Origin of the sequence: Streptomyces sp. NPDC050264, from assembly GCF_040655895.1 — a bacterium.
Classification (GTDB): Bacteria; Actinomycetota; Actinomycetes; order Streptomycetales; family Streptomycetaceae; genus Streptomyces.
In genome coordinates, this window is the sequence record NZ_JBFAKV010000018.1 from 52,992 (window position 1) to 165,453 (window position 112,462).

General features: G+C 71.8%; 106 protein-coding genes and 3 pseudogenes (2 of these 109 only partly in view). 72 read left to right on the top strand and 37 right to left on the bottom strand.

Annotation, left to right across the window (positions count from 1 at the left end):
• A protein-coding gene (locus AB0J02_RS28445; protein WP_363196635.1) for a peptidylprolyl isomerase crosses the window boundary here: on the bottom strand, positions 1–5 show its 5' portion. It extends 493 nt beyond the left edge of the window; 5 of the gene's 498 nt are visible here — the first part of the coding sequence; the start codon lies at positions 3–5; its stop codon lies beyond the left edge, outside the window.
• Positions 6–227: 222 nt separating this feature from the next.
• Between AB0J02_RS28445 and AB0J02_RS28450 the strand changes: the two genes are divergently transcribed.
• The 7 genes from AB0J02_RS28450 to AB0J02_RS28480 all read left to right on the top strand — a co-directional run bounded on the left by AB0J02_RS28450 (position 228) and on the right by AB0J02_RS28480 (position 5,707).
• Entirely contained in the window at positions 228–509 is a 282-nt protein-coding gene (locus tag AB0J02_RS28450; RefSeq protein ID WP_363196636.1) for a zinc-ribbon domain-containing protein, read from the top strand.
• Between the two features lie 247 nt (positions 510–756).
• A complete protein-coding gene (locus AB0J02_RS28455; protein ID WP_363196637.1) occupies positions 757–948 on the top strand; it encodes a hypothetical protein in 192 nt (63 codons plus the stop codon).
• 391 nt (positions 949–1,339) lie between these two features.
• On the top strand, positions 1,340–2,962 hold the full coding sequence (locus tag AB0J02_RS28460; protein WP_363196638.1) for an ATP-binding protein: 1,623 nt from the start codon (positions 1,340–1,342) through the stop codon (positions 2,960–2,962).
• A 103-nt stretch (positions 2,963–3,065) separates the two neighbouring features.
• Entirely contained in the window at positions 3,066–3,485 is a 420-nt protein-coding gene (locus AB0J02_RS28465; protein WP_363196639.1) for a roadblock/LC7 domain-containing protein, read from the top strand.
• Positions 3,482–3,841: a DUF742 domain-containing protein gene (locus tag AB0J02_RS28470; RefSeq protein ID WP_363196640.1), complete on the top strand. Its 360-nt coding sequence runs from the start codon at positions 3,482–3,484 to the stop codon at positions 3,839–3,841. The genes AB0J02_RS28465 and AB0J02_RS28470 overlap by 4 nt, the downstream gene beginning before the upstream one ends.
• The gene (locus AB0J02_RS28475) at positions 3,822–4,436 is read left to right on the top strand and encodes an ATP/GTP-binding protein (protein WP_363196641.1); all 615 of its coding nucleotides are present in this window, start codon (positions 3,822–3,824) and stop codon (positions 4,434–4,436) included. Before AB0J02_RS28470 ends, AB0J02_RS28475 begins: the two co-directional genes overlap by 20 nt.
• The gene (locus tag AB0J02_RS28480; protein WP_363196642.1) at positions 4,433–5,707 is read left to right on the top strand and encodes a cytochrome P450; all 1,275 of its coding nucleotides are present in this window, start codon (positions 4,433–4,435) and stop codon (positions 5,705–5,707) included. The genes AB0J02_RS28475 and AB0J02_RS28480 overlap by 4 nt, the downstream gene beginning before the upstream one ends.
• A gap of 57 nt (positions 5,708–5,764) precedes the next feature.
• Here the strand turns inward: AB0J02_RS28480 and trpS are convergent, their stop codons facing one another.
• From trpS to AB0J02_RS28495, 3 genes are all read right to left on the bottom strand, one after another.
• Positions 5,765–6,811, bottom strand: a complete 1,047-nt coding sequence (trpS, locus tag AB0J02_RS28485) for a tryptophan--tRNA ligase (protein WP_363196643.1) — start codon at positions 6,809–6,811, stop codon at positions 5,765–5,767.
• A gap of 181 nt (positions 6,812–6,992) precedes the next feature.
• A complete protein-coding gene (locus AB0J02_RS28490; RefSeq protein WP_363196644.1) occupies positions 6,993–8,216 on the bottom strand; it encodes a cytochrome P450 in 1,224 nt (407 codons plus the stop codon).
• Positions 8,217–8,355: 139 nt separating this feature from the next.
• A complete protein-coding gene (locus AB0J02_RS28495) occupies positions 8,356–9,396 on the bottom strand; it encodes an NAD(P)-dependent alcohol dehydrogenase (RefSeq protein ID WP_363196645.1) in 1,041 nt (346 codons plus the stop codon).
• A gap of 600 nt (positions 9,397–9,996) precedes the next feature.
• Here AB0J02_RS28495 and AB0J02_RS28500 point away from each other — a divergent pair.
• Both AB0J02_RS28500 and AB0J02_RS28505 read left to right on the top strand, forming a co-directional pair.
• Positions 9,997–11,247 carry a cytochrome P450 gene (locus AB0J02_RS28500; RefSeq protein ID WP_363196646.1) on the top strand — a complete coding sequence of 417 codons (1,251 nt, stop codon included), beginning with the start codon at positions 9,997–9,999 and terminating at the stop codon, positions 11,245–11,247.
• A complete protein-coding gene (locus tag AB0J02_RS28505; protein ID WP_363196647.1) occupies positions 11,244–11,447 on the top strand; it encodes a ferredoxin in 204 nt (67 codons plus the stop codon). Before AB0J02_RS28500 ends, AB0J02_RS28505 begins: the two co-directional genes overlap by 4 nt.
• Here AB0J02_RS28505 and AB0J02_RS28510 read toward each other — a convergent pair.
• Together AB0J02_RS28510 and AB0J02_RS28515 are read right to left on the bottom strand one after the other, a co-directional pair.
• Positions 11,434–12,342, bottom strand: a complete 909-nt coding sequence (locus AB0J02_RS28510) for a universal stress protein (protein ID WP_363196648.1) — start codon at positions 12,340–12,342, stop codon at positions 11,434–11,436. The genes AB0J02_RS28505 and AB0J02_RS28510 overlap by 14 nt on opposite strands.
• 60 nt (positions 12,343–12,402) lie before the next feature.
• Entirely contained in the window at positions 12,403–13,677 is a 1,275-nt protein-coding gene (locus AB0J02_RS28515; RefSeq protein ID WP_363196649.1) for a hypothetical protein, read from the bottom strand.
• A 331-nt stretch (positions 13,678–14,008) separates the two neighbouring features.
• Between AB0J02_RS28515 and AB0J02_RS28520 the strand changes: the two genes are divergently transcribed.
• The gene (locus tag AB0J02_RS28520; RefSeq protein WP_363196754.1) at positions 14,009–16,348 is read left to right on the top strand and encodes a GH92 family glycosyl hydrolase; all 2,340 of its coding nucleotides are present in this window, start codon (positions 14,009–14,011) and stop codon (positions 16,346–16,348) included.
• A gap of 29 nt (positions 16,349–16,377) precedes the next feature.
• On the opposite strand, the gene AB0J02_RS28525 is transcribed toward AB0J02_RS28520, so the two are convergent.
• Positions 16,378–17,709, bottom strand: coding sequence for an FAD-linked oxidase C-terminal domain-containing protein (locus AB0J02_RS28525; RefSeq protein ID WP_363196755.1), 1,332 nt, complete (start codon positions 17,707–17,709; stop codon positions 16,378–16,380).
• 197 nt (positions 17,710–17,906) lie between these two features.
• Between AB0J02_RS28525 and AB0J02_RS28530 the strand changes: the two genes are divergently transcribed.
• The gene (locus AB0J02_RS28530; RefSeq protein WP_363196650.1) at positions 17,907–18,776 is read left to right on the top strand and encodes a SigB/SigF/SigG family RNA polymerase sigma factor; all 870 of its coding nucleotides are present in this window, start codon (positions 17,907–17,909) and stop codon (positions 18,774–18,776) included.
• A gap of 43 nt (positions 18,777–18,819) precedes the next feature.
• Here AB0J02_RS28530 and AB0J02_RS28535 read toward each other — a convergent pair whose 3' ends face one another.
• On the bottom strand, positions 18,820–19,269 hold the full coding sequence (locus AB0J02_RS28535; protein WP_363196651.1) for an ATP-binding protein: 450 nt from the start codon (positions 19,267–19,269) through the stop codon (positions 18,820–18,822).
• A 162-nt stretch (positions 19,270–19,431) separates the two neighbouring features.
• On the opposite strand from AB0J02_RS28535, the gene AB0J02_RS28540 reads away from it, so the two are divergent.
• Together AB0J02_RS28540 and AB0J02_RS28545 are read left to right on the top strand one after the other, a co-directional pair.
• Positions 19,432–21,387, top strand: coding sequence for a hypothetical protein (locus AB0J02_RS28540; RefSeq protein WP_363196652.1), 1,956 nt, complete (start codon positions 19,432–19,434; stop codon positions 21,385–21,387).
• A 565-nt stretch (positions 21,388–21,952) separates the two neighbouring features.
• The gene (locus AB0J02_RS28545) at positions 21,953–23,326 is read left to right on the top strand and encodes a deoxyribodipyrimidine photo-lyase (protein ID WP_363196653.1); all 1,374 of its coding nucleotides are present in this window, start codon (positions 21,953–21,955) and stop codon (positions 23,324–23,326) included.
• Here AB0J02_RS28545 and AB0J02_RS28550 read toward each other — a convergent pair.
• The gene (locus AB0J02_RS28550) at positions 23,301–24,290 is read right to left on the bottom strand and encodes a MerR family transcriptional regulator (protein ID WP_363196654.1); all 990 of its coding nucleotides are present in this window, start codon (positions 24,288–24,290) and stop codon (positions 23,301–23,303) included. The genes AB0J02_RS28545 and AB0J02_RS28550 overlap by 26 nt on opposite strands.
• Positions 24,291–24,446: 156 nt before the next feature.
• Here AB0J02_RS28550 and AB0J02_RS28555 point away from each other — a divergent pair, with 156 nt between their 5' ends.
• Positions 24,447–25,064 carry a sigma-70 family RNA polymerase sigma factor gene (locus AB0J02_RS28555; protein ID WP_363196655.1) on the top strand — a complete coding sequence of 206 codons (618 nt, stop codon included), beginning with the start codon at positions 24,447–24,449 and terminating at the stop codon, positions 25,062–25,064.
• Between the two features lie 171 nt (positions 25,065–25,235).
• Positions 25,236–26,468 (top strand): GNAT family N-acetyltransferase, encoded by a 1,233-nt coding sequence (locus AB0J02_RS28560; protein WP_363196656.1) that lies wholly within the window; start codon positions 25,236–25,238, stop codon positions 26,466–26,468.
• A gap of 40 nt (positions 26,469–26,508) precedes the next feature.
• Here AB0J02_RS28560 and AB0J02_RS28565 read toward each other — a convergent pair whose 3' ends face one another.
• Positions 26,509–26,922: a hypothetical protein gene (locus AB0J02_RS28565; protein ID WP_363196756.1), complete on the bottom strand. Its 414-nt coding sequence runs from the start codon at positions 26,920–26,922 to the stop codon at positions 26,509–26,511.
• A gap of 264 nt (positions 26,923–27,186) precedes the next feature.
• Here AB0J02_RS28565 and AB0J02_RS28570 point away from each other — a divergent pair, with 264 nt between their 5' ends.
• From AB0J02_RS28570 to AB0J02_RS28585, 4 genes are all read left to right on the top strand, one after another.
• On the top strand, positions 27,187–27,687 hold the full coding sequence (locus AB0J02_RS28570; RefSeq protein WP_363196657.1) for a DinB family protein: 501 nt from the start codon (positions 27,187–27,189) through the stop codon (positions 27,685–27,687).
• 181 nt (positions 27,688–27,868) lie between these two features.
• Positions 27,869–29,578 (top strand): glycoside hydrolase family 18 protein, encoded by a 1,710-nt coding sequence (locus tag AB0J02_RS28575; RefSeq protein ID WP_363196658.1) that lies wholly within the window; start codon positions 27,869–27,871, stop codon positions 29,576–29,578.
• Between the two features lie 130 nt (positions 29,579–29,708).
• Positions 29,709–30,356 carry an HD domain-containing protein gene (locus AB0J02_RS28580; protein ID WP_363196659.1) on the top strand — a complete coding sequence of 216 codons (648 nt, stop codon included), beginning with the start codon at positions 29,709–29,711 and terminating at the stop codon, positions 30,354–30,356.
• Positions 30,353–31,333: a GlxA family transcriptional regulator gene (locus AB0J02_RS28585; protein WP_363196660.1), complete on the top strand. Its 981-nt coding sequence runs from the start codon at positions 30,353–30,355 to the stop codon at positions 31,331–31,333. The genes AB0J02_RS28580 and AB0J02_RS28585 overlap by 4 nt, the downstream gene beginning before the upstream one ends.
• Before the next feature lie 91 nt (positions 31,334–31,424).
• Here the strand turns inward: AB0J02_RS28585 and AB0J02_RS28590 are convergent, their stop codons facing one another.
• On the bottom strand, positions 31,425–31,874 hold the full coding sequence (locus AB0J02_RS28590; protein WP_363196661.1) for an OsmC family protein: 450 nt from the start codon (positions 31,872–31,874) through the stop codon (positions 31,425–31,427).
• Between the two features lie 65 nt (positions 31,875–31,939).
• Positions 31,940–32,800 carry a GntR family transcriptional regulator gene (locus AB0J02_RS28595; protein WP_363196662.1) on the bottom strand — a complete coding sequence of 287 codons (861 nt, stop codon included), beginning with the start codon at positions 32,798–32,800 and terminating at the stop codon, positions 31,940–31,942.
• A 184-nt stretch (positions 32,801–32,984) separates the two neighbouring features.
• Here AB0J02_RS28595 and AB0J02_RS28600 point away from each other — a divergent pair, with 184 nt between their 5' ends.
• From AB0J02_RS28600 to AB0J02_RS28620, 5 genes are all read left to right on the top strand, one after another.
• A complete protein-coding gene (locus AB0J02_RS28600; protein ID WP_363196663.1) occupies positions 32,985–34,256 on the top strand; it encodes an extracellular solute-binding protein in 1,272 nt (423 codons plus the stop codon).
• Between the two features lie 82 nt (positions 34,257–34,338).
• Positions 34,339–35,307 (top strand): sugar ABC transporter permease, encoded by a 969-nt coding sequence (locus AB0J02_RS28605; protein ID WP_363196664.1) that lies wholly within the window; start codon positions 34,339–34,341, stop codon positions 35,305–35,307.
• A complete protein-coding gene (locus tag AB0J02_RS28610; RefSeq protein ID WP_363196665.1) occupies positions 35,304–36,140 on the top strand; it encodes a carbohydrate ABC transporter permease in 837 nt (278 codons plus the stop codon). The genes AB0J02_RS28605 and AB0J02_RS28610 overlap by 4 nt, the downstream gene beginning before the upstream one ends.
• A 36-nt stretch (positions 36,141–36,176) precedes the next feature.
• The gene (locus AB0J02_RS28615) at positions 36,177–37,742 is read left to right on the top strand and encodes a beta-N-acetylhexosaminidase (protein WP_363196666.1); all 1,566 of its coding nucleotides are present in this window, start codon (positions 36,177–36,179) and stop codon (positions 37,740–37,742) included.
• Positions 37,739–39,163, top strand: coding sequence for a cellulose binding domain-containing protein (locus AB0J02_RS28620; protein WP_363196667.1), 1,425 nt, complete (start codon positions 37,739–37,741; stop codon positions 39,161–39,163). The genes AB0J02_RS28615 and AB0J02_RS28620 overlap by 4 nt, the downstream gene beginning before the upstream one ends.
• Before the next feature lie 263 nt (positions 39,164–39,426).
• On the opposite strand, the gene AB0J02_RS28625 is transcribed toward AB0J02_RS28620, so the two are convergent.
• From AB0J02_RS28625 to AB0J02_RS28635, 3 genes are read right to left on the bottom strand one after another with little or no spacing between them, the layout of a single operon-like run.
• Positions 39,427–39,924: a hypothetical protein gene (locus AB0J02_RS28625; protein ID WP_363196668.1), complete on the bottom strand. Its 498-nt coding sequence runs from the start codon at positions 39,922–39,924 to the stop codon at positions 39,427–39,429.
• A 23-nt stretch (positions 39,925–39,947) separates the two neighbouring features.
• Positions 39,948–41,579 carry a murein biosynthesis integral membrane protein MurJ gene (gene murJ, locus AB0J02_RS28630; protein WP_363196669.1) on the bottom strand — a complete coding sequence of 544 codons (1,632 nt, stop codon included), beginning with the start codon at positions 41,577–41,579 and terminating at the stop codon, positions 39,948–39,950.
• Positions 41,576–42,373: an alpha/beta fold hydrolase gene (locus AB0J02_RS28635; protein ID WP_363196670.1), complete on the bottom strand. Its 798-nt coding sequence runs from the start codon at positions 42,371–42,373 to the stop codon at positions 41,576–41,578. Before AB0J02_RS28635 ends, murJ begins: the two co-directional genes overlap by 4 nt.
• Before the next feature lie 223 nt (positions 42,374–42,596).
• On the opposite strand from AB0J02_RS28635, the gene AB0J02_RS28640 reads away from it, so the two are divergent.
• From AB0J02_RS28640 to pgm, 4 genes are all read left to right on the top strand, one after another.
• Positions 42,597–46,856, top strand: a complete 4,260-nt coding sequence (locus AB0J02_RS28640) for a discoidin domain-containing protein (protein WP_363196671.1) — start codon at positions 42,597–42,599, stop codon at positions 46,854–46,856.
• A gap of 171 nt (positions 46,857–47,027) precedes the next feature.
• Positions 47,028–48,062 (top strand): aldo/keto reductase, encoded by a 1,035-nt coding sequence (locus AB0J02_RS28645; RefSeq protein WP_363196672.1) that lies wholly within the window; start codon positions 47,028–47,030, stop codon positions 48,060–48,062.
• Positions 48,063–48,127: 65 nt separating this feature from the next.
• A complete protein-coding gene (locus tag AB0J02_RS28650) occupies positions 48,128–48,880 on the top strand; it encodes a Clp protease N-terminal domain-containing protein (RefSeq protein WP_363196673.1) in 753 nt (250 codons plus the stop codon).
• Positions 48,881–48,987: 107 nt separating this feature from the next.
• Positions 48,988–50,610, top strand: a complete 1,623-nt coding sequence (gene pgm / locus AB0J02_RS28655) for a phosphoglucomutase (alpha-D-glucose-1,6-bisphosphate-dependent) (protein WP_363196674.1) — start codon at positions 48,988–48,990, stop codon at positions 50,608–50,610.
• Positions 50,611–50,626: 16 nt separating this feature from the next.
• Here pgm and AB0J02_RS28660 read toward each other — a convergent pair whose 3' ends face one another.
• Entirely contained in the window at positions 50,627–51,313 is a 687-nt protein-coding gene (locus tag AB0J02_RS28660; RefSeq protein WP_363196675.1) for a phosphonatase-like hydrolase, read from the bottom strand.
• Positions 51,310–52,101, bottom strand: a complete 792-nt coding sequence (locus AB0J02_RS28665) for a GntR family transcriptional regulator (protein ID WP_363196676.1) — start codon at positions 52,099–52,101, stop codon at positions 51,310–51,312. The genes AB0J02_RS28660 and AB0J02_RS28665 overlap by 4 nt, the downstream gene beginning before the upstream one ends.
• 126 nt (positions 52,102–52,227) lie before the next feature.
• On the opposite strand from AB0J02_RS28665, the gene AB0J02_RS28670 reads away from it, so the two are divergent.
• The 4 genes from AB0J02_RS28670 to AB0J02_RS28685 all read left to right on the top strand — a co-directional run bounded on the left by AB0J02_RS28670 (position 52,228) and on the right by AB0J02_RS28685 (position 56,480).
• Positions 52,228–53,403, top strand: a complete 1,176-nt coding sequence (locus AB0J02_RS28670) for a TIGR03364 family FAD-dependent oxidoreductase (RefSeq protein ID WP_363196677.1) — start codon at positions 52,228–52,230, stop codon at positions 53,401–53,403.
• 88 nt (positions 53,404–53,491) lie between these two features.
• Positions 53,492–53,878, top strand: a complete 387-nt coding sequence (locus AB0J02_RS28675; protein WP_363196678.1) for a hypothetical protein — start codon at positions 53,492–53,494, stop codon at positions 53,876–53,878.
• 223 nt (positions 53,879–54,101) lie between these two features.
• Positions 54,102–55,943 (top strand): asparagine synthase (glutamine-hydrolyzing), encoded by a 1,842-nt coding sequence (gene asnB, locus AB0J02_RS28680; RefSeq protein WP_363196679.1) that lies wholly within the window; start codon positions 54,102–54,104, stop codon positions 55,941–55,943.
• Between the two features lie 147 nt (positions 55,944–56,090).
• Positions 56,091–56,480 (top strand): VOC family protein, encoded by a 390-nt coding sequence (locus AB0J02_RS28685; protein WP_363196680.1) that lies wholly within the window; start codon positions 56,091–56,093, stop codon positions 56,478–56,480.
• 77 nt (positions 56,481–56,557) lie between these two features.
• On the opposite strand, the gene AB0J02_RS28690 is transcribed toward AB0J02_RS28685, so the two are convergent.
• Together AB0J02_RS28690 and AB0J02_RS28695 are read right to left on the bottom strand one after the other, a co-directional pair.
• Positions 56,558–56,794: a hypothetical protein gene (locus AB0J02_RS28690; protein WP_363196681.1), complete on the bottom strand. Its 237-nt coding sequence runs from the start codon at positions 56,792–56,794 to the stop codon at positions 56,558–56,560.
• A 191-nt stretch (positions 56,795–56,985) separates the two neighbouring features.
• Positions 56,986–60,171: a cytochrome P450 gene (locus AB0J02_RS28695; RefSeq protein WP_363196682.1), complete on the bottom strand. Its 3,186-nt coding sequence runs from the start codon at positions 60,169–60,171 to the stop codon at positions 56,986–56,988.
• 206 nt (positions 60,172–60,377) lie between these two features.
• On the opposite strand from AB0J02_RS28695, the gene AB0J02_RS28700 reads away from it, so the two are divergent.
• The gene (locus AB0J02_RS28700; protein ID WP_363196757.1) at positions 60,378–61,010 is read left to right on the top strand and encodes a PAS domain-containing protein; all 633 of its coding nucleotides are present in this window, start codon (positions 60,378–60,380) and stop codon (positions 61,008–61,010) included.
• Here AB0J02_RS28700 and AB0J02_RS28705 read toward each other — a convergent pair.
• A complete protein-coding gene (locus AB0J02_RS28705; RefSeq protein ID WP_363196683.1) occupies positions 60,955–61,482 on the bottom strand; it encodes an SRPBCC domain-containing protein in 528 nt (175 codons plus the stop codon). The two genes, AB0J02_RS28700 and AB0J02_RS28705, sit on opposite strands and share 56 nt — an antisense overlap.
• A 117-nt stretch (positions 61,483–61,599) precedes the next feature.
• On the opposite strand from AB0J02_RS28705, the gene AB0J02_RS28710 reads away from it, so the two are divergent.
• Positions 61,600–62,571, top strand: a complete 972-nt coding sequence (locus AB0J02_RS28710; protein ID WP_363196684.1) for a glutathione S-transferase C-terminal domain-containing protein — start codon at positions 61,600–61,602, stop codon at positions 62,569–62,571.
• A gap of 37 nt (positions 62,572–62,608) precedes the next feature.
• The gene (locus AB0J02_RS28715) at positions 62,609–63,766 is read left to right on the top strand and encodes a dihydrofolate reductase family protein (RefSeq protein WP_363196685.1); all 1,158 of its coding nucleotides are present in this window, start codon (positions 62,609–62,611) and stop codon (positions 63,764–63,766) included.
• On the opposite strand, the gene AB0J02_RS28720 is transcribed toward AB0J02_RS28715, so the two are convergent.
• Positions 63,757–64,698 (bottom strand): DMT family transporter, encoded by a 942-nt coding sequence (locus AB0J02_RS28720; RefSeq protein ID WP_363196686.1) that lies wholly within the window; start codon positions 64,696–64,698, stop codon positions 63,757–63,759. The genes AB0J02_RS28715 and AB0J02_RS28720 overlap by 10 nt on opposite strands.
• 85 nt (positions 64,699–64,783) lie before the next feature.
• Here AB0J02_RS28720 and AB0J02_RS28725 point away from each other — a divergent pair, with 85 nt between their 5' ends.
• From AB0J02_RS28725 to AB0J02_RS28740, 4 genes are all read left to right on the top strand, one after another.
• Positions 64,784–65,404 (top strand): helix-turn-helix domain-containing protein, encoded by a 621-nt coding sequence (locus tag AB0J02_RS28725; RefSeq protein ID WP_363196687.1) that lies wholly within the window; start codon positions 64,784–64,786, stop codon positions 65,402–65,404.
• Positions 65,401–65,835 (top strand): protein phosphatase, encoded by a 435-nt coding sequence (locus AB0J02_RS28730; RefSeq protein WP_363196688.1) that lies wholly within the window; start codon positions 65,401–65,403, stop codon positions 65,833–65,835. The genes AB0J02_RS28725 and AB0J02_RS28730 overlap by 4 nt, the downstream gene beginning before the upstream one ends.
• A 161-nt stretch (positions 65,836–65,996) precedes the next feature.
• Positions 65,997–67,922 carry a tetracycline resistance ribosomal protection protein Otr(A) gene (otr(A), locus tag AB0J02_RS28735; protein ID WP_363196689.1) on the top strand — a complete coding sequence of 642 codons (1,926 nt, stop codon included), beginning with the start codon at positions 65,997–65,999 and terminating at the stop codon, positions 67,920–67,922.
• Between the two features lie 46 nt (positions 67,923–67,968).
• Positions 67,969–68,613, top strand: a complete 645-nt coding sequence (locus tag AB0J02_RS28740; protein WP_363196690.1) for a DUF4230 domain-containing protein — start codon at positions 67,969–67,971, stop codon at positions 68,611–68,613.
• 18 nt (positions 68,614–68,631) lie between these two features.
• On the opposite strand, the gene AB0J02_RS28745 is transcribed toward AB0J02_RS28740, so the two are convergent.
• Complete coding sequence (locus AB0J02_RS28745; RefSeq protein ID WP_363196691.1) at positions 68,632–69,438, bottom strand: putative protein N(5)-glutamine methyltransferase; 807 nt, start codon at positions 69,436–69,438, stop codon at positions 68,632–68,634.
• A gap of 241 nt (positions 69,439–69,679) precedes the next feature.
• Between AB0J02_RS28745 and AB0J02_RS28750 the strand changes: the two genes are divergently transcribed.
• Together AB0J02_RS28750 and AB0J02_RS28755 are read left to right on the top strand one after the other, a co-directional pair.
• Positions 69,680–70,246: a methylated-DNA--[protein]-cysteine S-methyltransferase gene (locus AB0J02_RS28750; RefSeq protein WP_363196692.1), complete on the top strand. Its 567-nt coding sequence runs from the start codon at positions 69,680–69,682 to the stop codon at positions 70,244–70,246.
• A gap of 14 nt (positions 70,247–70,260) precedes the next feature.
• Positions 70,261–70,998, top strand: a complete 738-nt coding sequence (locus AB0J02_RS28755; protein WP_363196693.1) for a 2OG-Fe(II) oxygenase — start codon at positions 70,261–70,263, stop codon at positions 70,996–70,998.
• Between the two features lie 16 nt (positions 70,999–71,014).
• Here the strand turns inward: AB0J02_RS28755 and AB0J02_RS28760 are convergent, their stop codons facing one another.
• The 3 genes from AB0J02_RS28760 to AB0J02_RS28770 form a co-directional block, all read right to left on the bottom strand.
• Positions 71,015–72,445 (bottom strand): MFS transporter, encoded by a 1,431-nt coding sequence (locus AB0J02_RS28760; RefSeq protein ID WP_363196694.1) that lies wholly within the window; start codon positions 72,443–72,445, stop codon positions 71,015–71,017.
• Positions 72,442–72,897: a MarR family transcriptional regulator gene (locus tag AB0J02_RS28765; RefSeq protein ID WP_363196695.1), complete on the bottom strand. Its 456-nt coding sequence runs from the start codon at positions 72,895–72,897 to the stop codon at positions 72,442–72,444. The genes AB0J02_RS28760 and AB0J02_RS28765 overlap by 4 nt, the downstream gene beginning before the upstream one ends.
• A gap of 108 nt (positions 72,898–73,005) precedes the next feature.
• The gene (locus AB0J02_RS28770; RefSeq protein WP_363196696.1) at positions 73,006–73,632 is read right to left on the bottom strand and encodes a TetR/AcrR family transcriptional regulator; all 627 of its coding nucleotides are present in this window, start codon (positions 73,630–73,632) and stop codon (positions 73,006–73,008) included.
• A 142-nt stretch (positions 73,633–73,774) separates the two neighbouring features.
• On the opposite strand from AB0J02_RS28770, the gene AB0J02_RS28775 reads away from it, so the two are divergent.
• Both AB0J02_RS28775 and AB0J02_RS28780 read left to right on the top strand, forming a co-directional pair.
• On the top strand, positions 73,775–75,229 hold the full coding sequence (locus AB0J02_RS28775; protein ID WP_363196697.1) for a cytochrome P450: 1,455 nt from the start codon (positions 73,775–73,777) through the stop codon (positions 75,227–75,229).
• 69 nt (positions 75,230–75,298) lie between these two features.
• Positions 75,299–75,711, top strand: a pseudogene (locus tag AB0J02_RS28780) (hypothetical protein); the annotation flags it as partial.
• Positions 75,712–75,762: 51 nt separating this feature from the next.
• Here the strand turns inward: AB0J02_RS28780 and AB0J02_RS28785 are convergent.
• Positions 75,763–76,506 carry an MgtC/SapB family protein gene (locus tag AB0J02_RS28785; RefSeq protein ID WP_363196698.1) on the bottom strand — a complete coding sequence of 248 codons (744 nt, stop codon included), beginning with the start codon at positions 76,504–76,506 and terminating at the stop codon, positions 75,763–75,765.
• A 112-nt stretch (positions 76,507–76,618) separates the two neighbouring features.
• Here AB0J02_RS28785 and AB0J02_RS28790 point away from each other — a divergent pair, with 112 nt between their 5' ends.
• The 9 genes from AB0J02_RS28790 (at position 76,619) to AB0J02_RS28830 (ending at position 86,538) form a co-directional block, all read left to right on the top strand.
• Complete coding sequence (locus AB0J02_RS28790) at positions 76,619–76,876, top strand: hypothetical protein (protein WP_363196699.1); 258 nt, start codon at positions 76,619–76,621, stop codon at positions 76,874–76,876.
• A 162-nt stretch (positions 76,877–77,038) separates the two neighbouring features.
• Positions 77,039–78,256, top strand: a complete 1,218-nt coding sequence (locus AB0J02_RS28795) for a cytochrome P450 (protein ID WP_363196758.1) — start codon at positions 77,039–77,041, stop codon at positions 78,254–78,256.
• A gap of 10 nt (positions 78,257–78,266) precedes the next feature.
• Complete coding sequence (locus AB0J02_RS28800; protein WP_363196700.1) at positions 78,267–79,091, top strand: arylamine N-acetyltransferase; 825 nt, start codon at positions 78,267–78,269, stop codon at positions 79,089–79,091.
• Positions 79,092–79,177: 86 nt separating this feature from the next.
• Positions 79,178–80,341 carry a substrate-binding domain-containing protein gene (locus tag AB0J02_RS28805; RefSeq protein ID WP_363196701.1) on the top strand — a complete coding sequence of 388 codons (1,164 nt, stop codon included), beginning with the start codon at positions 79,178–79,180 and terminating at the stop codon, positions 80,339–80,341.
• 103 nt (positions 80,342–80,444) lie between these two features.
• The gene (locus AB0J02_RS28810) at positions 80,445–81,797 is read left to right on the top strand and encodes a sugar ABC transporter substrate-binding protein (RefSeq protein WP_363196702.1); all 1,353 of its coding nucleotides are present in this window, start codon (positions 80,445–80,447) and stop codon (positions 81,795–81,797) included.
• Positions 81,798–81,828: 31 nt separating this feature from the next.
• Positions 81,829–82,812 (top strand): sugar ABC transporter permease, encoded by a 984-nt coding sequence (locus tag AB0J02_RS28815; RefSeq protein WP_363196703.1) that lies wholly within the window; start codon positions 81,829–81,831, stop codon positions 82,810–82,812.
• Positions 82,809–83,672 carry a carbohydrate ABC transporter permease gene (locus AB0J02_RS28820; protein ID WP_363196704.1) on the top strand — a complete coding sequence of 288 codons (864 nt, stop codon included), beginning with the start codon at positions 82,809–82,811 and terminating at the stop codon, positions 83,670–83,672. The genes AB0J02_RS28815 and AB0J02_RS28820 overlap by 4 nt, the downstream gene beginning before the upstream one ends.
• A 23-nt stretch (positions 83,673–83,695) precedes the next feature.
• Positions 83,696–84,676, top strand: a complete 981-nt coding sequence (locus AB0J02_RS28825) for a hydroxyacid dehydrogenase (protein ID WP_363196759.1) — start codon at positions 83,696–83,698, stop codon at positions 84,674–84,676.
• A complete protein-coding gene (locus AB0J02_RS28830; protein WP_363196705.1) occupies positions 84,673–86,538 on the top strand; it encodes a DUF2264 domain-containing protein in 1,866 nt (621 codons plus the stop codon). The genes AB0J02_RS28825 and AB0J02_RS28830 overlap by 4 nt, the downstream gene beginning before the upstream one ends.
• A 54-nt stretch (positions 86,539–86,592) precedes the next feature.
• Here AB0J02_RS28830 and AB0J02_RS28835 read toward each other — a convergent pair whose 3' ends face one another.
• Positions 86,593–87,195 (bottom strand): TetR family transcriptional regulator, encoded by a 603-nt coding sequence (locus AB0J02_RS28835; protein WP_363196706.1) that lies wholly within the window; start codon positions 87,193–87,195, stop codon positions 86,593–86,595.
• Between the two features lie 4 nt (positions 87,196–87,199).
• Positions 87,200–88,663 (bottom strand): MFS transporter, encoded by a 1,464-nt coding sequence (locus tag AB0J02_RS28840; RefSeq protein WP_363196707.1) that lies wholly within the window; start codon positions 88,661–88,663, stop codon positions 87,200–87,202.
• Between the two features lie 228 nt (positions 88,664–88,891).
• On the opposite strand from AB0J02_RS28840, the gene AB0J02_RS28845 reads away from it, so the two are divergent.
• The 7 genes from AB0J02_RS28845 (at position 88,892) to AB0J02_RS28875 (ending at position 96,303) form a co-directional block, all read left to right on the top strand.
• Positions 88,892–89,791 carry a Gfo/Idh/MocA family oxidoreductase gene (locus tag AB0J02_RS28845; RefSeq protein WP_363196708.1) on the top strand — a complete coding sequence of 300 codons (900 nt, stop codon included), beginning with the start codon at positions 88,892–88,894 and terminating at the stop codon, positions 89,789–89,791.
• A 46-nt stretch (positions 89,792–89,837) separates the two neighbouring features.
• Complete coding sequence (locus AB0J02_RS28850; protein WP_363196709.1) at positions 89,838–91,028, top strand: DUF4032 domain-containing protein; 1,191 nt, start codon at positions 89,838–89,840, stop codon at positions 91,026–91,028.
• A 437-nt stretch (positions 91,029–91,465) separates the two neighbouring features.
• Entirely contained in the window at positions 91,466–92,287 is an 822-nt protein-coding gene (locus AB0J02_RS28855; protein ID WP_363196710.1) for a helix-turn-helix domain-containing protein, read from the top strand.
• 84 nt (positions 92,288–92,371) lie between these two features.
• Complete coding sequence (locus AB0J02_RS28860) at positions 92,372–93,421, top strand: PhlD (protein ID WP_363196711.1); 1,050 nt, start codon at positions 92,372–92,374, stop codon at positions 93,419–93,421.
• A gap of 92 nt (positions 93,422–93,513) precedes the next feature.
• On the top strand, positions 93,514–94,185 hold the full coding sequence (locus tag AB0J02_RS28865; protein ID WP_363196712.1) for a TetR family transcriptional regulator: 672 nt from the start codon (positions 93,514–93,516) through the stop codon (positions 94,183–94,185).
• An 8-nt stretch (positions 94,186–94,193) separates the two neighbouring features.
• Positions 94,194–94,985, top strand: a complete 792-nt coding sequence (locus AB0J02_RS28870) for an SDR family NAD(P)-dependent oxidoreductase (protein WP_363196713.1) — start codon at positions 94,194–94,196, stop codon at positions 94,983–94,985.
• A 223-nt stretch (positions 94,986–95,208) separates the two neighbouring features.
• Positions 95,209–96,303: an acyltransferase family protein gene (locus AB0J02_RS28875; RefSeq protein WP_363196714.1), complete on the top strand. Its 1,095-nt coding sequence runs from the start codon at positions 95,209–95,211 to the stop codon at positions 96,301–96,303.
• On the opposite strand, the gene AB0J02_RS28880 is transcribed toward AB0J02_RS28875, so the two are convergent.
• Entirely contained in the window at positions 96,284–96,979 is a 696-nt protein-coding gene (locus AB0J02_RS28880) for a DUF2470 domain-containing protein (protein ID WP_363196715.1), read from the bottom strand. The two genes, AB0J02_RS28875 and AB0J02_RS28880, sit on opposite strands and share 20 nt — an antisense overlap.
• A 199-nt stretch (positions 96,980–97,178) precedes the next feature.
• Between AB0J02_RS28880 and AB0J02_RS28885 the strand changes: the two genes are divergently transcribed.
• The 3 genes and pseudogenes from AB0J02_RS28885 to AB0J02_RS28895 all read left to right on the top strand — a co-directional run bounded on the left by AB0J02_RS28885 (position 97,179) and on the right by AB0J02_RS28895 (position 98,521).
• On the top strand, positions 97,179–97,466 hold the full coding sequence (locus tag AB0J02_RS28885) for a hypothetical protein (RefSeq protein WP_363196716.1): 288 nt from the start codon (positions 97,179–97,181) through the stop codon (positions 97,464–97,466).
• 48 nt (positions 97,467–97,514) lie between these two features.
• Positions 97,515–98,003: pseudogene (locus AB0J02_RS28890) on the top strand (VanZ family protein); the annotation flags it as partial.
• Positions 98,004–98,119: 116 nt separating this feature from the next.
• On the top strand, positions 98,120–98,521 hold the full coding sequence (locus AB0J02_RS28895; protein ID WP_363196717.1) for an ATP-binding protein: 402 nt from the start codon (positions 98,120–98,122) through the stop codon (positions 98,519–98,521).
• A gap of 79 nt (positions 98,522–98,600) precedes the next feature.
• Here the strand turns inward: AB0J02_RS28895 and AB0J02_RS28900 are convergent, their stop codons facing one another.
• Both AB0J02_RS28900 and AB0J02_RS28905 read right to left on the bottom strand, forming a co-directional pair.
• Positions 98,601–99,248, bottom strand: coding sequence for an MBL fold metallo-hydrolase (locus tag AB0J02_RS28900; protein WP_363196718.1), 648 nt, complete (start codon positions 99,246–99,248; stop codon positions 98,601–98,603).
• Positions 99,248–100,333, bottom strand: a complete 1,086-nt coding sequence (locus AB0J02_RS28905) for an S-(hydroxymethyl)mycothiol dehydrogenase (RefSeq protein ID WP_363196719.1) — start codon at positions 100,331–100,333, stop codon at positions 99,248–99,250. The genes AB0J02_RS28900 and AB0J02_RS28905 overlap by 1 nt, the downstream gene beginning before the upstream one ends.
• 121 nt (positions 100,334–100,454) lie before the next feature.
• Here AB0J02_RS28905 and AB0J02_RS28910 point away from each other — a divergent pair, with 121 nt between their 5' ends.
• Together AB0J02_RS28910 and AB0J02_RS28915 are read left to right on the top strand one after the other, a co-directional pair.
• The gene (locus tag AB0J02_RS28910; protein WP_363196720.1) at positions 100,455–101,240 is read left to right on the top strand and encodes an ABC transporter permease; all 786 of its coding nucleotides are present in this window, start codon (positions 100,455–100,457) and stop codon (positions 101,238–101,240) included.
• A 117-nt stretch (positions 101,241–101,357) separates the two neighbouring features.
• Positions 101,358–101,768 (top strand): hypothetical protein, encoded by a 411-nt coding sequence (locus AB0J02_RS28915; RefSeq protein WP_363196721.1) that lies wholly within the window; start codon positions 101,358–101,360, stop codon positions 101,766–101,768.
• A 239-nt stretch (positions 101,769–102,007) separates the two neighbouring features.
• Here AB0J02_RS28915 and AB0J02_RS28920 read toward each other — a convergent pair whose 3' ends face one another.
• The 3 genes from AB0J02_RS28920 to AB0J02_RS28930 all read right to left on the bottom strand — a co-directional run bounded on the left by AB0J02_RS28920 (position 102,008) and on the right by AB0J02_RS28930 (position 103,006).
• Positions 102,008–102,496: a glutathione peroxidase gene (locus tag AB0J02_RS28920; RefSeq protein ID WP_363196722.1), complete on the bottom strand. Its 489-nt coding sequence runs from the start codon at positions 102,494–102,496 to the stop codon at positions 102,008–102,010.
• A gap of 101 nt (positions 102,497–102,597) precedes the next feature.
• The gene (locus tag AB0J02_RS28925; protein WP_363196723.1) at positions 102,598–102,792 is read right to left on the bottom strand and encodes a hypothetical protein; all 195 of its coding nucleotides are present in this window, start codon (positions 102,790–102,792) and stop codon (positions 102,598–102,600) included.
• A gap of 10 nt (positions 102,793–102,802) precedes the next feature.
• Positions 102,803–103,006, bottom strand: a complete 204-nt coding sequence (locus tag AB0J02_RS28930; RefSeq protein WP_363196724.1) for a hypothetical protein — start codon at positions 103,004–103,006, stop codon at positions 102,803–102,805.
• A gap of 206 nt (positions 103,007–103,212) precedes the next feature.
• Between AB0J02_RS28930 and AB0J02_RS28935 the strand changes: the two genes are divergently transcribed.
• On the top strand, positions 103,213–103,773 hold the full coding sequence (locus tag AB0J02_RS28935; RefSeq protein WP_363196760.1) for a methanogen output domain 1-containing protein: 561 nt from the start codon (positions 103,213–103,215) through the stop codon (positions 103,771–103,773).
• Here AB0J02_RS28935 and AB0J02_RS28940 read toward each other — a convergent pair.
• Positions 103,686–104,006, bottom strand: a pseudogene (locus AB0J02_RS28940) (YciI family protein); the annotation flags it as partial. The gene AB0J02_RS28935 and the pseudogene AB0J02_RS28940 overlap by 88 nt on opposite strands.
• 48 nt (positions 104,007–104,054) lie before the next feature.
• Here AB0J02_RS28940 and AB0J02_RS28945 point away from each other — a divergent pair.
• Together AB0J02_RS28945 and AB0J02_RS28950 are read left to right on the top strand one after the other, a co-directional pair.
• Positions 104,055–104,651: an AAA family ATPase gene (locus tag AB0J02_RS28945; RefSeq protein ID WP_363196725.1), complete on the top strand. Its 597-nt coding sequence runs from the start codon at positions 104,055–104,057 to the stop codon at positions 104,649–104,651.
• Between the two features lie 80 nt (positions 104,652–104,731).
• Positions 104,732–106,159: an MFS transporter gene (locus AB0J02_RS28950; RefSeq protein WP_363196726.1), complete on the top strand. Its 1,428-nt coding sequence runs from the start codon at positions 104,732–104,734 to the stop codon at positions 106,157–106,159.
• Positions 106,160–106,168: 9 nt separating this feature from the next.
• Here the strand turns inward: AB0J02_RS28950 and AB0J02_RS28955 are convergent, their stop codons facing one another.
• Together AB0J02_RS28955 and AB0J02_RS28960 are read right to left on the bottom strand one after the other, a co-directional pair.
• Positions 106,169–106,333, bottom strand: coding sequence for a hypothetical protein (locus tag AB0J02_RS28955; protein ID WP_363196727.1), 165 nt, complete (start codon positions 106,331–106,333; stop codon positions 106,169–106,171).
• Between the two features lie 96 nt (positions 106,334–106,429).
• Positions 106,430–106,861 carry an SsgA family sporulation/cell division regulator gene (locus AB0J02_RS28960; protein WP_363196761.1) on the bottom strand — a complete coding sequence of 144 codons (432 nt, stop codon included), beginning with the start codon at positions 106,859–106,861 and terminating at the stop codon, positions 106,430–106,432.
• A gap of 219 nt (positions 106,862–107,080) precedes the next feature.
• Between AB0J02_RS28960 and AB0J02_RS28965 the strand changes: the two genes are divergently transcribed.
• From AB0J02_RS28965 to AB0J02_RS28985, 5 genes are all read left to right on the top strand, one after another.
• Entirely contained in the window at positions 107,081–108,580 is a 1,500-nt protein-coding gene (locus AB0J02_RS28965) for a sigma factor (RefSeq protein ID WP_363196728.1), read from the top strand.
• A gap of 69 nt (positions 108,581–108,649) precedes the next feature.
• Positions 108,650–110,206, top strand: a complete 1,557-nt coding sequence (locus AB0J02_RS28970) for an ATP-dependent DNA ligase (protein ID WP_363196729.1) — start codon at positions 108,650–108,652, stop codon at positions 110,204–110,206.
• Positions 110,207–110,335: 129 nt separating this feature from the next.
• Positions 110,336–110,806 (top strand): TrkA C-terminal domain-containing protein, encoded by a 471-nt coding sequence (locus AB0J02_RS28975; protein ID WP_363196762.1) that lies wholly within the window; start codon positions 110,336–110,338, stop codon positions 110,804–110,806.
• Positions 110,807–110,810: 4 nt separating this feature from the next.
• Complete coding sequence (locus AB0J02_RS28980) at positions 110,811–112,052, top strand: cation:proton antiporter (protein ID WP_363196730.1); 1,242 nt, start codon at positions 110,811–110,813, stop codon at positions 112,050–112,052.
• A gap of 139 nt (positions 112,053–112,191) precedes the next feature.
• Positions 112,192–112,462 carry the 5' end (the start) of an MFS transporter gene (locus tag AB0J02_RS28985; protein ID WP_363196731.1) on the top strand. It continues 1,262 nt past the right edge of the window, so the window shows 271 of its 1,533 coding nt (coding positions 1–271); it begins with the start codon at positions 112,192–112,194; the stop codon falls past the right edge of the window.

Here is a 112,462-nt window from a genome sequence, read left to right on the forward strand (position 1 = left end):
GCCATGCCGCAATCCTTGCATCACGGCCGGCGGATTGCCGACTCGGCCCGGCCGCACGGCCGAATCCGTACGTTCCGTGACGGCGCGCGTGCGCAAAGCGACGCAGGTTTCCCGCCCCTTGCCGCCAGGCGGCACACCGGAGCTTGTGAGGGTGGTATGGGCGCTGCCTACGATGACGCCCTGGCCCCGGACGCACGGCGGTGGCCATGGACCGGGAGGGACCAGGAATGATCATCTTCGGCACACGGGGCTACGCCTTCCAACTGGCGATACTCACGTTCGTCTGCGGCAACTGCGGGAACCCCACGGCTCACACGCTGCGCAAGTACGTCACGAAGTTCACGCTGTTCTTCATCCCGCTGTTCCCGATCTCGACGAAGTTCCGTACGCAGTGCACGTTCTGCGGCGTCGAGCACCAGGTGCCGAAGGAGCACGCCGAGGCGATGCTCGCACAGCCCGCCGCGCCGCAGGGGGGCGCGGCACAGCAGCCGCACCATCACCAGGGCTGAGGCCGGCAGGGTGTACACCGCGGGACATGAGAAGGCCCCGACGCCTCACAAGGGGGGGGAGAGGAGGCGGCGGGGCCACAGGCTCGAGCGCCCGGGGGGGGTGGGCTGCTTGAGCTGCTCTCTCTGCTGGTGCCCGGGATTCGCCGGAGCATGCACGGCTCATACCGACTTTCTTTCGGGAGTTCTCCACGGCGGCGGCCGATCCGGCAAAAGTCTCAAGCAGGACTTCAATGAAACAGTGGAAGGCATGAAGTTCCTTCTTGAGGTCGACATGGGCGACACGGCATTCGACGGCGACGCGGCCCAGGAACTGGGCCGGATCCTGCGGTACTGGGGCGGGAATCTCCATCACTTCGCGCTGACACCCGGTGACGGTTCGGCGATCTACGACTCCCGGTACGAGGAAGTCGGCCACTGGCACGTCGCGGAAGCCGACTGACGATGGCTGAAAACATTCGTTCGTGCGCGAGCCAAGGCGGCTGAGGACGGCGATCCGGCGCGTCGATCGGACCTTCGGGCCCCTTGTGCGGCGCCCTGGAGCTCCGTATTTCCCTGGCTGCGGCGGATCGTTCCTGCTCTAGCACGATCCGGCCAGGTGACGGCGAGTTCACGACGAAGTTGCCGGTGGGGCGTACTGACCGCCTTATCCGGCCTTCCGGCCGCTCGGCATGACTAGCATGACGCTCGTAGCGGTCCGGAAGATCGGCGTCCCCTTCGACGCCCGCTGCCCGGATCCGCGGCCGACACGACCGGTCGGCTCGTCGCTTCCCGCACTCAAGGACCGAGGGACCCGCGGAATGTCAGTGCCTGCACCCCCCAGCCCGCACGCGATGGCCAGAAGCGGGCGCTCCTCGCTCGGCGCCGCGCTCGCCGTGCTCGTGGTGGCGGCCGCCGCCGCCGGCGCCGCGGCGGCCCTCGCCCCGTCAGGCACCCGCACCTGGGCTGTGTGGACGGCCGTGACCGCGTGGGCGTGCCTGGCCGTCGCCGTCGTGACGGGCACCGTCATGGTCGGCCGTGCCCGGCGCAACACCCTCCGTGCCCGGCAGGAACTGGCCCAGGCCCAGGGCCGGTTGACGCAGCAGTCGGCCGAGGCGGCGCAGCTGGTGAACGTGACGCTGCCCGGCGTCGTGCGCCAGCTGCGCGAGACGGCGAGCGCGGGTCCGTCGACGGCACCGTCCGACCCCCTGCTGCGCCGCATCCTGGAAGAGTTCACGGCGACCGTCGAGGCCTCGGTACGGGAGGCCGCGCACGCCGCGGCGGAGCGCGACGCGGCCCGCGGTGAACTGGAGCGCGGCGGCCGGGAGTTGGAGCGTCTCAGGGCCGAGACGTTCCCCGCCGCGGTGGCCCGGCTGCGGGACGGCTCGTCGGCCGAGACCGTCCTCGCCGAACTGGACTGGCCGGAGAACCCCTTGTTGAGGGTTCCGGCCGAAGGATTCCTGCGCGAACTCGCGCTGAGCGAGCGACGGGCGGCCGCCGCCCAGGCAGCCTCGGCCAAGGCGCTCAGCCGGGTACAGGCGAAGTCCGTGAGCATGCTGGCCGATCTGCGCGGCATGCAGGAGCGGCACGGCGAGGAGGTCTTCGGCGACCTCCTGCGCCTGGACCACTCGACGTCCCAGCTCGGCCTGATGACCGACCGCCTCGCGCTCCTGATGGGCGGCCGTTCCAGCCGCGCCTGGAACAAGCCGATCGTGATGGAGAGCGTGCTGCGCGGCGCCGTCGGCCGCATCGCCGCCTACCAGCGGGTGCGGCTGCACTGCGCCACGGACGCGGCGATCGCCGGGTTCGCGGCCGAGGGCGTGATGCACCTGCTGGCCGAGCTGATGGACAACGCGGCGAACTTCTCCCCGCCCATCGACGAGGTGCACGTCTACGTGGAGGAGCGCTCCGCCGGGCTCGTCGTCACCATCGAGGACAGCGGCCTGAAGATGGCCTCCGCGGCCATGCGCCGCGCGGAGCAGGCGGTGTCGGGGCAGGTCACCGACCTGGCCTCGCTGCAGGGCACCCGGCTCGGGCTCGCCGTCGTCGGCCGGCTCGCCGCGAAGTACCGCGTCGACGTGAACTTCCGCCCGTCCTCGCGCGGCGGCACCGGCGTCGTGGTCCTGCTGCCGCCCCAGCTCCTCGCCCAGCAGCGGGACATCGTGCAGCCCCTGCCGGTGCCCGCACCGCGCCCGGACCCGACTCCGGCGCCGGCTCCGGACCCGGTGGAGACGCACGAGCGCGCCGAACCCACCGAGCCCACGGAGCCCGGGCTGCCCCAGCCCGCACCGTCGTCCGCGGCCACGCCGAACGGGCTGCCGGTACGCCCGCCGGGCCGCACGATGGCCGCCGCCGAACAGCTCCGCGAACGACCGGCCGCCGCTCCCCGGCCCGCGCAGCCCGGCCGGGACGCGGGCGCCCGCTTCGGTGCCTTCCACCGCGGCCGCAAGGCCAAGGACGGCGACCGGCCCGAGTAGGCCGTGGCATTTCCCGAGGATCCCCGACCCCCGCTCAACACCGTGAGATTGGAGGCACGGGCGGTGACCGGCAACGCCGGACCAACCCCCGCCCGACCCCACCATGCAGACCACTGACACCAGCCTGACCTGGCTCCTGGAGAGCCTGCTGGAGCGCACCCCCGGCACGCGGCACGCCCTCGTCCTGTCCCGGGACGGGCTGAAGTTGTGCTGGAGCGAGCATCTGACGCTCGACCAGGCCGACCAGCTCGCGGCGATCTGCTCCGGCATCCAGGCCCTCGCGCAGGGCGCGTCGGTGGAGTTCGGCGACGGGTCCGGCGGCGTACGGCATTCCATGACCGACTTCCACGGCGGGCTGCTCTTCATCGTGGACGCGGGCGAGGGCGCACACCTCGCGGTCGTCGCGGACGAGGACGCCGATCCGGGTGTGGTCGGCCACCAGATGACGGAGCTGGTGGAGCAGATCGGGGAGCACCTGCGAGCCGCACCGCGGCAGTCGCCCGCCGGGGGCGGCGCCTCGTGACGCGCCGGCCGGTGGACACCGGCGACCCGGACCGGCTCTACACCGTCACCGGCGGCCGCAGCCGCACCGACGACACCTCGTTCGACCTGGTGACTCTGGTGGTCAGCGAGTGCGAGCCGGTCGCGGGGATGCAGTCCGAGCACGTACGGATCCTCGAACTGTGCCGGCAGCCGGCGGCTCTCGTGGAGATCTCCGCCGAGCTGAAGCTGCCGATCACCGTCGTGCGGATCCTGCTCGGTGACCTGCTGGCCGGCGGCAAGATCACCGCACGTCATCCGCGCACGGCCGCGGCCGTCGCGGAACTCCCCGATTCTGACCTTCTCAAGGAGGTGCTCCATGGGCTCCGCAACCTCTGAGCTGCCCGCACGCACGCCACTGGGCGCCCTCGCGGACACCGGCCTGAAGATCGTCGTCGTCGGCGGGTTCGGGGTCGGCAAGACCACGCTGGTGCGGTCCGTCAGCGAGATCCGGCCGCTGAACACCGAAGAGGTGATGACGCAGGCCGGCGTGGGCGTCGACGATTCGACCGGCGTGGCGGCGAAGACCACGACCACGGTCGCCTTCGACTTCGGCCGCATCAGCCTCAACGACCGCATGGTGCTGTACTTGTTCGGCGCGCCGGGCCAGGAGCGGTTCTGGTTCCTGTGGGACCGGCTGTTCTCCGGGACGCTGGGGGCGGTCGTCCTCGTCGACACGCGGCGGATGGACGACTCCTGGTACGCCATCGACCGTCTGGAGCACCACGGCACGCCGTTCGTGGTGGCCGTCAACCGGTTCGACGACGAGCCCGTGCGCCACTCCCTCGACGAGATCCGGCAGGCCCTGGCGCTGCCGGAGCACGTGCCGATGGTCGACTGCGACGCCCGCGTCCGGTCGTCGGGCAAGGACGTGCTGATCACCCTCGTGGACCACCTCTACTCAATGGCCATGGCCCAGGAGACGACCCCGTGACCGAGCAGAGCCCGCTCCCCCCGACTCAATCGCCCAGCGGCGCCCCGGCCGGCTGCCCCGCGCACGCGGGTGCGGTTCCGCTCAGCGGCCTGCAGTACCAGCAGACGCCCTCGCAGCTGTACCGCTCGCTGCGCCGTGACCACGGCCCGGTCGCGCCGGTGCTGCTCGACGGGGACATCCCCGCGTGGCTGGTCCTCGGCTACTCCGAGGTCAGCTATGTGACGTCGCACGACGAGCTGTTCGCGCGGGACTCGCGCCGCTGGAACCAGTGGGAGCACATCCCCGAGGACTGGCCGCTGCTCCCGTTCGTCGGCTATCAGCCCTCGGTGCTGTTCACGGAGGGCGCGGAGCACCAGCGGCGTGCGGGGGTGATCACGCACGCTCTGGAGCAGGTCGACCAGTTCGAGCTGGCCCGGGACTGCGGGCTCATCGCCGACCGGCTGATCTCCGGGTTCGCGGGCAGCGGTCAGGCCGAGCTGATGGACGCGTTCGCGCACCCGCTGGCGATGATCGCGGCGGTGCAGATGTGCGGGATGCCCCACTCGGGCACGGACACCCAGGACCTGGTCGACGACCTCAAGATCTCGCTGGACGCGGCCGAGGGCGACGACCCGGTGGCCGCGTACGTGCGGGTCGGCGAGCGGATCCAGAAGCTGGTCAAGGAGAAGCGGGAACGGCCCGGCGCCGACGTCACCTCCCGGATGATCCAGGACCCGGCGGGTCTGACCGACGAGGAGATCGTGCAGGACCTGATCTCGGTGATCGCCGCGGCCCAGCAGCCGACGGCGAACTGGATCTGCAACACCCTGCGTCTGCTGCTGACGGACGAGCGGTTCGCCCTGAACGTGTCGGGCGGGCGGCTCAGTGTCGGCGAGGCGCTGAACGAGGTGCTGTGGCTCGACACGCCGACGCAGAACTTCATCGGCCGCTGGGCGGTGCGCGACACGCAGCTGGGCGGCCGGCAGATCCGGGCGGGCGACTGCCTGGTCCTGGGGCTCGCGGCCGCGAACACGGATCCGCAGATCTGGCCGGAGTCCCATGTGGGTGCGGAGAACGCGGCGCACCTGTCGTTCAGCAACGGCGAGCACCGCTGCCCCTACCCGGCTCCCCTGCTGGCCGACGTGATCGCGCGCACGGCCGTGGAGACGCTCCTGGACCGGCTGCCGGACATCGTCCTGTCGGTGGAGCCGGCGCAGCTCACGTGGCGGCCGTCGATCTGGATGCGGGGGCTCACGTCGCTGCCGGTCGGTTTCACGCCGGTCGTGCAGTGAATCGCGTCGCGAGGTGAATCGCTGTGCACCCGCCGCGCGGGTGCACAGCCGCGTCCTTCAGTAGTCGGAGTTCATGGCGGCGCGCACGTCCTTCAAGGTCGCCTCGGCGATCGCGTCGGCCCGCTCGTTGCCCGCCCGCAGAACGTCCCTCACCAGTCGGCGGTCCTGCGCGTAGGCCTGGCGGCGGGCGCGGATGGGCGCGAGGTATTCGTTGACCGCCTCGGTGACGCGCCGCTTGAGCGCGGCGGCGCCGCCGTCACCGATCTCCTCGGCCACCTGCCGCGGGTCGCCGCCCTCGCAGAGCGCGGCGAGCAGGACGAGCGAGGAGACCTCGGGGCGGGTGGCCGGGTCGTAGGTGATGTGGCGCTCGGCATCGGTCTTGGCGCCGCGGACGAGCCGGGCCGTCTCGTCGGCGCCGGCGGACAGGGCGATGGCGTTGCCGCGGCTCTTGCTCATCTTCGTGCCGTCGGTGCCGAGCAGCAGCGGCGCGGTGGACAGCAGCGCCTCGGGCAGCGGGAAGACCGGATTCCCGGCGCCGTAGCGCTCGTTGAAGCGGCGGGCGACGGTGCGGGTGACCTCCAGGTGGGGCAGTTGGTCCTGGCCGACCGGCACGAGGTTCGCCCTGCAGAACAAGATGTCGGCGGCCTGGTGCACGGGGTAGGTGAACATCAGGCCGCTGACGGCCGCCTGCCGGGAGTGCGCGATCTCGTCCTTCACCGTGGGGTTGCGGTTGAGTTCGGCGACGGAGACGAGGCTGAGGAACGGCAGCAGCAGCTGGTTGAGCGCGGGCACGGCGCTGTGCGCGAAGATCGTGGACCGCTCCGGGTCGATGCCGATGGCGAGGTGGTCGAGGATCAGTTCCTCGACGTGCTCGGTGAGTTTCTCGGCGACGTCGCGGTCGGTGAGGACCTGGTAGTCGGCCACGAGGACGAACGTCTCGACGCCGAGGTCCTGGAGTCTGACGCGGTTGTGCAGGGTGCCGAAGTAGTGGCCGAGATGGAGCCGTCCGGTGGGGCGGTCGCCGGTGAGGACCCGGAAGCGGCCCGGTTCCTCGTGGATCAGCTTCTCCAGCTCGGCGCCGCTCACGTTCTCGGTGATGGTCATTGTTCTCTCCCGGTGGTCGTGCGCGCCCTCAGGACGGCAGGACTTCCGGGGGAAGAAGAAAGGGCCGTCCGGGGACGGCCCTTGTTCGTGCATGGCTGCGGCCGCCTCTAAGTGAGGCGCCACCAGCTCAGACACGAGAAACGAAGCATGCTACGAGCCTAGCACCGGCCCGTCGCACCGCTCAGCCCCGCGTCGGGGTGAACACCACGGGCAGCGACTGCGGTCCGCGGGTGAACACGCCTTCCTCGGCGGGGTCGAAGCCGTCGGCGAGGCGGACGTCCGGCATGGCGTCGAGCAGCTGGTTCACACCGATCTCCACTTCCGCCTTGGCCAGCAGCGCGCCGACGCAGAAGTGCCGGCCGAGGGCGAAGGCGAGGTGGTCGGCGGCGGCGGAGAACGCCGTCGTGGAGGTCAGGTCGGTGCGGAAGAGGTCGAAGCGGTCGGGATCCTTGTAGCGGTCCTCGTCGCGGTTGGCGGCGCCGATGAGGCAGGTGACGGTGGCCCCGGCGGGGATCGTCCCGCCGGTCACCTCCACGTCGACCGCGGCCTGACGCATGATCATGTGGACGGGCGGCGTGTACCGCAGTGTCTCGGCGAAGGCCCGCGGGATGAGAGAACGATCCTCGCGTACGGCGGCCAACTGCTCGGGGTTGACCAGCAGGTTGGCGAAGATGCTGGCGATGGCCTTGTCCGTGGTCTCGCCACCGGCGGCGAGCAGCAGGCTGCAGAACGCCTTGATGTCGTCGTCGCTCATCCGTACGCCGTCGACCTCGGCGGCGCAGAGCGTGGAGAGCAGGTCCTCGCCGAGGTTCTCGCGGCGTGCCTGGATGATCGGGATCATGTACTCGGCGAACTCGACCCGGGTGCGCTCCCCCGCCGCCGCGACCTCCTGGTCGCCCGCCAGGTTGCCCAGGAAGGCGATGACGGCGGTGTACCAGCCGTGGAAGCGGGCGTGGTCGGCCTTGTCGAGGCCGAGCATGTCGGCGATGACGTTGACCGGGAAGCGCGTGGCGTAGTCGTGGACTATGTCGGCGGAGCCGTTGGCGCGGAAAGTGTCTATCAGCGCGCGGGAGTTGCTCTCGATGACCGGCAGGAACTTCTCCTGCAGGTCGCTGCCGCGGAAGGCCGGGGCGACGAGGGCGCGGCGCACCGCGTGCTCCCTGCCGCTCAGCTGGAGGATCGTCTTGCCGTGGACGGGCTCCAGCTGCCAGTCGTAGTTGTCGGTGGTGAACTGCGTTTTCTTGTCCTTGAAGACGCGTTCGACATCGGTGTACCGCGAGACGATCCAGCTCTGCGTCGCCTCGTGCCAGAAGAGGGGCGCGGACTCACGCATCGCGCGGTACGCGGGGTAGGGGTTCTCGGCGAACTCCGGAGAGAGGATGTCGGGGACCTGCGCGGTGGACATGGAGCTCCCTGAGTGGGTGACGGACGATCCGCCTTCAAGGCTATTGATCACCCGTCACCCGGAACAGCCCCCTCCACGCCGACAGTTGAGCGCTGCACGAAAAGCGTGGCCGAAAACCGTCTGTCCCCCGCGGCTTGTGTCAGCCGTTGGGCAGGATCACCGCGCGCCCGTTGATCTTGCCGTCGTGCAGCCGCTCGTAGGCGAGGGGCGCGTCGTCGAGCGAGTACGTCTCGGTGTGCACGGAGACGGCGCCGACCCGCGCGAGATCGAGGACCTCGATGAGCTCGCCGCGGCTGCCCCAGTACGGCGCGGTGACGCTGACCTCGAAGTTGGTCACGCCGAAGCCGACCGGCAGCGTGCCGCCGCCGATGCCGACGATGGTGACGTCGCCCTCGATGGCGGCGACGGCGCCCGCGGTCTCGACGGTGGGCTGCACGCCGACGAAGTCGAAGACGGCCTCGGCGCCGCGTCCGCCGGTCAGCTCCTTGACCTTCCCGGCGGCCTCGGCGTTCGACAGGATCGCCTCGTGCGCGCCGACGGTGCGGGCGAGGGCGAGCTTGTCCTCGGAGACGTCGAGGGCGATGACGCGGGCCGCGGTCATGGCGCGGAGCAGCTGGATGGCGACGTGGCCGAGACCGCCGGTGCCGATGACGACGGCGGTCGAACCGGGCACGAGCTTGGGCAGCGAGCGCTTGATGGCGTGGTACGGGGTGAGGCCCGCGTCGGTGAGCGGGACGGTGGCCACCGGGTCGAGGCCGTTGATCGGCACGAGGTGCCGCGCGTCGTCGACGATCATGTATTCGGCCATGGAGCCGGGGGCGCCGAGACCGGGCGGGCGGATGCCGAGCTCGTCGGCGCGCAGGCAGTAGTTCTCCTTGCCGTGCGCGCAGTTGGCACAGGTGCCGCAGCCCCAGGGGCCGTAGACGGCGACGGAGTCACCCTCCTCGAGGCCGCTCACGCCCGCGCCCAGGCCGGCGACGGTGCCGACGCCTTCGTGGCCGAGGGTCAGCGGCAGCTCGTACGGGAAGTTCTCCGCGGGCCAGCTCATCACCGCGATGTCGGAGTGGCAGACGCCGGCGGCCGTGACCTTCAGAAGGACCTGCCCCGGGCCCGGCTCCGGATCGGGAACGGTGACGACCTCGGGTGCTGCCCCGACGGTCCGGTACTGAAGTGCCTTCATGGCTCGACTCCTTCGTCGCTCTCGCGGACCCCCGCGACTCCACCGTAACCCGCTCGCGTCCCGATGGGACACATGTCTCAATGGGACATGTGTCACGAGACAAAAAAGGACCCCGACCGTACGGGGGAGAACGGTCGGGGTCTTGGTTCAAAGTTTAACAGCGAACCAACCGTGCTCCGCACGCCACTCCCGTTCCGGCGCGGTGAGGTGGGACACATCACCGCAACAGCCGTACAGGCCGCATTTTCGCGACCCCTCATAAGGTGTCAAAAGCTGGGAATCACCGCCACTCGGATGACGGCATGGCACGGGGGACGCAAGAGTGCCCCGCATGGACGGCTTGATTCCGGCCGCCCTGTCGAACGGTTCCGGCCGTCCGCACGGGCCGCGCACGGCCGGGGATCCGCCTCGCCAGCCCTCCGAGCTGAGGGAACGCGGCCGTGATCGAACATGAGCGAAAGGCCCCGGCCAGATACCCCGTCCGCAGGATCTGGCCGGTCTTGCGGTGGACCCGGTAGATGCCTGAGGCATCCAATGGTCGTGGAGCCCGGAACGACCGGCTCCGCCCGCACGTACCAGCACTGCGAGGGGATCCCATCCATGACGGAATCCACGACGGAACCGGCCCGCCAGGACCTCCACCCCACCCCGGCCGCCCCCGCCTTCGAGGCCCCGGTCCCCTTCCCCCAGGACCGAGGCTGCCCCTACCACCCGCCCACCGCCTACGCGCCGCTGCGCGAGGCGGCCCCGCTGGGCCGGGTCACCCTCTACGACGGCCGCACGGTCCGGGCCGTCACCGGACACGCTCTGGCCCGTGACCTTCTCGCCGACCCCCGGCTGTCCAGCAACCGGGACCGGTCCGGCTTCCCGGCGACGACGGCGCGGCTCGCGGCGTTGCGGTCCCGGCGCGTGGCGCTGCTCGGCGTCGACGACCCCGAACACAACACCCAGCGACGCATGCTGATCCCGAGCTTCTCGCTGAAGCGGATCGCCGCGCTGCGCCCGCAGATCCAGCGGACCGTGGACCGGCTGCTCGACGCGATGGAGCTGCAGGGGCCGCCGGCCGAGCTCGTCGGGGCGTTCGCGCTGCCGGTGCCCTCGATGGTGATCTGCGCACTGCTCGGCGTGCCCTACGCCGACCACGAGTTCTTCGAGGAGCGCTCCCGGCGACTGCTGCGCGGGCCCGAGGTGGCCGACGTGGAGCAGGCCCGGATCGAACTCGAGGCGTATCTGGGCGAGTTGATCGACAGCAAGCGGCGCGAGCCGGGCGAAGGACTGCTGGACGAGCTGATCCACCGGGAGTCCGGCGACGGGCCGCCCGACCGCGACCAGCTGATCGCGTTCGCGGTGATCCTGCTCGTCGCCGGGCACGAGACGACGGCGAACATGATCTCGCTCGGCACGTTCACGCTGCTGCGCCACCCCGAGCAGCTCGCCGCGCTGCGCTCCGGGTCCACGACGACGGCCGTGGTCGTGGAGGAGCTGCTTCGGTATCTGTCGATCGCGGACGGATTGCTGCGGGTGGCGCTCGAGGACATCGAGGTGGCCGGTGAGACGATCCGGGCCGGTGAGGGCGTGGTGTTCTCGACGTCGCTCATCAACCGGGACGAGGCCGCGTTCGCGGCGCCGGAGACGCTCGACTGGGACCGCTCGGCGCGGCACCACCTCGCGTTCGGCTTCGGCATCCACCAGTGCCTGGGCCAGAACCTCGCCCGCGCCGAACTGGACATCGCGCTGCGCACCCTCTTCGAGCGGCTGCCCGGGCTCCGGCTCGCGGCCCCGGCCGAGGACATCCCGTTCAAGCCGGGCGACACGATCCAGGGCATGCTCGAACTGCCCGTGGCGTGGTGAGCGCCGTGCGGATCGAGGTCGACAAGGAACGCTGCGTGGGCGCGGGCATGTGCGCGCTGACGGCACCGGACGTGTTCACGCAGGACGACGACGGCTTCAGCGAAGTGCTCCCCGGCGCCGAGCATGCCGAGGAGCACCCGATGGTGAAGGAGGCGGTGCGGGCCTGCCCAGTGGGGGCGGTGTCGCTCACCGGACCGTGAGGCCCGTCCCTCCGGTGTGCGGCACCACCGGCACCACGGTCACCGGGCACGGCGCGTGGTGCAGCACCGCGTGGGCGACCGAGCCGATCCGGGCGCCCACGGCGGTGCGGCGGGCGCGCCGCCCGACGACCAGGAGCTGAGCGCGCGGGGCCACCGAGAGCAGCACCTGCCCCGCGCTGCCGATCTCGACGTGCTCGGTGACGGGCACGTCGGGGAACCGCTCGCGCCACGGTGCGAGGGCCTCGCCGAGCGCCTTCTTCTCGTACGGTTCCATGCCGCCGGACTCGTCGAGGAGTCCGAGCGAGGCGGGGCTGTACGCGAACACCGGCGGCAGGCTCCAGGCGCGCACCGCCCGGACGGCCGCGCCGCGGGCCGCGGCCGTGCGGAAGGCGAACTCGAGGGCGGCGGCGCTGTCCAGCGGGTCGCCCTCCTGGCCGACGACCACCTCGCGCCCGGCCGCCTCTCCGGCCGGCCGGTCGTCCGAGCGGACCAGCACCACGGGCCGCTCGGCGCGGGCGATGACCTGCTGGCCGACCGAGCCGAGCAGGAATCCGACGAGCGGGCCGTGGCCGCGCGAGCCGAGGGCGAGGAGTTCCGCGTCGCGGGCCGCGGCGAGGAGTGCCTCGGCGGCGCCGTCCTCGTCGAGGACGTCGGTGGTGGTCGCGAGTCCCGGGTGCCGCTCGGCGATCTGCTGTCCGGTCTCCGCCAGGAGGTCCCGGGCCCATCGCGCCCGCGCGTCCTCGTCGGCGGCGAGCGCGAGTGCTTCGGGCACGGGTGTTCCCACGTGCACGAGGCGCAGCGGGAGTTCGCGCCGCACCGCCTCGCGTGCCGCCCAGGCGGCCGCGGCCGCGCTCTCGGGTGATCCGTCCACTCCGGCGGTGATCGGCCGGGTCATGGGGCCTCCTCGTGGTCCGTCCGCCGCCTGCGTCTGCTGTCGGCTACCGGCGATCCTGCCTCACCTCGCGGAGTGTTCGCGGGTGGCCTGGGCAGGCCTCTTCTCAGGGCGAAGGAACGCGGACCAGCCTCCCGGCGGCCGCTCCCCCACGCCCAGACCGCGCAGCTTGGCGAGGACGGCGGGGTCCTGCGCGTCGAGCCAGTCGACGAACTGACGGAAGGAGACGAGCCGTACGTCCTTCTTGTCCGCGACCCGCTTGAGCGTCTCCTCGACAGCATCCATGTAGATGCCGCCGTTCCACTCCTCGAAGTGGTTGCCGATGAAGAACGGCGCCCGGTTCGTCTCGTAGGCGCGCCGGAAACCGGAGAGATAGGACTGCGTGGCCTGGGTGCGCCAGCCCGGGTAGTTGGAGGACGGGGCGCGCGTCGAGTTCTGCGACTGGTTGGCGAGGATGTTGTAGTCCATCGACAGGACCTCGAAGCGGTGGCCGGGGAACGGGATGCCCTGCAGGGGCAGGTCCCATACGCCCTGCTTCTTGTCGGGCCAGCGCTGCACGCCGCCGGGCGACGACGCGTCGTAGCGCCAGCCGAGTTCCCGGGCGACCGGCAGCAGGTTCTCCTGCCCGAGCAGGCAGGGCGTACGGCCGCCGATGAGTTCCTGGTCGTAGTCGAAGGGCAGCGAGGGGTGTTCGTGCCAACCGGTGTTGCTGCGCCACGTCTTGACGAACGCCTGGGCCTGCTCGATCTCGCTGCGCCAGTGCGCCGCGCTCCAGTTGCCGACGGAGCCGGCGCCGCCGCAGAAGTGCCCGTTGAAGTGCGTGCCGATCTCGTGGCCCTCCAGCCAGGCCTGATGGACGTACTTCAGGGTCTCCTTGACGTGTCCGTCCGTCAGGTAGCCGATGTCGGAGGCGCCGACGGGGTTGTTCGGCGGGCGGTACAGGCGCTTCTTCGACTCGGGCAGGAGGTAGAGGCCCGAGAGGAAGAAGGTCATGTGGGCGTCGTGCTGCCGGGCCAGTTCCAGGAAACGGGGGAACAGGCCGTTGCCGACCTCGCCCGCGCCGTCCCACGAGAAGATCACGAACTGCGGTGGCCGCTGGCCGACTTCGAGCGGTTCGGGTTCCCCGGGCTGGTGGGGCTGTTTGCCGGTGTACGCGGTCGAACCGTCGCCGATGAGCCGGGGCGCGGCCTTCTTCGGCGGCCCCGCTTGCTGGTCCGGGCCCGCCGGGGGCCGGCCCTCGTCGTCGCCGCTGCCGCAGCCCGCCAGGGTCGTGACCGCGGCACCCAGGCCGATCCCGAGCCCCAGGCGTGCGGCGCCTCTGCGGCTGATTCCACTCATGGACATCCCAATCCGCGCCGCATGAGGGCGCGTTGTGTGTCCCCCCACTCGGACAGCGACCCCAGCACCGTAAGACCGATAAACCGACAAATCGTACATTTGCTGCGGCGTGCCGCGGAAAAGGCTCGTCACGGGTCTGGGGCTTCATCCCGCGTTCACCACGGATGTGCGCAGCGGCGTTCCCCGGGGCGGCTCAACGATCTACGCTCGGCGGCGCCTTGACGGCATCTCTTCCGACTCCGAAAGGTTCCGCGACGTGTTCGACGTCCTGTCCAGACCGGCGGCGCTGCTGCGCCGCACCGGAGCACTCGGCCTGGCGACCGCCCTCGCCATGACGCTGCCCGGACCGCTCGCCTCCGCCGCGGCGCCCGCGGCCCGGCCCACCGCGTCCGTCGACCCGCTGATCGGCTCGACGAACGGCGGCAACACCTACCCGGGTGCCACGCGCCCCTACGGCATGATCGCGTGGTCCCCGACCAGCACCACCGGCGACCAGACGAGCACCGGCGCCGCGAACGGCTACGAGTACAACGCCCAGCGCATACGCGGTCTGAGCCTGACGCACGTCAACGGCGCGGGCTGCAATCCGGGCGCCGCGGGAGACGTGCCGATCATGCCGTTCGTCGGGGGCGTCACCTCCTCGCCGTCGGCCGACACCAAGGACGCGGTGTACGCGTCGGACTTCTCGCACGCGAACGAGCGCGCGGTGCCCGGCCGCTACACCCTGGGCCTCGACTCCGGCGCGTCGGCCGATCTGTCGGTGAGCCGCCGCGCGGGCGTCGCCGACTTCGCGTTCCCCGCCGACCAGCAGGCCTCGCTCCTGTTCCGCGTCTCCAACTCGCTCAACGGCAGCGAGGACGCGCACATCGACATCGACCGCGCGCACCGCAAGGTCACGGGCTGGGTGCTGACCGGCGCGTTCTGCGGGCGGCGGGCCAACGGCGGCGTCAACAACCGCAAGAGCTACTACAAGCTGTACTTCAGCGCCTCCTTCGACCGTGCCTTCTCCTCGTACGGGACCTGGAAGGACGCCACCCTCTCTCCCGGCTCCACCAGCGCCGGCGGCGGTGAGGGGTACGCGACCGGCGCCGATCGCGCGGGACGTGGCTCCGGCGGATACGTCGGTTTCGACACGGCCTCTGACAACGATGTCCACATGCGACTCGGGATCTCGTACGTGTCCCTCGCGGGCGCCGAGACGAATCTGCGCGAGGAGATCGCGCCCCGGGCGAGCGTCGACGACGTCGCGGCCCAGGCGAGCCGGGACTGGGACAGGGAACTGAGCTCCGTGCGCATAGGCGGCGGCAGCGAGGCCCGGCGCACCGCCTTCTACACGGCGCTCTACCACTCCCTCATGCAGCCGAACATCATCAGCGACACCGACGGCCGCTACCCCGGCATGGACGGCAAGCCCCACCGCCTGGCACGCGGGCAGTCCGCGCAGTACAGCAACTTCTCGGGCTGGGACCAGTACCGGGCCCAGATCCAGCTGCTCGCCCTGCTGAAGCCGAAGGTCGCCGGGGACTTCGCCCAGTCGCTCTACAACTTCTCGGAACAGAACGACGGCGTCTGGGACCGCTGGGTGCACGTCAACGGCGCGACACATGTGATGACCGGCGACCCGACGGCGGCGACCCTCGCGACGTTCTACGCGATGGGGGTGCGCGACTTCGACTACGAGGGCGCCTTCGACTCCCTGGCCCGGCAGGCCACCGAGCCTCGCGACGACGGCCTCTCCGACGCGGGCTGCCCCGGACAGTGCGTCGGCCAACGCCCCAACCTGGCCCAGTACTTGAGCTCCCACTACGCGGCCCAGGATGCCTGCCACTGCTGGGGCGGCGCCGCCGAGACGCTGGAGGACTCGGTCGCCGACGCCGCACTGGGCTCCTGGGCGAAGCTGCTCGGCCGCGACGAACAGGCCGCCTACTTCACCGAGCGCGGCACGTGGTGGCGCAATGTCTTCAATCCCGCCACCGGCTACGTCCAGGCACGCAATCTGGACGGCTCGTGGGTGACCCCGTTCAACCCGGGCAGCGACCTGGGCTTCGCGCAGGGCACGAGCGCCACGTACACCTGGATGGTGCCGCAGGACGCGCAGGGCCTCGCCGACGCGATGGGCGGCCGGCAGACGGCGGCGACCCGGCTCGACGGGTTCTTCCACAAGGCGGACGGCTCCTGGTCGGTGAAGGGCGGCGACGCGCTGCGCTACGACCCGACGAACGAGCCCGGCATCCACGCGCCATGGCTCTACAACGCGCTCGGGCAGCCGTGGAAGACGCAGGCCACCGTGCGCGAGATCGTCGACTCCGTGTACGGGACCGGGCCCGCGGGCCTGCCCGGCAACGACGACCTCGGCACCATGTCGGCCTGGTACGTGTTCTCCGCGCTCGGCCTGTACCCGAAGGCTCCGGGCACCGCCGATCTGCTGCTCGGCGCGCCGCTGTTCCCGCACGCCGTGGTGGACCGGCCGGGCCGCGCCGACATCGTGGTCGACGCGCCCGCTGCCGATGCCACGCACGCGTACGTCGCCGGGGTGCGGCTCGACGGCCGTGACCATCCGCGTTCGTGGACGGACGCGGGCCTCCTGCGCCGTGGCGGCACGCTCGCGTACCGGCTCGTCGAACAGCCGGACACGAGCTGGGCCACCGATCCGGCGGGCCTGCCGCGCTGACCCGACCCGGCCTCAGGCACCGGGGAAGGTCAGTCCTCGCCGACGACCTTCCCCGGGTTGAACAGGTCCAGCGGGTCGAGCGTCCGCTTGACCGCGCGCTGCATCCCGCAGACGGCAGGTCCCAGTTCGCTGCGCATGCCGCCGCGCTTGAGCAGGCCGACGCCGTGCTCGCCGGTCACGGTGCCGCCCGCGGCGATCGCGGCCTGGAGCAGCTCCTCGAAGGCGGCCTGCGCGGCAAGGCGGGCCGCCTCGTCGCCGGGCTCGGTGATCAGCAGCGGGTGCAGGTTGCCGTCCCCGGCGTGCGCGATGGTCGCGATGCGCACCCCGTGCCGGCGGCCGATCTTCTCGATGGTGGCGAGCATCTCCGGCACGGCCGAGCGGGGCACGCAGAGGTCCTCGGTGAGGACGGGGCCGAGCCGTTCGAGCGCGGGATAGGCGAGGCGTCGTACGTCGAAGAGAGCCTCGGCCTCGACGGCGTCGGTGGACTGCTCGGCCCAGAGTGCCCCGGCCTCCTGGAAGGCGGCGGCCACCGCGTCGGCCTCGACGGCGCCCGCGTCGCCCGCCGCGTCGATCCTGGCGAGCAGCATGGCCTCGGCGCCCGGCTCGATGCCCAGGTGCTTCCAGTCCTCGACGGCCTCCATGCAGGCGCAGTCGAGGAGTTCGAGGGCGGCGGGCTCCAGGCCGCGGCGCGTGACGAGGGCCACCGCAGCACCGGCGGCGACCAGGCTGTCGAACGCGCCGACGACCGTGCGCGGTTCGGCGACGGGCGCCGGGCGCAGCCGCAACGTGATCTCCGTGATGACGCCGAAGGTGCCCTCGGAGCCGACGAACAGGCTCGTCAGGTCGTAGCCGCTGACGCCCTTCGTGGTGCGACGGCCGAGCCGGACCCGGCTGCCGTACTCGCCCGCCGGGCCGCCCATGACGACTTCGAGGCCGAGGACGTAGTCGCGGGTGACGCCGTACTTGAGGCAGCACAGACCGCCCGCGTTCGTCGACACGTTGCCGCCGATCGTGGACCAGGGGGCGCTGGCCGGGTCCGGCGGGTACCAGAGGCCGTGCTCGGCGACGGCGGCCTTCAGGTCGTTGTTGACGACGCCGGGCTGGACCACGGCGAGCAGGTTCTCGGTGTCGATCTCCAGGATGCGGTTCATTCTGGAGACGTCGAGGACGACGCAGCCGTCGACCGCGTTGGCGCCGCCGGAGAGGCCGGTGCCCGCGCCGCGCGTGACGACCGGTATCCGGCGTTCCGCGCAGGCCCGCACCACGGCCTGCACCTCCTCGGCGGAGCCGGCCCGGACCGCCGCGAGCGGCCGGCCGACGGGCGCCCACTCGGCGTCGTCGCGGCCGAGCGTCGCGAGCACGTCCGCGTCGGTGACGAGGGTGCTGCCCGGGAGCGCGTCCACCAGTTCGCGCACCGTACCTGCTGTTTCTGCCGTGTTGATGTCGTACCTCCAGAACAACTTCGCATGGTCCGGCAGTTCGCGGGTAACTGCCGGACACCATGATGGAACAAGGCTCTGCGCCGTCGCACGGCGCGGGAGGGACGGTGGGCTCCACCATGAGCGGGACGGACGTCACTGCGGACAGGACCCGGACCACAGATGGGGAGATCGATCTTCCGCACATCCCCGACCCCAGTCGAGTGGCACCGCTGGACGCGCGGGAGCTCTCCCGGCACTTCTTCCGGCGGCTCGCCGAACTCGAGGAGGGCACCGAGGAGTACCAGTACACCCGTAACACCCTGATCGAGATGAACATGTCGCTGGTCCGCTTCGCGGCCGGACGGTTCCGCCACCGCGGCGACGACATGGAGGACATCGTCCAGGTCGGCATGATCGGTCTGATCAAGGCGATCGACCGGTTCGAGATCTCGCGCGAGGTCGAGTTCACCTCGTTCGTGCTGCCGTACGTCACCGGCGAGATCAAGCGGTTCTTCCGCGACACCACCTGGGCCGTGCACGTGCCGCGTCGGCTGCAGGAGCTGCGGCTCGAACTGGCCAAGGCGCGCGAGGAACTCTGCACCCGCCTGGACCGGAACCCGACCACCGCCGAGCTGGCCACGCTGATGGACCTGCCGGAGTCCGAGGTGATCGAGGCCCAGCTGGCCTCGAACGGCTATACGTCCGCATCCCTCGACGCGGCCCTGACCACCGACAGCGGCCAGGACGGCGAGTCGGTGCTCGCCGACTTCATCGGGGTGGAGGACGAGGCGATGGAGCTGGTGGAGGACTTCCACGCGCTCGCCCCGCTCGTGGCGCGGCTGCCCGAGCGCGACCGCCGGCTGCTGCATCTGCGGTTCGTCGAGGAGCTGACGCAGGGGGAGATCGGCGAGCGGCTCGGCTACTCCCAGATGCACGTCTCGCGGCTCATCAAGCAGCTCATCGCCCGGCTGAAGTCCGGGATGCTGGCGGGCACGGACCTCGCATAGGTCATCCGGGTGATCCGGATCGTCGAGCGGACCGGGGCCGTCCTCACACAGGCAGCGTGAGGACGGCTTTGACACGTTTGCCGACCGGCACCCGTTCGACGGTGACCTCGGCGAGTACGTCCACGATCTCCAGGCCGTGCCCGCCGATCCGGGCCGGGTCCCGCGGGTAGCGCAGCGGGACGGCGCCGCTGCTGTCGTAGACGGTGACGATGATCTGCCGCGCCGTCCCCTCCAGCTCCAGCACGTACGGTCCCGCGCTGTGCCGGTCCGCGTTGGTGACCAGCTCGCTGACGACGAGCAGCACATCGCCCGCGGCCCGGCGGTCCACGTCGACGCACCACTCCCGCGTCAGCTGGGCCAGAAACGTCTCCGCGAAGGCCCGGGCCTGCGCTATGCAGCCCGCTTCTCCCGAATAGTGGGTCACCCGCCGCAGGGGCTCGACAGGCGTGTCGAAGCCGATTGGGATCACTGCCCCGTCCAAATACTCGATCATCCGTGTCTCTTTCGACCGGGCCTGTGTCGGTCAGACCCCCGCAGGCATGCTGATACCCCGAGTTGCGCGGTGCAGTCCTGCGGGATCGTGATGTGACTGTCACACGGTCCGGTCGTTTGAAGAGCGAAGCACACGACGCCCTTCGACGCGGGAGACCAGACCATGCCGACCCTTCGCCGCGGCCGAACGGCCCCGCGCACCCGGATAGCCACCGATCGGGCCGAGGCCGCCCTCGTCGAGCAGTACACCGCTCTCGTGCGGCTGGCCTATCTGACGCTTCCCGCCGCACTGTCCCGGCACCGCCGGGTTCTCATGGCGCACGCCGCGGCGCAGCGGGCACTGCCCGGGGCGCGGCCGGCCCGCGTGCCCGGCCCGCGGGCGGCCGGAGACGGACCCGGCGGCGCGGAGGACGCCCTGCGGGTGCGGGTGCTGCGGGCCGCTCTGGCCGCCGCGCACCGCCCGTCCGGCTGGCCCGCGGTGCTGCCGCCGCCCCGGACGCTGCTGCCGCGGTTGCCCGTGGTGTGGGGGCTGCGGCTGTTCCCGCGGGCCGGCGGTGCCGAGGAGATCGCCCTCGGGCAGGCGCTGGCCGGGGCATCGGCACCGGCCAGGGCCGCGTTCGTGCTCCGCCGGGTCGACGGCTTCTCCGCCGCGCGTACCGCCGGTCTGCTGGGCGCGGCCGGGGTCGCGGCCCCCGAGGACGTCGTCCGGGAGGCCGCGGGGCTGGACGCCGGGGCCGGCCCCGCCGCCGAGGCGCTGCTGCGCTCCCAGGAGTTCGACGCCTGCTCGGTGCAGACACGGCCCACGGATCTGGTCCGCCGCACCCGTCGCAGGCGGCTCGCCTGGGCCGTGGGCGCGCTCGCCGTGATCACGGCGGCCGTGCTCACCGTTCCGGGCGGTGACTCCGCCGGGCGCCCGGTCGTCCGGCCGGGCGCGGCGGCCGCGGCAGGCCTCGACGCCGCCCGCCTTTCGCACGCTGCGCCGGACGAGTGGGCCGACACCTCCCGGGTCGATTTCACGGTGTGGCCCGCTCGGGGCGGCCGGGCCGGCGACGGGGCGCTGCTGGCGCGGGCGCTGGACTCCTGGGCGGCGCCCTCGGACGCGGTCACGGTGACGACGACCCCGGGCACCCCGGTGGACGCGCCGCCGCGCACCCCCCAGCTGCTGTTCGCCGGGGATGTCGACGGACGCGGTGTGGTGCTGCTGAACGACGGCGACCGGCTGGCCCGGTACACCGATCCCGTCGGCGGCGGGCGCGCCACGCTCGACCTGGCCCGCGTCGACGACGCCGATGTGACGACCGCGGCCGCGGTGGTGCTGTCCCGCGGTCCCCGCGTCGCCCGCTATCTCACCGCGCCGTGGATCACGGAGGCGACGCGGCGTGATCTGCTGCGGCCCGACACCCCGGCCCGGCCGCTGCACGTCTCCGGGGACGGCGTGACCGACGCGGTGCCGGTCGCTCCGGCGGGAGGCTGTGCCCGGCGTCCGGTGCTGCAGCTGCGCTCCTCGTCGCGGATCGTGGAGCACCACGCGTTCCTGGTCGCGGATCTCGGCGGGCTCTCTCCGGTGCATCTCACGTACACCCCGCTGCCGGGTCACGGCACTCCTCCGCCCCGCCAGCCGCGCGAGGCGACCAGCAGCCAGGCCCTGCTGGCCTGGGCGCGTACCGCTTGCGGGCTCGAGCCGTGGCACGGCGGCGCGGTGCGCGCCGTGAACGCGTGGGACTACGCCGAACAGCAGCTGCCGGAGGGCGGGGGTCACGCGGTGTGGTCGTGTGCGCGTGCCTCGACCTGGCGCGGGCCCGGCGACGTGGCCCTGCTGCTGCGCGCGCCCGCCTCGTCCGTCACCGCACCCGCCCGGATCGTGGGGCGGGCGGAGAACACGGCCGCCTGCAGCCGGTTCGGGCAGCACGTGGTGGCCTCCGCGCGGTGGAAGTCCCCGAAGGGGCACTGGTATCTGGTGGCGGCGGGCAGCCGCGCGGTCACCCGGATCTCCGTGAGCGGCGCGGTGGACTCCGTGCGCCCCGGCCGGACGCTCGCCGTGCGGGCGCCCGAGCGGGGCGCGGTGCGGGTGACGGCGCGACTGGACAACGGGGAGCGGCTGCCGGAGGTCGATTCCTGACGGCACCGCTCCCGGGTGCCGGGTGCCGGTCCCGACGGCGCTGGGCCCCCGTCCGCGCGGACGGGGGCCCAGTGTGGGGTGCGTCGGCTCGCCGCGCTGCCCTGGCGCGGGCCGGCGCCCGGGTCAGCCGGGGACGTCTCCTTCCCCGCCGACCACCAGGAACGCGTCCGAATCCAGGTCCATCACTACCTTCGCGGACCGTCCCTGAGCACGTAGCCGCGCGGCGTACTCCTCCGCCGGCCAGGACCCGCGGGGCGCCCCCGCCGAAAACCGTCGCAACACCTTCGCCTGCATATCGCCGGCACCTCCCACACCCGTCGACCCGCACGGACGGTCCACGCCCGGTGACCGTCCGTTGTCCCTGTGCTGCGCTTGCCCGCTTCCGGGGAGACCATGCACGGGATGCCCCGCGGTGGCCCGGAATACATGCATCCGTGCACGTCCCGGGGCCGGAAGGGGAGAAGGAGGCGGCTGAGTGCGATCAGCTGTCCCCCTTCCCTCGTCGTGATCACCTGCCTTCCCTCGCAGTTTTTCGCATCTTCTCGAATCAGCCGGGAGTAGTTCTGTGCGCGTCCGTGTCGTCCTGTTCACCGCCGACCTGCGAGTCCATGATCATCCGCCGCTGCGGGCCGCTCTGAACGCCTCCGACGCGGTGGTGCCGCTGTTCGTCCGGGACACGGGGATCGCCGCGGCCGGTTTCCTGGTGCCGAACCGGGAGGCGTTCCTCGCCGACTGCCTGCGCGATCTCGACGCGCAGCTGCGGCAGCGCGGCGGCCGGCTCGTGGTGCGCTCCGGGGATGTGGCGGAGGAGGTCGCGAAGGTGGTGACCGAGACGGACGCGTGCGCGGTGCACCTCGCGGGCGACGTGAGCGCCTACGCCCACCGGCGCGAGGACCGGCTCCGGACGGCGCTGCACGGCATCGGCTGCGAAGTGGTCGCCCACGACGCGGTGGTGACCTGCGTGCCGCCCGGCGAGGTCACCCCGGCCGGCAAGGACCACTTCGCCGTGTTCACGCCGTACCACCGGCAGTGGGCCCGGCAGCATGTGCGGGCGGTGGGCCGGGCGCCGCGCGCCGTCACCGTTCCCGAGGGGGTCCGCTCCGAGCCGCTGCCCGAGCGCGACGCCGTCCCCGGTGTGTCACCGGGTCTCACCGCAGGCGGCGAGCGGGCCGCCCGGGCGCGCCTCGCCGCGTGGCTGCGCTCGGGGATCACCGCGTACGAGGACCGGCACGACGACATGGCGGGCGACGCGACCTCCCGGCTCTCCCCCGATCTGCATTTCGGCACGCTCAGCCCGGTCGAGGCGGTCCAGCGATCACGGACGGCGGGCGGTCCCGGCGCCGAGGCGTTCGTACGGCAACTGGCCTGGCGGGACTTCCACCGCCAGGTGCTGGCCGCCCGCCCGGCCGCCGCGCACGAGGACTACCGCGGCAAACGCGACCGGTGGCGCTCGGAGAGATCGGCGGGCCGGGAGATCGAGGCGTGGAGACAGGGGCGTACGGGATATCCGGTGGTCGACGCGGCGATGCGGCAGCTGCGCCACGAGGGGTGGATGCACAACCGGGGCCGCCTCCTGACGGCGAGCTTCCTCGCCAAGACTCTGTACGTCGACTGGAGGGTCGGCGCCCGGCATTTTCTGAGCCTCCTCGTGGACGGGGACATCGCCAACAACCAGATGAACTGGCAGTGGATGGCGGGCACCGGCACGGACAGCCGGCCCAACCGGGTGCTGAATCCGGTGACGCAGGCCAAGCGGTACGACCCGGCCGGAGCGTATGTACGGCGCTGGGTGCCCGAGCTGGCGGGACTGGAGGGACCCGCGGTGCACGAGCCGTGGAAGCTGGCGGCCCGGGACCGCGCCGCGTACGACTATCCGGAGCCGCTGCTCGAACTGCCCGACGGGCTGGCCCGGTTCAAGCGGGCACGCGGCGTGCGGTGAGTTCGGGATAGAGCCGCTCGATGCGGGTCAGCGCCTCCGGCAGCGTCGCCGGGCGCAGTGCGCCGCGCACCGTGTGCCCTGCCCAGCCGGGTCCGCCGAGCATCACGGCGGGGCCACCGCGGGCGCCGCGCACACCCCACCGGGCCTCGGCGAGGTGCCGGGCGAGGGGCAGGCTCGCGGTCGACCGGGCCTGCGCCCACAGCACGATGACCCGCGGCCCCGTCCGGCGCACGGCGGCCGAGACCGCCTCGACGGGCACGGCTGCCCCGAACATCCGCTGGGGCAGCCCGAGTTCGTCGAGCGCCGCGCTGAGCGCCTCCAGGGGCAGTGAGTGCTCCTCGGCCGGTACGCAGGCCAGGACGAGCGGCGGTACGCCCGCGGCGACGGGCGCGGTGGCGCCGCGGTGCAGGGTGCGCGAGACATGGCAGGACAGGAGGTGCTCGACCTCTACGTAGCGGTCCCCCGCCTCCTCCCATTTGCGGCCGATGGCGTGCAGCACCGGCACCATCACGTCCTGCCAGGCGCCGACCAGGCCGTGCCGCTCCACCGCCTCGGTCAGCAGGTCCCGCACGGCGGGGGCGTCGAGGCGGGTGGCGGCCCGCGCCAGGCCGCGGCGCTGCCGTTCGACGTCGGCCTCCGAAGGCCGCTCCCGCGCGCGGCGCGGCTGCGGGACAGCGACAGGGCGGGCGGGGTCCTGGCGTTTGCGGGCCAGGTGCGCGGCCTCGGCGGGCGGCAGGCCCGTCGCGGTGAGGCGGCACATCTCCTCGACGGCCGCGACGTCCTGCGCCGACCAGCGCCGGTGGTGGCCCTCGGCGCGCTCGACCGGGCCGAGCCCGTAGCGGCGGTCCCAGGTGCGCAGGGTCGTCGGTGACACTCCGAGGCGCCGGGCGAGGGCGCCGGTGCTGACCCCGGGCTCCGCCGCCATGTCGTGCCTGTCCCGCAAGGTGTCCTGCTCCTTGTCCATCGGCTCACGATACGACGCACAAACGGTGCGAGTTGCCGGTCGACCGCGCGGGTTCACAGGATGACCGCTCCGTGGACGGGAACGCTGCCCAACCGTCCGGTTTCCGTTCGGGAAACGTCAAATCCGGGTACGCGCCGAGGAGTTGACGAGTCACCGATGAGCACAGCGGTCCACCCCGGTACGCGCGGTGCGTACGAGTCGCCCGAGGAAGGGGGCCGCGCCGACGCGGCGCAGCTGGCCGAGCTGTACCGGTGCTGGGCGCCCTTGGTGCTCAGGCTGGCCCGGCGGGCGCTCGGCGACGGCCGTGACGCGGAGGACGTCACACAGCAGGTGTTTCTCGCCGCGTGGCGGGGGCGGGCCGGTTACCGGCCCGAACTCGGCTCCGACGCCGCCTGGTTGACGGGGATCACCCGGCACCACATCGCGGACGCGCTGGCCTCGCGCACCCGCCGGAAGACCCTGTTCGAAGGCGCAGCCGCCGGATACACGGGGGCGGCCGAGGAGACGGAGGCCGCGCTCGACCGGGTGCTGATGACCCAGGAGCTGGCGCGGCTGCCGGTGCCGCAGCGCACGGTCCTGTGGCTCGCGTTCTACGAGGACCTGACGCAGCCGCAGATCGCGGACCGCACCGGATGGCCGCTGGGCACGGTCAAGAGTCATGCCCGGCGCGGGATGGGGCGGCTGCGCACCCGGCTGCGGGACTACGGCAGAAGTCGAGGGCGAGGTGCATCCGTCCGGGACCGCGCACCCGAAGTACCGGACAGCCTCACCTGAGGCGGTGACCCGCTGTCGAGGCCGTACAGGCGGCCCGGACCCCGCTGCCTGTACGGTCCTGACGAACCCGGCGCCACCGAGGCTTGTCACCGTGGGCGGCGTCCGCGCGGCGCCGCCCACGGTGACACCCCCACGGGCGCGGGAGACGGCTCCCGGCTAGGGTCTGTGATCATGAGTGCCCGATCCGTCCAGATCCGTGAACTGCCCGAATCCGACATCGAGCGCGCCCTCGCGCTCGCCTATCTGGTCTTCCACGAATCGCCGGAGGACGACCGGCGCGAACACCACCGCGAAACGCTGGCCGGTCTCCTGCGCATCGGCGCCTATGACGGGGACCAGCTGGTCGGGTTCGCCGCGGCGCACCCCTTCTCGGTCTCCGTGCCGGGCGGCGGCGAACTCCCCTGCCCCGGCCTGTCGTTCGTGTCGGTGGCGCCGACGCACCGCCGTCGCGGCGTGCTCTCCGGGATGATGGCCGAACTGTTCGCGCGCTGCGCCGGGCAGGGCGCGCCGCTCGTCGCCCTGTGGGCGTCGGAGGCGTCCATCTACGGCCGGTTCGGCTTCGGGCCGGGCACGTACGGCGCGACCGTGGAGATCGATTCGCGGCGTCCGCTGGCGCTGCGCATCGCGCCCGACTCCCGCCCGCTGCGGCTGGTCGACCCGAAGGCCGCTCCGGCGCTGGTCGCCCCGTACTTCGAGGAGACCCGCGCACACCGGGCGGGCCGCGCGGCGCGTACGGAGGCCTGGTGGCGCGAGGAGTGGCTGGTCGAGAAGGACGAGGACGACGACGATCTGTCGCCGCCGCGGGTGGTGGCGCTGGGCGATCCGCTCGCCGGGTACGCGGTCTACCGCACCAAGTCGGGTGACGAGGACGCACGTACTCCGGGGCTCGTCCGGGTCGACGACCTGGAGGCGGACGGGCCCGAGGAGGCGGCCGCGCTGTGGAGCTATCTGACCGCGATCGACCTGACGGGCACGGTACGGGCCTGGGGCCGCCCGGTGGACGACTCACTGCTGCTGTTCGCGGCGGACCGGGACCAGGTGCGGGTGACGGAGGCGTTCCCGTCGCTGTGGGTGCGCCTCGTCGACGTGCGGGCGGCGCTGGCGGCCCGTACGTGGGCGGCGCCCGTGGACGTGGCGCTCGCGATCCGCGACGAGCAGGTGCCGGCGAACGCGGGCACGTTCCGGCTCATCGCCTCGCCTGACGGGTTCTCGTACGCGCCGACGCCGGACGACCCGGATCTGACGCTGGAGGCACGTGATCTGGCGACGGCCTACATGGGCGCGACGTCCGTGCGGTCACTGGTGCGGGCGGGAGTGGTCGCCGAGCACAAGCAGGACGCGGCGTCGATGCTCGACGCCGCGCTGTACACGGACCTGCTGCCGCACACGGTGGACGGGTTCTGAACCCGATTCCGGTCCGGCGGGTTCAGCGGCTGAGGACGGTTCACACCGAGGCGTGCGCCGGAGCGCGCGCGGCTCTGCGGGCCATGCGCAGGGCGTCCACGGACTCGGCGAGGAGTTCGTACTCGGTGGTCTCGTCGCGGGTGGCGACGCGGACGAGCCGGCCGCCCGCCAGCTCCTCGGCGACGCGATCCTGCTGGGCCGCGTCCGCGCACCAGGCGCGCAGCTGACCGGGCACGTCCGGGGTGTCGTCGCTCAGCGGCATCAGGGCGCCCTCGGGCAGGTGCGGCAGTCCGGGGCGCGGGTCGAGTCGTTCGGCGATCCAGGTGGCACGGTCGCGCAGCCACCACAGGGCGAGCGGCAGGGTGGGCGCGCGATAAGTGCCGAGCGGAACTCCGACGAGCCGTCCGCCGCAGATTCCGTACGCGGTGACGTGGCACAGGAATTCGTCGTGCACGATCTCCCCCATTGCCCGGCGCCTTGATCGCCAACCGGTCGGTTATTGATCAGGGATCGAACCCGACAGCCGCCCACAGGGGAAAATGCAAGATCGTCGATCTTCCGCAGGCTTCCGCGGGCCGTATTCGATCAAAATTCAACCGTCCCACCTGTCGAGTATCGGCACTACGGACGCACTGTCACCATGCTTTTTGCGCCAGTCTCCCGGCATATTCGGGCGCTCCGTTGGCCGAAATCCGTGCAGTCGACGAAACTGCACCTCATGCACTCTCATGACGTACTCATCGAAGGCTACGGCCGCATTAAGGAAGAAGTGCACGCGGCGGTCGAGGGCCTTTCCCCCGACGATCTCCACGCGCGGCCCGGCGGCAGCGCGAATTCCGTCGCCTGGCTGATCTGGCATCTCACGCGCGTGCAGGACGACCACATCGCCGACGCGGCCGGCCTCGATCAGATCTGGCTCTCACAGGGCTGGGCCGACCGCTTCGGACTGCCGCTGCCCGCGTCGGACACCGGCTACGGGCATACGTCGAAACAGGTCGGCCAGGTGAAGGTCGGCTCCGGTGACCTGCTCGTCGGCTACTACGACGCGGTGCACGAGCAGACGCTGGGCTTTCTCGGCGGCCTGAAGGACGCCGCGCTGGACCGCATCGTGGATGAGAACTGGGACCCGCCCGTGACGCTGGGCGCACGGCTCATCAGCGTCCTGTCGGACGATCTCCAGCACGTGGGGCAGGCGGCGTACGCGCGCGGGCTGCTCTGACGGCGGCTCATCTCCAGGACGGCGCTGAACTCCATGTTCGGCGCCGTCCGTGCGTCCGGGGACCGGTGGGACTCCTCGTGCGCCAAAGGTCTTGACAACTCGATTGGTCTGGACCAGCTTTGGCGCACAGCGGTGGCCACCGTTCACATCCGCCCCTCACCTCTCCCCCGGAGGCACCCCCGTGGACCGTGCACGTCATGGCAGACCCGGCGCCCGCCGCTGGCTCGGCGGCGCACTCGCCGTCACCTCGGCCGCGGCGCTCGGCGTCACCGCGCTCGCCGCGCCCGCCCAGGCCGCGGACGTCAACGTCGCCAAGAACGCCGGCTTCGAGTCGGACCTGTCCAACTGGACCTGCACCGCGGGCAGCGGCGCGGCCGTCTCCTCCCCCGTGCACGGCGGCGCCAAGGCGCTGAAGGGCACACCGGCGGGCCAGGACAACGCCCAGTGCACCCAGACCGTCGCGGTCAAGCCGAACTCGACGTACACCCTGAGCAGTTGGGTGCAGGGCGGCTACGCCTACCTCGGCGCGAGCGGCACCGGCACCACCGACGTCTCCACCTGGACGCCGGGCAGCTCGTCCTGGCAGCAGCTCACCACCAGTTTCAAGACCGGCGCGAACACGACGTCGGTGACGGTCTACACGCACGGCTGGTACGGGCAGAGCCCGTACTACGTGGACGATGTGAACGTCTTCGGGCCCGACGGGGGCGGTGGCAGCGACCCGGTGGTGATACCCGCCGTACCGGCGGGCCTCGCCGCGGGCGCGACCACCTCGACGTCCGTCGACCTGTCCTGGACCCCGGCCTCCACGGCGTCCGGCTACAACGTCTACCGGGACGGCACGAAGGTCGCGTCCGTCACGGGCTCCTCGGCGACCGTCACCGGGCTCACCGCCAACACCTCGTACAGCTTCCAGGTCAGTGCGACGAACGCGGCCGGTGAGTCCGCCAAGTCGGCGGCGGTGAGCGCCAGAACGGCCACGTCCGGGGGCGGCGGGGGCGGCGGCACCGTGCCCGAGCACGCGCTGACCGGGTACTGGCAGAACTTCGACAACGGCGCGACCGTGCAGAAGCTGCGGGACGTCCCGTCGCAGTACGACATCATCGCGGTGTCGTTCGCCGACGCGACGACCACGCCGGGGCAGATCACCTTCAACCTCGACCCGGCCGTCGGCTACGCCTCCGCCGCCGACTTCAAGGCGGACATCGCCGCCAAGCACGCGGCCGGCAAGTCCGTGGTCGTCTCGGTCGGTGGCGAGAAGGGCAGCATCTCCGTCAACAGCGACGCCTCGGCGACGGCCTTCGCGAACAGCGCGTACGCGCTGATGCAGGAGTACGGCTTCGACGGTGTCGACATCGACCTGGAGAACGGCCTCAACTCGACGTACATGACGAAGGCGCTGCGCCAGCTGTCCGCCAAGGCGGGCTCGAAGCTGGTGCTCACGATGGCGCCGCAGACCATCGACATGCAGTCCACGTCGGGCGAGTACTTCAAGACCGCGCTGAACGTGAAGGACATCCTCACGGTCGTCAACATGCAGTACTACAACAGCGGTTCGATGCTGGGCTGCGACGGCAAGGTGTACAGCCAGGGCTCGGTGGACTTCCTCACCGCGCTCGCCTGCATCCAGCTGGAGGGCGGCCTCGACCCGTCGCAGGTCGGGCTCGGCGTCCCGGCCTCCACGCGCGGGGCGGGCAGCGGCTACGTGGCTCCCTCGGTCGTGAACAACGCGCTCGACTGCCTGGCGCGCGGCACGAGCTGTGGTTCCTTCAAGCCCGCGAGGACCTACCCGGGGCTGCGCGGCGCGATGACCTGGTCGACGAACTGGGACGCGACGGCCGGCAACGCCTGGTCGAACGCGGTCGGCCCGAAGGTGCACAGCCTCCCGTAACCCGTCGATGTCCGGATCTGTGGGACACCTGGCTCCACAGCCATGGCGCCCGTTCCCACGGAAGCGGAAGCTGAGGAGTGCCGCCGGACTATCCGGCGGCACTCCACGGTGAAAGGTCCAGGTGAGCGCGGTGAGCGGTGACACGACGACGGTCGCGGGCGTGCGGGTGCCCGACACGAAACTGGCTCGGGAAGCGGACCAGCTGGTGCGCGACACGACGAGCGAGCTGATCTACCACCACTCACGGCGCGTCTTCTTCTTCGGGGCGTTGCAGGGCCGCAACCGCGATCTGTCCTTCGATCCCGAACTGCTCTACGTGGGAGCCCTCTTCCACGACCTGGGGCTGTCCGAGCGGTTCCACGGCAGCGGCCGGCGCTTCGAGGTGGACAGCGCCGACGAGGCCCGCAGTTTCCTCTCGGCCCGGGGCGTGCCCGAGGACAGCGTCCGCCGGGTGTGGACGGCGATCGCGCTGCACACGACGCCGGGCGTCCCCGCGTTCATGGAGCCCGAGGTGGCCCTGGTGACGGCGGGCGTCGAGTACGACGTGCTCGGCATCGGCTTCTACGACGTGGCGCGGGCCGACCGCGCGGACATCGTGTCCCTGCATCCGAGGCCCGACTTCAAGCGGCGCATCCTGCGGGCGTTCACGGACGGTGTGGCGCCGAAGCCGGAGACGACGTTCGGGAACGTGAAGGCCGATGTCCTCGCCCACTACGTGCCGGGCTTCGAGCGCGGCGACTTCGTGCGGACGATCCTCGACTCGAAGTGGGAGCAGTGAGCCCACCCGCTTCCCAGGTCGTCGCGATCGTCGCCTTCGACCAGGTGCAACTCCTCGACGTGACCGGGCCGGCCGAGGTCCTCACCACCGCCAATCTGCACGGCGGGGCCTACGACGTGCGCATCGTCTCGCCCGACGGCGCCGACGTGCGGACGTCGTCGGGGGTACGGGTCGGCGTCGACGGCGGGGGCGACACGGTGCCGCCGCGCGTGGGCACCGTCCTGGTGCCCGGGCGCTCCGACTGGCGGCGGGCCGTGCACGACGCGGAGCTGATCGCTTTCACGTCCCGCCTTGCCGGCCGCGCCCGGCGGGTGGCGTCGGTCTGCGCGGGCGCGTTCCTGCTGGCGGAGGCCGGGGTGCTTGACGGCCGCCGCGCGGCGACGCACTGGCGGCTCGCGCCGGAGCTCGCGGCGGCCTACCCGGCGGTGACGGTCGAGGACGACCCGGTGTTCGTCCGGGACGGCGACGTGATCACGTCGGCGGGGGTGACGGCGGGCATCGATCTGGCGCTCGCGCTGGTCGAGGAGGACCACGGCGCCGACATGGCCCGGGACGTGGCGCGTGAGCTGGTGGTGTTCATGGCCCGGCCGGGCGGTCAGTCGCAGTTCAGCGCGCGGCTCGGCCCGGTGTCGGCGCGGCATCCCGCGGTGCGTGCGGCGATGGACGCGGTCGGCGCCGATCCGGGCGCCGCGTCGGATCTGGACGCCGTGGCACGCGCGGCCGGGGTGAGCGTCCGGCATCTGACGCGGCTGTTCCGCGCGGAGACCGGGCTGACGCCGGGGCGGTACGTGGAGTCGGTGCGTCTGGAGGCGGCGCGGGCCCTGCTCGAAGGGGGCGCCGAACCGGTGGAATCGGTCGCCGGGGCGGCCGGGTTCGGTTCGTCGGAGTCCATGCGCCGGGCGTTCCAGCAGTCCCTCGGGGTGGCGCCGTCGGAGTACCGGGCACGGTTCCGTACGACTGCGGGCGGGGCGGTCTGAGCGGCCTCGGCGGGGTGCCGGTCTCTGGACCCCGCCAGCGAGCCGCCCCCCGCGCGCGCCCCGCGCCGCGTCAGAACCCGCGTACCCGCTCTCAGCCGCCCATGAAGAGCGTCGTGCCGTCGGGGCCCACCGCCTCGACGCGCGCGCCGTGTTCGACGGTGCGGCTGACCGTGCAGTACTTCTCGTGGGTGAGACGGATACCGCGTTCGAGGAGTTCGGCGGTGCGGGTGTCGCCTTCGGGCAGGTCCAGTTCGTAGGAGACGCGGACGGCGCCGACCCGGCCGTCGTCCTCGGGCCGGGAGACCGACTCGACGATGATGCGCAGCGCGTCGTGGCCGGCGGTGCGGGCGGTGCGGTCCACCACGAGTCCGCCGCAGCCGCCGAGCGCGGCGAGGAGGAGTTCGACAGGGGTGAACGACGGAGGGGCTGCCTGGGAGTCCGCGGCGTCGGCGGGGGCGATCCGGACCTCGGCGCCGCGGTCGTTGCGGGCGGTCCAGTCGCGTTCGCCGTTGCGGACTGTTTCGATGCGGTAGTCGGCCATGAGCCGAACCGTAACCAGGTACCGCGCCCGCGCCGCGCAGGCGGTCCCGAAGTCCATGGCGTGTGTCAGGGCCCCTGTTGCACATCGCCCCGGGTCGTGGAGGCGACGGTGTCGCGGTGCGCGAAGTCGCCGGGCGGGATGCCCGGGTGGTGCCCGGCCGACGGCGCGGCGGCGGTCGCGGCCGGGCCGAGGGTGAGCCGGGAGACGATCCGGTAGCGGTCCCCGCGGTACAGCGAGTGGACGTACTCGACGGGCCGCCCGGACGTGTCCGAGGTGAGCCGCTCGAAGAGCAGCGCCGGGGAGAGTTCGGGGACGTCGAGGAGGTCGGCCTCGGCGCGGGTGACGACGGTCGGCTCGATGGCCTGGACGGCTTCGCGGACGTGTACGTCGTGGTGCGCGCGCAAATGCGCGTACAGGTCGCCGCTCTCCAGCTCCTGGGCGCTCAGCCCTGGGACGAGGTCGGCGCGGATGTGCAGGTGCTCGATGGCCATCGGCGCCCCGTCGACGAGGCGCAGCCGGGCCACGTAGACGATCTTCGCGGCGGGCGAGAGCCGCAGCTTGCGGCCGACCCGGGCGCCCGCCTGGATGGTGGTGAACTCCAGGAGCCGGCTCGTCCAGGCACCGGCGGCCTGCGGCACCGTCAACGCCTGTTCCCGCGCGACGAGTTCCTGGGTGATCTTCTGCGGGGCGACGAACATCCCGCGGCCGTGTTCGCGGACGAGAAGGCCGGCGGCGACGAGTTCGTCGACGGCCGCGCGCAGCGTGGGCCGGGAGACGCCGAGGCGGGCACAGAGCGTGCGTTCGGAGGGGATCGCGTCCCCGGGGCGCTGCGACTCGATGAGTTCCAGGATGTGGTCGCGCACCCGTTCGCGCTTGAGCACCGCCCCCGGCGCGTCCGGGTTCTCGATGGTCCCGTCGGCGTTCACTGCCGCCCCCTCGTGCCGTACGACCAGTTGCCTGACCAGTTGACCACGGCGCGGTCTTGATCGACAACTGCCCAGCATTTCCAGGGGGGTTGACGTGTCCAGTGGTCTATGCCAGCTTTCTCCACCACCAGAGGTCACCTGACCAGTTGGTCAACTGGTCAGGTCAGGCGCCCAGAGGTGAACCGTGAAGCTCCGCTTGCTCACCGGTCTGACCGCGCTCGTCGCGGTCGCCGGGCTCAGTGCCTGCAGTTCGTCCGGCTCCGGTGACGGGGAGCCGGGTGACGGCGGGCGGACCGGCATCGATGTGTGGCTGATGCGCGACAGCGTCTCGGCCGCCTTCCAGAAGGAGTTCGAGAAGGGGTTCGAGGCCGCGCATCCGGACATCGACGTACGGGTGCAGGTCCAGGAGTGGGACGGGATCGGCGAGAAGGTCACGGCCGCGCTCGCCAGCAACGACGCGCCCGACGTCATCGAGACCGGGAACACCCAGGTCGCCCAGTTCGCGCAGAGCGGCGGACTGTTGGACCTGACCGACAAGACCGGCGCTCTCGGCGGCAAGGACTGGCTGAAGGGCCTCTCCGAGCCGGGCGCGTACGAGGGCAAGCAGTACGGCATTCCGTACTACGCGGCGAACAGGGTCGTCATCTACCGCACGGACCTGTTCAAGAAGGCGGGCGTCGACGCGGCGAAGATCAAGACGCGCGACCAGTGGATCGCCGCGACGAAGAAGCTCAACAAGGGTGCGCAGCAGGGGATTTATCTGCCCGGCCAGAACTGGTACACGTACTCCGGCTTCGTCTGGGACGAGGGCGGCGACCTGGCCACCGAGTCCGGCGGGAAATGGGCAGGCGCTCTGGACTCACCCGAGGCGCTGCGCGCGATGGCGTTCTACAAGAAGCTTCAGGCTTTCGGCAAAGGCCCCAAGGACTCCGACGAGGCACAGCCGCCGCAGGCCGAGGTGATGGCCAAGGGGCAGGTGGCACAGATCATCAGCGTGCCGGGCGGCGCCAACGTCGTCACCCAGAACAACCCTGGCCTAAAAGGCAAGTTGGGCTTCTTCCCGATCCCGGGGAAGACGGACGGCACGCCCGGCGCGGTGTTCACCGGCGGCTCCGATCTGGTGATCCCGGCGGTGTCGCGGCACCATGACGCCGCGTACACCTTCGTCAAGGAGCTGACCGGCGACGCCTGGCAGAAGAAACTCGCCGTCGCGATGAGCTACGTGCCGAACAAGACGACGCTCGCCGGCGCGGTCGCCGGGGATCCGGGCGCCTCCGCGATGGCGGTCGGCGCGGCGGTGGGGCACGCGACGCCGAACACACCCGGCTGGGCCGCGGTCGAGGCCAAGAACCCGGTCAAGGACTATCTGACGGCCGTCCTCGCGGGAGGCGATCCGGCGCGGGAGGCGAAGAAGGCGTCCGACGCGATCACGTCGGCGATGAACTCCGGTTCCTGACCGGTCTTTCGTTCCTGACCTGCCGTCTCGATCCGCCCCGCGCGACGTGCCCCGCGCGTGCCCGACGAAAGGAGTGTGCGCCGTGTCGGTCGTCCGCGAGCGGACCGCGCCCCGCCCCCTCACCCGACCGCCCCGGCGCCCACGGGGCCCGTCCCGCCGCGCCACGATGTCCGGCGGCTGGCCATACCTGCTGGTGGCACCCGCTGTCCTCGGCATGCTGTACCTGCTCGTCTACCCGCTGGGCCGGGCGGTCCTGATCTCCTTCCAGGACTTCGGGCTGCGTCAACTCATCCTGGGCGACGCGCACTTCACGGGGTTCGACAACTACACGACGCTGCTCTCCGACCCCCGGTTCTGGACCGTCGTGCGCCGCACGTTCCTGTTCATGGCCGTCAATGTCGTCCTGATCATGGCGCTGTCGACGCTCGTGGCGCTGATGGTCGAGCGGCTCGGGCGGGCCTGGCGGACGGCGGTGCTCAGCGCGCTCGTGCTGACGTGGGCGATGCCGGTGGTCGCGGCGACGACCGTGTTCCAGTGGCTGTTCCACTCGGAGTTCGGGATCGTCAACCACACCCTGACCGGCCTCGGGTTCTCGTCGTTCGAGGGGTACCCGTGGCTGGCGCACGGTCCGGCGGCGTTCGCCATCCTGGTGACGCTCGTCGTCTGGCAGTCCGTGCCGTTCGCGGCGATCACCCTGTACTCGGCGCTGACCACGGTGCCGTCCGAGCTGTACGAGGCCGCGCGCATCGACGGCGCGTCCGGCCCCCGTATCTTCCGGTCGATCACGCTGCCCATCGTGCGGCCGATCTTCATGCTGGTGCTGTCGCTCGAAGTGATCTGGACGTTCAAGGCGTTCGTGCAGATCTGGGTGATGACGCGCGGAGGACCGGGCGACGCGACCACCATCCTGCCCGTGTACGCGGTACAGACGGCCTTGTCCGGGCAGCGCTACGACCTGGGCGCGGCGGCGTCGATGGTGACGGTGCTGCTCATGTCCGGCGTGCTCGTCGCCTATTTCCGCCAGATGTTCCGCCAGGAGGGCGAGCTGTGACGACTTCGCGCGCGCTGCGCCGCCTGCCGCTCCACGCCGCCGCGACCGTCACGGTCGTCGTCTGTCTCTTCCCGGTGTACTGGATGGTCGCGACGGCCTTCAAACCGAACCGCGACATCCAGTCCGACCATCCCCAACTGCTGCCACAGAGCTGGACACTCGACCACTTCCGGCGGGCGATCGACGCCGACGGGTTCGGCCTGTTCTGGCGCAACAGCGTGCTCGTGACACTGGGCGCGGTGCTGCTCGCCCTGGTGGTGGCGCTCGGCGCGTCGTTCGCGGTGGCGCGGATGCGGTGGCGGGGGCGGCGGCAGTTCATGCTGATGGTGTTCGTCGCGCAGATGGCACCGTGGGAGTCGCTGATCATCCCGGTGTACATCATCTCGCGGGACACCGGGATGCTGGACCGGCTGCCCACGCTGACGCTGGTGTACTTCATGATGACGCTGCCGTTCACGATCGTGGTGCTGCGCGGTTTCATCGCGACGATTCCCCAGGAGCTGGAGGAGTCGGCGCAGGTCGACGGATGCACCCGGGCCGGCGCGTTCCGGCACATCGCGTTCCCGCTGCTCGCGCCGGGTCTGATGGCGACGTCGCTGTTCGGCTACATCACGGCGTGGAACGAGTTCGCCTACGCCAACTTCCTCATCATCAAGCAGCAGGACCACCGGACGCTGCCGGTGTGGCTGTCCTCGTTCCACAACACGTTCGGCACCGACTGGGGCGCCACGATGGCCGCCTCGACCCTGTTCGCGCTGCCCGCCCTGGTGATCTTCCTGGTGCTGCAGCGGCACGTCACGTCCGGTTTCGCGGCCGGCGCCGTCAAGGGCTGACCCGCCCCGCCCGAGCTCCTTGCCCGGAGGTCCGCAGTGCCCGCACACCGCCCCTCTCTGATCCCGCTGCCGACTCATCTCTCCTACCGTCCCGGCCACTTCACCCTCAGGCCGGACACGACGGTCCGGGTCTCCCCCGGCGCCGAACCCGCCGCCGCCCTGCTCCGTACGCTCCTCGCACCGGCCACGGGGCTGCCGCTGGCCGCCTCCTCCGACGGGCCGTTCGTGCTCGCGCTCGATCCGCAGTTGGGCGGTCTCGGTGAGGAGGGGTACGGCCTGACGGTCGCGGCGGACGCCGTCCTCCTGCGGGCCGCGCACCTCACCGGGCTGCTGCGCGGCGTCCAGACCGTGCGCCAACTGCTGCCTACAGAGGCCCTCTTGAGCACCGGGCAGTCGGGGGTCTCGTGGCGCGTGCCCTGTGCGGAGATCACCGACGTGCCGCGCCATCCGTGGCGCGGGTTCATGCTCGACGTGGCCCGGCACTTCCAGCCGGTGTCGTTGCTGCGCCGCTACGTCGATCTGCTCGCCCTGCACAAGCTGAACGTGCTGCATCTGCATCTGACCGACGACCAGGGCTGGCGGATGCCCATCTCGGCGTATCCGCGGCTGACCGAGGTGGGCGGGCGGCGCGCCGAGTCGATGGTGGGCCCGTCGGGAAGCCGTCTCTTCGACGGGGTACCGCACGAAGGTGCTTATACGCGAAGGGAGTTGAGGGGGCTCGTCGCGTACGCGGCCGCGCGCGGGGTCACCGTCGTGCCGGAGATAGAGATGCCGGGGCACACGCGGGCCGCGCTCGCCGCCCATCCGGAGTTCGGCACCGTGCCCGGGCGGCGCCTCGACGTATGGACGCGGTGGGGCGTGTGCGAGACCGTGCTCGGGGTGCATGAGCCGGTGTTCGGCTTCTGCCGTTCCGTCCTCGACGAGGTCCTCGACGTCTTCCCGTCGCCGCATGTGCACATCGGCGGCGACGAGTGCCCCACCACGGAGTGGGCGGCGAGCTCGGCGGCCCGGGCACGGGCCGCCGCCGAGGGCCTGGCGGACACGGCCGCGCTGCGCGGCTGGTTCCTGGGCCGCATCGGTGAGTACCTGCTCGGGCACGGCCGCACCCCGACCGCGTGGGCGGAGACCGGCGAGGGGCTGCCGCCGTACTTCACGGTCATGACGTGGCGCGACCCGGAGCACACCCGCCTCGCGCTCAAGCGCGGGCACCCGGTGATCAGCGGGCAGCACCGCGCGAGCTACCTCGACTACGCGCAGTCCTGCGCCCCGGACGAGCCGCAGGCGCAGCCGGGCGCCGTGGTCGACCTGCGCGCGGTCCACGGCCACGAGCCGCCGGACGACACCGGCGCGGCCGGCCGGCTCCTCGGTGTGCAGGCGCAGTTGTGGACCGAGTTCGCCCCGACCGCCGGGCACGTCGACCGGCTGGCCTTCCCCCGGCTGTGCGCGCACGCCGACCGCGCCTGGCACGGCGCCCCGTCCTGGCCCGGCTTCCGCGAGCGGATCGCCGGGCACCTGCCCCGGCTCGCCGCGCTCGGTGTGCGGCACGGGCCGCTCGACCCGCACGTCCCCGTCCCCCACCGTTCCGGAAAGGAACCGTCATGAGGAAGAGCGTCGCGAGAAGAACGACCGTCACCAGATCCGCCACGTGCGCCGTCGCGGCCGCGCTCGGCTGCGCGGGCCTCTTCGCGCTCCCGTCGAGCGCCTCCGCGGCCGCGGGCGATCTGACGGTGCAGTACCACGCGGGCAGCACCGGCAGCGATCAGGCCGAGCCGTGGCTCAAGGTGCGCAACTCCGGCAGTTCGAGCGTCCCGCTCAGCGGAGTGAAGGTCCGCTACTACTTCAAGGCGGATTCGGCGGGCCCGAGTTACCGGTTCGCCTGCTCGTGGGCCGTCAAGGGCTGCGCCAACGTCACCGGCACGTTCGGCACCCTCGCGCATCCGACGGCGACCGCCGACCGGTACCTGGAGGTCGGCTTCACGTCCGGCGCCGGTTCGCTCGCCGCCGGCGCGGACACGGGCGATCTCCAACTGCGCTTCTACCGCTCCGACTGGCAGTCGCTGAACCAGGCCGACGACTACTCGTTCGGAGCGGCGCAGTCGGCGTACGCGAACTGGTCGAAGGTCACCGCACAGCTCGACGGCGCCGTCGTCTGGGGCACGGCCCCCGCAGGCAACGATCCGACCGACCCCACGGACCCGACCGATCCGCCCGCCGACGGCGCCTCGCTCTTCGACGACTTCAACTACAGCTCGTCCAGCGACCCGAAGATCGCGGCGAACGGCTGGAGCGTGCGCTCCAACTCCGGCGGCCCCGGCGTGCCGGGCGCGACCTGGGCGCCCGAGAAGGTGACGTTCCCGTCCTCGGGCGGCAACTCCGTGATGAACCTGGAGACGTCGACGGCGGGGACCGGCGAGAGCACGAAACAGACCGAAGTCCTCACCAAGGCCCTCAAGTTCAGGAACGGCACGTACGCGGCCCGCGTGAAGTTCAGCGACGCGCCGAAGAGCGGTCCTGACGGGGATCACCTGGTGCAGACGTTCTTCACCATCAACGACCTCAAGGCGCCGATGGCGGACGACTACTCCGAGTACGACTTCGAGTACCTCCCGAACGGGGGCTGGGGCGAGCCGTCGAACATCCTGTACACAACGTCCTGGGAGACCTACAACCCGGACCCGTGGCAGGCGGTGAACCAGCACACGGAGGGCCGGCAGAGCTACGCCGGCTGGCACGACCTGGTGCTCACCATCGACAACAACACCATCCGGTACTACGTGGACGGGCAGCTGTTCGGCACGCATGACGCCGCGTATCTGCCGGAGCGGCCGATGTCGATCAACTTCAACCAGTGGCTGATCGACCTGGCCGGGCAGCCGAGCACCAGCCCGCGCGCCTACGACCAGCAGGTCGACTACGTGCTGCACGTCAAGGACCAGGTGCTCACGCCGGCCCAGGTGGCGGCGAAGCTGGCCGCCTATCGTTCGGCGGGCACCACGTTCGAGGACACCGTCCCGGGGTCCTGACAGGGTCGGGGAGTCCGCGCGCCCCACACGCACGGACTCCCCCGGTGGTGCTTCCCCTCCCCAGGCCGGCCGCCGCGGGAGTTCGGCGGCCGTCTGGCGCAGAGTCTGCCGTGGGCGGGCCGGGAACTCATCCCGAACCCCTGCCTTTCGGTAACCTTGCGTGTTGAATCAGTGGCGAGAAGTGACGGAGGTGGACCGTCAACTCCCTTGCCAGAGGCGGGATCGAGGGTGCGGAAACCGCCGTTTGGCTCGATCCCGCGCTCCTAACTAAGGCCGGAAGTCCCTCCTGGCAAGCGCTCTCCACACCGGCCGCAGAAGCGCGCCTCGGCGTCCTCGGCGGCCCGGCCGCACTCCGCGCAGACGCGGGGCAGCAGACAGGGCGCCTCGCCGCCCTCGGCGGTCACCGCGCCGGTGGCCCGGCCGATCGTCATGCCGGGCCGCCTGCGGTGCGCCGTGATGTAGACCAGGCCGTCGTCGCCCGCGCCGACGGACCGCCGCTCGCCGCGCGGCACGAACACGAGGGTGCCGGCCGCCAGTTCCTCCTCCGTGCCTGCCCGGTGGAGGGTGCCGTGCCCCTCGGCGACGACGAGCAGTACGTCGAGGTCGTTCTCGACGTACGCCTCGCCGGCCGCGCCGGGCCGCAGCCGGATGACGTTGGCGTCGAGTTGCCGGGCCGCGCCCTCCAGGCGCCACAACGCTCCGGTCGCGGCCGGGTCGGCCGCCTTCAGGAGCTGTGCGAGCAGGACGTGGGCAGCGGGCATGGCGATCGTTCCTCCGTCGTGGATCAGGCGAACGGCAGCCTACGCAGTTCGCTGACGCGCAGCAGCCTGGCCAGGGCGAGGAAGGCGGCCGCCATGGCGAGGGTGCCCGCGGCGAGGGCGATCGCGGCGCCGGTGACCGAGGTGCCGGCCGGACCGGCGCAGGCGCGGGCAACGAGCCGTCCGAGGCCCGCGGCGATCGCGGCGGCGACGAACAGCTTCCCGTAGCTGCGGAGCAGGCGGCGCCCGTCCAGGCGCCCGTCGAGCCGCCGCCGCAGCCGCCGCGCGGTCAGCAGCAGTCCGATCCCGTACGAGAGCGCGTACCCGGCGGCCAGGCCGGTGACGGCCCAGCGGGCGGGGAGCAGCCAGTGACAGGCACAGGCGAGCGCGATGTTCACGGCGCCGATCCAGACGGCCGTCACGAAGGGGGTGCGGGTGTCCTCGAACGCGTAGAAGCCGCGCAGCATCAGGTACTGCGCGGAGAAGGGGATCAGGCCGAGTCCGAACGCCTGCAGCATGTGGCCGAGCGGTCCCGGGTCGGCGGCGCCGTGTCCGAACAGCAGCGCGGCGATCTGCGGTCCGAGCGCGAGGAACAGGAATCCGGCGGGCACGATCACGGCGCCGGTCGCGCGCAGCGCGCGGGACAGGTCGGCGCGCACGTCGTCGACGCGGCCCTCGGCGGCGGCCGCGCTGATGCGGGGCAGCAGCGCGGTGACGAGGGAGACCGTGACGATGGACTGGGGCAGCAGCCAGATGGTCTGGGCGTAGGTGTACGCGGTGTAGCCGACGCCGGAGTGCGGGAGAGCCGCGTCGGCGGAGTTCGCGAAGTGGGTGACGACGGCGAGGGCCGCCTGGTTGGCGAGGACGAACAGGAGGGTCCAGCGGGCGGCCCGGATGCTCCCGCCGAGGCCGGTGCCCTTCCAGTCGAAGCGGGGCCTCGGCCGGAACCCGGCGGCCCGCGCGAAGGGGATCAGCGCGAGGGCCTGCACCGCGATGCCGCAGGTGGTGCCGATACCGAGGAGGCGGACCTGGGCCGTGGTGACGTCGGAGACGTTGTCGGGCACCGCCAGCAGGGCGAGGTAGGCGGCGAACATGGCGATGAGGACGATGTTGTTGAGGACGGGCGTCCACATCATGGCGCCGAACCTGCCGCGTGCGTTCAGGACTTGTCCGAGCATGGCGAACAGCCCGTAGAAGAAGATCTGCGGCAGCAGGAACCGGGCGAAGACGACGGTGAGCTCGAACGCGGCGTGATGGTCGGGCGTGTCGTTCATGTAGATGCCGACGATCTGCGGGGCCGCCCACACGGCGAGGGCGGTGCCGATGCCGAGGACGCAGACGACGAGGGTGACCAGGCGCTGTTCATAGGCGCGGCCGCCGTCGGCGTGCTCGGCGCGGGCGCGCACCAGTTGGGGCACCAGGACCGAGTTGAGGGCGCCGCCGATGAGCAGGGTGTAGAGGCTGGTGGGAACGGTGTTCGCCGTGTTGTACGTGCTCGCGTACAGGCCGGTGCCGAGTGCGGCTGCTTGCAGGACCTGGCGGATCAGGCCGGTGGCGCGGGACACGAGCGTGCCGGTCGCCATGAGGAACGAGGACCGGGCGAGCGAGGCGCTTCTCGGCTGGGCGTGCTGCCCGGGTATCCGGGTCGCCTCGGTCAACGGGCCGTCTCCGTGCGTGTGTTCAGGAAGTCGACGACCGGAGGTGTCGCGTCGTCAGCGAACTCCTCGAAGTAGGCGTGCCGGCCGCCCGGGATCAGCAGGAGGCGGGCGTCGGGGATGCGCTCGGCGAGCAGCGGCGCGTTGGCCGTGGGGTTGAAGTCGTCGTCGGTGCCGTGCACGACGAGGGTCGGCGCGGCGATGCGGGGCAGCGCGTCCCAGGCGTCGTGGCGGGCGCTGGCCCGCAGGTGGCGGCGGCGGGCGTGCGCGGGCATCGCCGGGTCACCGAGGGTGTGGAACGGTCCCGGGTGCGTCGCGACGTAGCCCGGTGTGTACATCAGGTCGAGCAGCGCGGCGCGGGAGACGGCCGGGTCCGGGTCGGCGAGCACCTTGCGGACGGCGGGGCCGCGCTCGATGCCGTGCGACGCGCCCGGTGACGTACAGCCGAGAACCAGGCGGTCGACGCGGGCGGCATGGTCGGCGGCGAGCCACTGCGCGACGCGGCCGCCCATCGAGGTTCCGTACACGTGGGCGCGGTCGATGCCCGCGTGGTCGAGCACGGCGACGACGTCGCGGGCGAAGTTCCCGGTGCTGTACGTGTCGGTGTCGGGGTGGTCGCTGTCGCCGGTGCCGCGCCAGTCGAGGACGACCGTCGTGAAGACCGCGGCGAAGCGGTCGAGCACCGGGTCCCACCAGCGGTGGCTGTTCGACTGACCGGCCAGGAGGAGCAACGGGGCGCCGCTGCCGCGGACTTGGTAATGGAGCGCGGCGCCGTCGGCCGCCTGTGCGTGGGACATGGTCGAAGATTCTCCCTCATCGCAACTCCCTCTGTTCAAACGGTGGACTCAGCAACATCACTCTGCAATTCTCCAACAACTGAACGCAAGAAACTGATGTCGCTCCCACTGATGTCGATCCCTCAGAACACTCGCTTCACTGCACAACCGGTGCAGGGACAGGGGCAGCATGATCAGAAAGTCATTGCTCAGATCCGGGCGGCGGGGCAGGAGACGGGGCCTCATGGTCGCGTTCCTCGCGCTCGCCCTGGCATTTCTCGGCCTGCCGGCGGTCTCTGCGCAGGCCGCGGGCGGGCCGAATCTCGCGGCGGGCGCCGCGGCGAAGGCGAGCAGCGCGAAGGCGGAGTACGTGGCGGCGAACGTCACCGACGGCAACGCCTCGACGTACTGGGAGAGTTCGGGCTCCGACCTGCCGCAGTGGGTGCAGGCCGACCTGGGCTCGACGGCCCGCGTCGACGAGGTGGTGCTGCGCCTCCCGGGGGCCTGGGAGAGCCGGAACCAGACCCTTTCGGTGCAGGGCAGCGCGGACGGCACCTCCTTCGACACCCTGAAGTCGTCGGCGTCGTACGCCTTCGCCTCCGGGTCGGGAAACACGGTGACGGTGTCGTTCGCGGCGACCCAGACCCGTTTCGTACGGATCGTGGTGAGCGCCAACTCCGTTTGGCAGGCGGCCCAGTTGTCGGAGCTGGAGGTGCACGGCACCGGGGACTCCTCGGTGAACCTGGCCCGCGGCAAGGCGTTCACGGCGAGTTCCACCACGCAGACGTACACGGCGGCGAACGCCGGCGACGGTGACGCCGCCAGCTATTGGGAGTCGAAGAACGACGCACTGCCGAAGTGGGTCCAGGTGGACCTGGGCGCGTCGGTGCGCGTGAACCGGGTGGTGCTGCGGCTGCCGTCCGGCTGGGAGACCCGGACCCAGACGCTGACCCTGCGGGGCAGCACGAACGGCACGGACTTCTCAGATCTGGTCGCGTCCAGGGCCTACGAGTTCAGCGCGTCGGGCGGGCAGGCGCAGACGCTGTCGTTCGACACGGTCACGACGCGGTACGTGCGGGTGCTGGTCACCGCCAACTCGCGTCAACCAGCCGGTCAGCTGAGCGAGTTGGAGGTCTTCGGCCCGACGACCGGTGACACCGAGGCACCCGGCGCGCCGAGCGGCCTCGCCTACACCGAGCCCGCGACCGGTCAGATCAAGCTGACCTGGAAGGCGGCCTCGGACAATGTGAAGGTCACCGGCTACGACATCTACGCGAACGGGACGCTGCGCGCGTCGGTCGACGGTTCCACCCTCACCTACACCGACACCCAGCCGGCGTCGGCGACGCTCACGTACTTCGTGCGGGCCAAGGACGCGGCGGGCAACCAGTCCGCGAACTCCGAGTCGGTGACGCGCAAGGGCGAATCGGGCGACACCCAGGCACCGACCGCGCCCGGGAACCTGGCCTTCACCGAGGCGACCAAGGGGCAGGTCAAGCTCACCTGGCAGGCGTCGACCGACAATGTGAAGGTCACGTCCTACGACCTCTACGCCAACGGCACGCTGCTCAAGTCCGTTGCCGGGGACGTCACTTCGTACACCGACACGCAGCCCGCGTCGGCGACGGTGACGTACACGGTGCGCGCCAAGGACGCGGCGGGCAACCAGTCGGCGAACAGCAACGCCGTGACCCGCAACGGCTCCACGACGATCGGGGCGAACCTGGCCGCGGGCAAGCCGGTCACGGCGTCGTCCTCCACGTTCACGTATGTCGCGGAGAACGCGGTCGACGACAGCACCAGCACGTACTGGGAGGGCGGCGGAGGCAGTTACCCGAACACGCTGACCGTGAAGCTCGGCGCGAACGCGGATGTCTCCTCGCTCGTCCTCAAGCTGAACCCGGACGCCGCGTGGTCCACCCGCACCCAGAAGATCGAGGTGCAGGGCCGTGAGCAGAAGGCGTCGGACTTCTCGTCGCTGGTCGCGGCGAAGGAGTACACGTTCAACCCGTCGAGCGGGAACAGCGTGACGGTGCCGGTCACCGCGCGGGTCGCGGACGTGCGGCTCGTCTTCACCGTCAACTCCGGTGCTCCGGCAGGCCAGTTGGCCGAGTTCCAGGTGCTGGGCGAGCCCGCGCCGAACCCCGACCTCCAGGTCACGGGCATCACGTCGCAGCCCGCCTCGCCGGTGGAGTCCGACAGGATCACTCTGTCGGCGACGGTGCGCAACGCGGGCAGTGAGGCGAGCACCGCGACCGACCTGGACTTCAAGCTCGGCTCGGACAAGGTCGGTTCCGGGTCCGTGGGCGCGCTCGCGGCCGGCGCGACGGCGACGGTCAGCGCGGACATCGGGACGCGCGACGCGGGCACGTACCAGGTCGGCGCGGTCGTCGACCCGGGCAACAAGGTCGTCGAGCGCGACGAGGGCAACAACGCGTACACGAGCCCTACGGGGCTCGTCGTGAAGCCGGTGACGAGTGCCGACCTCGTGGCCTCGCCGGTCTCCTGGTCGCCGAGCGCGCCGGGCGAGGGCGACACGGTCACCTTCTCGGCAGCCCTCAAGAACCAGGGCAATCAGGCGAGTTCGTCGGGCGGGCACGGCATCACGCTCACCGTCACCGACTCCGGCGGCACGGTCGTGAAGACGCTCACCGGGTCCTACGACGGATCGATCGCGGCCGGTGACACCACCGCGCCGGTCAAGCTCGGCACGTGGACGGCGGGCAAGGGCAAGTTCACGGTGAAGACCGTGATCGCCGCCGACGCGAACGAGCTGCCGGTCAAGCGCGACAACAACACGTCGTCGCAGCCGCTGTTCGTCGGACGCGGCGCGAGCATGCCGTACGACACCTATGAGGCGGAGGACGGCTCGGTCGGCGGCGGCGCGAAGGTGCTCGGCCCCAACCGCACGGTCGGCGATCTCGCGGGCGAGGCCTCGGGCCGCAAGGCCGTGACCCTCGACAGCACCGGCTCCTACGTCGAGTTCACCACCAAGGCACCGACGAACACGCTCGTCACCCGCTTCTCGATACCGGACGCCGCGGGCGGCGGGGGCAAGAACTCGACGCTCAACGTCTACGTCGACGGCAAGTACCTCAAGGCGATCGACCTGACCTCGAAGTACGCGTGGCTGTACGGAGCGGAGACCGGGCCCGGCAACGCGCCGAGCGCGGGCGCGCCCCGGCACATCTACGACGAGGCGAATCTGCTGCTCGGCCAGACCGTGCCGCAGGGCAGCAGGATCCGGCTGCAGAAGGACGCCGCGAACGACACCACGTACGCGATCGACTTCGTGAGCCTGGAGCAGGCGACCGCGCTGCCCAGCCCGGACCCGGCGGCGTACGCCGTACCGACCGGTTTCTCGCAGCAGGCCGTGCAGGACGCGCTGGACAAGGTGCGGATGGACACGACGGGCAAGCTCGTCGGGGTGTATCTGCCGGCCGGTGACTACGAGACGTCGAACAAGTTCCAGGTGTACGGGAAGGCGGTGAAGGTCGTCGGCGCCGGGCCGTGGTTCACGCGGTTCCACACGCCGTCGTCGCAGGAGAACACGGACGCCGGGTTCCGCGCGGAGGCGAGTGCGAACGGGTCGACCTTCGCGCACTTCTCGTTCTTCGGGAACTACACGTCACGCATCGACGGTCCGGGCAAGGTCTTCGACTTCTCGAACGTCGCGGACATCACCATCGACGACGTCTGGAACGAGCACACGGTGTGCCTGTACTGGGGCGCCAACACCGACCGGGTCACCATCAAGAACTCCCGGATCCGTGACACGTTCGCCGACGGCGTCAACATGACGAACGGCTCGACGGACAACCACGTCGTGAACAACGAGTCCCGGGCGACCGGCGACGACAGCTTCGCGCTGTTCTCGGCGATCGACGCGGGCGGCGCGGACGAGAAGAACAACGTGTTCGAGAACCTGACGTCGCTGCTGACGTGGCGGGCGGCGGGCATCGCCGTGTACGGCGGGTACGACAACACGTTCCGCAACATCCTCATCGCGGACACGCTCGTCTACTCCGGGGTCACCATCAGCTCCCTGGACTTCGGATACCCGATGAACGGGTTCGGCACCGGCCCGACCGCCCTGGAGAACACCTCGGTCATCCGCTCCGGAGGCCATTTCTGGAACGGGCAGACGTTCCCGGGGATCTGGATGTTCTCGGCGTCGAAGGTGTTCCAGGGCATCCGCGTCAACGACGTCGACATCGTCGATCCGACGTACAGCGGGATCATGTTCCAGACCAACTACGTAGGAGGCCAGCCGCAGTTCCCGATCAAGGACACGATCCTGACGGACGTCACGATCTCGGGCGCGCACAAGAGTGGCGACGCGTACGACGCCAAGTCCGGTTTCGGGCTGTGGGCGAACGAGCTGCCGGAGTCCGGCCAGGGCCCGGCGGTCGGTGAAGTCACCTTCCACAACCTGAAGTTGAGCGACAACGCGGTGGACATCCGTAACACGACGTCCACGTTCAAGATCAACACGCTGCCGTAGCGCGGCGCGTGGCGCAACAAGGGTGGCCGGGCGAAACGCCCGGCCACCCTTGGCGTTCGCGCAGAGGAGCCTGAACCCAAAAGGAACCATGGTTCCATTACTTGCCGATCCCCTGGTACGGTTGCGGCACGCACTAACGGAACCACCGACCCATTTACCAAGGGGATCGCCATGGAGTACCGACAGTTGGGGACGTCCGGCCTGAAGGTCCCCGCGCTCAGCTTCGGAGCGGGGACGTTCGGCGGGCGCGGGCCCCTGTTCTCGGCCTGGGGCACCGCCGGTGTCGACGAGGCCCGCCGCATGGTCGACCTGAGCCTGGAGGCCGGGGTCACCCTGTTCGACACGGCCGACGTCTACTCGGACGGGGCCTCCGAAGAGGTGCTGGGCGCCGCACTCAAGGGCCGCCGCGACCAGGCGCTGATCTCCACGAAGGCGGCCCTGCCCACGGGCGAAGGACCGCACGACGCCGGCGTCTCTCGCTCGCGCCTGATCAGGGCGACAGAGGCAGCGCTGCGCCGGCTCGACACCGATTACATCGACCTGTTCCAGTTGCACGCCTATGACGCGAGCACACCCGTCGAGGAGGTCCTGTCGACGCTCGACGACCTGGTCAAGGCGGGCAAGATCCGCTACACCGGCGTCTCCAACTACTCGGGCTGGCAGCTGATGAAGGGGCTGGCGGAGTCGGAGAAGCAGGGGCGGCCGCGGTTCGCGGCACACCAGGTGTACTACTCGCTCGTCGGCCGCGACTACGAGTGGGAGTTGATGCCGCTCGGTCTCGACCAGGGCGTGGGCGCCATGGTGTGGAGCCCCCTCGGCTGGGGCCGGCTCACGGGGAAGATCCGGCGCGGGCAACCGCTGCCGGCCGACAGCCGCCTGCACGAGACCGCGCAGTTCGGGCCCCCGGTCGAGGACGAGCACCTGTACCGGGTCGTCGACGCCCTGGACGAGATCGCCGAGGAGACGGGCAAGGCGATTCCGCAGATCGCCATCAACTGGCTGCTGCGCCGTCCCACCGTCTCCTCGGTGCTCATCGGAGCCCGCAACGAGGAGCAGTTGAAGCAGAACCTGGGCGCCGTCGGCTGGGAACTCACGCCCGAGCAGGTCGCACGGCTGGACGCGGCGAGCGACGTCAAGGTGCCCTACCCGTACTACCCGTACCGGACCCAGGACGGCTTCCGGCAGCTGAACCCGCCCGCCGTGTGAGCGGACACCGATCCGGGTGTCAACCCGACGTTGACACCCAGTCGCTGTCAACCTACGGTTGCCTCATGACGAATCCAGTAGGCGCGAACGTCCGCCTCGACGATCTGATCGAGGCCATCAAGAAGGTCCACCCCGACGCGCTCGACCAGCTCCAGGACGCCATGCTCGCGGCGGACCATCTCGGCGACGTCGCCGATCACCTGATCGGTCACTTCGTCGACCAGGCCCGCCGCTCCGGCGCCTCCTGGACGGAGATCGGAAAGAGCATGGGGGTCACCCGGCAGGCCGCGCAGAAGCGGTTCGTGCCCAAGGGCTCCGACAACGACCTCGACCCGAGCCAGGGCTTCAACCGGTACACCCCGCGTGCCAGGAACGTGGTGGTCTCCGCGCAGAACGAGGCGCGGGCCGCGAACAGCAGCACGATCGGCACCGCGCACCTCGTTCTCGGCCTGCTGCTCGAGCCGGACAGCCTCGGCGCCAAGGCGATCGTCGCGCAGGACGTGCTGCTCGACACGGTGCGGCAGGCGGCGACGGCGCAGCTCCCGGCGGCCTCCGATGACATGCCGGCCCTGGTGCCGTTCGACGCCGACGCGAAGAAGACCCTGGAGCTGACGTTCCGCGAGGCGCTGCGCCTCGGCCACAACTACATCGGCACGGAGCACATCCTGCTCGCGCTCTTGGAGCAGGAGAACGGCTCGGGGGTGCTCGCCGGACTGGGCATCGACAAGGACAAGGCCGAGGCGTATGTCCTCGCGGCCCTCGCGGCGATCCTCAAAGCACGCGAGGAGGCGGGCGAAGGGGCCGGCGAGGAGTCCTGAACCCCGCGGCAGCGGGTCCGGACGCGCCGCTTCGGGCCGGCCTTGGGATGCCTGCCCGGAGCTGCGCCGCCCGCTCGTTCCACAGCCGCTGATGGGACACTGTCAGCATGACTGACCGCTCAGGAACCCCCGCCCGGCCGGACGACCTCGTCGACCTCGACGAGCTGGTCGATGCCTATTACACGAGGGAGCCCGACGTCGCGCGCCCCGAGCAGCGCGTCGTCTTCGGCACGAGTGGCCATCGCGGCTCCAGCCTCGACGGCGCCTTCAACGAGAAGCACATCGCCGCGATCACCCAGGCCATCGTCGAGCACCGCACGGCCGAGGGGATCACGGGTCCGCTGTTCATCGGCCCGGACACGCACGCCCTGTCGAAGCCCGCGCTCAAGACGGCGCTCGGAGTGCTGGCGGCGCACGGCGTGCGCGTCATGGCCGACGCGCTCGACGGTTACGTGCCGACGCCCGCGCTCAGCCACGCGATCCTGCGCTGGAACCGCGAGGAGCCGGCCGACCGTGCCGACGGCATCGTCATCACACCGAGCCACAACCCGCCGCGCGACGGCGGCTTCAAGTACAACCCGCCGCACGGCGGCCCCGCCGACTCGACGACGACCTCGTGGATCGCGGAGCGCGCCAACGAACTGCTGGAGGACCCGAGTTGGTCGGCACGCACGGCCGCGTCGCCGGCCCCGGAGCCGTACGACTTCCGTGAGGCCTACGTCGAGGACCTGCGGAACATCATCGACGTGGACGCCATCCGGGAGTCGGGTGTGCGGATCGGCGCCGATCCGCTGGGCGGTGCGAGCGTCGACTACTGGGCGCGGATCGCCGAGATGTACGAGCTGAACCTCACGGTGGTGAATCCGGCGGTCGACCCGACCTGGCGCTTCATGACGCTGGACTGGGACGGCAAGATCCGGATGGACCCGTCGTCGGCGCCCGCGATGGCGTCGGTGCTCGCGCGCCGTCACGACTACGACCTGCTCACGGGCAACGACGCGGACGCGGACCGGCACGGCATCGTCACCCCCGACGCGGGTCTGATGAACCCGAACCACTATCTGGCCGTCGCCATCCACTACTTGTTCTCGCACCGGCCGCAGTGGTCGGCGTCCGCGGCCGTCGGCAAGACGCTCGTGTCGAGTGCCGTCATCGACCGGGTCGCCGCCTCGCTCGGCCGCGATCTGGTCGAAGTACCCGTCGGATTCAAGTGGTTCGTGCCGGGTCTGGTCGACGGCTCGGTGGCGTTCGGCGGCGAGGAGAGCGCCGGGGCGAGCTTCGTGCGCAAGGACGGCAGCGTCTGGACGACCGACAAGGACGGCATCCTGCTCGCCCTGCTGGCCGCCGAGATCACGGCGGTGACCGGGAAGACGCCGTCCGTGTACTACGCCGAACTCGCCGCGGAGTACGGGGCGTCCAGTGCCGCGTACGCGCGGATCGACGCGAAGGCGACGAAGGAACAGAAGGCACGGCTCGCGAAGCTGACGGGGGACGCGATCACCGCGGACACCCTCGCCGGGGAGCCGATCACCGCCCGGCTGAGCGAGGCTCCGGGCAACGGTGCGGCGATCGGCGGCGTCAAGGTGACCACGGAGAACGCGTGGTTCGCGGCGCGGCCCAGCGGCACGGAGGACGTGTACAAGATCTACGCCGAATCGTTCCGCGGGGCCGAGCATCTCGCCCAGGTACAGAGCGAGGCACAGGCGATCGTGGACGCGGCCCTCGCCTGAGCCGGCTCGCGGGTGCTCAGTCGCGGGCGGTCTCCGGGAGCCCGGGGATGTCCGCGACCGAGTCCAACACGTAGGTGTGCGGGTGGAGTTCGAGCTGCTCGCGGGTCAGCCGGCCCGTGAGCACGCCCACGACGACACCCGCTCCCGCGTTCGTCCCCGCCGTCAGGTCGACGGCGGTGTCCCCGGCGACGAGCACCGTGCGCACGTCGTCGACGCCGCACTTCTCCATCGCCCGGTGGATCATGTACGGCGCGGGCCGGCCGCGGCGCACCTCGTCCGAGGTGACGACGGCGTCGAGGTTGCCGCCCTCGCCGGTGGCCCAGCCGAGCGAGGCGAGCAGCGGCAGCGCCACGTCGTCGCTGAAGCCGGTGGTCAGGGCGATCCTGATGCCGCGGGCGCGCAACTCCGCAAGTGCCTTGTCGGCGTGGGCTGTCGGCTGCGGCGGCACATCCTCGTAGTGCTTCTTGAGGAACGTACGGAAGGCGCCGTACTGCCGCTCGACCAGGCCGGCGTCGGGAGTGCCGCCGCCGATGCGGACGAGCGCGGCGATGGCTTCGCGCTTGTCGGTGCCCATCCAGGTCTGGAGGTCGGCGGGGGCGACGGCGACGCCCGTCTCCTCGACGGCGCGGCGCAGCGCCTCGTACACGGCGCCGTGTTCCTCGATCGTCGTGCCTGCCATGTCGAAGACGGCGAGTTCGATCACTGGGTTTCCTTAACGGTGTGGTGGGGCGGAGCGCTGTCGGAGTGGTCGCGACCGGCGACAGTGCGGCCCCCGACGGTGTTCTCGATGGTGAAGGTGGCCATGGACGGCAGATAGCGGTCGTCCGCGTACTCCACGGGCGTACCGGTGCCCGTGTACGCCAACCGCCGTACACGCAACAGGGGTTGGCCCTCCGTCGTGTTGAGGAGGTCGGCGTCGGCGCGGTCCGCGGGGATGGCGTCGATGGTGTGGCGGGCATGGTGCAGGTCGACGCCGCGGGAGGTGAGCGCCTCGTAGACGGAGCCCGCGTCGGGGTCGACCGCGAACAGGTGCAGGCCCACGTCGAGGACGAACGAGGAGCGCTCGATCATGACGGGTACGCCGTCCAGCCGGCGGAGCCGCACCAGGTCGACGACCGGGGCGCCCTCGTCGAGGCCGAGGCGCGCCGCGGTGTCGGGTGTGGCGCGCCGGCGGGCGACCTCGACCGTGAACTGTCCAGGTGTGCGCCCGATCGAGTGCGCCCACTGCGTGAACGACATCAGTGAGGCGAACGGCTGGGACGGCGTGATGCGGCGGGCGACCGGCGGCCTGCCGCGGCCGCCGACGAGGTGCCCCTCCGCGCGCAGCTGCGCGAGGGCCTGGCGGACCGGGCCGCGCGAGGTGCCGAACTCCTCGCACAACTGGGCCTCGCTCGGCACCGGCTGCCCCTCGGGCCACTTCCCCGTCTCGATCCGCCGCCGGAACTCGGCTCCGAGTCGCTGGTGCAGGGGCCCGTCCTCAGTTGTCTTCACAAGTTGAGTCTCGCAGCCCCATACCGCACGAGGCAAGGCCTCTCCGTCCGCCCATCCGGTAAACATCCGGGAAACTTGTATAGACAGCCCTTGCGGGAGGTCATCTCCACTCCGCAGGGTGGTGGCATGAGCATCGCTACCCCGCCCCCTCTCCCTGTCACCCTGCCGCGCGACCGCAGCGACCTCGTCGTGGTCGGCGCGGGGATCGTCGGTCTCGCACACGCCGTCGAGGCGGTGCGGCGCGGCCTGCGGGTGACGGTGGTCGAGCGGGATCTGCGGCCGGTGGGCGCGTCCGTGCGGAACTTCGGGCACTGCTGCGTCACCGCGCAACGTGGTGGGCTGCTCGATCTCGCGACCCGCTCGCGCACGGGCTGGCTGGACGCCGCGGCGCGCGCCGGACTGTGGGCGCCGGAGGCGGGCGCGCTCGTGGTGGCCCGGTCGGCGACGGAGCTGGCGGTCCTGGAGGAGTTGCGGGACGAGCGCGGCGCCGACGCGGTGCGGCTGCGTACGCGGGACGAGGTGGGCGACGCCCTCGGCCGGTCCGCCGGCGAGCGGGACGATCTGGTGGGGGGCGCCCTGCTGCCGGCCGACCTGCGGGTGAACCCGCGGGAGGCCGCGCCGCGCCTCGCCGCGTGGCTCGCGGAGCAGCCCGGCGTGCGTGTCGTGTGGGGCACGAACGTGACCGGCGTCGAGACCGGCACCGTGCACACCAGTCGCGGCCCGGTCCACGGCGATCAGATCCTGCTCTGCGTGGGACACGACCTGGACCGCCTGTACCCCGAGGAGGCGGCGGCGCACGGCATCGAGCGCTGCCGTCTGTCGATGGCCCGCGTCGAGGCGCCCGCCGGTTTCCGGACCGACGCCGCGGTCCTGACCGCCACGTCGATGCTGCGCTACGACGCCTTCACCGCGACTCCGTCGGCGGCGGCGTTGCGGGCCGAAGTCAGCGGTCACAGCGCGGAGTTGCTCGACGTGGTGGCCAACGTGATGTTCACGCGGATGCCCGACGGATCGGTACTGGCCGGCGACTCGCACGCGTACGACGCGACGGAGATCCCGTTCCAGGACGAGGCGGTGTCGACGCTGCTGCTGCGCGAGGTCGCACGGGTCCTCGGGGTCCGCGAGGTGCGGGTGACCGAGCGCTGGCAGGGCGTGTACGCGAGCAGTGCGCGCGGGCCGCTGCTCGTACGGGACGTGGCTCCGGGGGTGCGGGCGCTGTCGGTGACGTCGGGGGTCGGCATGACGCTGTCGTTCGGTCTGGCCGCCGCGACATTCGACGGATCGCTGCGCGCGACGGCCTGACGCAGGGAGACCTCTGCCCCCGGCACCGGGACGACGGCCCGGCACACTTCGGCCGGTACCGAACCGACCGCTGCCCGCGCTCCCGTCCATGACCACCGTGTTCCCCCTCCCCCATCTGTCCGTCGAGCCGGGCGTCCTCTACTACGGCACGCCCGCGGTACTGCTGTCGACGGAGAACCCCGGAACGGTCCGTCCGCGGGCGCCACTTGAGGACGGACCGGCGCCCGTCGGCCCACCGGACGTAGGCGGCGCCGACCTGCCCACCGGAGCACGGGCCCTCCACGGTCAGCCGCACCCCCGTCCGTTCGTACAGCGCGTCGGCGACGCGGTCGGCGTCGAGACGTTCCGCGCGTTCCCAGGAAGTCATCCGGCGATGATGCCAGCAGGATTGATCAAACCTTTGCCGATGGCCGGATCGCACTGGTCGCCCGGGGCAACTGATCTCAACAAGCCCGCCGCACAAGGGATTTGCTAAGGGGATCATTGCGGTCGGCCAGTGGGCGCACGGCCGAAACCCTCCGGTTCGCGCCACTGTCCGCGTTACGGCCACGTTGACCGGGCCCGCCGCCATGACACACGCTCGACATATAGATGCCGTGTACAACCGACTTGGCCCCGGCTCCCCACACGCCTGCCTCTGCGCAGGTCAGCGAGGTCTGTCCGCTGCACACGGTGGAACGTGAAGCAGGAGGAAGCGTATGTGTGGCATCACCGGCTGGATCTCCTTCGACCGTGACCTGCGAGCCTCGGCCGACGCATTGGATGCGATGACGCAGACGATGGAGTGCCGCGGCCCCGACGACCGCGGCACCTGGATCGAGGGACCCGCGGCGCTCGGTCACCGCAGGCTCGCCATCATCGACCTGCCGGGCGGCCGACAGCCCATGACGGCGACGACACCGGGCGGCACGGTCGCCCTGGTGTACTCGGGAGAGACGTACAACTACACCGAACTGCGGGCCGAACTCGCCGAACTCGGCCATGAGTTCAAGACCGACTCGGACACCGAGGTGGTGCTGCGCGGCTACCTCGAGTGGGGCGAGGACCTTCCCGAGCGGCTCAACGGCATGTACGCGTTCGCCGTGTGGGACGGCCGCGCGGACAAGCTGCTCATGATCCGCGACCGGATGGGCATCAAGCCGTTCTACTTCTACCCGACCGCCGACGGCGTGCTGTTCGGCTCCGAGCCCAAGGCGATCCTCGCGAACTCGCTCGCCAAGGCCCGGGTCACGCTGGACGGGCTCCGCGAGTTGTTCACGTTCGTGAAGACTCCGGGACACGCCGTGTGGGACGGGATGCACGAGGTCGAACCCGGCACGATCGTCACCGTCGACCGGTCCGGGCTGCGCAGCCACGCGTACTGGACGCTCAAGACGCGGGCGCACACCGACGACCGCGAGACGACCATCGCCACGGTGCGCGAACTGCTCGACGACATCGTCCGCCGCCAGCTGGTCTCGGACGTGCCGCGCTGCACGCTGCTGTCGGGCGGCCTCGACTCCTCGGCGATGACGGCGATCGCCGCGCGACAGCTGGCCGAGCGGGGCGAGACCGTACGGAGCTTCGCGGTGGACTTCGTCGGGCAGGCGGAGAACTTCGTCGCGGACGAGCTGCGCGGCACGCCCGACACCCCGTTCGTGCACGACGTGGCGGGCTCGGCCGGGACCGAGCACCGCGACATCGTGCTCGACTCCCAGGCGCTGGCCGACCCGGAGGTACGGGCCCGGGTGATCCGGGCCCGTGACATCCCGGCAGGCTTCGGCGACCTGGACGCCTCGCTGTATCTCCTCTTCCGCGCCATCCGCGAGCACTCCACGGTCGCACTGTCCGGCGAGTCGGCGGACGAGGTGTTCGGCGGGTATCTGCAGTTCTTCGACGAGGAGGCGCGGAACGCGGACACCTTCCCCTGGCTGGTGCGGATGGGCCAGCACTTCGGCGACGACGCGGACGTGCTGCGCCCCGAACTCAGCAAGCGTCTCGACCTGGAAAGCTACGTCGCCGACAGTTACGCGGACGCGGTCGGCGACATCGAGCGGCTCGACGGGGAGAGCGACTTCGAGTACCGGATGCGGCGCATCTGCCACCTCCACCTGACCCGCTTCGTGCGGGTGCTGCTCGACCGCAAGGACCGGGCGAGCATGGCGGTGGGCCTGGAGGTGCGGGTGCCGTTCTGCGACCACCGGCTCGTCGAGTACGTCTACAACGCGCCGTGGGCGCTGAAGTCGTTCGACGGCCGCGAGAAGAGCCTGCTGCGCGAGGCCACCGCGGACGTACTGCCGAAGTCGGTGTACGACCGGGTCAAGAGCCCGTACCCGTCGACGCAGGACCCGAAGTACGCGGTCGCGCTGCAGGACCACGCGAAGGAACTGCTCGCCCGGCCCTCGCACCGCGTCTTCGACCTGGTCGACCGCGAGCGCGTGGCCCGCGCGGCGAACCGTGAGGCGCCCCAGATCACCCAGGCCTCCCGCCGCGGCCTGGAGCGCACCCTGGACCTGGCCCTGTGGCTGGACATGTACGACCCGGAACTGGTCCTGGACTGAGCCAGGCGGCCCCGGCTCCCCAGGCGGGCCCGGCGGGGTGGCGAACTGTCCCGCGATGTGCCTAGTATCCGCGGCAGCATCGCGTGCCGGTCACCGTCCGGGTGAGGCATGGAGGTGCCGGAGTTGCCTTTTGGGAGGCAATCCATCGTGTCGGTCCAGCTGAACCACACCATCGTGCACGCCCGGGACAACCGGGAATCCGCCGAGTTCCTCGCACACATCCTGGGACTCGACGTCGGGGCCGAATGGGGCCCGTTCGTCGCCGTCGACCTCAGCAACGGCGTGACGTTGGACTTCGCGTCCATCCCTGCCGAGTCCATCGTGGCCCAGCACTACGCCTTCCTCGTCACCGAGGAGGAGTTCGACGGCGTCTTCCAGCGCATCAAGGACGCCGCTATCACGTACTACGCCGATCCGCACGGCAAGCAGCCGGGCGAGATCAACCGTCACGACGGCGGCCGCGGCGTGTACTTCAAGGATCCGGTGAACCACGGCATGGAGGTCATCACCCGCCCCTACGGGAGCGGTGACAACTGAGAGACCGGTGGGTGGGGTCGCGTCACCGGCGCGGCCCCACTCGGCCCGCCCGTCTCCATCGCCCGTGTGACCCGCGTTCAGCGGAACTTCGTCACATGCAGAACGAAAAACACGGTTCCCACGGTCACCGCCAGGGCCCCCAGCACTCCCAGCCCCAGGGCCGTGCGCCGCGCCGGACGGCAGACCAGTTCGGCGTCCTCCGGGCGGACGTTCCCCGAACAGGGCAGCGCCGCGAGCCCATAGGTCACCAGACCGGCCGTACCGAGGGTCAGGCCGAGTCCGAGCCACGTCACACCCGCGGACAAAGGGGACATGCGTCTGATTCTGCCGCCGCTCCGGCAATCCCGCTATCCCGGCGGAAATTCACCGGACGGCCGACCGTCATCGTGCGGCCCCCGGGCCGACTGCCGTGGCTGCCACGCACGGTGACCGGTGACGGAGCGTTCGGCTCAGGACCCGACCGGGTCCGGTGCCCGGTCGGGGGGCCTGACGCTCGCCCGCGGGGTCAGCCGCCGTACACGTCCTCCACGTAGCGCCCGTCGGTGACGAGCGCGGCCAGCCACTGTTCGGCGTCGGCCTCGTCGGCCCCGGGGACGCGTTCGCGGTACAGGCCACGGAACGCGGCGCGCACGCCCGGAGCCATCCGGGCGCCGTCCCCGCACACGTACACGCGGGCGCCGTCGAGCAGCAGTTCCCAGAGTTCGGGGCCCTCGGCGGCGACGCGGCGCTGCACGAAGGCGTGCCCGTCGACGGGTGCCTCGCTGAAGACCGGCCGCAAAGAGATCGCCCCGGCGGCGTCGGCCGCGCGCAGTTCGTCGGCGTGCAGGAGATCCCGGTCCGGGTGGTCACAGCCGAAGTAGACGAGCGCGGGCGGGAGTTGACCGCCCGACGTCGCGAGGCCGAGGCGGTCGGCGATCGCTCCGCGGAACGGCGCGAGGCCCGTACCCGCCGCGATCATGACGACCGGTTCGGGCGCGTCGTGCCGGATGCGGAAGGCGTCGCGGCACGGCTGGACGCGGCCGAGCACGGTTTCGCCCGGGCGCAGTGCCGCCAGATGGGTGGAGCCCGTGCCCCGGTAGCGCCCGGTGCCGGAGGCCGCGGGCGCGTCGAGGACGGAGACCATCAGGTCCACATGTCCGGGCCGCGCGGCGGGGCTGGAGGAGACGGAGTAGTGGCGCGGCCTCAACGGCGGCAGCAGGTCGAGGAGTTGCGGCCAGCCGAGGGCGCCGCGCAGGGCCGGGTGGCCCTCGACGAGCTCGACGAACGTACGGGGATCGCCGGCGGGCAGCGTCGCGAGCGCGGCGGCCTCGGGCGGGCAGGGGTTCGCCGCGGCGAGCACGGCGAGCTGCTCGGAGGTGGGCCGGTGCTGCAACTCGACGTGCCGGGTGAGGAGTTCGCGAGCCGTCAGGGGTCGGTCGACGGCGAGGCCGTCGCGGCGAGGCCGGTCGGTGCGGATGTCGAGCACGGTCTCCGGGTCGATGCCGAGCGCGCGTACCGCGCGGTCGACGAGGGCGGGTTCGTGCGCGGGCAGCACGGTGAGGTGGTCGCCGGTCCGGTAGGTGACGCCGTCCGGCAGCGCGAGCCGCAGGAACCGCTTGGCGCGCGGGTGGTCCGCGGCCGTGAGGTCGTGGGCCTCGGTGACGGTCAGCGGGGCGAGGCCGTGCCGGGCGGCGGCGAGGTCCAGGGGGCCGCCGGTGATCTCGCGGATCTCGTACGCCGCTGTGGGCGCGGGCCCCGCGTCGGTGGCGTCGGGGTCCCCGTACCGCTCCAGGAGGGCGGCGCGCAGTCCCGCGGTGAAGGTGCGCACGGTGCCGTTCAGGTCCCCGGAGGCGTCGGCTGCGGCGCGCTCGCACAGCCGCTCTGCGCCGAGTGCGGTGAGGCGCTCGTCGATGCGGGTGGGGACGTGCTGGTAGGTGGCGGCCCAGTTGCGGTCGCCGACGCCGAGCACGGCGTGCACCGCGCCGTCGAGGGAGCCGTCCGCCGCTCGGTCGAGCCCGGCGACGAACTCCCGTGCGTCGTCGGTAGGTTGGCCGTTGTAGGAAGCGGCGACGACGATCACCGGCTGATCGGTGGGCAGCTTCTCGGCGTAGGTGTCGAGCGGGGCGACATCGGTCGCGCAGCCGAGGGCGGCCGCTTCGTCGGCGAGTTGGGCGGCCAGGTTCCGGCAGGTGCCGTAGTTGCTGCCGTGCAGGAACAGGGCGCGGGTGCCGGGCCGGACCCGTACCGGCAACTCGGCTGTGTTCGCGGCCTGTTCGGGAGTTTCGGTGCGGCCCGGCAGCGGGGAGTGGCGGCGGTCGGCCGGGGTGCGCGGGGCGAGGCCCAGGGTGAAACCGTCCGGCTTCATGGTGAGGGTCTCCTTCACCGTGAGCCGGTAGTCGGCGTGGTCGCGCAGCCGGTAGCGGTGCACCAGCATGGCGAGCAGCATGGTGGCCTCGTGGAGCGCGAACTGCCTTCCGATGCAGGCGCGTTCACCGGTTCCGAAGGGCTTGAAGGCGTGCGGGGAACGGGCCGCCTCGGCCTCGGGGGTGAACCGGTTCGGGTCGAAGCGTTCCGGGTTGTCGCCCCACACCGGCTGCCGGTGCAGCATCGGGGCGAGCACGGAGACGCCCTGTCCGGCGCGCACGGGGATGCGTCCGCCGAGCAGGGTGTCCTCGCGGGCCTCCCGGCTGAACGCCGCGGCCGTGGGCCACAGCCGCAGCGCCTCGTTGAGTACCTGCCGGGTGCAGGTGAGCCGGCCGACCTCGTCGAAGTCCGGTTCAGGATCGGCGGTGTCCCCCCACAGCGCGTCGACCTCGCGGCGCACGAGGTCGAGGACGGCCGGGTTCTTGGCGAGGTAGTACAGCGCGAAGGACATCGCGCCGGACGTCGTCTCGTGTCCGGCGATCAGGAAGGTGATGACCTGGTTGCGGATGTTGGCGGTGTCCAGCGTGGCGCCGTCCCGCGGGTGTTCGGCGGTCAGCATCAGGCCGAGCAGGTCGTCGGTGTGCTGTTCGCCACCGCGCTGCCGGGCGGTGATGACATCGTCGACGACCTGCGCGAGGTAGTCGGCGTCGGTGCGGAAGGCGGCGTCGGCCGCCGCGTGGTCGCCGCCCGGGGAGCGGGCGAGACGCTTCATGCTCCACTCCAGGCAGCGCACCATCGACTCGACGAACGGGTGCGGTTCGGTACTCGCGAAGGATCCGAAGTCGTAGCCGAATCCGGCCAGTCCGATGGTGTCGAGCGTCATCCGGGTCATGTCGCCCGGCACGTCCACGGGCCGCCCGTCGTGCGCGGCGCGGTCCCAGGTGTCGATGAGGCGGCGGGCCACGCGGTACATCACCGGGTGGTAGCCGCGCATCGAGCCGAGCGCGAAGGCGGGCATCAGGATGTCGTGGGCGCGGGCCCAGTTCGGTTCGTCGTTGTACGCGGTGAACAGGCCGTCGGCGGCGAACGCGCGGACGTTCTCCAGGGCGGGCCCGATGTGTTTGGTGAAGCGGGTCTCGTCGGCGAGTTCGGTGACGAGGTCGAGGTCGGAGACGAACAGGGCGTCGCGGCCGTGCAGTCGGCGCACCAGGACCGGGCCGTGCTCCCGCATCAGGCCCATGACCTGTTGCAGCGGGGCCGCTCCCGGCCCGGTGGCGGAGATGTCGATGAGCGGCACACCGTCAACGGGGGCGCTGGGGTGCGGCGGGAGCAGCGTGGGGTGCGGCATGGTGCGGCAACAGCCTTTCGCGGGTGGGGGGATCGGCGCTTCCAGCTTGCTCCCGCTCCCCCGCCGGCCGACGCCATCGCACTACATGATTGTGTAGTGGACGACGGCATGCCGGACTTGTGCGCGATGCGGGTTCATGGCTGACGGGACAAGGGCCCGGAGGGAGGAGCGGGACGGTGGACGCGGTGGTGTGGCGCAATCGCGCGATGGTTCTCTTCGACCGCATTCCGATGCCGGTCGCCGTGTGCGACGCGTACGGGGTCGTACGTCTGGCGAACGCCGCGCTCGCCGCCGAGTGGGGCACGACCCCGGGGCGGCTCAAGGGCCGGGAGCTGCTGAAGATGTTCGCGCCGCGCGACGGGACGCAGGTCGACCGGCTCGTCGAGGCGCTCAAGCTGCGGCGCCGCTCGCGCTACACCGTGGCCGTGACCTGGCAGGGCGCCGACGGGACGCACCGCAGCGGGGAGCTGATGGCCGACCCGGTGAGCGAGGCACCGCACGCGCTGCCCGACCTGCTGGTGATGCTGCGGGTGACGGGAGAGGCCGCACCGCACCCGGCGCCCGCCCCCGCGCCGCTGCATCCGAACGAGGAGCGGATCCTCGCGCTGCTCGCCGCGGGCGCGACGACGGCACGGGCGGCGCGCGAGACGGGCCTGACGACCGACGGCGTCACCTATCATCTGCGGCGTCTGTCCCAGCGGTGGGGCGCGGCCAACCGCACCGAACTGGTCGCCCGCGCCTATGCGCTGGGGATTCTGGAGCCGGGGGTGTGGCCGCCTCGGCTCAGGCCGTCCAGGCCGGGCACCGGCGCGCCGGAGGGGAATCCGGCCGCGATGTAGGCGTCGTACAGCTCCTTCCACGACGCGCTCGCCCCGGTGTGCGGTCCGCCCGGGGCCTCGCCGCGATCGGCCGCGTCGAGCTCGCCGAGGCAGATCTCCCAGCCTGCGGCGTTGCGCGCAGCGCCGTCGGCCGACTCCAGGACGTTGGTGAGGCTGAGCCGGTGTCTCCGTCGTCGAGCGGTTCGAGGTCGAGGCGGAGTTCGTCACCGCCCCAGGGCAAGGCGGAGTGGCGCGGGGTGTCGGCGGCGAGGACCGTGCCGGCGGGCTCCGGCATGTTCGGATCGCCGGAGAAGCGGATCACCGCGCCGGGGCGCAGCTCGCGCGCCTCGACAGCGGACGGGAACCAGCGCCTCAGGTCGGCGGGGTCGGTCACGTAGCTCCAGACGCGCTCGATCGGCCGCGCATGGGTGCGCGTGAGACGGACGGCGGTGCGGCCGTCGTCGAGGGTGAGGCGGACGCCGGTGATGGTCATGCACCGAGCGTCCCACCGGCCACGGACAATCACCCGCGGCGCGGTGGTGCGCGGCGTGATGCGCGGGCAGGCTCGTCACCGTGGCCCGCGCAGGGTCCCGGATCTGGAGGAAGACCCGTGAACGGCAACGACTCGTACGGCAAGAAGGGCTTCAAGCGGTCCCGCAGTCATTTCGCCGACCGGATCACGGCCGACGGGCGGGACGGCTGGCCGGTGGAGGCGGGCCGCTACCGGCTCGTCGTCAGCCGCGCCTGTCCGTGGGCGAGCCGTGCCCTGGTGGTGCGGCGGCTGCTCGGCCTGGAGGACGCCCTGTCCCTGGCCGTCACCGACCCGATCCAGGACGAACGCAGCTGGCGTTTCACGCTCGACCCGGACGACCGTGACCCGGTGCTCGGCATCCGGTACCTCAGCGAGGCGTACGACGCCCGTGAGACGGACTACCCGGGCGGTGTCAGCGTGCCCGCGATCGTCGACGTACCGTCCGGGAAGCTCGTCACCAACGACTACCAGCAGCTCACTCTCGACCTCGCGACCGAGTGGACGGCGCTGCACAGGGACGGCGCCCCCGACCTCTACCCGGAGCCGCTGCGCGACGAGATCGACGCGGTGATGGAGGACGTGTACCGGGAGCTGAACAACGGCGTGTACCGGGCCGGCTTCGCGACGAAACAGAGCGAGTACGAGGACGCGTACCGGGATGTGTTCGGGCGCCTGGACGCGGTGTCCGAGCGGCTCGCCGGGCAGCGCTATCTCGTCGGTGACACGATCACGGAGGCGGACGTACGGCTGTTCACGACCCTGGTCCGCTTCGACGCCGTCTATCACGGCCATTTCAAGTGCAACCGCAACAAGCTGACCGAGGACCCGGTGCTGTGGGCGTACGCGCGGGATCTGTTCCAGACGCCCGGCTTCGGCGACACCGTCGACTTCGACCACATCAAGCGGCACTACTACCAGGTCCACACGGGCGTCAACCCGACCGCGATCGTGCCGCTGGGCCCCGACCTCTCGGGCTGGCGGACCCCGCACGGCCGGGAGCGACTCGGCGGGCGGCCGTTCGGCGACGGGACGCCGCCCGCGCCTCGGTAGGGTCGGTGGACACGTCCCGCCCGGTCACGGAGTCGCCATGTCCCGCCCTCACGTTCTGTTGTCCGCCGCCGTCTCGCTCGACGGCTGCCTCGACGACACCGGGCCCGAGCGGCTGCTGCTGTCCGGTCCCGAGGACTTCGACCGGGTCGACGCGGAGCGCGCGGCGAGCGACGCCATCCTCGTCGGGGCGGGGACGCTGCGCGCGGACCGGCCCCGGCTGCTGGTCAACTCCCCCGAGCGGCGCGCCCGGCGGGTCGATGCGGGGCGCTCCGCGTATCCGCTGAAGGTGGCGGTCAGCGGCTCCGGCGAACTGGACCCCGGCGCCCCGTTCTGGACGACCGGCGGCGAGCGGCTGCTGTACACGACGGACCGGGGCGCGGAGCTCGCCCGGCCCCGCCTGGCCGGCGCCGCCGACGTGGTGGCGCTCGGTCCGGCGGTGGAGTGGGCGGCGCTCCTCGACGACCTCGGGGCGCGGGGCGTGCGGCGGCTGATGGTCGAGGGCGGGGCGCGGGTGCACACGCAGCTGCTGCAGCTCGGGTTCGCGGACGAACTGCGGCTCGCCGTCGCGCCGTTGGTGGTGGGCGAGCCGGACGCGCCCCGGCTGTTCGGGCCCGGCTCGTATCCGGGCGGGCCGCGCGGCCGGATGCGGGTCCTGGGCGCGGAGCGGGTGGGCGACGTGATCGTGACGCGGTACGCGCCGGCCGTGCCCGGTACCGCGGCGGCGGCCACGGCGGCGGACCGGCACTGGCTGCGGACCGCCTGCGAACTGGCCGGGGACTGCCCGCCGTCCGAGACCGCGTTCAGTGTCGGGGCGGTGATCGTCGCGGCGGACGGTTCGGAACTCGCGCGGGGTCACTCGCGGGAGGCCGGCGACCCGGTCGTGCACGCGGAGGAAGCGGCGCTCGGCAAGCTCGCCCCCGACGATCCGCGCCTCGCGGCGGCCACGGTCTACAGCAGCCTGGAGCCGTGCGCGCGCCGGGCGTCGCGGCCGAGGCCGTGCGCGCGGCTGCTCGTCGACGCGGGGGTGCGGCGGGTGGTGACGGCCTGGCGGGAGCCGGACACGTTCGTGCCGGGCGCGGACGGGATCGGAGTGCTGGCCGGGGCGGGCGTCGTCGTCGCGGAGGTACCGGAGCTGGCCGAGGCGGCCATGCGACCCAACCGGCACCTGGTCACCGCGAAGCCCGGTCAGGAGTAGCGGCCGCTGGTGCGGTCGCCCTGCCGCGACGGCGCGTGGCCGGACGCCCGCACGGGCCGGCGCCGCCGTGTGCCGCCGCTCCGGACGACCAGGACGGCGGTGAGTCCGAGCGCGAGGCCGATCGCGGTGCGTACGCCGAACGGCTCGTCGAACATGAGCGCTCCCCACACCGCGGTCACCGGCGCCATCAGGAACATCAGGGCGTTGACCTGTGTCAGTCCGCGCCGGCGCAGCACGATCCAGTAGAGGCCGTAGCCGCCGAACGTCGACAGCCCGACGAGCCAGGCGATCGCGAGCCAGAAGGACGGCGCGGTGGGCGGCGCCGCCGCGCCGGCCGCGAGGGCGAGAGCCGTGAAGACGACGGCGCTCGTGGCGCAGTGCACGGTCAGGGCCGCCATCGGCTCGACGCGCGTGGGCGAGCGGCTCTCCACGAACGTGGCCGCCACGAGCGCCAGCATGCCGAGGAAGGGGATCAGGTACGCCCACCCCGCGACGCCGCTGACGGCCGCCGCGTCGGCCGTGGTGACGACGAGCACCCCGGCCGCCCCCAGGCAGAGTCCGAGCCACTGCCGCGCGCTGACGTACTGCCGCAGCAGCGGACCGGCGAGCGCGCCCGCGGCGAGCGGCTGGGTGCCGTCGATCAGGGCGGTGGTGCCGCTGGAGACGCCGAGCTGGATGGCGTAGTAGACGGTCAGCAGATAGCCGCTCTGCGACAGGGCGCCGACGACGATCTGCCGTCCGATGTCGCGCCGTGTCAGGCCGCGCCACCACCGCCGTCCCACGGTCGCGGCGACGGCCGCGAGAACCAGCGCGAGCGGCAGGAACCGCCACATCAGCGTGGTCACGGCGCTCGCCTCGCCGGCGCCGAGCTTGGCGCCGATGAAGCCGGAACTCCAGGTCAGGACGAATCCGAGGGAGAGAAGGACGTTCATGGTGCGGACACCGCCTCACTGACGATCACGTGTATACAGATCGGTCTACTTGGCTCGACTATACAGATCGGTCTACTCTGGGTGCATGCGCACCTCGACGACCCCAGCCCCGCCGACCGTCGATCCGGACCGCCCCGACCTCACCCCGGCCGCACGCCGCGTCCTGGAGACGGCGTCCCGGCTGTTCTACGAGCGCGGCATCCATGCCGTCGGGGTGGATCTGATCGCCGCGGAGGCGGGCGTCACGAAGAAGACGCTCTACGACCGGTTCGGCTCCAAGGAGCGCATCGTCGTCGACTACCTGGCCACGCGGGACGCGCGCTGGCGGGCCTTCCTCGCCGTGCACCACGACCCGGCCCAACTCTCACCGCCCGAAAGGGTGCTGGCGGTCTTCGACGCCTCGAAGGAGTGGATGGCGGCTCACAGCGGCAAGGGCTGCAGCATGGTGAACGCGCATGCCGAGATCAGCGATCCGGCCCATCCCGCCTACGCCGTGATCACCGGGCAGAAGCAGTGGATGCTGGAGCTGTTCACCCGGCTCGCCTCGGACGTCTCGCCGGACAACGCACGGGAGTTGGGGCGCTCGCTGATGTTGCTGCACGAGGGCGCGCTGGTCTCGGACGGCCTCGACGTGTTCCCGGACTCCTTCGGGCGGGCGCGCCGCCTCGCGGCGTTCCTGCTCTCCGCCGCGCGGGAGGCGTCATGACCTGGGAGCCCGACGCGCCCGGCGTGCTGTGCCTCCCCTCGGGCCGCCTCGTACGCGGCCGGGGGCTTCGTCACCCACTGCCGCCCGGGCCCACGGCGACGTACGGCGTCCATCTCCTCGGCCACCGGCCCCCGCCCGTGGACTGGGAGTCGACCTGGCTGCGCTGGCCGGACTTCAGGCTGCCCGCCGACGCCGGGCGGGCGCGCGCCGTACTGGTGGACGCGTGGCGCAGGTCCGCCGAGGAGCGGGTGGAGGTGGCGTGCGCCGGCGGCCGGGGCCGCACCGGGACCGCGCTCGCCTGCCTCGCCGTCCTGGACGGGGTGCCGGCCGCCGAGGCCGTCGCGTACGTGCGCCGCGCCTACGACCGGCACGCTGTGGAGACGCCCTGGCAGAAGCGGTACGTTCGCCGGTTCACCGCGCCCGGAAATTGAGTTGCGCCCAGCGGTGACCCGCTGCGCACCATAGGCCGGTCACCGTCCTCACAGGCCTGGGCGGTCATCGTCCTCGCCGGTTCAGGAGACCCGAATGCGCCGATTCCTCGAAGCAGTTCAGCGACCCCGCCGGACCACAGCTTTCGAGGACTCGACCTTCCATGCAGACCCCGCAGGTACGCACGACCCTGAACATCGGCATTCTCGCCCACGTCGACGCCGGTAAGACCAGCCTCACCGAGCGGCTCCTGTTCGACACGGGGACCATCGACCGGCTCGGCAGCGTCGACGGCGGGGACACCCGCACCGACACCGGCGCGATCGAACGGCAGCGCGGCATCACGATCCGCTCGGCTGTCGCCGCGCTCCGCGTCGGCGACACCCAGATCAACCTCATCGACACCCCGGGCCACTCCGACTTCATCGCCGAGGTCGAGCGGGCCCTCGGCGTGCTCGACGGGGCGATCCTGCTGATCTCCGCGGTGGAGGGCGTGCAGGCGCAGACGCGTGTGCTGCTCAAGACGCTGCGCCGGCTCGGGCTGCCCACGCTCGTGTTCGTCAACAAGATCGACCGGGCGGGCGCGCGGACCGCCCCGCTGCTCGACGACATCCGCCGCCGGCTCACCCCGCACGTCGTCCCTCTGACGGACGTCCGGCACGCCGGCACGCCGCGCGCCGCCGTCACCGCCCGCCCGCTCGACGACCCGGCGACGCGGGACGAGGCCGCCCGCATCCTCGCGGAACTCGACGACACGATCCTGGCCGCACTGGTCGACGGCCCACCGCCGGGCACCGACGCGGTACGTGACGCCCTGGTACAGCGGACCGGCGACGGCACCGTCCATCCCGTGCTGTTCGGCTCGGCCATCGGCGGCCAGGGGGTGCCAGAACTGCTCGATGCCGTACGCGCGTTCATTCCCGCCACCACGAAGCCCGAGGCGGTGACCGCGCGGCCCACCGGCACCGTGTTCGCGGTACGGCGCGGTCCCGCGGGCGAGCGGATCGGCTATCTGCGCCTGTACGAGGGCGAAGTGAGGGCACGTCAGAAGGTGACGTTTCTACGACGCGACGCCGACGGCGGCACCGAGCGCGTCGCCGGGCGGCTCACCGGGATCCGGGTCGTCGGCTCCGGGGACGACGACACCGCCGGGCCCGGTCAGATCGCCGAGGTACGGGGTACGGCGGGCATCCGCGTGGGCGACCGGCTCGGCGAACTGCGCGGCGGACACGCCCGGTTCGCGCCACCGACACTGGAGACGCTGGCCCGCGCGGTCCGCCCCGGGCAGGGCGCCGCGCTGCGCTCGGCCCTGCTCGAACTCGCCGACCAGGACCCGCTGATCCACGCCCGCCCCGAACCCGACGGCAGCACCGCGCTCCTCCTGTACGGAGAGGTGCAGAAGGAGGTCCTGGGGGCCACGCTGGAGCAGGAGTTCGGCATCGGGGCGGCGTTCGAGCCGAGCCGGATCCGCTGCGTGGAGCGCCCAGCGGGCACCGGCGAGGCGGTCGAGGAGATGGGCCACCGCAGCACGACCGGACTGCCCGCGACCGTCGGCCTGCGGATCGAGCCGGGACCGCACGGCTCCGGCCGCGTCTTCTCGTACGAGACCGAACTGGGCTCGCTCCCACGGGCCTTCCACCAGGCCGTCGAGGACACGGTGCACGCCACCTTGGCGCGGGGCGGTCCGCAGGGCTGGCCCGTGACGGACTGCCGGGTGACGCTGATCCGCTCCGGGTTCGACTCCCCGGTGAGTGTCGCGGGCGACTTCCGGACCGTGACCGCGCTCATGGTCCGGCAGGCGCTGCGCCGGGCCGGCACCCGGGTCTTCGAGCCGGTGCACTCCTTCGAGGTGGAGGTGCCGCTCGACGCGCTCGCCCCGGTCGCCGCTCAACTGGCCGCGCTGGGAGCCTCGTTCGGGGAGACGAAGAGTGACCGGGAGGTGTGGTTGATCTCCGGGGAGCTGACGGCACGCAAGGTACGGGAGATGGAGCTGGCCCTGCCGGGGCTCACGCGCGGCGAAGGGGTGTGGTGGTCGCGTGTGTCGGGCGACCACCCGTTGCGAGTGCCGGGGACGCCAGGGAAGGCGTGATCAATCGATACGGTGGAACTAGGCCTCCTAGAAAGGAGGTTCCGCCATGACGTCGAGGACTGTGGCACTGCCCCGCTGGGCGAAGCTCGTGGGTGTACTCGTCGTGGTGCTGGTACTCGTCTTCACCGGGCTGCGGCTGCTGCACCGGCTGGACGACGTGTTCGGTACCGAGACGCACGACCGGTCGGGGCCCACGCTGCTCAAGTCCGTGCGGGACTTGAGCCGTTACGACGCCGCGTCCGGGAACTTCCAGGTCGTGGTCGACCTGGAGAAGGACACCAAATACCTCCCGGACGCCGTCCGGGGGACCCGGACCCTGTACATCGGGGCGGGCAGCGTCGACGCGTACGTGGACCTCGGGAAGGTCGGTTCCGGGGACATACGCGTCAACGACGAGCGGACGTCGGCGACGCTCAAGCTGCCCCACGCACGCCTGGGGCCTCCCGCGCTGGACACCGACCGGTCCTACGCCGTGTCGAAGCAGCGGGGTCTGCTCGACCGGCTCGGCGACCTGTTCTCGGACAACCCGAACGACGAGCGGGCCGTGCGCAAGCTCGCCGCCCGGCACATCGGGGAGGCGGCGCGGGACAGCGGCCTCACCGAACGTGCCGAGCGCAACACGACCGGCATGTTGCGCGGGTTGCTGAACTCCCTGGGGTTCAAGGACGTGAAGGTGTCCTACGGAACGTGAGCCCCGCCTCTCCCCCGCTCAAGGACGCGTCGCGATGATCACCGTGGCGTAGAGGTCGTCGTCCTGCCTCACCCGTGGCCGCAGACCGGCGGAGCGTACGGCCGCCTCTGCGGCCGCGGCCTGTCGTTCGCTGGTCTCCACGAACAGCCGGCCGCCGGGCGCCAGCCAGCCCGGCGCCCCGGCGGCCACCCGGCGCAGCACGTCGAGGCCGTCGGCGCCGCCGTCGAGGGCCATGCGCCGCTCGTGGTCGCGGGCCTCGGACGGCAGCAGCGCCACGTCGTCCGTGGGGACGTACGGGCCGTTGGCGATGAGGATGTCGACCCGGCCGGCCAGCTCCCCGGGCAGCGCGTCGTACAGGTCGCCCTCGTGCACCTCTCCCCCGAGCGGGGCGAGGTTGCGCCGGGCACATCGCACCGCGGCGGGGTCGAGATCCGCCGCGTGCAGCCGCGCGGGGTGCCGGTCCGCGAGCACGGCGGCGACCGCGCCGGTGCCGCAGCACAGGTCGACGACGACGGCTTCGGGTGGTGTGCAGGCCCGCGCCTGCCGGGCCAGGAACTCGGTGCGGCGGCGCGGCACGAAGACGCCGGGGTCGACCGCGACGCGCAGGCCGCAGAACTCGGCCCAGCCCACGACGTGTTCGAGCGGGAGACCGGCGGCGCGGCGCTCGACCATCGCGGTCAGCTCGGCGGTGTCCCGGGCGCCGGCGAACAGGACGCGCGCCTCGTCCTCGGCGAAGACACAGCCCGCGCGGCGCAGGGTCGCGACGACCTGCGAAGGGTCGGCGGGGAGGTCGGAGGGCAGCGGGAAGGACGGGGGAAGCGACATGACTGATGTATGACCTCTCGGGAAGCCGATGGGGCTCCCCGGCGTCGGACGGCCGCCGTTCCGCTCAGTGCGCGCGGACGGTTCGTACGACAGGAGAAGGGAGCTCCCGACCTGACACAGCGGTGATCGGACTCACCTCCTCGTTCGCTCGTGGTGCTGTTGGGCCCGGTCACACTACCGCACCGGACTCCGCGTCCGATTCCCGCCAGCACCCTTTCGCGTGCGCGAGCAGTCTGGAGGCATGCAGCAGACAACCGGCCCCGCGTCAGGGGCCTTCCCCGGAGAGGCCGCTCTCCTGTACGCGACGCTTCCCGGGCCGCTGGGCGACATGGTGGCCATCGGTGAGGCGTCGGCGCGGGCGCCCGGTGGCACGGCGCTGGTTTCGCTGTCCCTGCCGGGCCGGCGCGGCCCGGCCGCGGTCCGCGAGGAGTGGCGGCACGCGCCGGGCGCCTTCACTGCGCTCGCCGGGCAGTTGGACGCCTACTTCGACGGACGGCGCACCGGGTTCGACCTCGCCTTCGCGCCGCGCGGCAGCGCATTCGAGCGGCGTGTGTGGAGCGCCCTGGAGGCGATCCCCTACGGCACCACGACGACGTACGGCGCCCTGGCCGAACACCTTGGTGTCCCGCGAGGCGGGGTGCGCGACCTCGGTGCCGCGATCGGACGCAACCCGCTCCTGATCGTGCGCCCCTGCCACCGCGTCATCGGCGCCGACGGAACCCTCAAGGGATACGCCGCCGGGGTCGCCCGGAAGGAACGGCTGCTCGTCCTCGAAGGCTCCCTTCCCGCCCAGCTCCCCCTTTCGTGACAGGAACACCTCCCATGACCAGCACCACCACCGGCCTTGTCGGCCCGGCGCAGGAGCGGCTCGACGCCCTCGACTGGGCCGGGCTCACCGAAGAACTGGACGCGTACGGCAGCGCCCTGACGCCGCGGCCGGTCCTCACCCCGGCCGAGTGCCGGTCCGTCTCTGCGCTCTACGACGACGTGACCCGGTTCCGGTCGACGATCGACATGGCCCGCTACCGGTTCGGGCAGGGCCAGTACCGCTACTTCGACCGTCCTCTGCCCGACCTCGTGCAGGAGCTGCGTGCCGCGTTCTACCCGCGGCTGCTGCCGGTCGCACGGTCCTGGGCGCGGCGACTGAACCGGCCCGCGCCCTGGCCGGACGCGCTCGACGCCTGGCTGGAGCGCTGCCACGCGGCGGGCCAGCGGCGGCCGACGCCGATCCTGCTGCGCTACGGTCCGGGCGACTGGAACGCCCTGCACCGCGACCTGTACGGCGAGTTGGTGTTCCCGTTGCAGGTCGTGATCGGACTGGACGAGCCGGGCGCGGACTACCGCGGCGGCGAGTTCCTGATGACCGAGCAGCGGCCCCGGGCACAGTCGCGCGGTTTTGCCACGACGCTTGCGCAGGGGCACGCGCTGGTGTTCACGACCCGGGACCGGCCGGTGCGCTCGGTGCGCGGCTGGGCGAACGGGCCCATGCGGCACGGCGTGAGCACGGTCCGGTCAGGCCGCCGGCACACGCTGGGACTCGTCTTCCACGACGCCGAGTGACGCCGCATGTGCGGCGCTAGCGGCCCGCCCGGTGCAGCGCGCGGTCCGTCAGGGTGACGACCACGAGCAGGACACCGAGGACGACCGAGGCGCCCGCCATCAGGTGCAGGCCGCCGTCGTCGGCGCGCTGCCCGTAGGCGAGGGCGATGAGGCTGGAGGCGGTGATGGCGCCGATGTACTGGGCGGTGCGCTGCAGACCGGCGGCCGAGCCGATGTCGGCGGCGGGCGCGTACTCCTGGACCGCGGCCTGGTTGCTGGTGCCGATGAGGCCCTGCGGGATACCGAAGCAGGCGCCCACGACGAGCAGGACCACGAGCGGGGTGTGTCCGGAGACGACGGTGAGCAGCCCCGCGCCGGCGGTCAGCAGGACGCAGGCGACGGTGAGCGGGGCGCGGATGCCCTTCGTGCGGGCCCCGAGCAGGGAGCAGACCAGCGCGGCCACGGACATCGGCAGCATGAGCAGACCGGTGTACCCGGACGAGTAGCCCCGCCCCTCTTCCAGCCACTGTGTGAAGCCGTACATGACGCAGTAGATGAGCAGGTAGCTCAGGCCGTGGCGGAGGTAGGTGCGGGCCAGCGGGCCGTTCCCGGCGAGCATCCGTACGTCGATGAACGGGGTACGGCAGCGCAGTTGCCACCACAGCAGTGCGGCCGAGAGGACGACGACGGGGGCGAGCAGCCACCACATGGGGTGGGCGAGGTCGAGGAGGAAGAAGACCAGCAGGGTCAGGGCCGTGGAGAAGAGGCCGATGCCGAGCGGATCCAGGGCGAGCTTGGGGGCCGGTTCGCCGGCCGTGCCGCGCGGGGGGTCGGCGGGGATCCAGACGAGGGCGCAGACGAACGCGACGACGGCGACGGGCACGTTCACCGCGAAGATGCCGCGCCAGCCGACGACGGTGACGAGCAGTCCGCCGAGGGTCGGGCCGACGGCGGCGCTGCCGAGCGCGGCGAAGGACAGCCGGGCCATGACGGGCCTCGGCGGGCGGCGCCCCACGCGGCGTCCTTCGTCGCGCAGGACGGCCATCGCCGCGGGGTAGGCGGCGGAGGTTCCGATGCCGAGCAGCACCCGGGAGACGATGAGCCAGCCGAAGGCGGGGGCGAGGAGGCCGACGATCCCGGAGGCGCACACGACGACGAGTCCCGCGAGGAAGACGCGGCGCGGGCCGAGGGCGTCGGCCAGTTTGCCGAGGACGGGCTGGGCGACGGCGCTGGCGAGGTAGAGACCGGAGATCAGCCAGGCCGTGTCGGCGGCGCCGATCCCGAAGTCGTGCCCGATCGCCACCAGTGCGGTGGAGATCATCGTCGTGTTGAGCGGGTTCAGGAGCGAGCCGAGCAGCAGCGGGGCGGTCAGCCGGGGGTGGAATCCGGGCTGCCCGGACGCGGGCGCGGCGGCCTGTTCGCGGGGGACGGTGACGGATGCGGCTGTCTCGCTCGCGTCACCGCTCACTTCTGCACCAGCCGCTCCAGGAGCAGGGTCGCTTCGGCGAGGGTGTGCCGCTCGGTCGCGTCGAGTTCGGAGGTGAGGGCCTCGGTGAGCCAGCCGTGCTTGGCGGCGCGTACGGAGGCGAGGGTGGCGCGGCCGCTGTCGGTGATCGACATGACGGACTGGCGCCCGTCGTTCGGGTCCGGGGAGCGGGACACGAAACCCTGTTCCTCCAGGGCGCCGATCGTCAGGCGCATGGACTGCGGCCGGACGTACTCGGAGCGGGCCAGCGCGGCGGTGGTGGCGGGGCCCTCGGTGTCGAGGCGGGCCAGGACCGTGCGCTGGGTGGGGGTGAGGAGGCTGTCCGGCGACGCGCTGCGCAGCCGGCGCGAGAGCCGCCCGACGACGGTGGCGAGATCGGCGGCGATCCGCTCGGTGGCGGGTTCGGCGGCATCGGGTCCCTGCGTTCCTGACATATCCCCACCGTAGGAGATAGACAGGCAGCCTTGCAAGTTTTCCTTGCGATCCACCCCCATCCATCCCCATCCGCCCCGACCCGCTCCGAGCCGGTCAGCCGCGGCCGCTCAGACGGCCAGCGCTCCCAGCAGGGCCCGCGCGCACAGATCCCGCACCTGCGCGCGCGTCAGCTCCGGCTCGTCGAGCCAGTCCAGGCAGACGGCGACGAGGAAGGCGAGCCAGCCGCGTACGGCGAGGCGCAGCGCGGCCGGCTCGGGGAGCCGGCCCACCAGCTGCGGGTCGGCGGCGAGGGCGGCCATGATCTGCGCCTCGTGGGCGGCGAGGCCCTCCCGGTACACGGTGCGCACGGTGGGGTCGCCCGCGGCCTCGGCGCGGTGGAAGGCCCGGAAGCCCTCGGCGTGCGAGGCGACGTACTCCAGGAAGGTTTCCAGGCCGGTGGCCAGCTGGTCGCGGACCGGGACGCCGGGGACGGCGGCGGTCAGCCGCAGCATGCGGGAGCTCTCGCGACGGACGACGGCGGCGAAGAAGTCCCGCTTCGTCGGGAAGTAGTGGTACAGCAGACCGCGCGAGACACCGGCGATCTCCGCGACCTGTTCGATCCAGACGTCGTCGTACGGGTCCTGCGCGAACAGCCTGGCCCCGACGGACAGCAGCTGCTCCCGCCTCTCCTCGGTGCTCAGCCTGCGCCGGGTCCGCTCCCCCGACGTCCGCGCTCCCCCTCGCTCTGGGCTCATGCGGGGCACCCTACTGGACCTCCTTCCGCTTACTTGACGTCGGTTCAACAACGGGACCACACTGTGGCGCATTATTGAATCCACGTCTAACAAGGTGCGGGCGCGACCCCAACCGGCCGCTCGCGCAGGGGAGATGGGCACGATGGCGCAGGTGACGCAGACGGCGCAGGGCGTACTGCCACGGGGCTTCCGCAGCGCCGAGCAGGGCTGGCCGCGCCTGGACCGTATTCCGCACCCGCCGCGCCGGGTGCCGCTGATCGGCGACGTGGTGGGCACCAATGTCCGCACGCCGCTGCAGGACTCGATGCGCGTCGCGGCCGAGCTGGGGCCGATCTTCCGGCGCAAGGGGTTCGGCAAGGAGATCGTCTTCGTGGCGGGCGCCGAACTGGCCGCGGAGCTCGCGGACGAGTCCCGGTTCGCCAAGCACGTCGGGCTCGGGGTCGCCAATCTGCGGCCGGTGGCGGGCGACGGGCTGTTCACGGCGTACAACAGCGAGCCCAACTGGCAGCTGGCGCACGACATTCTGGCCCCTGGCTTCAGCCGCGAGGCGATGGCGGGCTACCACCCGCTGATGCTCGACGTGGCGGGGCAGCTGACGGCGGCGTGGGACGCGAGCGAGGCGGCCGGGCAGACGGTGGACGTGCCCGGGGACATGACGAAGCTGACGCTGGAGACGATCGCGCGGACCGGTTTCGGGCACGACTTCGGCTCGTTCGAGCGGGACTTCGAGAAAGAGGGGCCGCATCCTTTCGTGACGGCGATGGTGGGCGCCCTGTCGTTCGCCCAGCGCCGCAACGTGGTGCCGCCGCTTCTCTCGATGCTGCTGCGCGGCGCGGAGAGGCGGAACGCCGCGGACCGCGCCTATCTGAACCGCGCGGTCGACGAGGTGATCGCCGCGCGCCGCGCCTCCGGCGGAGGCCCCGGCGATCTGCTCGACCGGATGCTGGAGGTGGCGCATCCGGAGACGGGCGAGCGCCTCGCGCCGGAGAACATCCGCCGCCAGGTGATCACATTCCTGGTCGCGGGGCACGAGACGACGTCGGGCGCGCTGTCGTTCGCACTGCACTACCTCGCACAGGACCCCGCCGTGCTCGCGAAGGCACGGGAGGAGGTCGACCGGGTCTGGGGCGACGCGGCCGTGCCGGCGTACGAGCAGGTCGCCAAGTTGCGTTATCTGCGGCGCGTGCTGGACGAGTCGTTGCGGCTGTGGCCGACCGCTCCGGCGTTCGCGCGGGAGGCGATCGCCGACACGACCCTGGGCGGAACGCATCCGATGCGGCGCGGCGCCTGGGCGCTGGTCCTGACGACCATGCTGCACCGGGACCCGGCGGCGTGGGGCGACGACCCCGAGTCCTTCGACCCGGAGCGGTTCGCCCCACAGGCGGTGCGGGGGCGCCCGGCACACGTCTTCAAGCCGTTCGGCACCGGCGCCCGGGCCTGCATCGGCCGCCAGTTCGCCCTGCACGAGGCCATGTTGGTGCTCGGCCTGCTGCTGCGCCGCTACGACCTGCACGCGGAGCCGGGTTACGAGCTGCGGATCGCGGAGCGGCTGACGCTGATGCCCCGTGATCTGCGGTTGCGGCTGACGCGACGCTGAGCCTTGCGGCGCTCCGGCGCTGATCCTCGCGGCCTTCCGGCGCGGCCGACGCGCTCGTAGGGTGCGTCGATGACTGCCACGTACAAGGACCTCGGTGCGGAGCCGCCCGGACGCGAGCCCGGCACGCCGGACCCGCGGGGTCCTGTCCGCTGCTTCTGGTGGCTGATGGTGCGGCAGCGCGGGCGGGTCACGGCCGGCGCGTTGCCCGGCAGCCTGTGGATGGTGGGGCTCGCGCCGGCCCGCGCCGCGCCGGCGGACCCGCACACCGTGGTCCTCGACGAGGCGACGGCGCCGCTCGACCCGGCCACGCCCCGGCACACGGAGCGTGCCCTCGCGGCCGCACCGTCATCGCCGTCGCGCACCGCCTGCACACCGCCCACGACGCCGACCGGGTCGCGGTCATGGAGGCTGGCCCGCTGACCGAACTCGGCTCGCGCGACGACCTGGTGGCGGCGGACGGGGCGTACGCGGCGCTGTGCCGGCCGTGGGACGCGCAGAGGTGGCGCGCGGGGCCGGGGCTCGTCGGCTGCCCGTTATTCGTCCGGCGCCGACTCCATCGACGCCACATCGAGCACCCCGTCCCGCTCGGCCAGCACCGCGACGAGTTCGGGGACGTCGGCGGCGCCCTCGATCTCCATGTGGACGGCCATCGTGCCGGGGCGGTCGGGGCCCTGTTCCCATTCGGTGCGGTCGGTGCGCAGCTCCACCACGCGAAAGCCCCGGCTCGTGCACTCCTCCAGGACTCCGGTCAGGACGCTGCTGCCGACCCGGTAGGCGAGGTGCAGGCCCGAGCGGCGTTCGGTGGCCAGGGCCGGGACGCGCCGGGTCAGCCACGGGTAGCCGCGTACCACGAGGAAGTGGCAGGCGGTCGCGGCGAGGGCGAGCAGGGGCAGGCCGCCGCCGCAGGCCATCCCTATGGCGCAGGTCAGCCAGACGGTGGCGGCGGTGGTGAGTCCCCGTACGGCATCCCTTCGTACGAAGATGAGCCCGCCGCCGATGAAACCGATTCCGGAGACGATCTGCGCCGCGACCCGGGAGGGGTCGAACGACACGCCCTCCAGGGCCAGGACGGAGTTGAATCCGTGCTGGGAGACCTCCATGAAGAGGGCGCTGCCCACGCCGACGAGCGTGTGGGTGCGCAGCCCCGCGCTCTTCTGCTGCACGGCGCGCTCGGCGCCGATCAGCGTGGACAGGACCAGCGCGAGGCCCAACTCGGCGAGCTGCCGGAGGCCTTGGCCCGCCGCGGGGTCGAACAGGGAAGCCGCGAGTGACGTCACCAGCGGAACCCTCCTTTCCGTTCCTGCCCCGGTACGTGCCCCGGGGCTCCCACGAGGCTAGCTCCGCACCATTGGAGACGGATTGTCAGACCCGTGCGCAAGAGTGGGAACCATGAACGGGACCAGGAACGTCGAGCACCATGGCCGACAGACGAAGAACCACGAGGTGGCCGCGGCACAGGCCTGTCTGCGACTGCTGCACACGGCACGCGCCGCGCTCTCCGGCACCGAGCCGCCGGCGACCGCGTCCGTGCTCGCCGTGCCGCTCGCGGAGGCCGACGAGGCGTTGCACCGGGCGGGCCTCGCGGGCAACGAGGCGTGGCTGCTGGATCGGATCTACGACCTGGGCCTCGGGCCGCAGGCGCCGTAGGATCCGAAGGCCGTCGCACTCGGGGGGAGTTGACGGGCCGGTCAGGACCTGGCACTCCCCCGTGCTCGTCACCCGACCTGTCAGGAGCCTCTTTTGACCTCCGCCACCGATGCCGCAGACGCCGCTGCCCCCGCCAACGACGCCGGCCTCGTCGCGCACCGCATCGACCCCGCGGGCGGCTGCCCGCACGCGCGCAACGCACGGCTGATGGAGCGCGGCGCGGTCGCCCCGGTCGTGCTCCCCGGTGACGTGCCCGGCATGGTCGTCCTCGGCCACGACGCGCTCAAGGAGTTCCTCGCGCACCCCGATGTCGCCAAGGACGCCCGTCATTTCGCGGCGCTCGCCGACGGCCGGATACCGCCGGGCTGGCCGCTGCGCACGTTCGCGACGGTGCGCGGGATGACGACGGCCGACGGCGACGACCACCGGCGGCTGCGCTCGCTGGTGAGCAGGGCGTTCACCATCCGGCGGGTGGAGGGGCTGCGACCGCGTATCGAGCAGCTGGTCGACGAGCTGCTGGACGGGGTCGCCCGGCAGGCGGCGGCCGACCCCGTGGTGGAGCTGCGGTCCCGGTTCGCGCTGCAGCTCCCGATGCGGGTCATCTGTGAACTCTTCGGCGTGGACGAGGAGTTCAGGGACCGGCTGCACCATCTGTCGAGCCAGGTCGTCTCCACCGGCACGACGCCCGAGGAGGCCCTCGCCGCCAACAAGGAGATGGTGACGGTGCTCGCCCAGGTCGCCGCGGCACGGGCGAAGGAGCCGGGGGACGATCTCACCAGCGCCCTCATCGCGGCGCGCGAGGAGGACGGCGACCGGCTGAGCCAGGAGGAGCTGATCGGCACGCTCATCCTGTTCGTCATCGCCGGGCACGAGACGACGCTGAACCTCATCACGAACGCGGTGCGGGCCCTGTGCGGGCACCGCGACCAGCTCGCGCTGGTGCGTGCCGGGACGGCGACGTGGACGGATGTCGTGGAGGAGACGCTGCGCTGGGACAGCCCGGTCAGCTACTTCCCGTTCCGCTACCCGACCCGGGACCTCACCGTCGACGGCACGGTGATCCCGCGCGGCACGCCCGTCCTCGCCGGGTATTCGGGGGCGGGCCGCGACCCGGCCGCCCACGGCCCGGACGCCGACCGCTTCGACCTCACCCGTCCGGCGAAGAACCGGCACCTCTCGCTCGGGCACGGCGCGCACTACTGCCTGGGCGCGCCGCTGGCCCGCCTCGAGGCGACGGTCGCGCTGGAGCGGTTGTTCGCCCGGTTCCCCGGCCTCGATCTCGCCGTGCCGGACGACGAATTGCCCGCGCACGCCGGCTTCGTCGGCAACAGCGTCCGACGGCTGCCGGTCCGCCCGGGACCCGACGCGCGGGAGCGGTGACACTGTCGGCATGGATCATCCGCATCACTCGTATCCCGTGAAGCACGTGGATCGCACCCGCGCCGATGCCTACCTGGCCCGGATCGGCGCCGAGCGACCGGCCGCCCCGACCGCCGGGGCGCTGCGCGCGCTGCACCTGGCGCACCTGCGCGCCGTCCCGTTCGAGAACCTCTCCGTGCACCTGGGCGAGGACATCACGCTCGACTCGGACGCGCTCGTCGCCAAGCTGGTCGACCGGCGGCGCGGCGGCTTCTGCTACGAACTCAACGGCGCTTTCGCCGCGCTGCTGGGCGCCCTCGGCTTCGACGTGACGCTGCTGCAGGCGCGCGTGGTGGGCGAGGGCGGCCGGCTGGGCATCCCGTACGACCATCTCGCGCTGCGCGTGCGTGACGGCGAGGGCGGAGACTGGCTGGCCGACGTCGGCTTCGGTACGCACACACACCTCCCGCTGGCGTACGAGGAGCGCGGCGAGCAGAGCGAGCCCGGCGGGGTCTTCCGCATCGAGGAGGCCGCCGACGGCGATCTGCTCGTGCTGCGCGACGGGGAGCCGCAGTACCTGCTCGACCAGCGCCCGCGGGCGCTCGCGGACTTCACCGCGGGCGCCTGGTACCACCGCACCTCACCCGCCTCGCACTTCTCGCGGTCGCTGGTCTGTTCGCTGCTGACCGAGGACGGCCGGATCACCCTCAGCGGTCATACGCTCACCACGACGGTCGGCGCGGAGCGCACGCGCACCGAGCTGCCCACGGACGCGGCGGTCCTGGACGCCTACGACCAGCACTTCGGCATCACCCTTGACCGTCTTCCGGCGGAGCCGGACATCGCCGAAGGCTGACCCCGCCCGCCAACCGCTGGTTATGCTGCCGCGGAAGCGTTCAGCAAAGCGCTCAAACGAACAGTGGTTGTGAGGGGGCCCTCAGCATGCGCGAACCGGTCGATCTCAGGCGGCAACGGATCCTCGCCGTCGTGCAGTCGCGCGGCGCGACCCGCGTCAGCGATCTCGCCTCGGAGCTCGCGGTGTCGGTGGTGACGCTCCGCCGCGACGTGGAGGAACTGGCCCGCGAGGGGAAGCTGCGCCGCGGCCACGGGGTGGCCCGCCCGGTCCTGACCGAGACCGAGCAGGCCGCGGCCCCGGTGACGCCCCCGGCGGACGGCGGCCCGGTCGCGGTCGTCGTGCCCGAGCGGCACGCCTATCTGTACGAGACCGTGCACGGCGCCCGCACCGCCTTCGAGGAGGCCGGCATGCGCATCGCGCTGCACATCGCGCCGACCGCTCCCGGCGCCGAACAGCCCATCGTGGAGCGGGCGTTGGCGGAAGGTGCGCGCGGGTTGCTGATCGCGCCGCGCTGGCGCAGCCGCGCCACGGAGGAAGCGGACTACGCGTGGCTGGCGCGCCTGGAGGTGCCCGCCGTCGTGATGGAGCGCAGGCCGCGGCGCGGCAGCGCGCTGCACGCCCTGGACACCGTCTGCACGGACCACTGGTACGGCATCCATCTCGCCGTCGAGCACCTCACGGGCCTCGGCCACCGGCGTATCGTGCTCGCCGCGCGCGACGACAGCCCGACGGCGCGCGCCATCCGCACGGCGTTCACCGACATCGCGTCCGGCCACCCGGACGTCGACACGTGGGCGGTGGCCCTCAGCTCGCCCGGCGCGGCCTGCGGCCCCGAGGCGGAGAACGCCGAGAAGGCGATCGAACTCCCCGCTTTGCTCAAGGAGTTGGGTGCGACGGCCGCCGTACTGCACGGCGATGTGGACGCGCTGATGCTGGTGCAGTCGCTGCGGGACAGCGGGGTGCGGGTCCCGGAGGACTGTTCCGCGATCGCGTACGACGATGTGGTGGCGGCGCTCGGCAGTACGCCCCTGACGGCAGTGTCGCCGCCGAAGGCGGAGGTCGGCCGGGCGGCCGCGGAGCTGCTGCTGCGCCGGCTCGGTGACCTGACGTCCGGCGGGTCCGGGGGGCCGGTGCGGCGCATGGAGCTGCTGCCCACCCTGGAGGTCCGCGGTTCGACCCAGGCGCCGGACGGTTCGGCCCAGGCCACGGGTACCCCTGCCGTCCCGGTGCCAACTCCACCCTCAGAATGAGCGTTTGACCGTTTGATTTTCTTCTGATCGATCTATTGACCAGGTCCGCTCAGCCGATCAGTATTCCCGTGACTCGAACACGCAGGAGCCGCGGGAGGCGCCCATGCCTGGTCGACAGAGCCGTCGATCCATGCTCGCCGCGATCACCGCGCTGCCGCTGACGGGCGCCCTGAGCGCCTGCAGCGGAAACGACAGCGCGTCATCCGGGAGCAGCAGCACGTCCGGTACCAAGAGCACCAGATCCACCACCACCATCACGTTCTGGTCCGCACTGCGCGGCAGCCAGGAAGTGGTGGACGCGTTCAACAAGACACACGACCGCATCAAGGTCGTCTTCGAGCAGATACCTTCCGGCACGGCCGGCGGGTATCTGAAGCTCAGCAACGCCGCACGGGCGGGCAACGCCCCGGACGTCGCCACGATCGAGTACCCCCAGCTGCCCGGCTACGCCATCGACGGCGTCGCCCGCGACATCACGGACATGATCAGCGACGAGCTGCGGGCGAAGCTGCTGCCGCAGGCGCTCGGTCTGACCACGTTCGAGAACCGCACCTACAGCGTGCCCCTCGACGTCGAACCGATGGTGCTGCACTACCGCAAGGACCTCTTCGACAAGTACGGGTTCGAGATCCCGACCACCTGGGACGAGTACGCGGACCTGGCCCGCGCCGTGCGCCGCACCGGCGGCAAGCGGAAAGTGACCACGTTCTCCGTGGACATGGGCCAGTTCTCCGGATGGTGCTGGCAGGCGGGCGCCCACTGGTTCGACACCTCGAAGGGCGCGTGGAACGTGTCCCTCGCCGACGCCCCCAGCCGGCGCGTGGCCCGGTACTGGCAGCGCCTCATCGACGAGGATCTCGCCTACGTCACCTCGCCGGGGAGCCGGGCCACCGACGCGCAGAACGCCAACGGCCTGATCCTCACCCGGCACAGCGGCGCCTGGGAAGCGGGCGCCCAGATGAACGCCCACCCCGAGATGAAGGGGCAGTGGCGCATCGCCCCGCAGCCCCAGTGGGACCCGAAGAAGCCGTCCCTCGGCACGAACGGCGGCTCCACGTTCGCCGTCACCAAGGACAGCAGGCACCCCGAGGCCGCGATGGAGTTCATCGAGTGGCAGGTCTCCAGCCCGGACGCGCTCAAGGCCCGCCTCTCCAGCGGTGCGAGCAGTCAGTACCCGGCCGTCTCCGAGCTCATCCCGGTGGGACGGGCCGCGTTCGACCGCTCGTACTACGGCGGTCAGGACATCTACACGCTGTTCGAGCAGGAGGCGCACAAGATCGGTGACGGCTGGATGTGGGGGCCGCGCATGACGGCGACCGGCCAGGTCATGCAGGACGCCTTCGCCCGCGCGGCGGTCGGCTCCGGCACCCTCGAATCCTCCCTGCGCGCCGCCCAGGACGGCACCATGCCCGACCTCAAGGCGCTCGGCCTCAAGACCACCCAGAGCACCACGTGACCGCCCGCATCCCGAAAGGCAGGTGACTCCCATGACCGCGACAGCCCAGGCCACCGCGACGGCGTCCGCGCCCCCGCGGGAGGCGGACGTCTCCCGACGCAAGGCGCAACGTGCGGCCGGACGCCGCCGCGGCGGCGCGGCGGGCGTCCTGATGGCCCCCTTCTTCGTCCTGCTCACGCTCGTCTTCCTGATCCCGGTCGGGACGGCGGTGTGGCTGAGCTTCTTCAGCGACGACCAGCCGGGCCTCGGCTTCGGCCCGGAGCGCACGGTCTTCGTCGGCCTGCGCTCGTACACCTCCGTGCTCACGGACCCCTCGTTCCTCTCCGGGCTCGGCACGGTCGGGCTGTACTGCCTGATCTACATCCCGCTGATGACGATCGGCTCGCTCGCACTCGCGCTGCTGCTCGACTCCGGTGTCGTACGGCTGCGCTCCTGGGCCCAGTTGGGCCTGTTCCTGCCGCACGCCGTGCCCGGCATCATCGGCGCGCTGATCTGGCTGTACCTCTACACGCCCGGTATCAGCCCGGTCATCGAGGTGCTCGGCAAGGCCGACATCACCATCGACTTCCTCGGCCTGCACACGGCGCTGCCGTCGATCGTGAACATCGCCCTGTGGAGCAACCTCGGCTACAACATGGTCGTCTTCTACGCGGCTCTGCAGGCGGTCCCCCGCGAGGTGCTCGAAGCGTCGGTGGTCGACGGCGCGGGACCGGTGCGCACCGCGCTCCAGGTGAAGGCGCCGCTCGTGCGCTCCTCGATCGTCATGGTCTCGATGTTCACCCTGATCTGGGCGCTGCAGCTGTTCACGGAGCCGATGCTGCTGCACCAGGCCTCACAGATGGTCGGCGCCCGGTTCTCGCCGAGCATGTACATCTACGACGCGGCGTTCAGCCGTAACAACTACTCGCTCGCGGCTGCCGCCTCGGTGATCCTCCTGATCATCACGATCGCCGTCTCCTACGGCGTCACCCGCTGGACCAACCGCGTCAACTCGGCCGAGGAGAACGCCCGATGAGCGCCACGGACTCCACTCTGCTGCGGCCCCGGCTGCTCGGACGGGCGACGGTCAACGTCGTCGTCGTGATCTCCGTCCTCTACACCATCCTGCCGGCCGTGTGGCTCGTGCTCGCCTCGACGAAGTCCCGCGACGCCCTGTTCAGCAGCAGCATCCTGTCCTTCAGCGACTTCTCCCTCGTGCGGAACATCAATGACCTGTTCGCGATGGACGGCGGCCTCTACAGCCGCTGGTACGGCAACAGCCTGCTGTATGCGGTCCTCGGGGCGGCGCTCGGCGCGATGATCAGCGTCGCCTGCGGGTACGCCTTCGACAAGTACCACTTCCGGCACAAGGAGAAGCTGTTCGGCCTGGTGCTCGCGGCGGTGATGGTGCCGCAGACGGTGCTCGCGCTGCCGCTGTACCTGATCGCGTCCGCGACCGGCGTCGTGAACACCTTCTGGTCGGTGTTCATCCCCTACCTGTTCAACCCGTTCGGCGTCTACCTGGGCCGCATCTTCGCGCAGGGCTACGTCCCCAACGAGGTCCTGGAGGCGGCCCGCGTCGACGGCGCAGGCGAGCTGACGACGTACGTCCGGGTCTCGCTGCGGATGCTCGGCCCCGGCCTGATCACCGTCTTCCTCTTCCAGCTGACCTCGATCTGGAACAACTTCTTCCTGCCGATGGTCATGCTGTCGAACCAGCACCTGTATCCCGTGAGCCTGGGCCTCTTCCAGTGGAACAGCCAGGCGACCGTCTCTCCCGAGTACTACCCGGTGGTGATCATGGGCTCGCTCCTCGCGGTCCTTCCTCTCGTCCTCGCCTTCATCTTCCTCCAGCGGTTCTGGCGGTCCGGCCTGACGGCGGGGGCGGTCAAGTGACCGAGCCCCGAGTGGCGTTGGCCATGTCCCCCCAGGCCGCGGCGGCCGTCTTCACGCCCCGGTCCGTGGCCGCGCTCACGAAGGTCTGCGACCTGGCGCCCCTGCCCGTCCTGGACGACCTGACGACCGTACGGGCCAAGGAGATCCTCGCCGGGGTCGACGTCCTCGTCACCGGGTGGGGGTGCCCGCGGCTCGACGCGGACGTCCTCGCCGCGGCGCCTCACCTCAAGGCCGTGGTGCACGCGGCCGGTTCCGTGCGCGGGCACGTCACCGACGCCTGCTGGGAGCGGGGCATCGAGGTCACCTCGGCGGCCGCGGCCAACGCACTGCCGGTCGCCGAGTACACCCTCGCGATGATCCTGCTGCACGGCAAGCACGTCCTGGAACGGGCCCGCGACTTCCGGCAGGCCCGCGCCCGCGACGAGTGGCTGCTCACCTCGCACGAGGTGGGCAACTACCGGCGCACGATCGGCCTGTTGTCCGCTTCTCTGATCGGCCGCCGGGTCGTCGAACTGCTGCGGCCCTTCGACTTCGAGGTCCTGCTGCACGACCCGTACGTCACCCCGGCGGAAGCCGCCGGGCTGGGGGTGGAGTGGGTGGAGCTGCCCGAACTGTTCACCCGCAGCGACCTGTTGAGCGTCCATACGCCGCTGCTGCCGGAGACGCGCGGCCTCGTGAGCCGCAGCCTCCTCACGTCCATGCGGCCCGGCGCCACGCTCATCAACACGTCGCGCGGCGCCGTCGTCGAGCAGGACGCGCTCACCGACGTGGTGCGCGCGGGCCGTATCCGGGCGGTGCTCGACGTCACCGACCCCGAAGTGCTCCCCGCCGAGCACCCGTTGTGGAACTGCCCGAACGCTCTGATCACCCCGCACCTCGCCGGTTCCCAGGGCAGCGAGTGGGAGCGGCTCGCCGACACGGCCGTCGGCGAAGTGGCGCGGTGGGCCGCGGGCGACGGTTTCGCCCATCCCGTACGACGCGAAAGGCTGGCGTTCCTCGCATGAGCTTTCCCTTCGAACTTCCCGCCGAGGACCGGGTGTTGAGCCCGTACACCGGTTACACCCGCGCCCACTGGGAGGCCGTCGCCGACGGGCTGCTCGGCGCCGCCTGGCGCTGGGCCACCCCCGAGGGCGCCCTGCTCGACCTGCCGGGCCGCCCCTCCGCGTCGGGGGTCCGCTCGGACGGCCTCGAAGGATTCGCCCGTACGTTCCTCGCCGCCGGATTCCGGGTCGCGGGCGCCGACGGGAAGGATCCGCACGGCTGGCTGGAGCGGTACGCCGGCGGGCTCACCGCGGGCACCCGTACGCCCGGCGCGGACGACGCCGAGTCGTGGCCGCTGATCCTCGACCACCATGTGCAGGGCCAGCCGATGGTCGAGTCGGCGTCGGTGGCGCTCGGTCTGATGCTGACGCGGCCGTGGCTGTGGGACCGGCTCGACGGCGACGTACAGGACCGGGCAGAGAAATGGCTGCGCGGCGCGATCACGCACACGCCCGCCCCCAACAACTGGTACCTCTTCCCCTTCATGGTGGCGTCGTTCCTGGAGTCGGTGGGCCGCGGCGACGGGGCGACAGCGCGGGCCATGGATCGCGCACTCGGCCTGATGGAGACGTGGTACCGGGGCGACGGCTGGTACGCGGACGGCGACGGGCGGGCCTTCGACCACTACAACGGGTGGGCGCTGCACCTGTATCCGATGCTGCACGCGCACTTGTCGGGCGACACGGCGCTGTCGGCCCGCTTCGGCCCCCGGCTGCGCGAGCACCTGGAGGGCTTCTCGCTGCTCTTCGGCGGGGACGGCGCGCCGATCCACTTCGGGCGCTCGCTCACGTACCGGTTCGCGGCGTCGGCGGCGATCGGCGCCGGCGCGGTCACCGGGCACACCCCGCTGACACCCGGGGCCTCGCGCCGCCTGATCAGCGGAAACCTGCGCTACTTCCTGGACAGGGGCGGCGTCACGGACGAAGGCCTGCTGAGCCTCGGCTGGCACGGCCCGCACGCCGCCACGCTCCAGTCGTACTCCGGGCCCGCGTCCCCGTACTGGGCGTCGAAGGGGTTCGTGGCGCTGCTCGCACCGCAGGACGCGCCGCTGTGGACCTCGACCGAGGAGCCCGCCCCGAGCGAGGGACCCGACCGGGTGCTCGCGCTGCCCGCGCCGGGGCTGCTCGTCCAGTCGACGCGGGACGACGGGATCGTGCGGCTGCACAACCACGGAAGCGACCATGTCCGCCCGCACGAAGGCGAGTTCGCGGCGCAGGACGACGCGCTCTACGGCCGCCAGGCGTACTCCACGCACACCGGGCCGACCTCCGCGACCAACACCGCGGACAACCACCTGTCCGTCGAGGTGGGAGGCGTCGCGAGCGTACGGCGCCGCCTGCACCCGCTGGGCGCGGGCCAGGGCGACGGATGGGGCTGGGCGGCGTCCTGGCACCGCCCGGTGTTCGCGTCGGGGCCGCCGATGGTGCCGGGGCTGCGCGTGGAGAGCCTCACCGTGGCACGCGGCCGCCACGAGCTGCGGGTCCACCGCGTCGCGGGCGCCCCGCACGGAGCACGGCTGACGCTCACCGGCTGGGCGACGGAGGCGCTCCGCTCGGAGCTGGTCGGCTTGTACGGGTGGGGCGACCTGGACTCCGCGCGGGCGCCGGAGGGGACGGCGTACGAGCCGTGGGTGCGGATGCCCAGGCTCTCGGCCGAAGCGGAAGGGGCCGGGGTCTTCGTGGCGCTGGCCTCTCTTGGCGGGGAGCCAGAGGTACCGCTCGCCGAGGCCGTGACCGAAGTCGTCGTCACTGAAGGGGAGTTGAAGGTGCGCTGGGCCGACGGGTTCGAGACCGTGGTCGGGTTGGAGCCGCTGCGCGTTCGGTGACGGTGAGGGGGCTGATCGCGAAGTTCCCCGCGGCCCTACAGGCCAGGGCCCTTCTCACGGATCTCCGTGGGAGAAGGGCCCCAGCTGGGTCTGAACGGCCGGGGCGTAACGGTCCACCACCTCGTCGATCCCCGCGGCCCGCACATGCGGACCACGGGCGATCCCGTACATGACACCGAGCCCGAGCAGCATCGATACCGCCAGCTCGGCACGCAGACCCGCGTCCTCGCCGGTGAGGCGCCCGGCGAGGGCGCCGCTGACCTGGGCGCGGAAGTTGGCCCGCAGGATCTCGCCCTGCTCGCCGTGGAGCGGGGCGAAGACGATGCGCAGGATCGGGTCGGCGCCGCGCTCGGCCTGCCCGGTCAGGACGTGGCGCACCATGTGACGGCCCAGGTCCGCCAGGGGCGCGTCGAGGAAGGACTCCACGTCGGCCTCGAAGTTCATGACGCCGGAGAACAGGGCGTCCTTGTTCCCGAAGTACTTGAGGATGAGCGGCGGGCTGACGCCGGCCCGGTCGGCGACCGCCTTGAGCGTGATGTCGCCGTGCGCGTGCCGGGCGAGCAGGTACCGGGCCGCTTTCACGATGGCGGTCTTGGTCGCCTCGGCGTCGCGCCGTCCCGCGCCGGGCCCCCGCTCGTCGGCGTACGCCGTGCTCATCGCCTCACACTCCCTTGGTCGTGGCCACCTGAACCGCCCCTCCGGCGGTCAGGTCCTCCCGCCCGCGGTCGGACGGGACGGCCAGGGCGACGGCCGTGGCCACGAGGGCGACCGTACCCGCCATGGCGAACGCGATCCGATAGCCGGACAGCGACGGCACCGCGGCGCCGCCGACGCGGGTCGTGTGGTGTACGAGGACGGCGGCGACGGCGGCGCTGGAGACGGCCTGCCCGATGGTGCGCATGAGGACGTTGACGCCGTTCGCGGACGCGGTCGCTCCGGGTGGCACGGCACGCAGGATCAGCGTGGGCAGCGCCGAGTAGGCGAGGGTGGTGCCCGTCGACACGACGGCCGCGCCGACGAGGATGACCCACAGATCGGTGCTGTCGGCGATGCGCACGGCGTAGCCGAGCGCGAGCACGACCCCGCCGATGGCCAGCGTGACGCGGGGGCCGCGCGTGGTGGAGACGCGGGCCGAGACCGGGGAGAAGAGCAGCATGATGACGCCGTTGGGCAGCATGCACAGTCCGGTCGCGACGATGGACAGGCCCAGGCCGTATCCGGTGGCGACGGGGGCCTGCACGAGCTGCGCGGTGACGAGCGAGTTGGCGTAGAACGCGAAGCCGGTGAAGAGCGCCGCGACATGCGGCAGTCCGACGCGGCGGCCGGCGGCGAGGCGCAGGTCCACCAGGGGCCGTCCGGTGCGCAGTTGGTGCCACGTCCACAGGCCGAGGATCGCGACGGCGCCGCCGAACAGGCCGACGACACGGGCGCTGCCCCAGCCCCACTGCCCGCCCTGGGAGACGCCGAGCAGCAGGCTGATCAGCCCCGCCGCGAGGCCGAGAGCGCCGAGTGCGTCGAAGCGGCCCGGCGCTCTGACGGGCGATTCGCGCACCGCCCACCAGGCGAGCGAGAGGCCGAGCGCGCCGAGGGCGCTGGTCGCCCAGAACATCACGTGCCAGTTCGCGTACTGCACGATCAGCGCGGCCAGCGGCAGGCCGAGGGCGGCGCCGATGCCGACGGTGGAGCTCATCAGGGCGACGGCGGAACCGGTGCGGTGCGGCGGGAGTTCGTCGCGCAGGATGCTGATGGACAGCGGTACGACGGCGGCGGCGGCGCCCTGCAGCGCGCGGGCGGCGATCAGGATCCGGATGTCGGAGGTCAGCGCGCACAGCACGGAACCGCCGGTCATCAGGCCGAGCGCGATCAGCAGGACACGCCGCTTGCCGTACATGTCGCCGGCCCGGCCGAGGACGGGTGTGAGGACGGCGCCGGCGAGGAGGGTCGCGGTGACCATCCAGGAGACGGCCGCGGGCGACGCTCCGGTGAGCCGGGGCAGATCCGGCAGCAGCGGCACGACGACGGTCTGCATGACCGCCATGAGGATGCCGCCGAAGGCGAGGACGGGCACGGTGAGGCGCTCGCGCAGCGGTGGCGGCCCGGATATCGGGGCGGGGGCGGGGTCCATGGGGCTCCAGCTCGGGGACGGCGAGCGGCGGCCCGGCCGCCCGGGAGATCGGGTGAATCAGCATTCACCCGGTAGGTGAATCAGTATTCACCATGCCCTGCCCCGCTGTCTGCGCCTCGTCGGGTCCCGCCTGCCACCGCGGACGGCGGCGCAGGCCTGCGGCGCGGGCCGCCCGGTCGGCGCGCCGACGCCATCGGTCCCTGCCGCGTCCGGGCGATACTGCCGGTCATGACCTCGACTGACGCGCTCCGTTTCGGACTTGTCGGCACGGGCCCCTGGGCCCTGCGGACCTACGCCCCCACGCTCGCCGCCCATCCGCACACCGAGTTCACCGGCGTCTGGGGACGCCGCCCGGAGGCCGCCGCCGAACTCGCGGCCCGGCACGGCACGACGGCGTACGACGACGTGGACGCGCTGTTCGCGGCCTGCGACGCGGTGGCGTTCGCTGTGCCACCGGACGTGCAGGCCCCCCTGGCCGCCCGGGCCGCCGCAGCCGGCTGTCATCTGCTGCTCGACAAGCCCCTCGCCACGGAACCGGAAGCGGCCCGCGCCGTGGTGGAGGCCGCCGACGCGGCGGGCGTCGCCTCGGCCGTCTTCTGCACCCTGCGCTACGCGCCCGTCACCTCGGCCTGGATCACCGAACAGGCCTCCGTGGAGGGCTGGTTCACCGGCCGCGCCGACTGGTACGGCGCGCTGTACACACCCGGCGACGACGCCGGCGTGCGGGCCTCGACACCGTGGCGTGCCGAGCGGGGCGCCCTGTGGGACGTGGGCCCGCACGCCCTGTCGGTGCTGCTGCCGATCCTCGGCGACGTGGAGGCGCTGACGGCCCGAGGCGGCCCCGGCGACACCGTGCACCTGGTGATGCGGCACGCGTCCGGCGCTTCCAGCACGGCGGCCCTGAGCCTGACGACCCCGCAGGCGGCAGGCGGTACCGCGGTCGAACTGCGCGGCACGGCCGGGGTGTTGACGATGCCGACGGGCGGCACGGCACAGGAGTCCCTCGCCGCGGCGGTCGACGTCCTGCGGGAGTCGGCGCGCACGGGCGTGGCATCGCCGTGCGACGCCCGGTTCGGCCTGCGGATCACCGAGATCCTGGCGGGGGCGGAACGGTCCCTGGAGTCATAGGTTCCCGGACCGGAACCCGGCGACCGGGCCCTCTACGCTTGTGACCATGCCGCTCCAGATCAGCGCCACCAACCCCGAGCACCCGGTGCTCCTGCTCTCCCTGCCGTGGCACATCCCGCTGGAGGAGTGGCCACCGGAGTACCTCGTGCCGCTGCCGCGCGGTATCTCGCGGCACGTGGTGCGCTACGCGCGCGCCGGGGACGAGGTCGTCGCGGTGAAGGAGCTGGCCGAGCGCCCGGCACTGCGCGAGTACGAACTGCTGCGCACGATCGACCGGTTGGGGATACCGGCGGTCGACCCGCTGGCCGTCGTGACGGGCCGCGAGCAACCGGACGGCAGCCCGCTCGAACCGGTTCTGATCACCCGGTTCCTGGGCGGCTCCCAGCCCTACCGCTCCATGTTCGAGACGACGCTGCGCCCGTCGACCGTGCACCGCCTGATGGACGCGCTTGCCGTGCTGCTGGTCCGGCTGCATCTCGCCGGTTTCGCCTGGGGCGACTGCTCGCTCTCCAACACGCTGTTCCGGCGTGACGCGGGCGCGTACGCCGCGTATCTCGTGGACGCGGAGACCGGCGAGCTGCATGCGAAGCTGAGTGACGGGCAGCGCGAGTACGACATCGACCTGGCCCGGGTGAACATCAGCGGCGAGATGCTCGACCTGGAGGCCTCCGGGGCCCTGCACCCGTCCATCGACCCGATCGAGTTCGGCACGGAGATAGGGCAGCGCTACGCGAACCTGTGGAGCGAGCTGACCCGCACATCGGTGTACCCGGCGGGCAAGCACCACTACATGGAGCGCCGGATCCGGCGGCTGAACGACCTGGGCTTCGACGTGGCCGAGATGCAGATCTCCCGCTCACCGCTGGGCGACACCGTCACGTTCGTACCGAAGGTCGTCGACGCGGGCCATCACCAGCGCCAGCTTCTGCGCCTGACCGGCCTGGACGCGGAGGAGAACCAGGCGCGGCGCCTCCTCGGCGATCTGGAGAGCTGGATGGCGACCCAGGACGACGCGCCGGACGCCCGCCCGGAAGTGCTCGCCCACCGGTGGGTGCGCGACGTGTTCCGGCCGACGGTCCGCGCGGTGCGCGACCGGATCCCGACCCCGACGGACGCGGCCGAGTTGTACCACGAGCTCCTGGAGCACCGCTGGTACCTGTCCGAGCGCGCCCAGCACGACATCGGTCTGGACGCGGCGGCGGAGGACTACGTACGCAACATGTCCAAGACGGGGTGAGCCCGGGCGGCCGCTCAGGACCGGGCGCGGCCGGTGCCGTGGCCGCTACGTAATGGCGAGTGACGGCACCGACCGCAGCCAGTGACCCCCGGAGCCCGCTCGCGGACAAGTGCGAAACGTGCGTTCTGCAACGCATATTCCGGCCACATCGAACAAATTAGTGGCCCGGTCCCGCTCTCTCTTCCTCGAACACCCGAAGGCTCGTGAGTTACCCGACGCCGGGAAATTTCGGCCATTTTCGAGCGGCCGGGCACAGGTGCCCCATCACTGCGCCTACAGGCGCACAGTTGATGAAACCGGCAGGTGGGTAACCCCGCAGACCTCATCATGACGGACCGTCTGATCGTTTTCTTCGGGCAATGTTTATTACCAAAGGCGATGGGAGTATTTAGACTGCTCACGCTCAACTCTGCGTGTACGAAGAGGGATTACCCACCATGAACAACAAGGCGCTCCGCGCCCTGCTCCGCGAACGGCGCGCCCTCATAGCCCCCGAGTCCCACGGCTTCACCCGCCCGACGGGCCAGGGCCGGCGCGCGCCCGGTCTGTCGCAGCACCAGGTGGATCAGTTGCTGCACCGGACGCTCGGGACGTATCACCGGCTGGAGTCGGGGGCCTACCCGAGCCCGCCGGCTGATCTGCTGCGCGATGTGGCGCGGCTGTTCGGGCTGAATGAGCAGGAGTGGGTACTGCTGTGCCGTTATGCACTGCTGCAGGATCCGCCCGGACCGCTGTATCTGTCGTCGGGCAAGGAAATTCCGGGCGTGTGGCAGGAGGCGGTCGACGGCATCAGCCACATCGCCTACGTGTCCGACGCGTCCTGGGACCTGCTCGCCTGCAACCAGGCCTTCGTGGAACTGTTTCCCGGCCACCGGCCGCCGCCGAACCCGATGCGGTGGATGCTGCTGGACCGGCATGCCCGTCACATGCTCACGGACTGGGCCACCGCGTGGGCCCCGCTGCTGCTCCCCCAGTTGCGGGCGGCTCTGGCCGCACGCCCGGACGACGACACGCTGCGCCAGATCGAGAAGGAGGTACTGGCCGATCCGGACGCGGCCCCGATCTATGAGGCGGGCGGCTCCGCCATCCATCCGGACGGCGACGAACGACCGCTTCTGCACGCCCGCCTGGGCCCTGGCTGGGCGACCATGTGCGCGGCGCAGCCGCTCACTACACCGGGGGCGCGGTTGATGATCCTCGTCTTCCACCCCGGCGTCCGGCGGGCCCATCCGCGGATGCCCGCGCTGCAGGCGGGCTGATACTCCCCACTTCAACCATCTCCCGCGGTGACGTACGTTGAGCTGGCCCCCCACACCCCCTCCAGCCCCCGTGGGAGCCATCACATGCCCGACACGCCTGCGTACGTGTCCATCCCCCGAACCGTCCTGGGCGCCCACAAGGTGACCACCGACGAGATCGCGGACGACATACGCTCGCGCCACCCGGACCATCCACGTCTCGCAGCCGCCGTCCGCGCGGTGCGGGGATGTGGCGTGCGGACCCGGTACTTCACGCGTCCGCTCACCTCGGACACCGTCGCGGGCCGGGGCGGCGTGGGCGAGCGCGCCCGTGCCGCGTTCGCCGACGCGCTGGATCTGGCCCACGAAGCGGCGGAGTCGGCACTCGCCCGCGCGAACCTGTCGGCGGTGGACCTCGACGGGATCGTCACCACGCACTCCACCGGCTGGTCGGTGCCCAACCTCGACGTCCACCTCATGACCCGGCTGGGCATGCGCCCCACCGCCCGCGCTCTCGCGCACACGACGCTCGCGTGCACCGGGGGCACCAAGTCCCTCATCCGAGCGGCAGACATGGTGGCCGCGAGGCCCGCCGGCGCCGTGCTCGTCGTCGCCGCCGAAGTGATCTCCGCCGTGTACCACCACAGCGACACCGGTATCGACGCGATGGTCTACAAGGCCCTGTTCGGCGATTCGGCGGGCGCCGCCGTCGTCAGCGGCGAGCCGCTCGGTCCCGGCTTCGCGATCGGCGACAGTTTCGAGCACGTCCTCCCCGGCACCATGCGCCATCTGGGCGGCCGGATCACCTCCGAGGGGCTTCACTTCGACGCCACGAAGGAGGGGCGCTCCGCCTCCCGCGAGGCGCTGCCCGCGTTCACCGACTGGCTCGGCGGCCGCCGCACCGACTTCGCGGTCATCCACCCCGGCAGCCCGCGCATCATCTCCGACACCGCCGCGGCCCTGCGGGTCGACGACCGCTCCGCCCGCCACTCCACGGAAACCCTCACCGACGAGGGCAATCTCGGCGGTGTCAGCGTGCTCCGCGTCCTGGAGCGCACGCACGCCGAACCGCCGGCGCCGGGCGCCCGGGGCACCATGGTCGCCTACGGCCCCGGCTTCGCCACCGCCGCGCTTTACGGCCACTGGCACGCCTGAGACCCCCTCCCCCGAAACAGAGAGGCCCGCTGAAACGGAATGTCCCACTGAGACATGTGTCCCATCGGGACACATGGGTGTACCCTGAACACATGAAGGCGAACGAGCCCCTCCCCGCCCGGTCCCCCGAGGACCGGCGACAGGTCAAGGCCCGCCGGACGCGTGAGGCGCTGGCGGAGGCGGCCGTCGAGCTGGTGCTCGAGCGGGGGCTCGCGGACGTGACCGTCGAGGCGATCGCGGAGCGCGCGGACGTCACGCGCCGCACCTTCAGCCGGCACTTCGCCGGCAAGGAGGACGCGGCGCTGGACTTCACCCGCGCGGACGGCGCCCGGATCAACGCGGCGCTGCGCGCCCGCCCCGAAGACGAATCCCCGCTGCTCGCCTACCGCGGTGCCGTCGGGGACTGGCTGGCCGACCGGGAGACCCCCGGCTGGCACCACCGCCCCAGCCTGCGCCGGCTGTACGCCGCCGTGGACGAGGAGCCCGCCCTGTTCGCCGCGTACGAACGCATCCGGGTCGACGCCCAGGACGAGTCCGTGCGCATCATCGCCGACCGGCTCGGCACCGACCCGTCCCGGGACCTGCGTCCCGAGGTCGTCGTCGGCGCCGCCGCCGGTGTACTGACCGCCGCGCTGCGCACCTGGGCGCGCGGCACGGACAACGCCGCCGAAGACCTCGCCGCCCTGGTGACGCGGGCCTACGACGCACTCATCGGGGAGGCCGCCCGATCGGCCGCGACCTCCGACATCGCAACCAGAGAGTGAAACGCACCATGAGCACCACCTCCACCACCGGCCAGGTCGCCGAGTACGCCGCCGAGTTCGCCGGGAAGACCGCCCTGGTCACCGGCTCCGCCTCCGGCATCGGCCTGGCCACCGCCCGCCGCCTCGGCCGCGGCGGCGCGAACGTCGTCATCGCCGACTTCAACGAGCAGGGCGCCAAGGAAGCCGCGGACACCCTGAAGGGCGAGGGCATCGCGGCCGCGGCCGTCGCGCTCGACGTGACGCAGCCCGCCTCCGTGGAAGCCGCCGTGCAGTTCGCCGTGGACACCTTCGGCGGGCTCGACCTGGCCGTGAACAACGCCGGTATCGGCGGCGCCAGCGCCCCCACCGGCGACTACGACATCGACGTCTACAACCGCGTCGTGCGGACCAACCTCGACGGCGTCTTCTACTCGATGCGCTACGAGCTTCCCGCCATCGAGGCCGCGGGCAAGGGCGGCGCGATCGTGAACGTCGCCTCGATCCTCGGCTCGGTCGGCTTCGCCGGCTCTCCCGCGTACGTGGCCGCCAAGCACGGCGTCGTCGGCCTGACCAAAACCGCCGGCGCCGAGTACGCGGCCAAGGGCATCCGGGTCAACGCGGTCGGCCCGGGCTTCATCGAGACCCCGCTGCTCAAGGAGATGGACAAGGCCGCCTACGACGGTCTCGTCGGCCTGCACCCGGCCGGCCGGCTCGGCCAGTCCGAGGAGGTCGCGGAGCTGATCGCGTTCCTGCTCTCGGAGCGCGCCTCGTTCATCGCCGGCAGCTACCACCTGGTGGACGGCGCCTACACCGCCGTCTGATCGCCCGGTACGGCGAAATTCACCGCAAAGGGCCCTCAGGGACGAGATCGGTCTCGTCCCTGAGGGCCCTTTGCGCGTTCCGGAGAGACCCATGGGAGCTGAGCGCGTTCCCTGATGTCACGACCGTCATCCTGCGGCGCTTGTGTCACAGCCTCAGCCATGGAACGGTCTGTACGGGGCAGGCGGGGGGCTTGTCCGGCACGAGGAGGGGCGCAGGGGCTCGATGGAACGGCAAGCAGCACAAGGCATATCCGGCGGTGGCAAGGCACGCGAGTCGTACTTCGACAACGTGAAGTTCCTGACCATCGTGCTCGTCGCGTGCGGGCACGCGTGGGAGCCGTTGACCTACGGCAGTCGCGCGGTGACCGCGGTGTACCTCACCGTGTACGCGTTCCACATGCCGGCGTTCGCGCTCGTGTCGGGATACTTCTCCCGCAGCTTCGACATGGCCCCAGGTCGGCTGAAGCGGCTGGTGACCGGGGTCGTCGTGCCGTACGTCGTCTTCGAGGTGGCGTACACACTGTTCTACCGCTGGGCGCAGGACGATCCCGGATATCCGATCAGCCTGCTGGATCCCTGGTATCTGATGTGGTTCCTGGCGGCCCTGTTCATCTGGCGGCTCTCGACGCCGCTGTGGCTGCAGATGCGCCACCCTCTGCCCGTGTCGCTCGCCCTGGCGACAGGCGTGTCGATGATGCCGGACGCGGGCGGCGACCTGGCACTGCAGCGCGTGATCCAGTTCCTGCCGTTCTTCGTGGCGGGTCTGGTGCTGCGGCCCGAGCACTTCGCGCGGCTGCGTACCTGGCGGGTACGCAGGGCGATGGTGCCGGTGGCGCTGGCCGCGGTGGCGGCCGCGTACTGGGTGGCGCCGTGGTTCGACGCCGGCTGGTTCTATCACCGCGGGGCCGTGGAAGGGCGCGGGGTGCCCGCGTGGGCGGGGCTGTTCGCGACGCCCGCCCTGTTCGTCCTCGCGCTCGTGCTCTCAGCCTGCTTCCTGGCGTGGGTACCGGGGCGCAAGCTGTTCTTCACCGCGCTGGGCACCGGGACGATATACGCCTACCTGCTGCACGGTTTCGTCATCAAGAGCTCGCGGTTCGGGGGCTGGTACCACCACCCCTGGCTGCACACGCCGCTGGGCGAGCTGGCGGTGACGGCGACGGCGGTCACCGGCATCACCCTGCTGTGCACGAACCCGGTGCGACGCGTCTTCCGGTTCGTCGTCGAGCCGCGGATGGACTGGGCGTTCCGGCGCGCCGAGCCGGTGTCGCGGCCCGAGCGGCCCGCCGAGCGCGAGAAGGTCACCTCCGGCGGCGACTGACGGCCTGCGCCGAGGCGAGCAGGCAGTGCATGCGCTCGGTGAGCGAGGTCATGTCGTCGGCGGGGCTGTGGAACGGGATCCGTACGTCGGCCTGTCCGCGGGCCCGCTCCAGGCGCAGCGTCAGTCCGTGCCGGTCGACGGCGAGGGGCTGGACGCGCACGACACCGTGCAGGCTGTCGGGGGTGATGAGCCGGGTGAGCTGCTCGATGGCCTCGGGGTGCGCGTCGGCGAGATGCGTCAGCAGCCGGGGCTCGGCGAGGGCCAGCGGATCGGGGGCGGCGCCGGCGAGTTCGTCGAGGTCGATGCCGAGGCGTTCGGTACGGGTCTGGAGCACGGCGCGCTCGATGCGCAGCACCATCTCCTCACCGTCGGGCACGAGCTCTCCCGAGAGCCAGAGCCGGGCGCGGACCCGGTCGCGTACGGGGACGGGCGCCGCGTCGGCGAACTCCATGAGGGTGGTGGGGCGGCCGTGCGGTGAGCAGAGCACGGCCGCGGCGAGCACACTGTCCGGCGGCGGTGAGACGCGCACCGTGCCGTCCTCGGTGACGCGATGCGCGCCGACGAGGTCGTCCTGCCCCACATCGGTGGTGACGCCGCAGGTCCATGCGGCGGCGAGCACGGAGCGTGCGCGGGCCGCCGTGGTGGGCACGGCGGTAGCGATTTGTCGGACACCCATCCCGAACCTCCATTAGGTAAGCCTTGCCTAACTTAACGGAGATCGGCAACGGGGGTCCACCCCACCGCCCTGTGTCGTCGACCGGGCCGCCGCGCACTTTGATCGTGTCCCAGCCACCGGCTTGACCCAACTCCACGCGAACGAGCGGTGAATATGCCATCCGCCCGCGCGGCGCGATCCGGAACGGCATCATGCCGCCATGGACGGTACTGCGCTTCTGCGGGAGCTCTTCACGCCCGACGAATACGACGCGGTGAGCAGTCACGCGGATCACCTGGGGGTGACAGTCGTCGAGTACGTTCGCCGCACCGCGGCCGAACGGGCCCTGGAGCGGCTGCACTTGACCGAGGCCATCGAGACCCAGGCCCTGCACCTCGGGAAGTTGTCGATACCGCAGGTCGACCGGGCACGCTGCGGGGGCGGCGCCTCTTCGCCGGCCCTCGAGCGCTTCCTGGATACGCTGGCGCACCCCACCGAAGGAGGCTGACGCACCGTCAATCCGCGTGTTCCGGCCACGCCGGGGCATCCGGAGTCCATGACATCGGCGACGACACGACCCAGCAAGGCGGACCGGGCCCGTTCGAGAGGCTGGTGGCGGGTGCTTGTGCGGGCGGCGGTCGCGCTCGTCGCGTTCCTCGCCCTCGTCCTGTTCTCCGCCGTGCTGGCCCGCCTCACCCTCACCCCGTCCCCGGCGTCCGACCGGATCGCCGGGTCGAACCTGCGGCCGGGCGCCTCGCTCCGGCAGTACGCGGAGTCGTACACCTTCCTGGCCGCATGCAAGCAGATCGGCGGAAACCTCCTGCTCGGGGCGCCGTTCGGGCTGCTGCTCCCGGTGCTCGTGGCGCGTCGGATGCGCATGATGCGGGTGCTGCTGCTGACCGCGATCGTCATGGTGCTCGTGGAGCTGGCGCAGGGCGCGCTCGTGCAGGGCCGGGCGTTCGACGTGGACGACGTCATCCTCAACACGGCGGGCGCTTTGATCGCGTACGTCCTGGTCGGCCGCCGGATCGGGCACGGCTACCACGCACTGGCGGGCCCGCCACCCGAACGGACCCGCTTGCCGATCATGTCCCGTGGGAATGGGGTTCGTTACCAAGAGGGCAAGACCCATGCAGGAGACAGCGAGAGGAAGTGATCGTCATGCGTGCGTTCAAGGGCGCCGAACGGCGTGCCGCACGCGTGGAGTACCTGATGCCGCAGGGCACGGGAGCCGCCCGTTGGGCCCGGCGACTGACCCGGTCGTTCCTGGCGGGACGCACGGACGAGACGGCGGCGGACGCCGAACTGGTGGTGTCGGAACTCGTCACGAACGCCACGCGCGTGTCCGACGATCGCTGCCGGATGAGCCTGCGCATGGACGCGGGCGAACTGATCGTGGAGGTGCGCGACGGCGGGCCGGGGCTCCCCCACCTCAGGCCCGCCTCCGAGACGGCCGAGTCGGGCCGCGGCATCGCCCTGGTCCACGCGCTCGCCCAGCGCTGGAGCGTCGAGCCGGACCCGCGCGGCGGCAAGACGGTTCGGGCGGTCTTCGCCCCGTCCTGACGCCCGTCCGGCGTTCTCGTGAGCGGGCAGGCGCGGGCGGCAGCGCGTGGCTGCCGCCCGGCCCGCACGCGTACGGCCCTCAGTGGCCGCGCTTGATCCACTCGTCGAGGTGCGGCGCCTCCGCCCCGATCGTGGTGCTGTCGCCGTGTCCGGTGCGCACGACGGTCTCGGAGGGCAGGGTCAGCAGCCGTTCGCGGATGGACTCGACAATGGTCGGGAAGTCGCTGAACGTCCGCCCGGTCGCGCCGGGACCGCCCTGGAACAGGGTGTCCCCGGAGAAGACGGTGCCGAGCGCGGGCGCGTACAGACTGACCGCCCCGTGGCAGTGACCCGGCGTGTGCAGCACCGTCAACTCAACGCCCGCGACGGCCAGTTGCTGACCGTCCGCGAGCTCGCCGTCGGGTGCCCGGTCAGGATGTGTGCGCTTCCACAGCTCCGTGTCGGCGGGGTGCAGGAGGATCGGGGCGCCCGTGCGCGCGGCGAGCGCGGGCGCGGCGTCGATGTGGTCGTCGTGGGCGTGGGTGCACACGATCGCGACGAGCCGCCGGTCCCCGACTGCCGCGGCGATGGCGTCGGCGTCGTGCGCGGCGTCGATGACGAGAACCTCGGAGTCGTCACCCACGAGCCACACGTTGTTGTCGACGTCCCAGGTGCCGCCGTCGAGGGAGAACGTGCCGGAGGTGACGAGGTGCTCGACGCGGGCGTCACTGTCGCCGGGGGCGCCCATCAGAACATCACCACCGAACGCAGCACGTCACCGTGGTGCATCCGCTCGAACGCCTTCTCCACGTCTTCGAGCGCGATGGTCTCGGTGACGAACGCGTCCAGGTCGAGACGCCCCTGCAGGTACAGGTCGATGAGCATCGGGAAGTCGCGGGAGGGCAGGCAGTCGCCGTACCAGGACGACTTGAGCGCGCCGCCGCGTCCGAACACGTCGAGCAGCGGCAGTTCCAGACGCATCTCGGGGGTCGGGACCCCGACGAGCACCACCGTGCCCGCCAGATCCCGTGCGTAGAAGGCCTGTTCGTACGTCTCCGGGCGGCCGACCGCCTCGATGACGACGTCCGCGCCGAAGCCGCCGGTCAGCTGGCGCACGGCCTCGATCGCGTCGGTGGAGCGGGAGTTGACGGTGTGCGTGGCGCCGAGCGAGCGCGCCGTCTCCAGCTTCGCGTCGTCGATGTCGACAGCGATGATCTTCGCGGCGCCGGCCAGCAGGGCGCCGACCACCGCCGCGTTGCCGACACCGCCGCAGCCGATGACGGCGACGGAGTCGCCGCGCCCGACCTCACCGGTGTTGATGGCGGCGCCGATCCCGGCCATCACACCGCAGCCGAGCAGGCCGGCCGCCGCGGGGGACGCGGACGGGTCGACCTTGGTGCACTGTCCGGCGGCGACCAGCGTCTTCTCGGCGAACGCGCCGATGCCGAGCGCCGGGGTGAGTTCGGTGCCGTCGGAGAGGGTCATCTTCTGCTTCGCGTTGTGTGTGTCGAAGCAGTACTGGGGCCGGCCGCGCCGGCAGGCGCGGCACTGGCCGCACACGGCACGCCAGTTGAGGATCACGAAGTCACCGGGTGCGACCTCGCTCACCCCCTGCCCCACGGACTCCACGACGCCGGCCGCCTCGTGCCCGAGCAGGAAGGGGAAGTCGTCGTTGATCCCGCCCTCCCGGTAGTGCAGATCGGTGTGGCAGACCCCGCATGCCTGGATCTTGACCACGGCCTCGCCCGGCCCCGGGTCCGGCACCGTGATCGTCTCGATCGCCACCGGCGCGCCCTTGGATCGCGCGATCACGCCCTGCACCTGCTGTGCCATGACGGTCAGCCCTCTTTCTCTCGGCGTCGTCTCTTTGCGCTGTGTTGCGCACCCATCGTCGCGCACCCGCGCCACCTGGAACAGCACCGGTGCCCAGGTCGGAGCGTTCTAGGCTGCACGAATGCCCGATCGAACGGTGGCGGCTGCCACCCTTTTGCCCGTCAACGGCGTCCTGGCGGCCGTGCTCGTCGTGCTGTTGCTTCTCGCCGCGTCCGTGGCGGCGGTGTTCCGGCTCGCGCCCGACGCGTCGTGGCGGCGCGCCCGAAACATCACCGTGGCGGGCCTGCGCGCGACGGTCCAACTCGGCGCGGTGTCCCTGGTGATCGGCTGGGTGATCCACCATGGGGCCGCGCTGCTCGCGTTCGTTCTGCTCATGTTCTGTGTGGCGGCGCGGACGGCGGGCCGCCGGATCACACCGGACGGCAGCTGGGTGTGGGCGGCACTGCCGATCGCGGCGCCGGTGGCCCCGATCGTCGGCCTGCTCGTCGCGTCGGGTCTGCTGCCGCCGCGCGGCATCGCGCTGATCCCGGTCACCGGAATTCTCATCGGCGGCGCGCTCACCGCGACCGTTCTGGCTGGCCGGCGCGCCCTGGACGAGCTCACCGCGCGCCACGGCGAGGTGGAAGCCTGCCTGGCCCTCGGCCTCCTCCCCCACGACGCCCGCCTGGAGATAGCCCGCCCCGCCGCGTCCGACGCCCTGCTCCCCGGCCTGGACCAGACCCGTACGGTCGGCCTGGTCACCCTGCCGGGCGCGTTCGTCGGCATGCTCCTGGGCGGCGCGTCCCCGGTGGCGGCCGGCGCGGTCCAGCTGTTCGTCCTCGTGGCGCTCATGGCCGTCCAGGCGATCGCGGTGGCGGCGACGGTCGAGCTGGTGGCGAGGGGACGCCTGCACCGCTCGGACGCCTGACGGATGCAGCACCACGTGGCGGCGCCCGGGATGGCCCGTGTGCCCCCTTCACTGCCGAGGGTGGCGGGACTAGCGTCGAAGGCCCAGGAAATCCACCGACGCTCCGTTGGAGACACGATGCTCCAGACACGTGAGTTGTTCGACAGCCTTGCCTCCCGGGCAGACCATCTCGACAACCAGATCTTGGCCACGACCGCCGACGCCCTCTCGGCGTGCGAACAAGCCGTCACCGCGTGCGCGACGGGAATGCTCGCCGAAAAAGAGGCAGACGAACTCCGCGTCTCCATCAACCGGGACCTGGACTGCGCCGACGTGGCGGCCGCCACCCGGCGGGTCCTGACGCGGGGAACCGACGCCGATCCCACCCTGTTGACGACGCAGTTGCAGGCGTGCTCCCTCGCCTGCGAGCGCAGCCACGAGCTGTGCAGCCAGCACGCCGCGCAACACGAACACTGCCGCCTGTGCTCCCAGGCCACGGAGAGCGCGGCCACCGCATGCCGCGAGGTACTGAAAGCCCTGCGGTCCTAGGGTCTGTCTTCACACTCCTCTCGTCGCCCGGAGGGCGGCCCGGCGGCGTTCGGTGCGTGCTCTCGGCGGGCCGGGTGCAGGGCCTCGTACGGGGCGTACTCGGCTTTGCGCCCGGTGCGGCGAGAGTGCGTGCCGGGCCTCGCCGGGCAGAGGGGAGTGTGAAGACAGGCCCCAGGCATCAGAAGGATCTCAGCGCCTCCGGCCCCGGTGCGCGCCGCCGGGGCCGTGGGCCGTTTTCGTCAGCGAGGCAGGACGGATTCGATGGCGGTGGTGACGTCATCGGCGTCGGGCTCCGTCTGCGGGGAGAAGCGCGCCGTGACGGTCGCGTCCGGGCCGACGAGGAACTTCTCGAAGTTCCAGCGCACATCGCCGGTGTGTCCCTCGGCGTCGGCGGTGGTGACCAGTTGGTCGTAGAGGGGGTGCCGGTCCGTCCCGTTGACGTCGACCTTCTCCGTCATGGGGAACGTCACCCCGTACGTCGCCGAGCAGAACTCGGCGATCTCGTCGGCGGTCCCGGGCTCCTGGCCCATGAACTGGTTGCACGGCACCCCCAGCACCGTGAAGCCGCGGTCGGCGTACCGCTTCTGGAGCTCTTCCAAGGCGGCGTACTGCGGGGTCAGGCCGCACTTGGAGGCGACGTTGACGATCAGTACGGCCTTGCCCTTGTACTGGGTGAGGTCGGCGGGACCGCCGGCGAGAGCGGCGATCCCGGTGTCGAGGACAGACATGAAACTCCTTGCGTATGCGGTGCTCACGAAGTGCTGTCGGTCGGCCCATTGTGCGCATGCTCCGCGACCGGGCTCGCGCGGGGGCCGGGCCTGGCCCGAGCTCAGGGAGTCCCGTACTCGTGGGCGGGCCCGCCGCGCCACTCGATGTGCGGTGAGTCCCCGAGCACGATGTCCTCGGCGTTCTCCAGGCCTGCCCGGCGCAGGAACTCGACGACGTCCGCGTCCGAGTGCGCCAGTCCGAGGGTGACGGTTCCGACGGTGACGCTGCGCCCGCCGCTCGCGGCCGGGCGGTGCACGACTACCACGTCACGGCCTTCCCGCGCTCTGTCGCGCTCTGAGGCGCAGTTCCGCTTCGGCCGCCGGGGTCAGCCGCTCGCCGGCCAGTACGCGCGAGAGGTGCAGCAGACGGCGGCGCAGAGCGGTGCGGCCGGGCTGCTCCGCCAGCCGCCGGTAGGTCTCGGTCCATTCCTGCCGTGTCTGTACGAGGTCATCGGTGATGGTGTGCCGCATAACCGGGATTAGATCGCATGTTCGATTTTAGGCGCAAGCGGCGGCCCCGCGGGGGGCGTGGGTGTTCCGAAACCGTCTCCGCCGATCGTCACGCTGCGCAACGATGTGGCGACACAAGGTGGGTTCTCCAAGGTTGGCGGCCTGCCGCGAGGGGGTCTCGAGTGGAACCGTCCGAAGTACCCACCGCCCTGGACCGTGATGTCTTCATGCGGAGTCTGATCCGTGAACCGGCGCGCGTCCTCGAGGACGTGGTCGGTTCGGAAGAGGCTGCCGGATACGTCAGCCTCGTCAGCCAGACCGTCGGCGACGACATCAACCGCCAGTACACCAAGGCGCTTTCGGTGGACCGCCTCGACCGCGGGCAGGTCGCGAAGGTCATGGTCGATCTCAAGAAGCGCCTCGACGGCGCCTTCTTCGTCATCGAGGAGAACGACCAGCGCATCGTCCTGGGCAACCGGGTGTGCCCGTTCGGTGAGAAGGTCGTGGGCCGGCCCTCGATGTGCATGATGAAGTCGAACGCCTTCGGGACCATCACCGCGGAGAACCTCGGCTACGCCCGCGTGGAGCTGGACAAGACGATCGCCCGCTGGGACGTGGGCTGTCGCGTCGTCGTCCATCTGCGCCCTCCGTCGGAACCGGGCCAGGACGCGGGACGTGAGTACTACGGCGAATTCTGTGAGCGGTTGCCGCCCTCCGGTCCGCCGGGGAAGTCCCACATGGTGCGTCCCAGCGTGTTGCGCCAGCGGCGCAGCAGCACGTCCCGGTAGGCCCCGGCCTGGTAGTTGGGCTCGTCGAAGGCGAACGCGCGGGCGGCTGCCGGATCCGGCAGGTCGACGATGTGGACGCTGCCCGAAGGGGTCTCGCCGTCTTCGGCGAAGGTCGGGCCGCGTGCGATCAACTCCCGTGCGAATCCGTCCATGTAGGACCAGTGGTCCTCCACGAGTTCGTGGCGCAGCGCGAGCGACTCCGGGCGGTCACGGTGGTAGCAGACGAACTCCATGGCTCCGCATTCTCCCCGGACGTTCCCCGAGCATGTGATCATTCCGGCATGACGGCAGGCCGCATCATCTTCCTCAACGGGACGTCCAGTTCGGGAAAGTCGAGCATCGCCCGGGAGTTGCTCGACATCCTGGACGACGGTGTCTTCTTCCACATGGCGGTGGACAGTTTCGGCGCGATGCGCACCCGGCGGGAGCTCGGTCCGGAGGAACTCGACACCGCCCTGCGCCGGACCCGGATGGGCTTCCACCGCTCGATCGCGGCGATGGCCGAGGTCGGCAACGACGTCATCGTCGACCATGTGCTCAGCGAGCCGTGGCGGCTGCGCGACTGCCTGGCGGTGCTGCCCGGCGAGGACGTGCTGTTCGTCGGCGTCCACTGCCCGCTCGACGAACTGGTCCGTCGGGAGCAGGCGCGGGGCGACCGACCGCGGGGCCTGGCCGCGCACCAGTACGACCTGGTGCACCGGCACGGCGACTACGACCTGGAGTGCGACACCGGGGCGGCGAGTCCGCGCGCCTGCGCCGAGCGGATCAAGGATTTCCTCCCGGGCCGCCCCACCCCGACCGCCTTTACGCGGCTCCGGGGCAACGGGTGGCCGAGCGGCTCGCGCCGCTGCGCGTCGTCCACGAGAATGTGCCCGTGACGGCGACGGCGCACCCCGGTCCTGACGCCGCCCCGGGCATTCGGCTCTCGTCGGCGCGTGGGCGGTGGATTCTGTCCTGCGTGGTGCTGGCGTCCGGGATGGCGATGCTCGACGGCACGGTCGTGAACGTCGCGCTGCCGACCATCGGGCGGGATCTCGGGGCGTCGTTGTCCGTGCTGCAGTGGGTCGTCAACGCCTACATGCTGACGCTGTCCGCGCTGTTGTTGTGGGGCGGCGCGCTGGGCGACCGGATCGGGCGACGGCGCACGCTGATGCTCGGCGTGGTGTGGTTCGCGCTCGCGTCGGCGCTGTGCGGATTCGCCCCGGACGAGGGGATGTTGATCGCGGCGCGGGCCCTGCAGGGGGTCGGCGCGGCGTTGCTGACGCCGGGTTCGCTGGCGTTGGTGCGGTCGGCGTTCCATCCCGATGATCAGTCGCGGGCGGTGGGTGCGTGGTCGGGGCTGACCGGGGTGGCGGGGGCGCTGGGACCGTTTCTCGGCGGGTGGCTGATCGACGGCCCCGGGTGGCGGTGGATCTTTCTCATCAATGTGCCGATCGCCGCGGTGGTGCTGGCGATCGCGCTGCGGTACGTGCCGGAGAGCCGGGACGCGGCGGCCGCCGACGCCCCGTTCGACCAGGTCGGTGCCGCGCTCGCCGCGGTGTGCCTGGCCGGGGTGAGCTATGCGCTGATCGGGTCGTCCGGCGGCGCCTCCGCCCTGTCCACCGGGCTGCCCGCGCTCGTCGGCGTCGCCGCGGGTGTGGCGTTCGTGCTCGTCGAGCGGCGGCGGGCGGCGCCGATGCTGCCGCCGTCGTTGTTCGCGTCGCGGCTGTTCAGCGCGGCGAACGGGATGACGCTGTGCCTGTACGCGGGGATCGGCGGAATCCTGTTCCTGCTGCCGGTCCAGCTGCAGATCACCTTGGGATACGACGCGTTGCAGGCGGGGACGGCGACGCTCCCGGTGACCGCGCTGATGCTGTTGCTGTCCGCCCGCGCCGGTGATCTGGCACGCCGGGTCGGGCCGACGCCGCCGCTGGTGGCCGGGCCGCTCGTCGCCGCGACGGGATGCCTGTTGATGCTGCGGATCGGCCCGCAGTCCTCGTACGTCACCGATGTGCTGCCCGCGGTCGCTGTGCTGGGCCTCGGGATGAGCCTGTTCGTGGCTCCGCTGACGGCGACCGTCCTGGCGTCGGTGGCCCCGGAGCACGCCGGGCTCGCCAGCGGGGTGAACAACACGGCGGCGCGGGTGGCGCAGCTGTTGGTCGTCGCCGGGCTGCCGCTGGCCGTGGGTCTGTCGGGGGCGGCCTACACCCGGCCCGCGGCCGTGAACCTCTCGTTCCACCGGGCGGCTTGCGGGTGTGCGCTGCTGTTCGTCCTGGCGGCCGCGGCGGCGGCGCTGTTCGTACGGCCGCGGCATGTCCGCCCTCGTCTCACCGAGGCTCCGCGGCCCCGGTGCCGCTCCCATCTCGGAGTCGGCGCACCGGCGTTGGAGCCCGGCGACGAGCGCTGAACCGCGGCGTCAGGACCTGCGGCTCACCCGCTGCCGCAGGCGCGATCCGAACCACGCGAAGTCCACGACGAGGACCACCAGGCCCACGATGAAGAGCCAGAAGAGTCCCTTGGCGACGATCCCGACGATTCCCAGGGCGGCCGCGATGACGAAGAGAAGAACGAAGGGAGCCATGCTGCACCTCCAGGGCCGCCCGGCGTGGGCCGAGCGGTGACGTCAGCTTACGCGCGGCGGCGGACCGGCAGCCATGCATGGAGGGACGTTCCGGACTCACGGACGCTCCGGGCGGCCGAGGAGCGCGGCGAGCGCGCGGTCGACGACGGCGGTCACGTCCTCGTCACCGACGGGCACCAGGGCGTAGGAGCGCCGTAGGAACCGGCGCAGGGCCGAGGTGTCGAACTGGACGACGGCCATCCCCTCCGGGGCGTGCAGTTCCACGACGGTACGGGCACGGCCGCACGGCCAGACGTGCACGTCCCCGGCACCGGTGGGCGCGCGCAGCCCCTCGTCGAGGAGGGTGCGGGCGAAGGACCACGTGACCTCGACCCCGGCCAGAGTGACCTCGGCCGGGAACGCCAGCTGGATCGCGAGCGGGTCGGCGGAGGCGTAACGAAGCGTGACGGTGACGGGGCGCTCCGGTCCGCCGCGCCCCTCGGCGGTGACGAGACGGGCATGGGCGGGCTGTTCGAGGGTGACGGGCATCGTGGTCGGCATGGCAGGCTCCCTTTCTGCGCTGCGTGGTTCCTGATGCCTGTTCGACGCGGCAGCGGGGCGACGCATTACGGCAAAGCCCGAAAAGGGTGCTGTGACCTACGCCACTCACCCCTCCATAATGCGACATTCGTGACCTAACGTTTTAAATGTGTTGCCCGATCCGCAGTCGGGCCCCCTCTGCCGACGTTCGGACGGAAGACTCCTGCCATGACCGACGGCCCCGCCGCCGCGCCGATATCCGAGTACGCCCGCATCTACGAGGCCGAGCAGTCACGCCTCGTCGCCTACGCCCGCTCGCTGACGGGGAGCCCCTGGCTCGCCGACGACCTCGTGGCCGAGGCGCACTTCCGGGTGTGGCGACGGCTCCGCGCCGGCTATGCCATCGACAACGTGGCCGCCTATCTGACGACGACGGTGCGCCACCTCGCGGCCACGGCGGGGCGCGGAGCGGCGCGCGAGACCCCGCTCGATCCCCATGCCGGGGTCGAGGCTGCGCAGGTGTTCGGCGCGTACGAGGATCAGGACCCGGCCTCCCGGGCGGCCGGCGTGGATCTGCTGACCCGGGTGCTCGGCCAGCTGCCCGAGCGCTGGGTGAAGGCGCTGTGGCTGGCCGAGGCGGAGGGGCAGCCGCTGGAGGCGGTGGGCCGGCGGATCGGCACGGGCAGCGGCGCCACGGCGGTCCTGCTGCATCGCGCGCGGGAGGGGATGCGCCAGGCATTCCTGCGGGCCCATCCCGGCACGCCCGAGGCTCCGGCCTGCGAGGCGTACTGGGACCGGATGCCCGCGCATGTGCGCGACGCCGCGTCCGAGCGGCAGTCCGAGAAGCTCCTCGCCCACGTCGACACCTGCGACGACTGCCGGGCGCGGCTCGCCGTCCTGCTGCGCGCCAACAACAGGCTGCCGGCCCTGGTGGGCCCGGCGCTCCTGATCTTCGTGCTCGGCGGCGCGGGCAAATTCCTGCTGCCGGTCGCCGCCGGTGCGGGCGCGGGAGCCGGCGCCGCGTCCGGTGGACACGGAAGCGACCTGCTGCACGGGATGCGGCACGTGCTGACCGGCGGGTCCAAGGCTCCGACCGCGGTCGCCGGCGTGCTCGGGGTCTCGGTGGCGGGAGCGGCGGTCGCGGCCGGGCTCGTGCTCACCGGGCCCGGGGACGCGGTGCCGCCGCAGCGGTCCGCGGTGGCGGTCGGTGACAGCCCCGCCGAACGCGGCGGCACGCCGGCACCGGCCCCGCGGCCGGCGCAGCCCGGGACGGCAACTCCCGACAAGGACAGGCCAGTTGCTCCCGGGTCCCCGCAGGAGCAAGAGCGCAAGCAGCCGCCCCCGACTCAGAGCGCCCCGAAGCCGTCGGCGCGTCCGTCCTCACCGGCCCGGCCGCAGCCGTCCTCCGCGCCCGCGACGCCCACGTCTCCGGCGCAGCCGACGGCCCCCGCCGCTCCCCCGCGATCGGCGACGCCCGAGGTCCCGGTCACGCCGAAGTCGCCGGACACTCGATCGGTCCCCGTCCCCCCGGCCCGGCCGACGCCCCGGGCGACTCCGCCCGAGACTGCCGCTCCAGGGACCCCTGAACCCAGCGAACCCACTCAGCCCAGCACCGAGCCCTCTCAGCCCACCGAGCCCACCGCACCGGCCGGGCCGACCGACCCCGCCGAACCATCCGTGACCTGCACCCCCTGGCTCGGTCCGATCTACGTGTGCCACGTCGGCTAGTCCCGGCAACCCCACGCGCCCCACACGCGTACTGGTGCGCCGGGCGACCGCACGTTGCACCATGGCTGCATGCTCTTCGCCCGGCTCGCTCAGGTGTCCCAGGAGGTCGCCGCCACCTCGGCGCGGTCCCGGAAGATCGAACTGCTCGCGGAGCTGTTCCGGGACGCGGCCCCCGACGACGTGCCGATCGTCATCCCGTATCTGGCGGGACGCCTCCCGCAGGGGCGGCTCGGTATCGGGTGGCGGGTGCTGAGCGAGCGCGTGGAACCGGCGGCCGAGCCGGGGCTGAGCGTGCGGGACGTCGACGCGGCGCTGACCGTCATCGGCGAGGTGTCCGGCACCGGCTCGCAGGCCGAACGGCGGCGCCTGGTCGGCGAGTTGATGGCGGCCGCGACGGAGGACGAGCAGCGGTTCCTGCTCGGCCTGGTGACCGGCGAGGTGCGCCAGGGCGCTCTGGACGCGGTCGCGCTCGAAGGGCTCGCCCGCGCGACCGACGCTCCCCCCGGGGACGTACGGCGTGCGGTGATGCTGGCGGGCGGGCTGCAGCCGGTCGCGCGGGCGCTGCTCGCCGGGGGGCCGGCCGCTCTCGATGTGTTCCGGCTCACTGTGCGGCAGCCCGTACAGCCGATGCTGGCGCACTCCGCGGGCTCGGTCGGTGAGGCACTGGAGAAGCTCGCCAAGCTGGGGGCGTGCGTGGTGGAGGAGAAGCTCGACGGCATCCGCGTCCAGGTGCACCGGGACGGGGAGGAGGTCCGGGTCTTCACCCGCACGCTCGACGACATCACCGACCGACTGCCCGAAGTGACGGCCGCCGCACGGGAGTTGAGCGGCGAGCAGTTCATTCTCGACGGTGAGGTCATCGCGCTGGACGACGCCGGGCGGCCGCGGGCGTTCCAGGAGGTCGCCGGGCGGGTCGGGTCCCGGGTGGATGTGGCGCGGGCCGCCGAGGCGGTGCCCGTCTCGGCGGTCTTCTTCGACGTGCTGTACGCCGACGGGCTCGATCTGCTCTCCCTGCCGCTCACCCAGCGGCACGAGCGGCTGGTGCGGCTCGTCCCGGAGCCGATGCGGGTGCGGCGGACGGTGGTCGAGGACGCCGCCGAGGCGGAGCAGCGGGCGGCGGCGCAGGATTTCTTCGCCGCGACGCTGGAGCGCGGGCACGAGGGTGTCGTCGTCAAGGGCCTCGAAGCCCCGTACAGCGCGGGACGGCGGGGTGCGTCCTGGCTGAAGGTGAAGCCGGTGCACACGCTCGATCTCGTGGTCCTCGCCGCCGAGTGGGGGCACGGGCGGCGCAGGGGAAAACTGTCCAACCTGCACTTAGGCGCACGACGCGGCGACGGCACGTTCGCGATGCTCGGCAAGACGTTCAAGGGGCTCACGGACGCGCTGCTCACCTGGCAGACGGAGCGGCTGCGGGAGCTGGCCGTGAGTGAGGACGGGCTCGTGGTGACGGTGCGGCCCGAACTGGTCGTGGAGATCGCGTACGACGGTCTGCAGCGCTCCACGCGGTATCCGGCGGGTGTGACCCTGCGGTTCGCCCGCGTGCTGCGCTACCGCGAGGACAAGACGGCCGAGCAGGCCGACACGGTGGAAGCCGTGCTGGCCGCACACCCGGCCCTCGACGACTGACGGTTTCTTTGCCAAAACATGAACCGTATAAGGTGACACTTGCATCGAAAGATGCATCAGCCACCTAACGGCCCCGGGACCGCCGCCCGGACATGCACGGACAAGGGGAGAGACGTGCCCGCTTCACGCCTGAGCAGGACACCATTGCCGGGGATCGGATTCCGCTACGACCTCACCACGCGAGAACAACGCCAGCTGTCGGTCGTCGCGCACCGGGACGGGGGCCGCACGCTCAGCGCGTACCAGGCCGACGACCCGGATGCCTGCGCCCTGTCGCTGAAGCTGTCCTCCGGCGAGGCGGCGTATCTCATCGACGCGTTGATGCCCTCGCACCACAGCCCGAACCTGCTGCACACCACCGACCTGGGTCTGGTCGCCGAGCGCATCGAGATCCCGGCGGTGTCGCACTGGAACGGCCGGCTGCTCGGCGAGACGCACATGCGCACCGAGACAGGCGCGTCGATCGTCGCCGTGCTGCGCCGCGCGGACGCGATCCCGTCGCCGACGCCGGACTTCCGGCTCGCGGGCGGCGACACGGTCATCGTGATCGGCACCCGCGAGGGCGTCGAGGCGGCGGCCACGATCCTGGGTCGGGAGTGATCGGATGCATTCCGCTGTCTTTCTCATCGAGTTCGGGGCGATCATCCTGGCGCTCGGCCTGCTGGGCCGGCTCGCCGGGCGGATGAGCTTCTCGCCGATCCCGCTCTACCTCCTCGCGGGGCTCGCGTTCGGCGAGGGCGGGCTGCTGCCGCTCGGCGCGAGCGAGGAGTTCGTCGCCATCGGCGCCGAGATAGGCGTGATCCTGCTGCTGTTGATGCTCGGCCTGGAGTACACGGCGAGCGACCTCGTCAGCAATCTCAAGACGCAGTACCCGGCGGGGCTCGTCGACATGACGTTCAACGCGCTGCCGGGAGCGGCCGCCGCGCTGCTGATGGGCTGGGGTCCGGTGGCGGCCGTCGTGCTCGCCGGTGTCACCTGGATCTCGTCGTCGGGCGTGATCGCCAAGGTGCTCGGAGACCTCGGGCGGCTCGGCAACCGCGAGACGCCGGTCATCCTGAGCATCCTGGTCCTGGAGGACCTGGCGATGGCCGTGTACCTGCCCATCATCACCGCGCTGCTCGCCGGGGTCGGCTGGGCCGCGGGCGGGCTCACGCTGGCGATCGCGCTGGGCGCGGCCGGACTCGTGCTCTTCGTCGCGGTGCGCTACGGACGGCACATCTCCCGGTTCGTGTCGAGCGACGACCCGGAGAAGCTGCTCCTGGTCGTCCTGGGCCTGACGATCCTGGTCGCCGGACTCGCCCAGCAGCTCCAGGTGTCCGCCGCCGTCGGCGCGTTCCTCGTCGGCATCGCGCTGTCCGGCGAGGTCGCCGAGGGCACGCACACGCTGCTCTCGCCGCTGCGGGACCTGTTCGCCGCGGTGTTCTTCGTCTTCTTCGGGCTGCACACCGATCCGGCGAGCATCCCGCCGGTGCTGCTGCCCGCGCTGCTGCTGGCCGTGGTCACGGCCTGCACGAAGATCTTCACCGGCTACTGGGCCGCGCGCCGGGCCGGTGTCTCGCTGAAGGGACGCTGGCGGGCCGGTGGCGCGCTGGTCGCGCGCGGGGAGTTCTCCATCGTGATCGCGGGGCTCGCGGTGACGTCCGGGATCGAGCCGCGGCTCGGGCCCCTGGCGACCGCGTACGTGCTGATCCTGGTCATCGTGGGACCGCTCACCGCCCGGTACACCCAGCCGCTGGCCCAGCGGCTGCTCGCCCGGCGCACCCCCGGCACCGCGGCCCCGGCGGCCACGGTGCCGGGGCCCCGCACGGCGGAGGACTCCGCGCAGGTGGACAAGCCGATCGGCTGAGCGCGCGGGACCGGGGTGACGACGGCGACCGGGAAGGGGAACGGTGCCGTTCTCTCCCCGGTCGCCGTCCGCGATCCGGGCGCTTAGCGTGGTGGAGGAGCTTGATCAGGGGGGTGCACCTGGGCGTCTGGAGGGCACCATGGATCGCTCGTCCGACTCCGCCGCGGCATCATCCGAGCCCGGCATACGGACCACGCCACCCGACGGCGGCTCGGTCCCGTACACGGGCGGTGGCAAGCACGAGCACCGCTGGCTGATCCTCGCCGTCATCGGCATCGCTCAGCTGATGGTCGTCCTCGACGCGACGATCGTGAACATCGCGCTGCCCTCGGCACAGCAGGATCTCGGCTTCAGCGACGGCAACCGCCAGTGGATCGTCACCGCGTACGCGCTCGCGTTCGGCAGCCTCC

Coding starts and splice junctions, on each gene's coding strand:
- AB0J02_RS28855 (WP_363196710.1), top strand. CDS start 91,466: ATGAACAACAAGGCGCTCCGCGCCCTGCTCCGCGAACGGCGCGCCCTC.
- AB0J02_RS28800 (WP_363196700.1), top strand. CDS start 78,267: ATGGATCATCCGCATCACTCGTATCCCGTGAAGCACGTGGATCGCACC.
- AB0J02_RS28460 (WP_363196638.1), top strand. CDS start 1,340: ATGGCCAGAAGCGGGCGCTCCTCGCTCGGCGCCGCGCTCGCCGTGCTC.
- AB0J02_RS28815 (WP_363196703.1), top strand. CDS start 81,829: ATGACCGCGACAGCCCAGGCCACCGCGACGGCGTCCGCGCCCCCGCGG.
- AB0J02_RS28695 (WP_363196682.1), bottom strand. CDS start 60,171: ATGCCGCACCCCACGCTGCTCCCGCCGCACCCCAGCGCCCCCGTTGAC.
- AB0J02_RS28970 (WP_363196729.1), top strand. CDS start 108,650: ATGCTCTTCGCCCGGCTCGCTCAGGTGTCCCAGGAGGTCGCCGCCACC.
- AB0J02_RS28690 (WP_363196681.1), bottom strand. CDS start 56,794: ATGTCCCCTTTGTCCGCGGGTGTGACGTGGCTCGGACTCGGCCTGACC.
- AB0J02_RS28850 (WP_363196709.1), top strand. CDS start 89,838: ATGCCGCTCCAGATCAGCGCCACCAACCCCGAGCACCCGGTGCTCCTG.
- AB0J02_RS28700 (WP_363196757.1), top strand. CDS start 60,378: ATGGTTCTCTTCGACCGCATTCCGATGCCGGTCGCCGTGTGCGACGCG.
- AB0J02_RS28840 (WP_363196707.1), bottom strand. CDS start 88,663: ATGGACCCCGCCCCCGCCCCGATATCCGGGCCGCCACCGCTGCGCGAG.
- AB0J02_RS28670 (WP_363196677.1), top strand. CDS start 52,228: ATGAGCATCGCTACCCCGCCCCCTCTCCCTGTCACCCTGCCGCGCGAC.
- AB0J02_RS28830 (WP_363196705.1), top strand. CDS start 84,673: ATGAGCTTTCCCTTCGAACTTCCCGCCGAGGACCGGGTGTTGAGCCCG.
- AB0J02_RS28590 (WP_363196661.1), bottom strand. CDS start 31,874: ATGGCCGACTACCGCATCGAAACAGTCCGCAACGGCGAACGCGACTGG.
- asnB (WP_363196679.1), top strand. CDS start 54,102: ATGTGTGGCATCACCGGCTGGATCTCCTTCGACCGTGACCTGCGAGCC.
- AB0J02_RS28465 (WP_363196639.1), top strand. CDS start 3,066: ATGCAGACCACTGACACCAGCCTGACCTGGCTCCTGGAGAGCCTGCTG.
- AB0J02_RS28790 (WP_363196699.1), top strand. CDS start 76,619: ATGAACGGGACCAGGAACGTCGAGCACCATGGCCGACAGACGAAGAAC.
- AB0J02_RS28945 (WP_363196725.1), top strand. CDS start 104,055: ATGACGGCAGGCCGCATCATCTTCCTCAACGGGACGTCCAGTTCGGGA.
- AB0J02_RS28905 (WP_363196719.1), bottom strand. CDS start 100,333: ATGGCACAGCAGGTGCAGGGCGTGATCGCGCGATCCAAGGGCGCGCCG.
- AB0J02_RS28530 (WP_363196650.1), top strand. CDS start 17,907: ATGAGCGGGACGGACGTCACTGCGGACAGGACCCGGACCACAGATGGG.
- AB0J02_RS28495 (WP_363196645.1), bottom strand. CDS start 9,396: ATGAAGGCACTTCAGTACCGGACCGTCGGGGCAGCACCCGAGGTCGTC.
- AB0J02_RS28845 (WP_363196708.1), top strand. CDS start 88,892: ATGACCTCGACTGACGCGCTCCGTTTCGGACTTGTCGGCACGGGCCCC.
- AB0J02_RS28725 (WP_363196687.1), top strand. CDS start 64,784: ATGCGCACCTCGACGACCCCAGCCCCGCCGACCGTCGATCCGGACCGC.
- AB0J02_RS28770 (WP_363196696.1), bottom strand. CDS start 73,632: ATGAGCCCAGAGCGAGGGGGAGCGCGGACGTCGGGGGAGCGGACCCGG.
- AB0J02_RS28900 (WP_363196718.1), bottom strand. CDS start 99,248: ATGGGCGCCCCCGGCGACAGTGACGCCCGCGTCGAGCACCTCGTCACC.
- AB0J02_RS28570 (WP_363196657.1), top strand. CDS start 27,187: ATGCACTCTCATGACGTACTCATCGAAGGCTACGGCCGCATTAAGGAA.
- AB0J02_RS28730 (WP_363196688.1), top strand. CDS start 65,401: ATGACCTGGGAGCCCGACGCGCCCGGCGTGCTGTGCCTCCCCTCGGGC.
- AB0J02_RS28805 (WP_363196701.1), top strand. CDS start 79,178: ATGCGCGAACCGGTCGATCTCAGGCGGCAACGGATCCTCGCCGTCGTG.
- AB0J02_RS28555 (WP_363196655.1), top strand. CDS start 24,447: ATGAGCACAGCGGTCCACCCCGGTACGCGCGGTGCGTACGAGTCGCCC.
- AB0J02_RS28490 (WP_363196644.1), bottom strand. CDS start 8,216: ATGTCCACCGCGCAGGTCCCCGACATCCTCTCTCCGGAGTTCGCCGAG.
- AB0J02_RS28715 (WP_363196685.1), top strand. CDS start 62,609: ATGTCCCGCCCTCACGTTCTGTTGTCCGCCGCCGTCTCGCTCGACGGC.
- AB0J02_RS28625 (WP_363196668.1), bottom strand. CDS start 39,924: ATGCCCGCTGCCCACGTCCTGCTCGCACAGCTCCTGAAGGCGGCCGAC.
- AB0J02_RS28935 (WP_363196760.1), top strand. CDS start 103,213: ATGCGGAGTCTGATCCGTGAACCGGCGCGCGTCCTCGAGGACGTGGTC.
- AB0J02_RS28895 (WP_363196717.1), top strand. CDS start 98,120: ATGCGTGCGTTCAAGGGCGCCGAACGGCGTGCCGCACGCGTGGAGTAC.
- AB0J02_RS28955 (WP_363196727.1), bottom strand. CDS start 106,333: ATGGCTCCCTTCGTTCTTCTCTTCGTCATCGCGGCCGCCCTGGGAATC.
- AB0J02_RS28750 (WP_363196692.1), top strand. CDS start 69,680: ATGCAGCAGACAACCGGCCCCGCGTCAGGGGCCTTCCCCGGAGAGGCC.
- trpS (WP_363196643.1), bottom strand. CDS start 6,811: ATGACCATCACCGAGAACGTGAGCGGCGCCGAGCTGGAGAAGCTGATC.
- AB0J02_RS28675 (WP_363196678.1), top strand. CDS start 53,492: ATGACCACCGTGTTCCCCCTCCCCCATCTGTCCGTCGAGCCGGGCGTC.
- AB0J02_RS28980 (WP_363196730.1), top strand. CDS start 110,811: ATGCATTCCGCTGTCTTTCTCATCGAGTTCGGGGCGATCATCCTGGCG.
- AB0J02_RS28510 (WP_363196648.1), bottom strand. CDS start 12,342: ATGACCCGGCCGATCACCGCCGGAGTGGACGGATCACCCGAGAGCGCG.
- AB0J02_RS28835 (WP_363196706.1), bottom strand. CDS start 87,195: ATGAGCACGGCGTACGCCGACGAGCGGGGGCCCGGCGCGGGACGGCGC.
- AB0J02_RS28915 (WP_363196721.1), top strand. CDS start 101,358: ATGCTCCAGACACGTGAGTTGTTCGACAGCCTTGCCTCCCGGGCAGAC.
- AB0J02_RS28745 (WP_363196691.1), bottom strand. CDS start 69,438: ATGTCGCTTCCCCCGTCCTTCCCGCTGCCCTCCGACCTCCCCGCCGAC.
- AB0J02_RS28930 (WP_363196724.1), bottom strand. CDS start 103,006: ATGCGGCACACCATCACCGATGACCTCGTACAGACACGGCAGGAATGG.
- AB0J02_RS28520 (WP_363196754.1), top strand. CDS start 14,009: ATGACGCTGCCCGGACCGCTCGCCTCCGCCGCGGCGCCCGCGGCCCGG.
- AB0J02_RS28645 (WP_363196672.1), top strand. CDS start 47,028: ATGGAGTACCGACAGTTGGGGACGTCCGGCCTGAAGGTCCCCGCGCTC.
- AB0J02_RS28475 (WP_363196641.1), top strand. CDS start 3,822: ATGGGCTCCGCAACCTCTGAGCTGCCCGCACGCACGCCACTGGGCGCC.
- AB0J02_RS28810 (WP_363196702.1), top strand. CDS start 80,445: ATGCCTGGTCGACAGAGCCGTCGATCCATGCTCGCCGCGATCACCGCG.
- AB0J02_RS28965 (WP_363196728.1), top strand. CDS start 107,081: ATGACCGACGGCCCCGCCGCCGCGCCGATATCCGAGTACGCCCGCATC.
- AB0J02_RS28620 (WP_363196667.1), top strand. CDS start 37,739: ATGAGGAAGAGCGTCGCGAGAAGAACGACCGTCACCAGATCCGCCACG.
- AB0J02_RS28740 (WP_363196690.1), top strand. CDS start 67,969: ATGACGTCGAGGACTGTGGCACTGCCCCGCTGGGCGAAGCTCGTGGGT.
- AB0J02_RS28705 (WP_363196683.1), bottom strand. CDS start 61,482: ATGACCATCACCGGCGTCCGCCTCACCCTCGACGACGGCCGCACCGCC.
- AB0J02_RS28865 (WP_363196712.1), top strand. CDS start 93,514: ATGAAGGCGAACGAGCCCCTCCCCGCCCGGTCCCCCGAGGACCGGCGA.
- AB0J02_RS28720 (WP_363196686.1), bottom strand. CDS start 64,698: ATGAACGTCCTTCTCTCCCTCGGATTCGTCCTGACCTGGAGTTCCGGC.
- AB0J02_RS28635 (WP_363196670.1), bottom strand. CDS start 42,373: ATGTCCCACGCACAGGCGGCCGACGGCGCCGCGCTCCATTACCAAGTC.
- AB0J02_RS28885 (WP_363196716.1), top strand. CDS start 97,179: ATGGACGGTACTGCGCTTCTGCGGGAGCTCTTCACGCCCGACGAATAC.
- AB0J02_RS28870 (WP_363196713.1), top strand. CDS start 94,194: ATGAGCACCACCTCCACCACCGGCCAGGTCGCCGAGTACGCCGCCGAG.
- AB0J02_RS28825 (WP_363196759.1), top strand. CDS start 83,696: ATGTCCCCCCAGGCCGCGGCGGCCGTCTTCACGCCCCGGTCCGTGGCC.
- AB0J02_RS28540 (WP_363196652.1), top strand. CDS start 19,432: ATGCCGACCCTTCGCCGCGGCCGAACGGCCCCGCGCACCCGGATAGCC.
- AB0J02_RS28820 (WP_363196704.1), top strand. CDS start 82,809: ATGAGCGCCACGGACTCCACTCTGCTGCGGCCCCGGCTGCTCGGACGG.
- pgm (WP_363196674.1), top strand. CDS start 48,988: ATGACTGACCGCTCAGGAACCCCCGCCCGGCCGGACGACCTCGTCGAC.
- AB0J02_RS28535 (WP_363196651.1), bottom strand. CDS start 19,269: ATGATCGAGTATTTGGACGGGGCAGTGATCCCAATCGGCTTCGACACG.
- AB0J02_RS28550 (WP_363196654.1), bottom strand. CDS start 24,290: ATGGACAAGGAGCAGGACACCTTGCGGGACAGGCACGACATGGCGGCG.
- AB0J02_RS28650 (WP_363196673.1), top strand. CDS start 48,128: ATGACGAATCCAGTAGGCGCGAACGTCCGCCTCGACGATCTGATCGAG.
- AB0J02_RS28875 (WP_363196714.1), top strand. CDS start 95,209: ATGGAACGGCAAGCAGCACAAGGCATATCCGGCGGTGGCAAGGCACGC.
- AB0J02_RS28775 (WP_363196697.1), top strand. CDS start 73,775: ATGGCGCAGGTGACGCAGACGGCGCAGGGCGTACTGCCACGGGGCTTC.
- AB0J02_RS28880 (WP_363196715.1), bottom strand. CDS start 96,979: ATGGGTGTCCGACAAATCGCTACCGCCGTGCCCACCACGGCGGCCCGC.
- AB0J02_RS28920 (WP_363196722.1), bottom strand. CDS start 102,496: ATGTCTGTCCTCGACACCGGGATCGCCGCTCTCGCCGGCGGTCCCGCC.
- AB0J02_RS28860 (WP_363196711.1), top strand. CDS start 92,372: ATGCCCGACACGCCTGCGTACGTGTCCATCCCCCGAACCGTCCTGGGC.
- AB0J02_RS28640 (WP_363196671.1), top strand. CDS start 42,597: ATGGTCGCGTTCCTCGCGCTCGCCCTGGCATTTCTCGGCCTGCCGGCG.
- AB0J02_RS28455 (WP_363196637.1), top strand. CDS start 757: ATGAAGTTCCTTCTTGAGGTCGACATGGGCGACACGGCATTCGACGGC.
- AB0J02_RS28910 (WP_363196720.1), top strand. CDS start 100,455: ATGCCCGATCGAACGGTGGCGGCTGCCACCCTTTTGCCCGTCAACGGC.
- AB0J02_RS28960 (WP_363196761.1), bottom strand. CDS start 106,861: ATGCCCGTCACCCTCGAACAGCCCGCCCATGCCCGTCTCGTCACCGCC.
- AB0J02_RS28755 (WP_363196693.1), top strand. CDS start 70,261: ATGACCAGCACCACCACCGGCCTTGTCGGCCCGGCGCAGGAGCGGCTC.
- AB0J02_RS28515 (WP_363196649.1), bottom strand. CDS start 13,677: ATGAGTGGAATCAGCCGCAGAGGCGCCGCACGCCTGGGGCTCGGGATC.
- AB0J02_RS28500 (WP_363196646.1), top strand. CDS start 9,997: ATGACGGAATCCACGACGGAACCGGCCCGCCAGGACCTCCACCCCACC.
- AB0J02_RS28765 (WP_363196695.1), bottom strand. CDS start 72,897: ATGTCAGGAACGCAGGGACCCGATGCCGCCGAACCCGCCACCGAGCGG.
- AB0J02_RS28450 (WP_363196636.1), top strand. CDS start 228: ATGATCATCTTCGGCACACGGGGCTACGCCTTCCAACTGGCGATACTC.
- AB0J02_RS28560 (WP_363196656.1), top strand. CDS start 25,236: ATGAGTGCCCGATCCGTCCAGATCCGTGAACTGCCCGAATCCGACATC.